At 53.2% G+C, this 107,100-nt stretch carries 87 protein-coding genes; 39 read left to right on the plus strand and 48 right to left on the minus strand.

Features of this window, described 5'->3' with window-relative positions; genetic code table 11:
* Positions 1-116: 116 nt before the first annotated feature.
* From ACS5WU_RS10950 to ACS5WU_RS11085, 28 genes are all read right to left on the minus strand, one after another.
* Entirely contained in the window at positions 117-746 is a 630-nt protein-coding gene (locus ACS5WU_RS10950; protein ID WP_465089160.1) for a precorrin-8X methylmutase, read from the minus strand.
* A gap of 18 nt (positions 747-764) precedes the next feature.
* The gene (locus ACS5WU_RS10955; RefSeq protein WP_059108431.1) at positions 765-1,295 is read right to left on the minus strand and encodes a cob(I)yrinic acid a,c-diamide adenosyltransferase; all 531 of its coding nucleotides are present in this window, start codon (positions 1,293-1,295) and stop codon (positions 765-767) included.
* On the minus strand, positions 1,288-2,751 hold the full coding sequence (locus ACS5WU_RS10960; protein ID WP_320607144.1) for a cobyric acid synthase: 1,464 nt from the start codon (positions 2,749-2,751) through the stop codon (positions 1,288-1,290). Before ACS5WU_RS10960 ends, ACS5WU_RS10955 begins: the two co-directional genes overlap by 8 nt.
* Positions 2,751-3,842, minus strand: a complete 1,092-nt coding sequence (locus tag ACS5WU_RS10965) for a pyridoxal phosphate-dependent aminotransferase (RefSeq protein ID WP_046441952.1) — start codon at positions 3,840-3,842, stop codon at positions 2,751-2,753. The genes ACS5WU_RS10960 and ACS5WU_RS10965 overlap by 1 nt, the downstream gene beginning before the upstream one ends.
* Positions 3,843-3,860: 18 nt before the next feature.
* Entirely contained in the window at positions 3,861-4,817 is a 957-nt protein-coding gene (gene cbiB / locus ACS5WU_RS10970; RefSeq protein ID WP_302759983.1) for an adenosylcobinamide-phosphate synthase CbiB, read from the minus strand.
* 22 nt (positions 4,818-4,839) lie between these two features.
* Positions 4,840-5,607: an adenosylcobinamide-GDP ribazoletransferase gene (gene cobS / locus ACS5WU_RS10975; protein ID WP_302759984.1), complete on the minus strand. Its 768-nt coding sequence runs from the start codon at positions 5,605-5,607 to the stop codon at positions 4,840-4,842.
* 557 nt (positions 5,608-6,164) lie between these two features.
* Positions 6,165-7,223 (minus strand): nicotinate-nucleotide--dimethylbenzimidazole phosphoribosyltransferase, encoded by a 1,059-nt coding sequence (gene cobT / locus ACS5WU_RS10980; protein ID WP_302759985.1) that lies wholly within the window; start codon positions 7,221-7,223, stop codon positions 6,165-6,167.
* Complete coding sequence (locus ACS5WU_RS10985) at positions 7,220-8,587, minus strand: cobyrinate a,c-diamide synthase (protein ID WP_302759986.1); 1,368 nt, start codon at positions 8,585-8,587, stop codon at positions 7,220-7,222. Before ACS5WU_RS10985 ends, cobT begins: the two co-directional genes overlap by 4 nt.
* The gene (gene cbiE / locus ACS5WU_RS10990) at positions 8,580-9,770 is read right to left on the minus strand and encodes a precorrin-6y C5,15-methyltransferase (decarboxylating) subunit CbiE (protein WP_302759987.1); all 1,191 of its coding nucleotides are present in this window, start codon (positions 9,768-9,770) and stop codon (positions 8,580-8,582) included. Before cbiE ends, ACS5WU_RS10985 begins: the two co-directional genes overlap by 8 nt.
* Positions 9,771-9,774: 4 nt before the next feature.
* Complete coding sequence (locus tag ACS5WU_RS10995; protein WP_059108425.1) at positions 9,775-10,128, minus strand: sirohydrochlorin chelatase; 354 nt, start codon at positions 10,126-10,128, stop codon at positions 9,775-9,777.
* Positions 10,125-11,399: a glutamate-1-semialdehyde 2,1-aminomutase gene (gene hemL, locus ACS5WU_RS11000; RefSeq protein WP_302759988.1), complete on the minus strand. Its 1,275-nt coding sequence runs from the start codon at positions 11,397-11,399 to the stop codon at positions 10,125-10,127. The genes ACS5WU_RS10995 and hemL overlap by 4 nt, the downstream gene beginning before the upstream one ends.
* A gap of 1 nt (position 11,400) precedes the next feature.
* Complete coding sequence (hemB, locus tag ACS5WU_RS11005; RefSeq protein ID WP_046441964.1) at positions 11,401-12,381, minus strand: porphobilinogen synthase; 981 nt, start codon at positions 12,379-12,381, stop codon at positions 11,401-11,403.
* 257 nt (positions 12,382-12,638) lie between these two features.
* On the minus strand, positions 12,639-14,120 hold the full coding sequence (gene cobA / locus ACS5WU_RS11010; protein ID WP_302759989.1) for a uroporphyrinogen-III C-methyltransferase: 1,482 nt from the start codon (positions 14,118-14,120) through the stop codon (positions 12,639-12,641).
* Positions 14,117-14,989 (minus strand): hydroxymethylbilane synthase, encoded by an 873-nt coding sequence (hemC, locus tag ACS5WU_RS11015; protein WP_302759990.1) that lies wholly within the window; start codon positions 14,987-14,989, stop codon positions 14,117-14,119. The genes cobA and hemC overlap by 4 nt, the downstream gene beginning before the upstream one ends.
* Complete coding sequence (cobK, locus tag ACS5WU_RS11020) at positions 14,982-16,199, minus strand: precorrin-6A reductase (RefSeq protein ID WP_302759991.1); 1,218 nt, start codon at positions 16,197-16,199, stop codon at positions 14,982-14,984. The genes hemC and cobK overlap by 8 nt, the downstream gene beginning before the upstream one ends.
* Positions 16,196-16,927, minus strand: coding sequence for a precorrin-3B C(17)-methyltransferase (gene cobJ, locus ACS5WU_RS11025; protein WP_046441970.1), 732 nt, complete (start codon positions 16,925-16,927; stop codon positions 16,196-16,198). The genes cobK and cobJ overlap by 4 nt, the downstream gene beginning before the upstream one ends.
* Positions 16,920-17,927 (minus strand): glutamyl-tRNA reductase, encoded by a 1,008-nt coding sequence (locus tag ACS5WU_RS11030; RefSeq protein WP_046441972.1) that lies wholly within the window; start codon positions 17,925-17,927, stop codon positions 16,920-16,922. Before ACS5WU_RS11030 ends, cobJ begins: the two co-directional genes overlap by 8 nt.
* A complete protein-coding gene (locus ACS5WU_RS11035) occupies positions 17,924-18,916 on the minus strand; it encodes a cobalt-precorrin 5A hydrolase (protein ID WP_302759992.1) in 993 nt (330 codons plus the stop codon). The genes ACS5WU_RS11030 and ACS5WU_RS11035 overlap by 4 nt, the downstream gene beginning before the upstream one ends.
* Positions 18,913-19,668 (minus strand): precorrin-4 C(11)-methyltransferase, encoded by a 756-nt coding sequence (gene cobM, locus ACS5WU_RS11040; RefSeq protein ID WP_046441974.1) that lies wholly within the window; start codon positions 19,666-19,668, stop codon positions 18,913-18,915. The genes ACS5WU_RS11035 and cobM overlap by 4 nt, the downstream gene beginning before the upstream one ends.
* Complete coding sequence (gene cobI / locus ACS5WU_RS11045; protein WP_046441975.1) at positions 19,665-20,351, minus strand: precorrin-2 C(20)-methyltransferase; 687 nt, start codon at positions 20,349-20,351, stop codon at positions 19,665-19,667. Before cobI ends, cobM begins: the two co-directional genes overlap by 4 nt.
* Positions 20,348-21,712, minus strand: a complete 1,365-nt coding sequence (cbiD, locus tag ACS5WU_RS11050) for a cobalt-precorrin-5B (C(1))-methyltransferase CbiD (RefSeq protein ID WP_462676142.1) — start codon at positions 21,710-21,712, stop codon at positions 20,348-20,350. The genes cobI and cbiD overlap by 4 nt, the downstream gene beginning before the upstream one ends.
* A 110-nt stretch (positions 21,713-21,822) precedes the next feature.
* A complete protein-coding gene (locus ACS5WU_RS11055) occupies positions 21,823-21,987 on the minus strand; it encodes a hypothetical protein (RefSeq protein WP_156415047.1) in 165 nt (54 codons plus the stop codon).
* Between the two features lie 101 nt (positions 21,988-22,088).
* On the minus strand, positions 22,089-22,457 hold the full coding sequence (locus tag ACS5WU_RS11060) for a DUF1667 domain-containing protein (protein ID WP_046441978.1): 369 nt from the start codon (positions 22,455-22,457) through the stop codon (positions 22,089-22,091).
* Positions 22,454-23,707: an NAD(P)/FAD-dependent oxidoreductase gene (locus tag ACS5WU_RS11065; RefSeq protein WP_302759994.1), complete on the minus strand. Its 1,254-nt coding sequence runs from the start codon at positions 23,705-23,707 to the stop codon at positions 22,454-22,456. The genes ACS5WU_RS11060 and ACS5WU_RS11065 overlap by 4 nt, the downstream gene beginning before the upstream one ends.
* 3 nt (positions 23,708-23,710) lie before the next feature.
* Positions 23,711-25,141 (minus strand): NAD(P)/FAD-dependent oxidoreductase, encoded by a 1,431-nt coding sequence (locus ACS5WU_RS11070; protein ID WP_059108414.1) that lies wholly within the window; start codon positions 25,139-25,141, stop codon positions 23,711-23,713.
* Positions 25,138-26,640: a glycerol kinase GlpK gene (gene glpK, locus ACS5WU_RS11075; protein WP_046442003.1), complete on the minus strand. Its 1,503-nt coding sequence runs from the start codon at positions 26,638-26,640 to the stop codon at positions 25,138-25,140. Before glpK ends, ACS5WU_RS11070 begins: the two co-directional genes overlap by 4 nt.
* A 135-nt stretch (positions 26,641-26,775) precedes the next feature.
* Positions 26,776-27,369, minus strand: coding sequence for a TetR/AcrR family transcriptional regulator (locus ACS5WU_RS11080; RefSeq protein ID WP_046441982.1), 594 nt, complete (start codon positions 27,367-27,369; stop codon positions 26,776-26,778).
* A gap of 23 nt (positions 27,370-27,392) precedes the next feature.
* The gene (locus ACS5WU_RS11085; RefSeq protein WP_052740084.1) at positions 27,393-28,082 is read right to left on the minus strand and encodes a TetR/AcrR family transcriptional regulator; all 690 of its coding nucleotides are present in this window, start codon (positions 28,080-28,082) and stop codon (positions 27,393-27,395) included.
* Between the two features lie 434 nt (positions 28,083-28,516).
* On the opposite strand from ACS5WU_RS11085, the gene ACS5WU_RS11090 reads away from it, so the two are divergent.
* From ACS5WU_RS11090 to ACS5WU_RS11105, 4 genes are all read left to right on the plus strand, one after another.
* Positions 28,517-28,792 carry an HU family DNA-binding protein gene (locus ACS5WU_RS11090; protein WP_046441984.1) on the plus strand — a complete coding sequence of 92 codons (276 nt, stop codon included), beginning with the start codon at positions 28,517-28,519 and terminating at the stop codon, positions 28,790-28,792.
* Positions 28,776-29,540, plus strand: coding sequence for an MIP family channel protein (locus ACS5WU_RS11095; protein ID WP_302759995.1), 765 nt, complete (start codon positions 28,776-28,778; stop codon positions 29,538-29,540). Before ACS5WU_RS11090 ends, ACS5WU_RS11095 begins: the two co-directional genes overlap by 17 nt.
* Positions 29,541-29,727: 187 nt before the next feature.
* Positions 29,728-30,087, plus strand: a complete 360-nt coding sequence (locus ACS5WU_RS11100) for a DUF488 domain-containing protein (protein WP_046441986.1) — start codon at positions 29,728-29,730, stop codon at positions 30,085-30,087.
* 31 nt (positions 30,088-30,118) lie between these two features.
* Positions 30,119-30,469, plus strand: a complete 351-nt coding sequence (locus tag ACS5WU_RS11105; protein WP_302759996.1) for a DsrE family protein — start codon at positions 30,119-30,121, stop codon at positions 30,467-30,469.
* Positions 30,470-30,524: 55 nt separating this feature from the next.
* Here the strand turns inward: ACS5WU_RS11105 and ACS5WU_RS11110 are convergent, their stop codons facing one another.
* Genes ACS5WU_RS11110 through ACS5WU_RS11120 form a run of 3 tightly spaced genes read right to left on the minus strand, consistent with a single transcriptional unit; the run spans position 30,525 to position 32,515 of the window.
* A complete protein-coding gene (locus ACS5WU_RS11110; protein ID WP_302759997.1) occupies positions 30,525-31,013 on the minus strand; it encodes a hypothetical protein in 489 nt (162 codons plus the stop codon).
* A 6-nt stretch (positions 31,014-31,019) separates the two neighbouring features.
* The gene (locus ACS5WU_RS11115; protein WP_302759998.1) at positions 31,020-32,123 is read right to left on the minus strand and encodes a M23 family metallopeptidase; all 1,104 of its coding nucleotides are present in this window, start codon (positions 32,121-32,123) and stop codon (positions 31,020-31,022) included.
* Positions 32,124-32,137: 14 nt separating this feature from the next.
* Positions 32,138-32,515 carry a metallopeptidase family protein gene (locus ACS5WU_RS11120; protein ID WP_235811542.1) on the minus strand — a complete coding sequence of 126 codons (378 nt, stop codon included), beginning with the start codon at positions 32,513-32,515 and terminating at the stop codon, positions 32,138-32,140.
* Between the two features lie 155 nt (positions 32,516-32,670).
* Between ACS5WU_RS11120 and ACS5WU_RS11125 the strand changes: the two genes are divergently transcribed.
* The 3 genes from ACS5WU_RS11125 to ACS5WU_RS11135 all read left to right on the plus strand — a co-directional run bounded on the left by ACS5WU_RS11125 (position 32,671) and on the right by ACS5WU_RS11135 (position 35,622).
* A complete protein-coding gene (locus ACS5WU_RS11125; protein ID WP_046441992.1) occupies positions 32,671-33,537 on the plus strand; it encodes a mechanosensitive ion channel family protein in 867 nt (288 codons plus the stop codon).
* A 226-nt stretch (positions 33,538-33,763) separates the two neighbouring features.
* Positions 33,764-34,309, plus strand: coding sequence for a 6-phospho-3-hexuloisomerase (hxlB, locus tag ACS5WU_RS11130; RefSeq protein ID WP_046441994.1), 546 nt, complete (start codon positions 33,764-33,766; stop codon positions 34,307-34,309).
* A gap of 14 nt (positions 34,310-34,323) precedes the next feature.
* Entirely contained in the window at positions 34,324-35,622 is a 1,299-nt protein-coding gene (locus ACS5WU_RS11135; protein WP_302760000.1) for a class II D-tagatose-bisphosphate aldolase, non-catalytic subunit, read from the plus strand.
* A 149-nt stretch (positions 35,623-35,771) separates the two neighbouring features.
* Here ACS5WU_RS11135 and ACS5WU_RS11140 read toward each other — a convergent pair whose 3' ends face one another.
* A complete protein-coding gene (locus ACS5WU_RS11140) occupies positions 35,772-36,107 on the minus strand; it encodes a hypothetical protein (protein ID WP_302760001.1) in 336 nt (111 codons plus the stop codon).
* A gap of 451 nt (positions 36,108-36,558) precedes the next feature.
* Positions 36,559-36,681 (minus strand): hypothetical protein, encoded by a 123-nt coding sequence (locus ACS5WU_RS11145; RefSeq protein WP_302760002.1) that lies wholly within the window; start codon positions 36,679-36,681, stop codon positions 36,559-36,561.
* Positions 36,682-37,034: 353 nt separating this feature from the next.
* On the opposite strand from ACS5WU_RS11145, the gene ACS5WU_RS11150 reads away from it, so the two are divergent.
* Positions 37,035-37,685: a hypothetical protein gene (locus ACS5WU_RS11150; protein WP_059108409.1), complete on the plus strand. Its 651-nt coding sequence runs from the start codon at positions 37,035-37,037 to the stop codon at positions 37,683-37,685.
* Positions 37,686-37,786: 101 nt separating this feature from the next.
* Here the strand turns inward: ACS5WU_RS11150 and htpG are convergent, their stop codons facing one another.
* The gene (gene htpG, locus ACS5WU_RS11155; RefSeq protein WP_302760003.1) at positions 37,787-39,688 is read right to left on the minus strand and encodes a molecular chaperone HtpG; all 1,902 of its coding nucleotides are present in this window, start codon (positions 39,686-39,688) and stop codon (positions 37,787-37,789) included.
* A gap of 153 nt (positions 39,689-39,841) precedes the next feature.
* Between htpG and ACS5WU_RS11160 the strand changes: the two genes are divergently transcribed.
* The gene (locus tag ACS5WU_RS11160; RefSeq protein ID WP_302760004.1) at positions 39,842-41,170 is read left to right on the plus strand and encodes a dihydrolipoyl dehydrogenase family protein; all 1,329 of its coding nucleotides are present in this window, start codon (positions 39,842-39,844) and stop codon (positions 41,168-41,170) included.
* Between the two features lie 459 nt (positions 41,171-41,629).
* Positions 41,630-41,752, plus strand: coding sequence for a hypothetical protein (locus ACS5WU_RS11165; RefSeq protein ID WP_465089161.1), 123 nt, complete (start codon positions 41,630-41,632; stop codon positions 41,750-41,752).
* Positions 41,753-42,198: 446 nt separating this feature from the next.
* Here the strand turns inward: ACS5WU_RS11165 and ACS5WU_RS11170 are convergent, their stop codons facing one another.
* Positions 42,199-43,605, minus strand: a complete 1,407-nt coding sequence (locus ACS5WU_RS11170) for an MATE family efflux transporter (protein ID WP_302760256.1) — start codon at positions 43,603-43,605, stop codon at positions 42,199-42,201.
* Between the two features lie 107 nt (positions 43,606-43,712).
* On the opposite strand from ACS5WU_RS11170, the gene ACS5WU_RS11175 reads away from it, so the two are divergent.
* On the plus strand, positions 43,713-44,306 hold the full coding sequence (locus ACS5WU_RS11175; RefSeq protein WP_046442147.1) for a TetR/AcrR family transcriptional regulator: 594 nt from the start codon (positions 43,713-43,715) through the stop codon (positions 44,304-44,306).
* Here ACS5WU_RS11175 and ACS5WU_RS11180 read toward each other — a convergent pair.
* A complete protein-coding gene (locus ACS5WU_RS11180; RefSeq protein WP_046442149.1) occupies positions 44,284-44,808 on the minus strand; it encodes an O-acetyl-ADP-ribose deacetylase in 525 nt (174 codons plus the stop codon). The two genes, ACS5WU_RS11175 and ACS5WU_RS11180, sit on opposite strands and share 23 nt — an antisense overlap.
* A gap of 13 nt (positions 44,809-44,821) precedes the next feature.
* Positions 44,822-45,433 (minus strand): 4Fe-4S binding protein, encoded by a 612-nt coding sequence (locus ACS5WU_RS11185; protein ID WP_302760258.1) that lies wholly within the window; start codon positions 45,431-45,433, stop codon positions 44,822-44,824.
* A gap of 162 nt (positions 45,434-45,595) precedes the next feature.
* Between ACS5WU_RS11185 and fabV the strand changes: the two genes are divergently transcribed.
* Both fabV and ACS5WU_RS11195 read left to right on the plus strand, forming a co-directional pair.
* Entirely contained in the window at positions 45,596-46,771 is a 1,176-nt protein-coding gene (fabV, locus tag ACS5WU_RS11190) for an enoyl-ACP reductase FabV (RefSeq protein ID WP_046442153.1), read from the plus strand.
* Between the two features lie 68 nt (positions 46,772-46,839).
* Positions 46,840-47,517, plus strand: a complete 678-nt coding sequence (locus ACS5WU_RS11195) for a transaldolase family protein (RefSeq protein WP_059109109.1) — start codon at positions 46,840-46,842, stop codon at positions 47,515-47,517.
* Positions 47,518-47,640: 123 nt separating this feature from the next.
* Here ACS5WU_RS11195 and ACS5WU_RS11200 read toward each other — a convergent pair whose 3' ends face one another.
* On the minus strand, positions 47,641-48,528 hold the full coding sequence (locus tag ACS5WU_RS11200; RefSeq protein ID WP_059109110.1) for a hypothetical protein: 888 nt from the start codon (positions 48,526-48,528) through the stop codon (positions 47,641-47,643).
* Between the two features lie 157 nt (positions 48,529-48,685).
* Between ACS5WU_RS11200 and ACS5WU_RS11205 the strand changes: the two genes are divergently transcribed.
* The 3 genes from ACS5WU_RS11205 (at position 48,686) to tnpA (ending at position 50,376) form a co-directional block, all read left to right on the plus strand.
* Complete coding sequence (locus ACS5WU_RS11205; RefSeq protein WP_046442361.1) at positions 48,686-49,348, plus strand: HAD family hydrolase; 663 nt, start codon at positions 48,686-48,688, stop codon at positions 49,346-49,348.
* 42 nt (positions 49,349-49,390) lie between these two features.
* On the plus strand, positions 49,391-49,735 hold the full coding sequence (locus tag ACS5WU_RS11210; RefSeq protein ID WP_046442359.1) for a hypothetical protein: 345 nt from the start codon (positions 49,391-49,393) through the stop codon (positions 49,733-49,735).
* 191 nt (positions 49,736-49,926) lie between these two features.
* Positions 49,927-50,376, plus strand: coding sequence for an IS200/IS605 family transposase (gene tnpA, locus ACS5WU_RS11215; protein WP_302760259.1), 450 nt, complete (start codon positions 49,927-49,929; stop codon positions 50,374-50,376).
* A 104-nt stretch (positions 50,377-50,480) separates the two neighbouring features.
* On the opposite strand, the gene ACS5WU_RS11220 is transcribed toward tnpA, so the two are convergent.
* The 3 genes from ACS5WU_RS11220 to ACS5WU_RS11230 are packed head-to-tail and all read right to left on the minus strand — an operon-like array spanning position 50,481 to position 55,517.
* On the minus strand, positions 50,481-51,047 hold the full coding sequence (locus ACS5WU_RS11220) for a DUF6125 family protein (protein ID WP_465089162.1): 567 nt from the start codon (positions 51,045-51,047) through the stop codon (positions 50,481-50,483).
* Positions 51,048-51,082: 35 nt separating this feature from the next.
* Positions 51,083-51,691 carry a TetR/AcrR family transcriptional regulator gene (locus tag ACS5WU_RS11225; protein WP_302760260.1) on the minus strand — a complete coding sequence of 203 codons (609 nt, stop codon included), beginning with the start codon at positions 51,689-51,691 and terminating at the stop codon, positions 51,083-51,085.
* The gene (locus ACS5WU_RS11230; RefSeq protein ID WP_465089163.1) at positions 51,672-55,517 is read right to left on the minus strand and encodes an efflux RND transporter permease subunit; all 3,846 of its coding nucleotides are present in this window, start codon (positions 55,515-55,517) and stop codon (positions 51,672-51,674) included. Before ACS5WU_RS11230 ends, ACS5WU_RS11225 begins: the two co-directional genes overlap by 20 nt.
* Before the next feature lie 353 nt (positions 55,518-55,870).
* Here ACS5WU_RS11230 and srtB point away from each other — a divergent pair, with 353 nt between their 5' ends.
* The 9 genes from srtB (at position 55,871) to ACS5WU_RS11275 (ending at position 64,698) form a co-directional block, all read left to right on the plus strand.
* Positions 55,871-56,632, plus strand: a complete 762-nt coding sequence (gene srtB, locus ACS5WU_RS11235) for a class B sortase (protein ID WP_302760262.1) — start codon at positions 55,871-55,873, stop codon at positions 56,630-56,632.
* Between the two features lie 232 nt (positions 56,633-56,864).
* Positions 56,865-57,551, plus strand: a complete 687-nt coding sequence (locus ACS5WU_RS11240) for a DNA alkylation repair protein (protein ID WP_046443522.1) — start codon at positions 56,865-56,867, stop codon at positions 57,549-57,551.
* 73 nt (positions 57,552-57,624) lie between these two features.
* Entirely contained in the window at positions 57,625-58,422 is a 798-nt protein-coding gene (locus ACS5WU_RS11245; protein ID WP_046443523.1) for a glycosyltransferase family 2 protein, read from the plus strand.
* A 25-nt stretch (positions 58,423-58,447) separates the two neighbouring features.
* Positions 58,448-59,329: a glucose-1-phosphate thymidylyltransferase RfbA gene (rfbA, locus tag ACS5WU_RS11250; RefSeq protein ID WP_059109098.1), complete on the plus strand. Its 882-nt coding sequence runs from the start codon at positions 58,448-58,450 to the stop codon at positions 59,327-59,329.
* Complete coding sequence (rfbC, locus tag ACS5WU_RS11255; RefSeq protein WP_059109099.1) at positions 59,326-59,871, plus strand: dTDP-4-dehydrorhamnose 3,5-epimerase; 546 nt, start codon at positions 59,326-59,328, stop codon at positions 59,869-59,871. The genes rfbA and rfbC overlap by 4 nt, the downstream gene beginning before the upstream one ends.
* A 53-nt stretch (positions 59,872-59,924) precedes the next feature.
* Positions 59,925-60,944, plus strand: coding sequence for a dTDP-glucose 4,6-dehydratase (gene rfbB / locus ACS5WU_RS11260; RefSeq protein WP_046443526.1), 1,020 nt, complete (start codon positions 59,925-59,927; stop codon positions 60,942-60,944).
* Positions 60,945-61,067: 123 nt separating this feature from the next.
* Complete coding sequence (gene rfbD, locus ACS5WU_RS11265) at positions 61,068-61,922, plus strand: dTDP-4-dehydrorhamnose reductase (RefSeq protein WP_302760263.1); 855 nt, start codon at positions 61,068-61,070, stop codon at positions 61,920-61,922.
* 1 nt (position 61,923) lies between these two features.
* Entirely contained in the window at positions 61,924-62,838 is a 915-nt protein-coding gene (locus ACS5WU_RS11270; RefSeq protein WP_302760264.1) for a glycosyltransferase family 2 protein, read from the plus strand.
* A gap of 441 nt (positions 62,839-63,279) precedes the next feature.
* Positions 63,280-64,698 (plus strand): MATE family efflux transporter, encoded by a 1,419-nt coding sequence (locus ACS5WU_RS11275; RefSeq protein WP_302760265.1) that lies wholly within the window; start codon positions 63,280-63,282, stop codon positions 64,696-64,698.
* 68 nt (positions 64,699-64,766) lie between these two features.
* Here the strand turns inward: ACS5WU_RS11275 and ACS5WU_RS11280 are convergent, their stop codons facing one another.
* Positions 64,767-65,411, minus strand: a complete 645-nt coding sequence (locus tag ACS5WU_RS11280; protein WP_046443530.1) for a pentapeptide repeat-containing protein — start codon at positions 65,409-65,411, stop codon at positions 64,767-64,769.
* Between the two features lie 144 nt (positions 65,412-65,555).
* On the minus strand, positions 65,556-65,993 hold the full coding sequence (locus tag ACS5WU_RS11285) for an Asp23/Gls24 family envelope stress response protein (RefSeq protein ID WP_235811574.1): 438 nt from the start codon (positions 65,991-65,993) through the stop codon (positions 65,556-65,558).
* Between the two features lie 379 nt (positions 65,994-66,372).
* On the opposite strand from ACS5WU_RS11285, the gene ACS5WU_RS11290 reads away from it, so the two are divergent.
* Entirely contained in the window at positions 66,373-66,645 is a 273-nt protein-coding gene (locus ACS5WU_RS11290) for a hypothetical protein (protein ID WP_046443531.1), read from the plus strand.
* Here the strand turns inward: ACS5WU_RS11290 and ACS5WU_RS11295 are convergent.
* The 4 genes from ACS5WU_RS11295 to ACS5WU_RS11310 all read right to left on the minus strand — a co-directional run bounded on the left by ACS5WU_RS11295 (position 66,642) and on the right by ACS5WU_RS11310 (position 71,508).
* Entirely contained in the window at positions 66,642-67,319 is a 678-nt protein-coding gene (locus tag ACS5WU_RS11295) for a hypothetical protein (protein ID WP_302760266.1), read from the minus strand. The genes ACS5WU_RS11290 and ACS5WU_RS11295 overlap by 4 nt on opposite strands.
* 733 nt (positions 67,320-68,052) lie before the next feature.
* On the minus strand, positions 68,053-68,310 hold the full coding sequence (locus tag ACS5WU_RS11300) for a hypothetical protein (protein ID WP_465089164.1): 258 nt from the start codon (positions 68,308-68,310) through the stop codon (positions 68,053-68,055).
* Between the two features lie 237 nt (positions 68,311-68,547).
* Entirely contained in the window at positions 68,548-68,853 is a 306-nt protein-coding gene (locus ACS5WU_RS11305; protein WP_465089165.1) for a hypothetical protein, read from the minus strand.
* A 108-nt stretch (positions 68,854-68,961) separates the two neighbouring features.
* The gene (locus tag ACS5WU_RS11310) at positions 68,962-71,508 is read right to left on the minus strand and encodes a heavy metal translocating P-type ATPase (RefSeq protein ID WP_465089166.1); all 2,547 of its coding nucleotides are present in this window, start codon (positions 71,506-71,508) and stop codon (positions 68,962-68,964) included.
* Positions 71,509-71,648: 140 nt separating this feature from the next.
* Between ACS5WU_RS11310 and ACS5WU_RS11315 the strand changes: the two genes are divergently transcribed.
* Positions 71,649-72,008 (plus strand): winged helix-turn-helix transcriptional regulator, encoded by a 360-nt coding sequence (locus ACS5WU_RS11315; protein WP_046444509.1) that lies wholly within the window; start codon positions 71,649-71,651, stop codon positions 72,006-72,008.
* Positions 72,009-72,204: 196 nt separating this feature from the next.
* Entirely contained in the window at positions 72,205-73,989 is a 1,785-nt protein-coding gene (locus tag ACS5WU_RS11320) for a sensor histidine kinase (RefSeq protein ID WP_302760378.1), read from the plus strand.
* Here the strand turns inward: ACS5WU_RS11320 and ACS5WU_RS11325 are convergent.
* Positions 73,986-74,729 carry a LytR/AlgR family response regulator transcription factor gene (locus tag ACS5WU_RS11325; RefSeq protein ID WP_059108405.1) on the minus strand — a complete coding sequence of 248 codons (744 nt, stop codon included), beginning with the start codon at positions 74,727-74,729 and terminating at the stop codon, positions 73,986-73,988. The genes ACS5WU_RS11320 and ACS5WU_RS11325 overlap by 4 nt on opposite strands.
* A 427-nt stretch (positions 74,730-75,156) precedes the next feature.
* Here ACS5WU_RS11325 and ACS5WU_RS11330 point away from each other — a divergent pair, with 427 nt between their 5' ends.
* From ACS5WU_RS11330 to ACS5WU_RS11380, 11 genes are all read left to right on the plus strand, one after another.
* Positions 75,157-76,275 carry a tyrosine-type recombinase/integrase gene (locus ACS5WU_RS11330; protein ID WP_302760376.1) on the plus strand — a complete coding sequence of 373 codons (1,119 nt, stop codon included), beginning with the start codon at positions 75,157-75,159 and terminating at the stop codon, positions 76,273-76,275.
* 426 nt (positions 76,276-76,701) lie between these two features.
* Positions 76,702-77,115, plus strand: coding sequence for an RrF2 family transcriptional regulator (locus ACS5WU_RS11335; RefSeq protein ID WP_052740055.1), 414 nt, complete (start codon positions 76,702-76,704; stop codon positions 77,113-77,115).
* A gap of 18 nt (positions 77,116-77,133) precedes the next feature.
* The gene (locus ACS5WU_RS11340) at positions 77,134-77,853 is read left to right on the plus strand and encodes a LytR/AlgR family response regulator transcription factor (protein WP_059108402.1); all 720 of its coding nucleotides are present in this window, start codon (positions 77,134-77,136) and stop codon (positions 77,851-77,853) included.
* A gap of 164 nt (positions 77,854-78,017) precedes the next feature.
* The gene (locus ACS5WU_RS11345; RefSeq protein WP_302760375.1) at positions 78,018-78,842 is read left to right on the plus strand and encodes a hypothetical protein; all 825 of its coding nucleotides are present in this window, start codon (positions 78,018-78,020) and stop codon (positions 78,840-78,842) included.
* A gap of 24 nt (positions 78,843-78,866) precedes the next feature.
* Complete coding sequence (locus tag ACS5WU_RS11350; protein WP_160295555.1) at positions 78,867-79,025, plus strand: hypothetical protein; 159 nt, start codon at positions 78,867-78,869, stop codon at positions 79,023-79,025.
* A gap of 23 nt (positions 79,026-79,048) precedes the next feature.
* Positions 79,049-79,666 (plus strand): hypothetical protein, encoded by a 618-nt coding sequence (locus ACS5WU_RS11355; protein WP_320606753.1) that lies wholly within the window; start codon positions 79,049-79,051, stop codon positions 79,664-79,666.
* A gap of 64 nt (positions 79,667-79,730) precedes the next feature.
* Positions 79,731-80,615 (plus strand): hypothetical protein, encoded by an 885-nt coding sequence (locus tag ACS5WU_RS11360; protein WP_302760373.1) that lies wholly within the window; start codon positions 79,731-79,733, stop codon positions 80,613-80,615.
* Between the two features lie 32 nt (positions 80,616-80,647).
* The gene (locus ACS5WU_RS11365; RefSeq protein WP_302760372.1) at positions 80,648-81,361 is read left to right on the plus strand and encodes a hypothetical protein; all 714 of its coding nucleotides are present in this window, start codon (positions 80,648-80,650) and stop codon (positions 81,359-81,361) included.
* A gap of 36 nt (positions 81,362-81,397) precedes the next feature.
* Complete coding sequence (gene lepB, locus ACS5WU_RS11370; protein WP_059108399.1) at positions 81,398-82,033, plus strand: signal peptidase I; 636 nt, start codon at positions 81,398-81,400, stop codon at positions 82,031-82,033.
* 254 nt (positions 82,034-82,287) lie between these two features.
* On the plus strand, positions 82,288-104,484 hold the full coding sequence (locus ACS5WU_RS11375) for a DUF7601 domain-containing protein (RefSeq protein ID WP_465089167.1): 22,197 nt from the start codon (positions 82,288-82,290) through the stop codon (positions 104,482-104,484).
* 174 nt (positions 104,485-104,658) lie between these two features.
* Positions 104,659-107,100, plus strand: a 2,442-nt coding sequence (locus tag ACS5WU_RS11380; RefSeq protein ID WP_465089168.1) for a bacterial Ig-like domain-containing protein, incomplete at its 3' end; no start/stop codon positions are given.

The raw sequence follows: 107,100 nt of genomic DNA on the forward strand, positions 1-107,100 counted from the left end.
AGCTCAACCAGTAAATAATTCGCAACTTAAAACGGAGCCTCCCGGGTTCCGTTTTTTGGTTACAGTGTTCACGGATTATAATAATTTATCGTAAGTTTTGCATAGCCTGCTTTACGTTAAAGCGCCGTAATGTCATAAAGCAATGCGTTACAGATTGCCGCGGCAATATTGCTGCCACCCTTGCGCCCGCGTGCCACAATGCACGGAATGCCCGTTTCCATAAGCAGTTCCTTGGATTCCACAACGTTTACGAACCCAACCGGCACGCCGATCACGCCAACAGGGGAAAGCAGGCCTTCACTGTAAAGCTCGCTTAAACGGATGAGCGCGGTTGGCGCGTTGCCAATGGCAAAAATAAGCGGATTTTTGAGCGAGGCAGCTTTTTCCATGCTTACCGCAGCCCGCGTCACGCCGCGCGCCTTGGCCTCATCCGCCACGTCCCCGTCAGACATAAAGCAATGTACCTGCCCGCTAAATTTTCCGAGCGCCGCTTTGCTGATCCCGGCCTTTGCCATCTGCGTGTCGGTAACGATATCCACGCCGTTTTTAAGCGCGTCTTTTAAGGTTTCCACCACGCCGTCAGAAAAATACAGCGTCTGCGCATATTCAAAGTCAGCGGACGTGTGGATTGCGCGTTTGATAATCTTTTCGTACCGCGGGTCGAGCTTTTTATCGCCCAACAGTTCTGAGATGATCTCAAAGCTGCGTTTTTCAATATCCGCCGGTTTTACGATCTCGATATCCATATCCCATTCTCCTTTTGGTCATTTTTCCACGCCCGGCCTTGCGGGAATCCCTTTGTCGTAAGGATGCTTCACATTCCGGATGTCTGATACATAGTCTGCCAGTTCTATAAGCTGCGCGCCGGGATTGCGGCCAGTCATCACGACCTCGATGTGCTCCGGCCTGTTTTTCAGGAAATTCATGAGCAGCTTTTCATCCAGCATTCCCGTACTGAGCGCGCCCATGGCCTCGTCCAGAATCAGCATATCGCACTTGCCGTCCTCGCACAGCGCAATCGCCTCGCGCAAATGGTCGTTGTGGTTTTTGGTGACCTTCCGCCTTTGCGCCTCGTCAAACGAGTTGGAAAACCCGCGTACGTCCTTGCCGGAGATCACGGTAACGTTTGGAAACGTGCGCAGCGCTTTTACCTCGCTGCTGTCCCCGTCCTTTAAAAACTGCACGACGACGACGTTTGCGCCATAACCGGCGGCCCGCAGGGCCAGCCCCATGGCGGCGGTCGTCTTCCCCTTGCCGTCCCCGCAATAGATGTGCGTAAGTCCCATTTTATTCATTGCCGACGCCCTCCTCCAGAACCCGGTAGATATAGTCCATATCGAGCGCTTTTCTCATTTCATGCGCAAGGATATCGTACTGGCTGTTTTTATACTCTGCCAGGTCGAATGCCTGTACGTTGTCCGTACTAAGCCCTTTTGCACGGAGCAAAGCATCCACAACGGCCTTGCATACGTCTTCCTTATCAAAAATACCATGCAGGTACGTACCGTAAACATTTCCTTCGTTTACCACTGCGAGGTTGTTGGTGGTTTCGCCCATGTGGATTTCGTATGCGTCGTATTCCCTGCCGGAAAGCCCGCTGAAAATGCCGCCTACCTTTGGCAGCAGGCCGGTTGCACGCGTCCGCGTCTTTTGCTTTGCGAAAACGGTTTCGCCCGAAAGCAGGCCCATGCCTGCCATCTTTCCGCCGTGCTCTACGCCATATGGATCGGCAAGGCACACGCCAAGCATCTGGTATCCGCCGCACACGCCAAGCACTGGAAACCCCTCCGCCGCATATTTCAGCAGGGAGGCCTCCAATCCGGATTCCCGGAGCCAAACGAGGTCCGCCATTGTATTTTTGGTACCGGGCAGTATCACAAAATCCGGCCTGCCAAGTTCTCCCACGCTGCCTACATAGCGTACGCCCACGCCGTCCATATATTCAAGCGGGTTAAAATCCGTAAAATTTGAAATCCTGGGAAAACGGATCACCGCGATATCGATGAGCGCATTTTGTGGTTTGCGTTCAAATCGATCGGTAAGGCTGTCTTCGTCGTCTACATCGATGTGCAGGTAAGGGATCACTCCCGCGACAGGAACCCTTACAATCTGCTCGAGCTGCCGCAGCCCGGGCTCCAAAATAGATGGATCACCACGGAATTTATTGATCACAGTACCCTTTACAAGCTTCTTTTCATCTTCTTCCAGCAGCAGCATCGTACCCGCGAGCGCCGCAAACACGCCGCCGCGGTCAATGTCGCCTACAATCAGCACAGGAGCCTTTGCAAGCTTTGCCATACCCATATTTACAATGTCCTGGGATTTTAAATTGATCTCGGCAGGGCTGCCCGCGCCTTCGATCACAATGATGTCGTACTCCTGCGAAAGGCTGTCATAGGCGCGCATAATGTCCGGGATCAGCTCCGTCTTATGGGCAAAATACTCCCGCGCCCCCATATTCCCGCGTACCTCGCCGTTCACAATCACCTGAGAACCCTCGTCGCTGGTGGGTTTGAGCAAAACAGGATTCATGCGGACGTCGGGCGGGACGCCCGCGGCCTCTGCCTGCATCACCTGCGCCCGGCCCATTTCAAGCCCGTCCTGCGTGATATAGGAATTAAGCGCCATATTTTGGGATTTAAAGGGAGCGACCGTATAACCATCCTGCTTAAATATTCTGCACAGTCCGGCGCACAACAGGCTTTTGCCGGCGTTTGAGGTGGTTCCCTGTATCATAATTGCCTTTGCCATCAGGTCTCCTTTGTTTCCGGCGAAATTTTTTTGAGGCAGTCGATCAGGTATTCGTTTTCCTTCATGGTCCGCACTGCAATCCGGTAATAATGCTCGTCAAGCCCGCGGAAATTCCTGCATGGACGGATCAGGATACCAAAATCCAGCAGCTTTTTATCGAGCTTCGTATCGTCGGAATAAAAGAGGATGTAATTTACCCCCGACTCAAACGGATGATAACCAAGCGCCCGCAGCTCACGCATGAGATACGCCCTGTTGCCGGACACGAGCTGCCTGGTAAGCTTCACGTGCTTTTTGGCGGAGAGCGCGGCAATCCCGCATTTTGCGGCGACGGTGGAAACATTCCACGGCTGGCCGATCCGGCGCACCATGCGGATAATCTCCTCATTCCTGCACAAAAGATACCCAAGGCGTATGCCCGCCATTGCGTATACCTTGGTAAACGCTTTGAGGATAATGAGATTGTTGAATTCATTCAAAAATTCGGTGGCGCCGTAATCATTCTGGCGTTCCAGGAAGCCGATAAAGCATTCGTCCACCACCAAAACCGTACCGTTTTTAAGACAACGTTCCGCCAGGTCGCGTATCAGGTCCTTTTCCACAGGCACGCCAGTCGGATTGTTGGGATTACACAAAAAAAGCATACCAAGTCCGCGCGGAATTACGTCTAAAATATCATCCGTAAGCTCAAAGCCATTTTCTGCGGACAGGTCGTAATGCGATACGCTGCATGGGATCGTTGAAAGCGCCGCCTCGTATTCGGAAAAGGTAGGAGATACGATCATCGCGCTTTTTGGATGAATTCCCTGCACGATTCTGTAAATAAGGTCTGCCGCGCCATTCCCGCAAAAAATATACGGGGCGGGTATGTGCTCGGCTCTTGCAATCGAAGCCCGCAACTCCCTGCACAGGGGATCCGGGTAATGCTGGTACGCGGCGATATTTTCCGTGATCGCTTTTTCGACCTCCTGTGGCATGCCCGCCGGATTGATGCTCGCGGAAAAATCTACTACGTTGTCAGAATATTTCATTTTGCGCGGGGTATAGATATCCCCGCCGTGGTTTGTTTCGTTTCGTTGTTTTGCATCCATAATACTGTTACCATCCCTTTATAAAAACATGACAAGCGCAAAGCGCGCTGCTGCAAACAAAAGCAGGGCCATAAGCGCAGTCATGTACATAAGCCGGTTCATGCGCTTAATATCCTGCGGCACCACTGCCTGCAGCGGATCGCCGATCGTTTGCTTTCTGACCAGCTTTCCAAAATAATATGCGTCGCCCGCAAGCTGTATCCGCAGCGCTCCCGCGGCGACGGCCTCGGTCTTTGCGCTGTTGGGGCTTGCGTGGTTATGCCTGTCCCGCCGGAAAATACGCAGCGCATTTTTCGCGTCCAGCCGTGAAAAAAAGCTTGCCGCTATCATAATCCATGCGGAAAGGATTGCCGGTATAAAGTTTACCACATCATCGAGCCTTGCGGCAAATTTTCCAAATAAAAGATAGTTCTCGTTTTTGTAGCCGATCATGGAATCGAGCGTATTGACGGCCTTGTACAAAAATCCGAGGGGCGCGCCGCCGATCATCATAAAAAGCATAGGGGCGATTACGCCGTCCGAGGTGTTTTCCGCAATGGTCTCTACGGTCGCCTTGGTAATCTGCTGCCCGTTGAGGTTTTGCGTATCCCGTCCGACGATCCACGACAGGTATTTGCGCGAGTTTGCAAGGTCGCCCTTCTCCAGGTAATGATATACCCTCATACTTTCCGCGCGCAGGCATTTGGTTGCGAAAATCTGGTAGCAAAAGAATGCTTCTACTGCAAGCCGGACATAAACGTTCCATAAAGACAGCAAATAGAGTATCAAAAACGGAACGAGGAAGGAAACTGCTACCACAAAAACCGTGAGCAGTACGCCGCCTGCGAATTCCTTTTTTGGTAGCCATTTTCGAAGCAGCTTTTCCCCGCCGGAAATCATCCTGCCAATCAGGCGCACCGGATGGGGAAACCAGGCCGGATCGCCCAGCAGGAGGTCGAGCGCGAAGCCAATGACAATGGCAATCAGTATTTCCAATCGTTTGGCCTCCTTCCCACCGTCATGCGAGTCCTCCTACGGCAGCCGCAATAAGTACCAAAAGCTCTGTGATGCACAAAGAGTAACCGGCAAGATCGCCTGTCAATCCGCCAAATTTGCTGTAACAGATGCGCCGGAACAGCAGCAACCATAAAAATGCAGCTGCAACGGCAATACATCCGGTCATTGGATCAATCAAAATCATACCTGCCGACGCGGCAAGGATATACAGCAGGCTTGTGGCCTTTACCACAGTTTTATCCGCCTGCCCGCAGAATGCGTGCGCAAGCCCGGTGTCCCGCGCAAGGCGGAAGGAAACCACCGCCAGCGCGCTGTACCCGCGTGAGAGGACATACCCAAGGCACAGCAGCAGGATGAGCTGTGGATGGTCGAAAAACTGCATTCCAAAGCCAAAGCACAGCAGCAGGTAAGAAACGCAGATTATTACGCCAAACGCGCCGACATGGGAATCCTTGAGAATTTCAAGCTTGCGTTCTGCCGGCTGGTGCGAGGATAGCGCGTCGCTTGTGTCGATAAGCCCGTCAAGATGGATACCCCCGGAAAGCAGTACGGGCAGCAGTGCAAGCACGACCGCCGCAAGCGCTGTATTCAGGCTGAAAAAACCGCAGATCCACACCCACAAATAAACGAATGCGCCAACGACGATTCCCACAAAAGGAAAGAAGCACATGGCATATTTCATGGTATGCTGGTTCCATTCAAGCTGCGGCATCGGAAAAACCGAGTACATGGAAAGTGCGGTTACAAGCCCGCTCAATACTGATTTCAAAGCGCCGTTCCTTTCTTTATTAATAAAAATGTATACGATACCGTTCGAAGAATCCGAAGGCAGACGCATAAGACGCAGTCCCTCGGAGACGCGCCGTACAGTTCAAAAATCAAAACGTAGTACGGCGCGCTGCATCCGCCTGTTGAAGCATAAGCGATACAACGTGGTCACGGCTTCTGAAGCTCCTCGGTGCGGCATCTTATGTGCCTGCCGGCAAGTATCCGCAAAATCTTACGCGCCATTGACCTGCCGCTCGCATAGTACGCTCTACGCAGTGGTTGTACGTTGCCGGGCATACCACTCTGCTTCCGGCAGACACAGGACAGATTGCAGCGAAGGGCTTCAGGAGCCGTTGCACTTTGGCTGGATTTCCCCCCTGTCCGGAAAGGCGGATGCAGAGCGCGCCTTTGTTTCCCCCGTTACAATGTACGCGCATCCCTGAGTCGCAATCTGTTTTGCGGCTGCCCGGTAAATGCAATGGTCTGATGCGGCGTGAAACGAAACGCAAACACATGAATTGCCGCGAACGATATCGCATATAATCCCAAAAAACAAAGTTATTCCAGCGGTTTATACTGCTCGATGCTGGTCTGGGAAAACGTGCACATTTCACGGTATACGCAGAGCGCCATATCAAGTAGCCCCATTGCAGCAATCGCACCCGTACCCTCGCCAAGACACATCTCGCAGCTGATGAGCGGTTTCTGCCTGAGCGCGGAAAGAAGCAGCGCACCGGCAGGCTCCTTGGAAACATGCGACGCAAGCATATAGTCCGCGCTGAGCGGCGCGAGACGCTGCGCCACAAGCGCCGCCACAGAGGAAATCACCCCGTCGATCATAACAGGCACTTTATGGACGGCGCCGCCCAGAAACAATCCGGCGATCCCGGCGATATCGAGTCCGCCAACCTTGGAAAGAACATCGAGCGGATCTTCGGGATCGGGACGATTTACCTCAATCGCTTTTTTGATAGCGCAAACCTTGCGGTTAAGCCCGTCGCTGCTGAGTCCCGCGCCATGCCCCGTCACTTCTTCCACAGGTTGCTGCAATAGTACGGAAATCATGGCGGAGCTTGTGGTTGTATTGCCAATCCCCATCTCGCCGGTGGCAATGAGCCGGTACCCCTGCTTTTTCAGGCAGCCTGCAATCTCGATCCCCACTTCGATCGCGCGGATTGCCTGTTCCCTTGCCATAGCGGAACAGAGCGTCATATCGTTTGTACCATACATGATTTTACGTCTGAGAACGCCGGGCGTGTCGATATCGCGGTAAACGCCAATATCTACGGGGATTACGTCCGCATGGGCGTGGCGCGCCATGGCGCACGCGCTCGTCCGGCCCTTTGCAAAGTTTTCGGTGACGATTGCTGTGATCTCGCAGTCGCTTTGCGCGACTCCGCGGCATACAACCCCATTGTCGGCACACATCACGGCAACGCAGCGTTTCTCAATCGTAACGTCGGCCGTTCCGGTTATTCCGGCAATCCGGCAGACCGCCTGTTCCAGCAGGCCAAGGCTGTTGAGGGGTTTTGCAATGCTGTCCCACCGCCGCTGCGCTTCTTGCACACAGGTTTCGTCGGCAGGCGATATTTCCCGGAGGGCCTCCTGTAGTGTCATCGCTGTTCCTTTCCATATTCCCTGCACCGCATAAGGAACCGTTGCAGCAGTTCAGGCTTATCTGCAAAGTGAAGGTGCGGATAGCCTGCAAATAAATGATTGGACGCATGAATGCAATCCCATTCCCTGCCGCGCTTGTGTGCCGTCATATTACAGCCATTGTTTGTACTGTCCGAATAATGGAACTCGTGCGCGGGGATTTTCCCGCCTGCCTTGCACAGCAGGTTGTCATTCCGAGCCGAGAGCGTGAGGTACCCAAACCGGGAAAGCTTTTTCGTCATGCTGCATTCTCCGGGAAGCGCGCCTGCCATTTCATAGGCGTTGCCCGCACGATCCGTCATGCGTTCCAAAAGATACATGAACCCGCCGCATTCCGCAATCACAGGCATTTTTCCTTGCACGGCCTCTTTGATGCTGCTGAGCATCGGTGTATTTTCCGATAATTCCTTTGCGTATTCCTCAGGATAGCCGCCCCACAGGATGAGCCCGCTTGCGCCTTTTGGCACACGGCTGTCTGTAAGCGGGGAAAAATACAAAAGCTCGGCGCCCAGCCGTTCCAGTAAATCGAGATTATCCTGGTAAAAAAAGCAAAACGCCTTGTCCCTTGCGACTGCAACGCGCACAGGCTCCTGCCTTGCAAGATTGTTCCACTTGTCCTCATAGCTGAGCGGCGGCGCATTTTTTCCAAGCGATAAAATACCGTCAAGGTCAATACATTCCTCCGCGGCATGGGCGAGCAGATCGAGTTTTTCCTGCAGGAGGGAGACCTCGTCCGCCGTTACAAGCCCCAAATGCCTGCTTTCAAACGCGGCCTGCGGAATATCGGGAAAATAACCGTAGGCGCGGAGTCCCAGCGTATCGTTTACCAAACGCCGATAGACAGGATACATACCCGCCGTGCATCCGTTAAAAATGACACCCTGTAAATTGTTTTGCCGAAAATCACGGTAGCCCTGCAGCATTGCGGCAAGTGAAAGGCCCATACCCTTCACATTTACAATCAAAAGCTCGGGCGTTTGCGTTGCCAGCGCAAGATGGTTTGACGAATAGCTGTCGCTTTCAAAGCCAAGCCCGTCATACATGCCCATAACGCCTTCGATCACTGAAAAATCCGTGTCGGCAGAGTTTTTCGCAAGCAGGAACCGTACGGTTTCCTCTCCGCTCAAAAACAGATCGAGGTTTGACGAACAGGCGCCGATGATCCTGCTGTGAAACATGGGATCAATGTAATCCGGCCCGCATTTAAAGCTCGACAGGGAAAGCCCGCGCGCCATGAGCGCCCTTAGGATACCGCAGGTAACCGTCGTTTTTCCCGCGCCGCTGCCCGTACCCACGAGCATCACGCGGGGTATTGCTTTATCCATTGCGCGCGCCTCCAATGAGCCAGACGGGGTTTTGCGCCTTCATCAGGTGGTAGCTTCCGAACGGCTCCGCCTGCGATATGTTTACGCACATAGCGTCCGCCGCTATGCCGCGCTCGCTAAAACAACGAAGGGCCTCGGCCTGCGTTTCAAGCGTTACGGCGGTCGCGAGGATTTTTGCGTCCGGGTTCTTTTCAAGCGCCGCGTCAATGATGCTACCAAGGTTGCCGCTGCTGCCGCCGATAAAAACCTTATCCGGGGCGGGAAGCCCTTTCAGGCATTCCGGCGCAGCTCCGTGGATTGCTTTCACGTTATACGCGCCCAGCTTTTGCCTGTTTTCATGGATAAGGGATATCCCGTCTTCATTTTGTTCCACTGCGTAAACAAAGCTTTCACAGGCAAACCGCGCCATGGCGCACGCTACGCTGCCGGTGCCCGCGCCGATGTCATACACCACATCCGTGGGCGTTATGCCAAGGCGGGCAACGCACAGGCTGCGAACCGCCTCTTTGGTCATGGGCACCTTGCCGCGCACAAAATCAGCATCCCGCAGGAAGCTGCACGCACGGACAGAAGCGGGATTTTCCACCAGCATCACCGCAAGGTCTGTAAAGTGTTCATTGGAAAGTTCCTGTGCGGTTCCCCGAACAATCCGTTCCGTTTCGTCCGACAGGTTCTCGCCCACGCATACGGATACATAGCCCAGCCCGCACGATATAAGCTCACAGATCACGTCGTGGGCCTTCTGATGCCCGCCCGTCAGGACAAATACGCGCGGGTGGTAACACACTGAGGGAAGGGCGGAAACATCCCTGCCGTGGACGCTCACGGTTTTGATATCGTCGTAAGGAACCCTGAGCTTCGCGCAAAAATACTGCAGGCTGCTCAGCCCGTTTTGAAACGAAAGCACGCAGCCGCGTTGCTCTGTAAGCAATGAGGATATACTGTAAAAGCCTACGTCTCCTGATGCAAGGATGGTGATATCCACATTCTCCGGCTGGGCCTGCACAGCATGCGCAAGCCCGGAAAGCGTCATACGCACCGTGTTTTGGTTGAGGAAACCGAGCTTTTCAAACAGCCGTCCTGTCGCAAACACAATATCGCTGCGTTTGATATGGAGTTTTGCCTGTATGGTCAGCAGCTCCGGATTTCCCGGGCCCGCCCCGACCACAGTCACCTTTTTCATATGGTTATCCCGTAATGCGGTCCGCAAGCACCTGGGCGATGCGCGGATCCTCGCCGAGCGTCTGTCCAAGGGTAATCGTCACGCCCTTATGTTCCTTTAAAAATTCATCGATTTCCTGCGGGATGTCTTCGCGGATATGAATGCCGCTGAACAGGAAATAGGGAACGACCTTGATATTCGTCACGCCTTTTTCTATCAGCTTATTAAGGCCGCCTGAGATGTTGGGCCTGCCAAACTCCATAAAAGCGGTCTCCACCGGAATTTCGACGTCCTTTGTCGCCATTTCGACGATTGCATGGAAGGTGTCTTCCGTTTTCTTTTCACGGCTCCCATGAGCCAGAATCAGCGCTCCGTTCATTTTGTTTCCTCCTTTGGATAAAAAGCCTTTACGGCTTCAATCGTATGGTCAATATCCTCCTGCGTATGCGCGGCGGATAAAAACATTGCTTCAAACTGTGACGGCGCGATATAAATACCGTTCCTTAACATATGGTTGAAATAATCCGCATATTTTTTAACGTCGCTTTTTTTGGCGCCCTCATAATCCGTAACTTCTCCCGTGGTAAAGAAAGCGCACAGCAGGGAGCCAATCTGGTTGACGGTACAGCCTGTATTCATACGGATGCCGTCCGCAAGCCGCCCGGCAAGCGCGGCAGTATTCGCATAAACGCAGGGGTTCTCCTTTAGCTGGGTGAGCGCGCAAAGGCCCGCCGCCATCGCGACAGGATTTCCGGAAAGCGTACCCGCCTGATAAACCGCGCCAACCGGAGCGACGCATTCCATGATTTCCCGCCTGCCGCCATACGCGCCAACGGGCATACCCCCGCCGATGATTTTTCCATAGGTTGCAAGGTCTGCGTCCACGCCAAAATACTCCATCGCTCCGCCTAAAGCCAGCCGGAAACCTGTAATTACCTCGTCAAAGATGAGCAAAGCGCCGTTTGTATCGCATAACCTGCGCAGCCCCGGCAAAAAGCCCTCTTTTGGAGGAACCACTCCCATGTTGGCCCCAACAGGCTCCACGATTACCGCTGCAATATCGCCTTTGTTTTTTTCAAACAACCGCGCCACAGAATCAAGATCGTTGTACTCCGCAAGCAGCGTGTCCTTTGCCGCTCCCTCCGTCACGCCCGCGCTGTCCGGATTGCCTCCGGTAAGCGCGCCGGAGCCTGCTTTCACAAGCAGGCAGTCCGAGTGGCCGTGGTAACAACCGGAAAATTTTACGATCTTTTCCCGCCCGGTGTATCCGCGCGCGAGGCGGATCGCGCTCATGACGGCCTCCGTGCCGCTGCTCGTCATGCGAACCATCTCAAGCGGCTTCACAAGGCTTACGATCAGCTCTGCCATTTCCACCTCGAGCGCTGTCGCCGCGCCAAAGCTCAGGCCGTTCGCAGCCGTGCGGCATACCGCGTCAAGGATTGCCTCGTTGCCGTGCCCGAGTATCATCGGCCCCCACGAACCAACGTAGTCAAGATAGGTATTCCCGTCTTCATCCATGATATACGCGCCTTTTGCGCTGCGGATAAAACGGGGCGCTCCGCCCACTGCGGCAAATGCGCGCACAGGGCTGTTGACGCCCCCGGGCATCACTTTTTTTGCTCGCTCAAAAAGCACTTCCGATTTTGTCATATCAGCCGATGTCTCCTTTTTTGATTGCCTGCGCAAGCTCGTTCGCGTAATAAGTGATCAGGATATCCGCGCCTGCACGGAACATAGATACCGCGCTTTCGCACATCACGCCGTATTCATCGATCAGGCCTGCTTTGGCGGCAGCCTTGATCATTGCATATTCGCCGCTGACGCTGTAGGTAGCCACCGGAAGGTTGGTGTTTTCCGCAACCAGCCTCACCACGTCAAGGTAGGAGAGAGCCGGTTTTACCATCAGGATATCCGCACCCTCGCATTCGTCCGTCATGGCTTCCTTCAGCCCTTCTTTTACATTGTGGTAATCCATCTGGTAGCTTTTGCGGTCGCCAAAGCTGGGGGCGCTGCCCGCCGCGTCGCGGAACGGGCCATAAAACGAAGAAGCGTATTTTGCCGCATAGGACATAATCGGCACGTTCTCAAAGCCGTTTTCATCGAGCGCACACCGCATCGCGTCTACGCGTCCGTCCATCATGTCTGACGGGGCCACCATATCCGCGCCCGCCAGCGCGTGCGAAACGGCGATCCGTTCAAGATAGGGCAGGGTTTTATCGTTATCCACAGTCTGACCATTCAATATGCCGCAGTGGCCGTGCGAGGTGTACTCGCACATACATACGTCCGTTACCAGATAAACCTCGTCCTGGAAGCGGCTCCTGATTTCGCGCAGCGCCCGCTGCACGATGCCGTCGTATGCAAAGGCCTGTGAGCCGTGTTCGTCTTTATGGTCCGGCAGCCCAAACAACAGGAATTTATCCACTCCCGCCTCAAGGCTGCGTTCCACACCCTCGCAGATGCGGTCGGCGCTATAGTGGTACTGTCCGTCAAGCGAGGGTATTTCAGACTTGATATTGCTGCCATCCTTCGCAAAAAGCGGTAAAATGAGGGAGGAAGCGGAAAGCCTCGTTTCCCGGCAAAGCCCCCTGATTTGCTTATTAGCGCGCAGCCTGCGCGGTCTTTCTATCATAACCGTTCTCCTTTTCTGGTTTGGTATTGTATACGTTTTTGGAGTCTGCTCCTGGCACTGTCTTCCTCGCACCACATAGCGCACCTTCGGTGTTTCGCGAAAGAAGCTGCGCTTCTCTCGCGGGCTCTTATTGCATAGGGATGTTCCAATGCCAGCGTCAGGTCAGACCGTTGCATGAAAACGCCTTTGCGCACGCAGTAAGCAGGCTTTGAATACAACGGTCTGACCTGACGTGAAATAATGCAATAACGTATTCCTTACCGATCGCCCTGTTTCGTTTCGTTCGTATCCAAAATCAACTCCACCATGGAATCTATCGTCGCCTCTTTTGACACGCGGACATCCAGCCCGTAACGCCGCGCAGCCTGCGCGGTTTTTTCGCCAATACAAACGGCGGGGATGCCATGAAAGCCTTCCGGTTTATCCACAGAACGCGCAAAGCCTTCCACACAGCTTGCACTTGTAAAAGTGATCAGGTCAAAATCCGCGGGGGTTGCGTCTACAGGCTCGTAACGCGTTTCGTATACGCTTACCTCGTCAAAGGCCACGCCGCCCTGCGTGAGGATATCCGTAAGCTCAGGAGCGGATTCCCGCGCGCGCAGAAGCAAAAGCCTGTCGCTTTTGGTGATAAATCCATCGTCCAGCATCTCGTTTGCAAGCGCCTGTCCGCTGTATACGGAGGGGATAAAATCCGGCTTCAGTCCAAAACGCAGCAGCGCCTTTCCGGTTTCCCTGCCAATCACAGCGATCTGTTTTCCGCCCAAAGCCCGCGCGTCGCAGCTGTCAAACAGCCTTTCAAAGTAAGCATCCACGCCCGCCGCGCTTGTGAACACAAGCGCCCGGTAGGGCGTAAGGTCCGGCATCGAAAAGGGCAGGGGCATCGTTTTGATCGCAGCAAGGGCGGTTACGTCCGCGCCAAGCGCACGAAGCCTTGACGCAAGCTTTGCGGAAGACGTTTTCGGCCTGGTCACAAGGATGCGCTTTCCTTTTAACGGAAGGTTTGAAAACCAGTCGAACTGCCTTGATAAAGAACACACCCGCCCGACAATTATGAGGGAGGGAGATGTAACGGCATTTTCCCTTACAGTATCCGCTATACCGTCCAGCGTGCAAAGAAATTTGCGCTGGCAGGGACGCGTTCCGTTTTCTACGATTGCGCAGTCCATATCAGGAGCCATACCGCCTGCGATCAGGCCTGCTGCAATCTCTGCTGCGCTCGCTACGGACATCATGAAAATAAGCGTACCGGAAAGCCGGACGAGTGCCGGGTAATCGAGCTCCAGCGCGCCGTCTTTTTGTTTGTGTCCGGTGATCAAATGCACGGAAGAGCAGTAATCGCGGTGCGTTACCGGAATCCCCGCATAGGTTGCCGCAGCAATCGCCGATGTTATGCCGGGTACGACCTCAAACGCGATTCCCTCCCGGACAAGTGCTTCAAGCTCCTCCCCGCCGCGTCCGAATACAAAGCTGTCACCGCCCTTCAGGCGCACTACAGTTTTTCCCTGCTTTGCCTCGTCTACCAAAATCTGGTTGATTTCGTGCTGCGGCACAGGATGGTTGCCTGCATTTTTTCCTACATTAATGCGTTTTGCATCCTGCGCGACAAGCTCCATAACCTCCGTGCCGACCAGCCTGTCGTACACTACGACCTGCGCGCCCGCAATTAATTCCCTTGCGCGCAGCGTCAAAAGGTCTGCGTCCCCGGGGCCGGCGCCCACCAGATATACTGTTCCGCTCATTTTACTTCTCCAATCATCCGAAGCGCAAGGCTTTTTCCAAGCGCTTCGCCATCCTGTTTATTTCCTGATGTTTTTTGAATATCGACTATTCCGTTGCCGTCCGCATAAAGCCCGGTGAGTGTCATACAATCTCCCTCTATCACTGCGTACGCCGCGACGGGAGAGCTGCAACCGCCGTCAAGCGCGCGTACAAAACTGCGTTCCGCCCTTGCGGCCAGCATTGCCTGCGGATCGTGGAACCCGTCAAGAATATGCGTGTCAAAATCTGCACGCGCCTGCACCGCGAGAATTCCCTGGCAGGCTGCCGGAAGCATTTCCCATGGCTCAAAAATCCGGCTGATGCGATGCTCGAGGCCGAGGCGTTTGAGCCCGGCGCATGCAAGCACCAGCGCCGAATACTCACCGGAATCAAGCTTTTGGAGCCGCGTTTGCACATTGCCCCGCACCGGCAAAACGGCATGGCCCGGAAAAAGGCGTTTTAGCTGTAGCGTGCGGCGAGCGCTCGCACAGCCGATCGGTTTTGCAGGATCGGGCGCATCCGTTCCCTGCGGAAGAATCAGCGCATCGCGCGGATCTTCGCGCGGGGAAGCCGCCACAACAGGCAGGCGCTCGTCCGTCTCCATAGGCATGTCCTTAAAGCTGTGCACGGTCATATCAACCTTTCCATCGAGCAACGCCCGGTCGAGCTCCTTCACAAAAAGGCCTTTCCCTCCGATCTGGTCAAGCGTCCGGTCCAGTATCATATCGCCGGTTGTTTTCATGGTAATAAGCTGTGTCTGTACGCCGGGGTTGTTTCGGCGGATTGCCCGCATTACGATTTCGGCCTGAAGCACAGCCAGCTTGCTTTCCCGGCTACCAATCTTAATCATGAAGCGCCTCCCTGATTTTTTTTGCTGTTTGCGCGACGGCATGGTGGTCGTCTCCGCTGCCAACAGCTCCGATCACGGCCTGCGGCGTTGTAATCACAGCAGGAAAAAAGAATGTGCATTCCTCCCTGCTGTCTGCAACACTCACCGGAATACCGCGCCTTTTGGCCTCGATGCCAATCCTGCGGTTCACCTCGCGCTTGTCTGTCGCCGCCACCGCCAAAAATACGCCCTCAAGATCGCCTTCTTCAAACGCGCGGGGAATGCAGCATATTGCTTCGTCCTGTGGCAGGGTTTGCGGGATGTGCGGCGCGACGATCCTGATACGGCAGTCAAACCGCAACAACGTTTTCAGCCTGCGCTGCGCAATCCTGCCCGCGCCCGCAACCAGCACGGTTTTCCCTGAAATATCGGTAAATATCGGAAAATGTGTCTTTTTCCCGCCCTTTTCCAGAAGCGGAAAAACAGAAGAAAGGCGTTCCACAATTTCTTCGCAGGAAAAACCATGGTCGCTGCCCGGCCGGTCGATCAGTATCACCTGTGCGCCCGCCTGCCTTGCCGCCTCCAGCTTCTCATCAAAGCCGCCCGCATCGCCGGAATTTTTGGTCAACAGGTAATCGCAGCCATATTGCCTGAGCATTTCCACATTAAGCCCGCACGAAAACGGGCCCTGCATACAGATCAGGTTTTTGCCGGAAAAACCCAGTGAAAACGCTTTGTCTACCGCCTCAGGGGTTGATAATATCCGCGCGAATATACGGGACGAAAAATCCGGGAGCTCTGTGAGCGCGCCAAGCTCCTTGCTGCCAATGGTGGACAGCACCCTTCCGCCGTGCGATTTCAGGTATTCCACCACAGCCTGTATATTTTCGCATAAAATCACGTCGGAGCATTCTCCCGCGGGACGCAGCAGCCGCAGATATTCCACGCCCGCAAGCGCGCAGGCGCGGCTGATATTACTGGTTGCCTGCGCTGCATAGGGATGCGTGGCGTCGATTACAAGCGCATAGCCGTTCTTTTGGATGAGCGCCAGCATTTGCTCCCCGTCGCACCTGCCGCAAAGGACATGGCCGCCATGATCTCCAAGCAGCTCTTTACCATACCCGGTTGCGACGGAAACATCCACGTCCGCGCCCGCCCGGGTAAGCGCCTCAAATAATGTCCGGCCTTCCGTCGTGCCTGCAAAAATCAGGATTTTATCTGTGCTTTTCATAATTCCCTGTAGCCCCTCGGCGTTACGAGCCGGTTGTTGATCACTTTTGTCTGGCTGTTGCCAATCATTACGGTTGTGAACATATCCACCTCGCGGTCTTTAAGCTGTCCAAGCGTACAGAGCTCTGTTTCCTGTCCCTGCCTGCCGATGTTACGCACATATCCGCAGTTTGTGGACGGGGACTGGTACAGCAGGATTTTTTCACACGCTTTTTTCAGGTAATCCCTGCGTTTCCTGCTGGAAGGGTTATAGAGGCAAATCACAAAATCCGCATCTGCCGCGCACATAAGGCGTTTTTCTATTTTTTCCCATGGAGTGAGCAGGTCGCTGAGGCTTATGATGGCAAAATCATGGATCAGCGGCGCGCCAAGCGCCGCAGCAGCGCTGCACGCAGCCGTAATGCCCGGAACGACTTCAACCGCAAGATCCGGGTAGGGCTGCGCAACCTCAAGCATTACGCCCGCCATACCATAAACGCCTGCATCGCCGCTGCACACAAGGGAAACCGTCTCGCCGGCAAGCGCATGGGAAAGCGCGATTTTGCAGCGGTCAACCTCTTTGGTCATGGAGGTGCTTTGCGTTTTTTTGCCGCGCACAATCTCCTTTATAAGCTCGATGTAAAGGTCGTAGCCCACGATTACACTGCTTTCCAGCAATGCCTGTTTTGCCTGAGCGGTCATATATTCTTCGTTCCCGGGGCCAATGCCAACCACGTAAATTTTACCCAATATTCTTCTCCTGTCCGCAGGCGCGGTTGAATTTATATTCCGTCCACTTCCTGAAATCCTGGTAATATTTTTCTGAAATTCCCTCGATTTCCATAAGCTGCTTTTGATGGCTCTCGCGGAGCACCTCGCTGCACAGGGAATCGATATCCACAATCTGCGCGCATTGCGAAACTGCGGGATCAATATCACGCGGCACGGCGAGATCCAAAAACAGCCCGGGGATTTTGCCGCACATACAAAGGCGGTCATGCTCGATGGTATAGTGCGGGCTGGAGGTGGCGCTTACCACCGCGTCAAACGCGTGAAGGCGGTCGTAGCGCTCGGAATAATCAAACGCACATACGCCCTGCGGGATATCCACCATGCCGTGATGATATTGCCTGCGCGTCATGCTGACAGAAAACCCGTTTTGGCAAAGCGTTTGCGCGGTAAGCCTGCCGACGATCCCATTGCCGATCACAAGGATATTTTTGCAGCCCGCTTCCTTCAGGAAGGAGAGGGCGCGCAGCGCAACCGAGCGTTCCTCGCCTGAAAACCTGACCTGCGTTTTGATTTTTTTGGCGGCGCTGATCGCGTTGCGGAACAGCACCTCGAGGATGCTGTCTGTCGCGCCTGCCTCCCGCGCCCGCACGAGGGAGCCTTTGACCTGCGATATAATCTGGTCCTCTCCCCAAATTTGGGATTTTGCGCCGCATGAAAGCTTGCACAGGTGCGTAAATACGCTGTCGCCCGTACGCAGCCGGTGAAGGCCGCGGTATGCTTCAAAATCCATACCCAGCGCGTCGCACAAAAGTGCGAACGGATTGCAGTCGAAGCCGTCCGCGCACGACAGGTAAAGCTCTGTGCGGTTGCATGTCGATACGATGACCGCGCCAAGAATTTGAGTGTTTTGGGCAAGCGCGCCGTATACGTCCGACTCATGCGATGCAGTCAGCGAAAATTTCTCGCGTACCGGTATGCCTGCAAGGGAATAATCGATTCCCGCCATCCTGATATTCAAAATTCACATCTCCAATATTTTTTTGCGAGCGCGGCGGTTACGCCGCCGCCCGCCTGTTTCCTGACAAAAAGTTCCCCGCCTGAAGCCGCGACCGCCGCCCGTTCGCATACGTTATCCACGCCCACAGTCTTCCGTACAAAATCGGACGGCGTAAAATCTCCGGACACCGAAGCGAGCTCCTGTGCGGAAAACGTTACAAGCGGTAATCCGTATTTTTCACAGAAGTCGCGAATGCACCGCTCGTCCTTTTTCAGGTCAATCGTTGCGAGCTTCTCCACAGAGCACAGGGAAACCCTCGCCTTCCTTGCCGCCTGCAACACAAAAGCTTCAAATGCGCCGCTTTGCGTATCCCTGCGGCACCCTACGCCCAGCGTCACGATTTTGGGAACGACTGTAAGCGTGCGCTGAAACGGTTTTTTGTGTTCGTCAAGCGTAACGCAAAAGCCTGTTTCAAGGGATATGTCTGCCAAAACACCCATGGGAAGTGTGCCGCAAATCCCAAAATCGCTCTGCACGCCTGCGTTTTGCCCTGCAAGCAACGCGGCGGAAACCGCTTTGATGTGCTGCGTATCCGGAATCGCGCAGCCGTTTTGCGTTGCCCATACATCCACAGCAAATACGCCGTTTACATCTGTCGCCGTCGTGATGACCGGCGTAGCGTGCAGCAGGGTTGCCAGCCTTATTGCGAGTGCGTTTGCACCGCCGATATGCCCGGACAGTACCGGAATGACAAACCGGCCCTTTTCATCGATCACCAGCACCGCGGGATCGGTGTCCTTTGCTTTTACCAGCGGGGCGATCATTCGCACGGCAATCCCTGCCGCGCCGATAAAGACAATCGCGTCGCACCCTGCAAAGCAGCGGCGGGTAAACTCCTTTGCGCTTTCGCGCTCCTTCTCAAACAAGATAAAATCAATATCGCCAGCCTGTAAAAGCGTTTGGGCCGTGCAGGCTCCATTTTGCGTAAAAAAGAGCACGCCCGCCTTCATTTTGAAGCCTCCCGGAAGAGGTGGGTAAAGGAGGGATCGTATAATTTAGACCGCGAATATTCGTCGCCCAAAAATCCGCCGACAAAAATCAGCGCCATCTTATGGATACCGTTTTCCCGCGCTGCGCGGGCAATATCCTGTACAGTGGTCAGCACCACCTTTTGGTCCGGCCACGAGGCCTTGTAAACGATAGCGGCAGGGGAATCCGCCGCATATCCGCCTTTTATCAGGCGGTCCTTAAGCTCGTCCAGCATTGTAGTGGACAAAAAAACCACCATGGTCGCGCCGTGTGCCGCAAGCCTGGAAATTTCTTCCGCCTCAGGAACGGGCGTACGGCCCTCCATACGCGTTAAAATGACGGTCTGGCTTACATCCGGGAGCGTAAGCTCGGCGCGCAGCGCCGCCGCCGCTCCAATAAACGAGCTCACGCCCGGCACAACCTCGTAGGGGAGCCCGTGCCTGTCAAGCAGGTCCATCTGCTCACGGATTGCTCCGTAAATACACGGATCGCCCGTGTGCAGGCGAACGATTTCCTTTTGCTCTTCGCTTGCGCGCAGCATGACGGATATTACGTCCTCCAGCGTCATAGACGCGCTGTCATAGACCGTGCAGCCCTCTTTCGTGTAAGAGAGAAGCGCGGGATTAACAAGCGAGCCGGCATAGATCACAACATCGGCGCTGCCAAGCTTTTCCTTACCGCGCACTGTTATGAGGTCGGGCGCGCCCGGCCCTGCGCCGACAAAATAAATCATATCGTTTTCTCCTTTGCGATAATTACGCTAAAATAGCTTGCGTCCCCGCCAAGCGTATCCAGTCCATAATGGATTTTCTCGTTTTCCATACCGCAGCATTCCACAGCGCTCACGTCTTTATCCTGCGTTTCAAGGAACTCCTTGAGTTCACCGACACTTTTGCCGGATTTCATCAGCACCTGTGTACCGGGCAGCAAAAGGGCCTGCTCCATATTCCTGTAAGAGGCGGGAATCACATGCAGGGGCTGCCTGCCCTCGCACAGCGCAATATCAAGCCGCGCCGCCGCCGCGCAAAACGACGGAACGCCGGCAATCATGCCCGTACGGTAGCCCGCTTCCTTCAAAATGCGGTGGATGTACATTGCGGTAGAATAAATGGACGGATCCCCAAGCGTCAAAAAGCCGACGTCCTTTCCGCCGTCAAGGTGTCTGCCAAGCGCTCCGGCCGCTTCCTCGTGATAACGCCGCAGCTCTTTGCCGCCGCGGATCATGGGCATATCGCAAAAGACGATTTCCTTTCCATCCAGGTAATCCTTTGCGATTTCGAACGCGACGTTTTGTTTGCCGCCACTTTGGGGCAGCGCGATCACATCGCAGGCCTTTATCGTTTCAACCGCTTCGAGCGTCATCAGCTTTGGATTTCCAGGGCCTACGCCAATGCTGTAAAAAGTTCCTTTTTTCATTGTGAGGGAGATTCCTTTCCAGCCAGTTTTTTTGCGAGCTCCCGCGCGCCTGGCGTTTCGCACAATACTGTGTGATCATTCAAAAATACGATGACCTCAGTTTTCAGAAGGGCCTTCGTACGGTAATCGATGTGCAGGCAGACTTTTTGCAGGATGCGGCCCGCCACCTCCTGCAAAAGTCCTGCCTCCTGCAAAATAGCCGCCGCAGCGTCCGTTGTTTTGCACTCCAGTATGCGCCGCACGGTTTCGCTTGGCGCGCCCGCCGCCGCACTGTGCGCCGCAAAAACCTCCATACGTCCGTCCGCGACGGATGAATGCGTATTCATAACGCCCGCCGCGATTTTAACCAGCTTTCCGGCATGGCCCACAAGCAGTGCCTCGGAAAAACCGGAAAAAACGAGATAATCGAGCGTTTCACCTATAAAATTAGAAAATTGCACGCCGTGCTCCAGCGTTAGCCCAAGCTCTTTGCTGCAAAAATCGCTCCCGTAGTTACCGGGCGTGATCAGGATGCGGGCCGGGTTTTTCGTCTTTGCCTGATCGATCAGCAGCTGCACCGTATCAATCAGCGCCTTTTCGCTCATAGGCTCCACGATGCCGGTGGTGCCAAGGATCGAAATCCCATCCGTAATCCCCAGCCGGGGGTTATAAGTGCGCTGTGTGATCTGCCTGCCGTTTACTGCGCCAATCACGATATCTACGCCCCCTGCACATTCGTATTGCTGCAAAATGCGCCGGGCATTTTCTTTGATCATCCGCCGCGGCACAGGATTGATCGCGGCTTCCCCTACAGGGCATTTGAGCCCCTGCGCGGTTACTGTGCCAACGCCCTCGCCGCCGAAAATCCGCACCTCGCCATGCTCCGTGCGAAAGGAAACGGTAGCCGTGATTTCGATGCCGTCCGTAACGTCGGGATCGTCGCCCGCGTCTTTCCGTACCGCCGCAGTAACGCTGCCTTCCTTAATCATATAAGAAAGCGGTTCAAAGCCTGCCGTTATCCCGCCTGGCAGCGTAATTTTTACAAATTCTGTACGCTCGCCTGTCAGCAGGGTTTGCAGCGCCGCTGCGGCTGCGGCGGCCGCGCAGCTGCCGGTGGTAAATCCGCACCGCAATTTTTTGCCGTTTTTTATGACGCTGTCCGCCATCAGTAGCCTCCCGTGCCGCATGTGCGGCGGTATAAAAAAGTTCCAACACAGGCTGCGTTGGAACGAATCATCCGTATCAATATCCAGACAGGATATGCACATGGTGACATTCTCCGTGTCCTCGCAGAAAAATGTATCTGAAACATAAAGAGGTCCTCTGGCTTCCGGACGTTCGTCCGCTTCACAGTAACGGGCTTGCGTGGGATTCTCACCCATCTTCCCCTCCGGACCGTAAAACAGTCCTTCCAATAATGATATCCGATTGGCAGTTTACTGTCAATGGAGCCTGTAATCGAAGGTTGCCGGCCTTTTATGGGCAGCTTCGTTCAGTTGTCCCCCCTGTTTGAAAAGTCAGCGCTTTCCAATGAAGAATGTTCCTTATCGCCGCCATTTTGGGCCTTGCCGTTTTGCTTTGCCTGCTTCTTCCATTTGTGTTTTTGCCTGAGCGCCTGTATCAAATCAATCAACATCTGGTTTGCGATTATGCCCATTCTGGATACCTCCACATTGTGACGCTCTTATTATACCACAGCATAGTTGCAAAGGATACGATAGATACTACCACACAAAGGACAGGGATTCTTGTATTATGCTACGATTTTTTGTATTGTGCTGTACTCAGGCCTGCGCTTTTGGTCGCGATAAAATCAATCCCTGTGTCCAGCACGTTTTGAAGGACAATATCCCCACGCCTGACGGGGGCATGCAATACGACGTCATTGAGCGCCGCCGAGGCGCGCAGCATCATTGCCTTGGGAATCGGCGCGCTTGTTTTCACAGGTAGCCGGGGGAGCTGTGCGCCCTTGATCTTAACAGTGGAGGTTACCATACGCATGGGATTTTTGAGCTCGTCCGCTACATAAAGCGTTCCGCGCGCACAGCCGGCGCCCTTCATATTTCCGTCGCCGTCCACAAAAATCCTGCAGCCCTTTGGGCATACGATACAGGTAAATTCTTTCATTCCATGTCTCCTCCCTGTAAAAATACTTCAATCTCTTTTCCCGTAAGCAGCTTTTTGGGAATTCTGATTTTTTCCATCTCGCCCGGCACGGCGTAATCCCTGCGAAAGCGTGCGATCTGTTTGCCCTCGCTTCTGACGATGATTTCGATGTTTGCATAAACGTCGTTCACACGGAAGAAAAGCTCCAGAAATCCGTCGATGCGTTCCATGCGCGCGCGCTGGGGAAGGATGTAGTTAAGCCCACGCCCCGCAAAAATATCAAAGTATGGGGAAGCCGGCTCCGGGCAGGAGGCAAACCTTGCCGCTGCCGCTCCCGCACGGATGCTTTCCATTGTCACAAAGTCCACGAGGTCGTGCACCTGCGCTACGTTACCGCATGCAAAAATGCCGGGAACGCTCGTTTCCATATTCTCATAGACGACAGGCCCTTTGGTACGCATATCGATTTCGATTCCCGCGTCCTTTGAAAGCTCGTTTTCAGGAATCAGCCCCACAGACAGCAGGATCGTGTCGCACTCGATTTTCTTTTCCGTACCGGGGATGGGCCTGCGGTCCTTATCTACGCGCGCAATCACAGCGCTTTTGACGCGGTGCTTTCCCCGGATTTCCACAATCGTGCTGGAAAGATAAAGAGGAATGTCAAAATCGTCCAGACATTGTACGATATTACGCCTTAGTCCTGCGGAATAGGGCATCAATTCCACGCACGCCACGACCTGTGCTCCTTCCAGTGTCATCCGCCGCGCCATGATGAGGCCGATGTCGCCTGAACCAAGCACCAGAACCTTTTTGCCAACCATACAGCCTTCCATATTCACATAACGCTGCGCCGTGCCCGCGGTAAAAATGCCCGCAGGACGTGTTCCGGGAATACCAAGAGCGCCCCGCGGACGCTCGCGGCAGCCCATCGCCAGCACAACCGCGCCAGCGTCGATCTCAATCACGCCGTTATCTGCGCTCAGCGCAGTAATATGCCTGTCCGGGGAAAGGGAGAGCACCATGGTGCCAAGCATCAGCTCTGCATCTGTCTCTGCCAAAAGGTCGGAAAAGCGCTCCGCATATTCCGGACCGGTCAGCTCTTCCTTAAAATAGTGAAGGCCAAAGCCATTGTGGATACATTGGTTCAGGATACCGCCCGGCTCAAAATCGCGTTCAAGCAATACGACCTTTTCCGCTCCCTGCTTTTTTGCCTCGATCGCCGCGGCAAGCCCCGCAGGTCCCGCGCCGATGATGGCAACGTCATATTTCATGCCTTAGTCCTCCTTGGTCTGCCCGGTCACGATGTAGCTGCCCGCAGTATCCTGCACAATATCCTTCATCGGAACGCCCAGCGTACGCGCCATAATGTCATGGATACGCGGCTCGCAAAAGCCACCCTGGCACCTGCCCATCCCCGCCGCGCACCGGCGTTTGACGCCGTCTATACTGACCGGATGCACCGGGCGGCGCAGGATATCGACGATCTCGCCTTCGGTGATTGTCTGGCAGCGGCATACCACAGTCCCGTATGCCGGATTTTTACGGATCAGCGCATCACGGTCGCTCATTGGCAGGCGGGAGAGGCGCACCACGCGCCGTTCGTCTTTAAAATCGCCTTTTTTATCTAACGTAAGGCCGCAGTCCGATAGGATGCGCACCAGATCCTCGGCAATCGCAGGCGCGGAGGAAAGCCCGGGAGATTTGATGCCCGCGGCGTTGATAAAATTTTTGACGGTTGATTCTTCTACAATAAAGTCGTCGCCCGCCACCGCGCGAAGGCCTGCAAAGTTACGGATGTTCTGGCTGAAATCGATGGTTGGAACGGATTTCAATGCCATTTCACGTATGAACGCGAGGTCGCCTGCATATGTCGCGGTATCGTCGCGGCTGTTTGCCGTCCGGCTGTCCGGGCCTGCAAACAGGTTGCCGTGCACCGTGGGCGCAACCACAACGCCTTTTCCGGCCTTGGTGGGGCATTGGAATACCACGGTGGAGACGATATCTCCCATGGTTTTATCGAACAGGAAATATTCGCCGCGTACCGGCGTGATCGTAAGCCCTGTTCCACCGGCCATTTCAAACACCCGGTCTGCGTACAGCCCCGCCGCGTTGATCACATATCTGGCAGTGTAGTGATCCTGCGTTGTTTTTATGTCAAAAATACCGTCCCTTTTTGTGATGCGCAGCACCGCGTTGTCCAGAAAACAGTCCGCGCCGTTGGTAACGGCGGTCTCGATCAGTGCGGCGGCATATTCCCACGGGCTTATGATCGCCCCGGTTGGGGCCCACAGCGCGCACAGTACACCGTCAGAAAGGTTTGGCTCGCGCGCAAGCACGGTTTCGCGCGAAAGGATTTCCACAGGCACGCCGTTTGCAACGCCGTTATCGTAAAGCTTGTGCACCTCGCGTTTTTCCTCTTCCGTAAACGCCAGCACAAGCGAGCCTGTCCTGCGCAGCGGGATATCGAGCTTTTCTGCCAGCTCGTGCGCGAGGATATTTCCACGCGCGTTGTATTTTGCCATCAGCGTACCCGGCTGCGGATCGTAGCCCGCGTGTATGATCGCACTGTTGGCCTTGGTGGAGCCGCACGCAATATCGTTTTCCTTTTCAAGCAGCGCGGTTTTGAACTTATATTTGGAGCACTCGTATGCGGCAGCACAGCCGGTGATCCCTCCGCCAATGATGATTACGTCGTAATGCTTCATAGCTCCTCCTGTTGCTCCCGCGTGTTTTCCATGGTGCGGTTTACGGCGCGGGCCCAGCCGCGCACAAGCGTATCGCGTTTTTCCTGCGGCATGGCGGGCATAAAGCGTTTGCCAAGCGTCCAGTTCTGCGCTATTTCATCCATGCTTTCCCATACGCCCGTCGCAAGGCCTGCAAGATAGGCTGCGCCAAGCGCGGTCGTCTCCCGTATGCGCGGGCGTATCACCGGCGTTGCGGTAATGTCGGACTGGAACTGCATCAGGAAATTATTTGCCGACGCGCCGCCGTCCACGCGCAGGCTGCCAAGCTCTATTTTGGTATCCGAGCGCATCGCGAGCAATACGTCCATCGTCTGGTAGGCAATGGCTTCGAGCGCGGCGCGCACGATGTGTTCGGCGCTTGTGCCGCGTGTAAGGCCCGTTATGGTGCCGCGTGCGTACATATCCCAATAAGGCGCGCCAAGGCCCGTGAACGCGGGAACAAGGTAAACCCCGCCGCTGTCCGGCACCTTCTGTGCAAAATACTCGCTGTCAGCGCTGTTTGAAATCATCCGCAGCTCATCCCGCAGCCATTTTATCACTGCGCCGCCCATAAAAACGCTTCCTTCAATCGCATAGTGCAGCTGCCCCTTTGGCGTGGCGGCAATGGTGGTCAAAAGCCCGTTTTTGCTGTAGCAGAGCTTTTCGCCGGTGTTCATCAGTAAAAAACAGCCCGTGCCGTAGGTGTTTTTTGCCTGGCCCGGCGCAAAGCAGGTCTGTCCGAAAAGGGCCGCCTGCTGGTCTCCTGCAATGCCTGCAATGGGAACCTTACTGCCATATAAATCGGCGTAACCGTAGATTTCGCTCGAGCTTCTTACCTCGGGCAGCATACATTTTGGAATATCAAGCCTTTGCAGAATCGTATCGTCCCACTCGAGCGTCCTGATGTTAAACATCATGGTACGCGAAGCGTTGGTGTAGTCGGTTATGTGAACCCTGCCGTTTGTCAGGTTCCACAACAGCCATGTGTCCACCGTACCAAAAAGAAGCTCGCCGTTTTCGGCACGCCTGCGTGCGCCGTCCACATTGTCGAGAATCCACTTAAGCTTGGTTGCGGAAAAATATGCGTCGATCAGGAGGCCGGTATTCTCACGGATATATTCCTCCATACCGTCCATTTTAAGCTGTTCGCAGATGGAAGCCGTGCGCCTGCACTGCCAGACAATCGCGTTGTAAACAGGCTTTCCGGTCGCCTTTTCCCATACGATCGTGGTTTCCCTCTGGTTGGTAATGCCGATTGCCGCAATTTCTTCAGCGGATATTCCCGCGGCGTCAATCGCCTCTTCAAGAACCCCGTATTGCGAGGAATAAATTTCGGTTGGAATGTGTTCCACCCAGCCGGGCTGAGGAAAATACTGTGCAAATTCCTTTTGCTTCACGCAGACAATATTCTGCTTCTGGTCAAACAGGATACATCTGGAGCTGGTCGTGCCCTGGTCGAGCGCAACAATATATTTTTTCATAAACCATACCTGCTTTCCGTTTGCGTTCTGCAAAAAGGCGCTGTGCCTGGCAGTGTAAAAAACGATACCTTATTATAACACGCCGGGCTGCTTTTTTGCAGAAAAAAAGAAGGCCGTTTTCTTTCGAAAACGGCTTTAAGCGATGCGTTTCAAATTCAGTTTTTCCACAATGAGCAGGTCGACCAGTCTGGTGCAGTCCCCGTTTACCGCGAGGCCGCCCTTGTTGATCAGTGTAATACTACCCTCGAGGATTGTGACGATCAGCGGTATCAATATATAACCTTCCGCGGAAGGAATACCATATTCCTCCAAAAAATCTGCCATAAGGGGAGTATAGTGGGCAGAGAATTGCTTCATAATATTTTTTTCAGGTTGCATGCGCCACGCCTCCCTCGAGGAAGGGCTGATATGCAGCAGGTAATGGTATTGCGGATAAGTGACCATGAACTTCATGTAGCCTTTGCACATTGCAAGAAATGCGTTCTCCTTCGGACGGCCGTCTATCTCCTTTTGGATAAACGGATAAATCCGGTTCAGGATATAAGGGTATGTGGCCTCGATCAATGCCTGTTTATCCTGGAAATGCTTATATATGGACGCATGCGTAACACCACATTCCGCGGCAATTTTCCGCAATGAAATCTTATCCGCTCCCAATTTTTCAATATGGCGGATCGTTGTTTCAATCAACCGGTCCTTATTGTTTTCGCGTTTTTTCCTGTTTGCCATATCTGGACTCCTTCAAGATAAAGTCATTGCAGCATCCGCTTGAACAGATAGCCGAGCATAAGTCTCAGGAAGGTATCCCTGTCTGCATCCTCCGGGATGAGGTCATCGTGCAGCATATTGGGAAACCCGTTAACGACCGCCAGCATCAGCAGCTGGTCGAGATTCGCGGAAAGCTCGTTGTCCTCGTCGCCATCCGAGAAGGGGCGGCTTTTGCCGACAAATTCGATCAGCGCGGAAGGATCGGCGGGAACAGCCCCGGCCTGCATTGTAATGCCCTGCATCTGCACCAGCTTTTTCAGGGAAGGCCATCCGGGGAATTGCGGAACGCATACCACGTCCCCGCCGTCGATGCGTACGTCAAAAGACGGCGCATTTGCGCTTAAGGAGACGGTTTCAAGATAATAAGGGTATTTCTCAAACGTGTAAAGATAGATGCTTGTAAGCTCCTGGAGCTTATCCAGAAAGTTACCCTCCGGCTGCATGACAATTTCTATGGTAAGGGCCGTTAGCTCATCAAGTACGTGCTTTGTGATCGTCGCCACAAACTCGTCCTTGTTTTTAAAGTGGTTATAGATTGCATGGGGAGTTACATTGCATAACGCGGCTATTTTACGCATGGTCAGGTCCTTTAAGCTGTGCGTTTCCAGAAACCGGATTCCCGCGTCAAGCAGCTCGTCCCGCAAGGATCTTTTTTTCGTGTCCTGTTTTTTCAAAAAAGCATACACTCCTCCCGTTTTTGCCACTATATTATACTATAAACAGAGGTAAGATACAATCGAATTATTTAATGAAAATGGCTTCACAGCTTGGTTTTTGTGCCATGCACCACAAAAGGAAACGTAAAAAAGCATTTTAATGAAAAAGTAACCAGAGTATATTGACTTTTTACGGCGGGTTGCCTAAAATAAAAGTGGTACAAGTAACCGGCGTATACACATCGGAAAGCAGGCCGGTAATTATCCGGAAAAACAGCAGTGATTATGCAACCGGTCCGCCACGGGACTGAAACCGGCTGCATTCTGTGCGCCCAAAGGAACGCCGGCCTGTCTTGAAAGAGCAGCGCTGTATAAAAAGCATGGCAGGGTACGGATAAGGCGATGATAAATAAGCAATTATTATCAAAATAAAAAGAAAGGTCGTAAAAAGAATGAACAAGAAAGAATTGGTCGGCAGGGTAGCCGAAAAAACCGGAATGATGAAAAAGGACGTTGAAATGCTTACAGATTCTTTGCTTTGCGAGATACAGGCCGCGCTCGCAGCAAAAGAAAAGGTGCAAATCATGGGCTTTGGCACATTTGAAGTACGAACACGCGCCGCAAGAAACGGCCAGAATCCGAGAACAGGGGAGAAAATCCATATGGACGCTACAAAAATCCCCGCGTTCAAAGCAGGAAAACTGCTTAAGGATGCTGTTCGGAAATAAATTGGAAACGACGGCCCGAAAGGCTGTCAGGAGGTATCATTTTATGAAAAAGTATATTGCTGAATTTATTGGGACTTTTGTGTTGGTATTATTCGGCTGTGGCACTGCGGCGCTTTCGGGCGGTATCGGAAGCATTACGGGAATTGTCGGAATTGCGCTTGCGTTCGGCCTTTCTATTGTGGCCATGGCATACTGTATCGGAACTATTTCAGGCTGCCACATCAATCCGGTGGTATCGTTTGCAATGCTGCTGTCTAAGCGCATGAGCGGTAAGGATTTTGTGGGCTACGTGATCGCGCAGGTGCTGGGAGCCATCCTTGCGAGCGCGATTTTGATGGCAATCATAAACGGCAGTGCCAACCTTGGCCCGGTTTCCGAGGTCGGCCTTGGGCAGGACGGCTTTGGCTCCGCGTCCTATGTGGGAATTTCCATGGGCGGCGCGTTCCTTGTCGAAGTAATCCTGACGTTCGTATTCGTGCTGACCGTTTTGGGCGTAACGTCTTCAGAGAAGATGAGCTCGGTTGCAGGCCTTGTGATCGGCCTTACGCTTGCCTTTGTGCACATTATGGGCATTCCGCTCACTGGAACGTCCGTAAATCCGGCAAGAAGCCTTGCTCCCGCGATCTTTATGGGTGGGCAGGCGCTCGAGCAGGTATGGCTGTTTATCGTTGGGCCGCTCATTGGCGCAGCGCTTTCGGCGCTCGTGTGGATGTTCCTCGTAAAGCAGAAAAAGCAGGCCGCGCTGTAAAAATAAAGCAGAACAAAAACTCCGCGAGAAGCGGAGTTTTTTTGTTGCCTGCGCGTTTTGGAAAGGGCGTGGAGCGGCCCGCGCCGCCACAGCTGTATTTACAGTAACACGCATAGAATATGAACTTTGTGTGAGCGGGTGTTAGAAGACCAAAAATATGGATATAAGTAAATTGGAGGGAAAAACCATGTTACAGGTAAAACGGGTATATGAAGGCGCGCAAAAAGCAGACGGGTACCGTATTCTGGTGGACAGGCTGTGGCCGCGCGGGGAATCGAAGGAAAAGGCGGCAATCGATTTCTGGGCGAAAGACGTCGCCCCCAGCACGGGAATCAGGACGGAGTTCCATCACGATCCGCAGCGCTTTCCCGCATTCAAACGGGAGTATCTCGCAGAGCTTGTACAAAATCCAAAAGCCGCGCAGTTTGTAAGTCTTGTCAAGGAAAAACTCAAAGAAGGAAACGTCACGTTTGTGTACGCTGCAAAGGACGAAACCTATAACCATGTGGTGATATTAAAGTCGTTCGTACAGGAGCAGCTTCAGTAAACACCGCAGTTTCAGGGAAAGGAGAAAAATCATGAAAACAGTATTACATATCGATGAAGCAAAAAAATGGCCGCTTACACTTGGGAACGCAAAAAATATGGTAAAATATGCCGAAGAGATGGGCATTGATTTTGACTTGGAAATCGTAGCGAACGACGAAGCCGTCAGGCAGTTGCAGGACGATTTGGCAAAGACGGAAGGCTACTATGCAGATATTGAAGAGCTTGCCCTGGAAACCGTGAAATTTGCCGCGTGTCGGAATGCGATGAATAAATATGATATCAAAGAAAACAGCCTGATACCGTTTGTCGAGGTGGTTCCCGCGGGCATTGCGGAGCTGACCAGAAAGCAGCACGAAGGGTTTGCATATATTAAGCCCTGAGTAAAAGGCGTTGCCGGCGCCTGGAAATTGAGATGCTTTTAAGCGGATTGGCGCTTCATTGATGCTGCGCCTGTCCGCTTTGTTTTTTTAAATGCTGGATATGGATGCCGATATGCCCAATTCCAAGGATAATGGAGGAAACCGCCATCAGCCCCACGCCGCCGTAAATACCAAGCAGCAGGAAGGCGGCTACCGGAAGCGTGGCCAGCGGCACCGGAATGCCCAAAAAGCTGCGGTAAAAATCTCCCTGCGTTTGGTTGCTCCTGAAATAACGTATCCAGCCCGCCTCATACAGCAGCATCAGCGCAAACGAAGCGATAAGCCATACGCTCCGGGCAGAAAACGGCGCAAGGTTGAAGCCGCTGAATACGAGCGCGCAAAACGTGCAGAGTACCTGCCCCGCGCGCTCGAATACCACCAGCAGCCGGTTCTCCCCGGCGGGGGTGTAATCCGCCGGCAGGCGCCTGCTCCAGATGATGTTGGGGATAAAAAGCATCAGCAGGTAAATAAGTCCAACATAAGAAAAGCCGAATTGTCCGATCATAGCGGCCTATTGCTCCTGTCCCGCGGGCAGCGCGTCCTTTAGATACGGGTAAGGGTTCACATACATGCCGTTCGGCGCGATAATTGCAAGGTGCAGGTGGTTTGCGGTGCTGTTTCCGGTGTTTCCGGCAAGCCCTACGGGATCGCCGCGCTTTACGATGTCTCCCGCGCAAACAAGGTCTGATACCTCCACCATGTGGTAATAATGGTATTGCGTTTTATCCGCGCCCTCGAGAATCACATAATTGCCCGTACCCGCGCCGCTCCCCTTGGCAAGGATCGTCCCGTCCACGCACGCAAGCTCCGGCGTGCCCTCCGGGCACAAAATGTCCGTCCCGGTGTGCCTTCTCGCGCCGCCGTCGCGGTCGTTATACCAACCGTTGCGGTAATCGTAGCGTTCTTCAAAAGGGAAGGAAAGCTGCTCTGTAAGCTCCGGGTATTCGCCGCTGTTTTCAATCAGCTCCATGTTGTCGTCATATAACGTCAGCAGGTATGTGCACGTGAAGAACGCGCCGGGAATCGCTGTCTCCTCCTGCGTATCGTTTGGCAGCTCATAAAAAAGAACCTGCGGGGTTTTGGGGGTAAGCGTCAGGGTGGCTTTGGTTTCGCCGTCTTCCCCTGCCACAACCTCTGTGGACGAATCCACGCACAAAGCAAAAATCGCCGGGACTCCTTCGGGCGACGCAGCCATCGGAGCCGCCGCCGCAAGCAGCTGCCACGATGGAACGCCGGCGTTCATCTGGAAATTGACGTTTCCATAGCTCTGGTATTCTTCAGCCATGCGGTTTCCGACCTCGTCGGCCCACGCCTCAAAGCTTTCCACAATGTCCCTTGTGATTTCAGGATACTCCATTATCAGCTCGTAATCCCGCATGCCCGTATCCGTTGGATACAGCTGCGCGGGATAACATTCCGGGGCAAACGCCTCCGTCGTAACCGACTCGAGCGTCAGCTCGGGCACGGGCGACGGCGCAGGGGAAGGCGCGGGCGACGGCGTAGCCGTTGCTTCAGCCCGTACGTCCGAAGCTTTGGGCTGCGCCTGTGGCGCGGAGCACGCGCACAGCATGACCGCAATGAGCGTTATACAAACGATTCCAAACCATTTTTTCATAAAAAGCCTCCCCGTCAGTCTCCGCGTTTGGATTCCCTGTACCGTCTCATAAATTCCTCATCCTCGATTTCCAGCCCGCGTTCGCCGGAAAGGGATTCCATATGGTGCCGGAATTCATGGCGCAGGGTTTTACGCAGCTCCGCGGTGAGGGCCTGCCCGGAAAGGTGGGAAAAAAGCCGCTCAAAGGAGCCGTAATAAATGGCGATATACCGCCCCATGTCCGGGCTTTTAAAATACCGGCCCAGCACATACAGGTCGTTTGCGCGTCCCTCCGGGTGCAGCTCCACCTGCGGCAAAAGGATAATGCCGCCGTTCAGCTCGTGGAAAAATTCAGGGGGAAGCTCCTCGGCAAGCTTATCGAGCAGCTCTCCCATTTCGTCAAAAGAAATCAATTCAGTACCTCCGGTGCTGTTTTTTGTATACTAACATACCGCGGCGTAAAAAGAAAGAAAAACAGGGGCAGACAAATGTTTTTGGGCAAATACGCAGGTTATATTAGTATAGAAACAAACCGCAAAACAAAGGCATGGAAAGGAGGCGGCAGGCAATGGACTCGTCAAAACCCGCAGAGCAGGCGCAACAGGCGGTAAAAACCCTGATGGATTCGCTCAACGACTGGGCGGAAAAGACCTTTTCACTCGGTTTTTGGGAGACGATCATCATGGTCGGCGTGGTTGCGCTCGCCACATTTATCGTATTGTGGTTGTTGTCGCACTTCCTGAAAAAGAGGCTGAGCGGCAACCTGCGTATTTTTTACAGGCTGATCTATGTGCTTGTGATTGCAGTAGCCGTTATCAGCGTGCTGATGACCATCAACCCGCTCAAAAAATTTGCCACCACCGTAATCGCAAGCTCGGGCATTGCGGCGGTGATTATAGGCCTTGCCGCGCAGGAAACGCTCGGAAACCTGTTCAGCGGCATATCGATCGGCCTGAGCAAGCCGTTTTTGGTGGGTGAATACATAGAGATCGTGAACATGAACGTAGCGGGCATCGTGAAGGCCATCGATTTACGCCACACGGTGATAGCGGGCGCGGACGGCAGGCATGTGGTGATCCCAAACGCGGTGCTCGATAAGGACATGATCGTGACCTCGCATAATACCATGAACCCAATGCTCAGCAACAAGCTGGATATCGGCGTGCCATATAATACGGACGTTGACCTTGCCATGAAGATCATGGCGGACGAGGTCAAAAAGAACAAAATGCACATCGATATGCGGACGCCGGAGCAAAAGGAAAACGGCGCGCCGGAGGTGGTGGTGCGGATCGAGGACTTCCGCGCGGGCTCTGTTTTGCTGCGTGCGTTCGTGTGGACAAAGGATACCATTTCCGGCGGGCAGGCGCTCGCAGACATCCGCTACGCCGTCAAGGAAGAATTTGATAAAAACAACATTACAATCGTGAACTGAGGCAAACCTCACATACAAATTGTGAAAACACCGGCGAAATTGACAACGAAAATACGCGGTGATATGATAAATATGGATTTTACAGCATATCAACTTATGGCGTCGCAGGGCTGCGCCGCCGTATGTTCGCTGCATAGCAGTGCGGAAACAGGGCGCCGCCTTGTTTCCGGCTTTTGTTTCTGGTAGCACTTATATTTTTAAATTTCAGATAAAGAGAGGACAGGAAATGGACGAAAAAATGCACGCTGTTTTGCAGGAAATCTCGCGCACTGTGGACGGGATAGACCAAAACGGCGCAGAGCGGTTCGCGCAGATGATGTGCGCCGCGCCGCGTATCTTTTTTGCGGGCGGCGGCAGGAGCGGGCTGATGATCCGCGCGCTTGCCATGCGCGCCATGCACCTTGGAAAACCGGCCTATGTGCTGGGGGAGGTTACCACTCCTTCGGTAGCCGCGGGGGATTTGCTTGTGATTGCGAGCGGTTCCGGCGAAACGGAAAGCTTTGTGAGCCATGCCAAAAAGGCCAAGAAGCTCGGCGCAAAGCTCGCGACGGTCACAATTAACCCGCAGGCCAGCATCGGCAGCCTTGCGGATTGCACGGTACAAATCGACGCGCCCGCAAAAGCGGACGGGGGGCAGGCGTCCATCCAGCCGATGGGCTCGCTTTTCGAGCAGGCCATGCTGCTGTTTTTTGACCGCACAGTGCTGCGTATGATGGAAATCCTCGATAAAACCCCCGGGGAAATGTACAAAAACCACGCCAATCTGGAATAAAGGAGAAAAATAATATGGAAAATCCGTTGAAAACACTGCTCGACAAAAACTCAAAAGACTATACGCCCCAGTTTTCAGTAACCGTGGCAAATGAATTTGTAATCAGGGTGTGCATGGAGCACGCCAAAAAGAACAACCGTATGTTTATGGCGGAGGCCAGCGTAAACCAGGTAGACCAGTTTGGCGGCTATACGGGCATGAAGCCAAAGGATTTTGCGAACATGATCGAAAACATGGCAAAGGACGTAGGCATAGATCCCTCCCACGTTATCATGAGCGGAGACCATCTCGGCCCGTTTACCATGCAGGATAAAAACGAAGACGAGGCAATGGAATACTCGAGGGAGCTTGTGCGCCAGTATGTGGAGGCGGGCTTTCGCAAAATACACCTCGACACCAGCATGCGCCTGGCAGACGATCCGCAGGACAGGCCGCTCGCAACGGAGGTCAGCACGCGCCGCGCGGTAGAGCTTGCCAAAATTTCCGAGGATGCGTACGCGCGCACCAAAGACGACGTATCGTGGAAGTACCGCCCGGTGTATATCATCGGCAGCGAGGTTCCCGTACCGGGCGGCACGCAGGACGAGGAAACGTTGCAGGTTACAAAGCCGGAGGATTTGCGCGTCACCCTGGACGGCTACAAAAAGGCGTTTACAGACGCCGGTTTAAAGCAGGTATGGGACGACGTTGCGTGCGTTGTCGCGCAGGTGGGCGTGGAATTTTCAGACGAGGCAGTGCATGATTTCGAGCCGGAAAAAGCCGTTGCGCTTGCAAACGCGCTCAAGGAATACCCGCACATCACCTTTGAAAGCCATTCGTCGGATTACCAGACAGCCGGGAACCTCAAAAGCATGATCGACCACGGCACGGGCATCCTGAAGGTAGGCCCGGAGCTGACCTTTGCATACCGCGAGGGGTTGATGGCGCTCGAGCATATCGAACGTGAGCTGATCGGAAAATATCCGGGTATGCGGCCTTCGCATTTTGGCGATACGCTTGAAACGGTGATGCTGGAAAGCAAGCCGAATTACTGGATCAAATACTATCACGGCACGCCGGTGGAGCTGAAAATCAAGCGTAAATACAGCTTTTCAGACAGGTCGCGGTATTATCTATCAAATCCGCAGATTCAGGAATCAATCGACCTGCTGCTTGAAAATACGGGCAAAATGGAGATACCGCTCACGCTTATCAGCCAGTATTTGCCCATGCAGTATGAGCGCATCCGCGATGGAAAGATCGAAAATTCCGCGATGGCGCTTGTGAAGGATAAAATCGATTGCGTGCTGGACCGTTATACGTCCGCGCTGTAATCAGGGAAAATAAAAAACGCCCGTGGCATTGTGCTACGGGCGTTTTTTGCTGCTGTTACCGAACCGGTCAGGCAGGTTTGTGTAACGTGTCCTGCCTTTAGCGGGCAGGCGCAGGACAGCTTGCGACTCAGGGACGCGCGTACAAAGAATTAAAAAAGCACAGACGCGCTCTGCATCCGCCTGCTCGGGCATGGAACAAAATTCAAACAAAGCATGACGGCTCCTGAAGCCCTTCGCTGCAATCTGTCCTGTGCCTGCCGGAAACACAGCATTTTTCGGGCAACGCACGATTGCCGCGCAGTGCGTGCAAAAGCCGGAGGCTGTTTCAGGATATTGCCTGCAAGGGGCTTGTGAAGGGCGCTTTTCGTTGTACCTCCCTGCCGCGCGCCCGCAAGCAGAGCGGCGTACTTTGCAGATATTCCTTTCCCTGTACGCCGTGTCCCCTCAAAGGCAATGCCTGTAACAGGCTTCGGTAACAGTACCAAAAAAAGAGCTCCCCACAGTATGTGCCGCGCAGTGCGCGCAAAAGCCGGAGTCTGTTGCAGGATATTGCCTGCAAGGGGCTTGTGAAGGGCGCTTCATGTTGTCCTTCCCTGCCGCGCGCCCGCAAGCAGAGCGGCGTACTTTGCGGCGATTTCTTTCCCTGTATGCCGCGTCCCCTCAAAGGCAATACCTGAAATAGGCTCCGGTAACGTATGCTCCGTCTATCATGCCCTTGACCTTTTCCCTTATCCCTTCACGCCCTGCCCTCAATCTCCCCTCATGCCTTTTCTCTCCGCCCCGTCTACCTTGACCTTATCCCTTCGCCCTTAATGTTCTTCATCCTTTTCTTCCCCGCCCCGTCAACCGTGTCCTTCTCCACTCATGTTCCGGCAGCCGCGCAAAAGCCGGAGCCTGTTGCAGGATATTGCCTGCAAGGGGCTTGTGGAGGGCGCTTCATGTTGTCCTTCCCTGCCGCGCGCCCGCAAGCAGAGCGGCGTACTTTGCGGCGATTTCTTTCTTTGTACGCCGCGTCCCCTCAAAGGCAATGCCTGTTACAGGCTTCGGTAACACTACCAAAAAAAGAGCAGCCTTTTGCCGCCCTGTTCTATCCCGAAATAAAACGAATCCCGCGCCCCCTTTTTCTTGACATTCCTTTCATTAACCCATACAATAAACATAGGGAATTTCCCTGCAATATAAAATCGCAGCAGGCCGGAGTGCAGCAACACTCCAAGCCCTGCTATCCGGTGCCACGACACCCTCAAGCAATCCCATCAGGGACACTGCGATCAAGTATCATTATACATTCCCTCGGGAATGAGTGCAACGATATTTTGACGCGCGAGGGTTTTTAGAGCTATGCTCTGCGCACCCCGCGCGTTTTTGTATTTGGGAAATTCCCAACCATTAAAAAAAGGTGGTTGGGAATTTTGAAACAGGATACACAGTCAAACCACACCCGCGCCCTGCTTGGAGCCATTCCGCAGGATTGCCCCAGCGCGGCCCCGCTGTTCCGTCTGGTGAACGACCTTGCCGACCGTCTGGGAGACAAAATCCCGCTGCTGTGGGAATACATTTCCGGCGTTCTGGAATCGTCCGGGGCTGCTTCGGCTTTCGATGCGGAAAGCTACGGCTACGAGGCAGGCAGCCGCCTGCTCGATATTTCGCGCACCATCATGCAAACGCCCGCGCATTCCTATGGGGCGGCGCCGGATACAGAGCTGCTGTCCAGTGATTTTGACGACATCAGGGATGCGGAAACGCGCAGCTGCCTCTGCTTTGCGGAGCTTTCGGACGCGTACTTTTTCGATGCGTACGATAAATATCTGAAAGACCGGCAGTCACACCTTGCGTTTTGCACCGACGTCCCGCAAATCAATAAAGCGGGAAAGCAGCTGGGCGGGCTTCTGGGGGAGCCTGCCATAGCAGAACTTTACGGTAAGCTGCGCGATCTTTTTTTCCCATGCCCGGCGCTCGAGGCCTTCCGGCATGGTTATTCGGCATTCCTGCTGCGGGTATTGACGCGCATGGACGCGGACACCGGCAAGCAAATCTGGCAGCTGTGGTGCGAGTACCTGTAAGCCCCCTGCCGCCCAATCAAAAACGCCCCCTGTTCCGCAGCGGAAAGGGGGCGTTTGCATTATTGCCATCATACGGTTAAGCCCGTGCGTGCACCATCCGTTTACATCAGGCTGAATACCAGCTCGGAATAAGCGGCGGGATCCTCGATTGGCAGCCCTGCCATCAGCTCTGCCTGATGGTAGAGGATTTGCGCGTATGCCTTTGCTTTTTCCCTGTCGGTTTTCTCCAGTTCTTTGAGCGTCTGGAACACCGGATGCTCTGCGTTTAGCTCGAGCACGCGCTCAGCCTTCATTTTACTGTCCGGCTGCACCTGTGCAAGGTATTTTTCCATCTCAAAGGAAAGCGGCCCCTCTGTGGTCAGGCAGACCGGCTGGCTGCGCAGCTTCCCGGAAATACGGGCCTTTGCAATGCGGTCTCCAAGGGCCTCCTTCACAAAATCGAGCAGCTCTTTGTTTTCCTCGCCCTGCTTTTCGATTTCCTTCTTTTCGTCCTCTGTTTTCAGGTCGTCGTCCGCGCTGTTGATGGATTTGATTGGCTTATCGTCATACTGCATCAGCGCCTGCGCCATAAATTCATCCGCTTCGTCTGTGAAATAAAGGATTTCATATCCCTTTTCGCGGATGTATTCCGCTTGCGGCAGCGATGCAATATGCCGGATGCTGTCGCCCGTCGCGTAATAAATGGACTTCTGGCCTTCCTTCATGCGCCCGGCATACTCCGCGAGCGAGGTCAGCTTTTCTCCCGCCGACGAATGGAACAGCAGCAGGTTTTTGAGGCTGTCCTTGTGCGCGCCGTATTCAGCCATAACGCCGTATTTCAGTTGCAGGCCAAAAGCCTTCCAGAAGGTTTCATAGCTTTCGCGGTCGTTTTTGAGCATCTTTTCAAGCTCGCCCTGTATCTTCTTTTCAAGGTTGGATGCAATGGCGCGCAGCTGTCTTGTCTGCTGTAGCATTTCGCGGGAAATATTGAGCGAAATATCAGGGGAATCCACAATTCCGCGCACAAACCTGAAATGCTCCGGCACCAGCTCCTCGCAGCGCTCCATGATCATCACGCCGCTTGAATAAAGCTGCAAGCCCTTTTTGTATTCCTTGGTAAAATAATCGTAGCTCGCCTTTGCGGGGATAAACAGCAGCGCCTTATAGTTGATCATGCCCTCCGCGTCCACGCGAATGGTTTTCAACGGGTTTTCAAAGTCAAAAAACTTTTCCTTGTAAAAATTGTCGAGGTCTTCCTGCTTTACCTCATTTTTGTTGCGCTGCCAGATGGGCGTCATGCTGTTGAGCGTCTCCAGCTCGCGGTAAGTCTCCCATTCCGGCTCAGCGCCCTCCTTGCCCTCGTTTACGTTGCGGCTGCGCTCCATTTCCATCTGCACCGGGTAGCGCACGTAATCCGAGTACTTTTTCACCAGTGCCGCAAGGCTGTTTTCATTCAGGAAACGGCTGTAGTCCTCGCCCTCTGCGTCGGGCTTGATTTCCATAATGATCTCTGTGCCCTGCGTGTCCTTTTCGCAGGGCGTGATGGTGTAGCCGTCCGCGCCGGAGGACTGCCATTTGTAGCCTTCCTCTTCGCCGTATTTTTTGCTGAGCACAGTGATTTTATCGCTGACCATAAAGGCGGAGTAAAAGCCCACGCCAAATTGGCCGATGATGTCGATGTCCTCCTGCTGCTGCTCGCCCTCTGCCATATCGTTCTTAAACTGGAGCGAGCCGCTGCGCGCGATCACGCCGAGGTTGGACTCCAGCTCTTCCCTGTTCATGCCGATGCCGTTGTCTGTAATTTTCAGTATGCGCTTTTCGCGGTCCGGCTCGATGCGGATATAAAAATCGCTCCGGTTAAGCCCTGTGCCGCCGTCCGAAAGGGATCGGTATACCAGCTTGTCGATTGCGTCGCTCGCGTTGGAAATCAGCTCGCGTAAAAAGATTTCCTTATGTGTGTAGATCGAATTGATCATCAAATCCAGCAAACGCTTTGATTCTGCTTTGAATTGTTTCTTTGCCATTTTTATCACCTCTGTAAATCTGCTTATAAAGAAAATTATACATTTTTTTCCACAGAAATCAATGCGCGCTCTTTGCGGGATAACGATATTGCCCCAAAAATCCGTTTATAGTTATGGGTAAGGATAGAATCAAGCCAGATAAAGGAGACGGTTATGAAAAAATACGACGTAGTGGTCATTGGCTCCGGCCCGGGCGGGCAGGTGTCGTCAAGGGCGCTTGCAGCAGGCGGCAGGAAGGTCGCGGTGGTCGAAGAAGATTTGTGGGGAGGAACCTGCCCCAACAGGGGTTGTGATCCCAAAAAGGTATTGGTGGCGGGAATGGAAGCTGTAGACCGCAGCAACCAGCTCGATGGAAAGGGACTTTCCCCCATACGTTCCATCAACTGGCCCGGGCTGATGGAGTTTAAGCGAACCTTCACCGATCCCGTTTCATCCTCGTCCAAAGAAGGACTGGCCCGCCGCGGCATAACCACGGTCGGCGGGAGCGCAAAATTCGTGGGCAGCGGGCAAATCGAGGTAAACGGGCAGGCCATAAAAGCGGATACGTTTATCATTGCGACAGGCCGCCGCCCGGCGGTACTCGATATTGAAGGAAAGGAATATTTGAAAAACAGCGCGGATTTTCTGGAAATGGAAACGCTGCCGCGCAAAATTACCTTCATTGGCGCGGGCTATATAGCCTTTGAGCTTGCGTGCATTGCAAACGCCGCCGGCAGCGAGGTAACCGTAATCCACCACAACGCCCGTCCGCTCAAGGGCTTTGACGAGGGCCTTGTATCGGCAATGGTGCTGGCGATGCGGGCAAAGGGAATCCGCTTTGTTTTTGATGTGGATATTGCAAGGGTAAGCAGGCAGGGCGGTTCGTTTTTGCTCGAAGCGGATAATTATGAAGATAAAACGGATTGCGTCGTGTGCGCCACGGGAAGGCTGCCCAACCTCGAAACGCTCGGCTTGGAAAATGCGGGCGTGGAATATGGCAGGCGCGGCGTAGAGGTAAACGGTTTCCTGCAAACGTCAAACCCCTCCATATATGCCTGCGGGGACGTTGTCGCCAAAAAACAGCCGGGACTGACTCCCGTCGCCCGGTTTGAAGCAAAATATATCGCGCAAAGGCTTCTGGGCGGCGAAACCGGAAGCATCGTATATCCTCCGGTTCCGTCCATCGTATTTGGCAGTCCAAAGCTCGCGTCGGTCGGCATTTCGACTGCCGACGCAGGCAAAGAGCCGCAAAAGTATACCGTCAAAGAAGTCGATATGACAAGATGGTTCAATTACCGCCGGATAAACGAGCCGGTTGCAAAGGCAAAGCTTGTGTACGGGGACGGGCTGCTTGTGGGCGCGCATATTCTTTCCGGCACTGCGGACGAGCTGGTCGATTACCTTGCAATGGTCATTGCCCTCAAAATTTCGAAGCAACAGCTCAGCCAAATGGTTTTTGGATTTCCAACCATCGCCGCCGACCTCCAAAGCCTGCTCCGCTAATCCGGATATCCTGCCACGCGCTCTTTTTTGACTGCTGTTACCGAAGCCTGTTACAGGCATTGCCTTTGAGGGGACGCGGCGTACAAAGAAAGGAATATCTGTAAAGTACGCCGCTCTGCTTACGGGCGCGTGGCAGGGAGGTACAACGAAAAGCACCCTCCATAAGCCCCTTGCAGGCAATATCCTGCAACAGGCTCCGATTCTTGCGCGCATCACGCGGCACATACTGTGGGGAGCTCTTTTTTTGGTACTGTTCCGAAGCCTGTTACAGGCATTGCCTTTGAGGGGACGCGGCGTACAGGGAAAGGAATATCTGCAAAGTACGCCGCTCTGCTTGCGGGCGCGCGGCAGGGAAGGACAACATGAAGCGCCCTCCACAAGCCCCTTGCAGGCAATATCCTGCAACAGGCTCCGATTCTTGCGCGCACCACGCGGCACATACTGTGGGGAGCTCTTTTTTTGGTACTGTTACCGAAGCCTGTTACAGGCATTGCCTTTGAGGGGACGCGGCGTACAGGGAAGGGAATAACTGTAAAGTACGCCGCTCTGCTTGCGGGCGCGCGGCAGGGAAGGACAACATGAAGCGCCCTCCACAAGCCCCTTGCAGGCAATATCCTGCAACAGGCTCCGGCTTTTGCGCGCACTGCGCGGCAACCGTGCGTTGCCCGAAGTTCTTCTGTGCTGCCGGGCGGGTGCACCGAAGAGCGGCTCTCCGGTGTATCCGCACCTCTCACCCCATACCGCAATATCACAAACGCTTTTCCGGCAGGCACAGGGCAGATTGCAGCGAAGGGCTTCAGGAGCCGTCATGCTTTGTTTGAATTTTTTTCATGCCCGAATAGGCGGATGCAGAGCGCGTCTGTGCTTTTTTAATTCTTTGTACGCGCGTCCCTGAGTCGCAATCTGTCCTGCGACTGCCCGCTAAGGGCAGGACACGTTACACAAACCTGCCTGACCGGTTCGGTAACAACTGCAAAAAAAGCGGATGCCGCCGCACCCGCCCCTTAAATCATTCATCATATAGTATGCTATGCTGTGCCAAGCGCGACCCTGTTGCGGGGATCGCGCTTTTCCATGTTGCGAAGCTCGCCAATCACAAGCGCAACCGCGAGGATTGCCGCCGCCCCGTCTGCAATCGGCCCTGCATACATCACGCCGTCGATTCCCCAGAAGATCGGGAAAATCAGGATCAGCGGAAGCAGGAATATAATCTGCCGCGTCAGCGATAGCAGGATGCCGCGCGTCGCCTTGCCGATTGACGTAAAGAAATTCGAAATGAGCGGCTGCATTCCGTTTGCAAAGGTCAGCAGCATAAAGATGCGGAAATACCGCTCCGCAAACTCAAAATAGTCCTCGCTGCCCTCGCCGAACGCGCTCACAATCTGCCGCGGGAAAAGCTGGAAGGCTAAAAATGCTGCGATGGAAATCGCAAGGACGATAACGGTAGCCTTGGAAAACGTCTTTTTGACACGTTCGTAATTGCGTGCGCCGTAGTTAAAGCCCACAATAGGCTGACAGCCCTGCGCTACGCCGATTGCAAACCCCAGGAAGAGAATGTTCACCTTGGTGATAATGCCCACCACCGCAAGCGGTATCTCGCTCCCATAGTGGGATAGCCCGCCGTAATAGGTGAGCGTGTTGTTCATGGTGATCTGCACGGCGGTCAAAGCGAGCTGGTTGAAGCAGGCCGCCATGCCAAGCGTAAAGATCATTTTTGCGTAGCTCCAGTGCGGGCGCAGGTGCTTTTTGGTCAGCTTGAGCGTTTTAAACCTGCGGAAATACAGGATTACCATAACCGCGGAAAGTATTTGCCCCAGTACGGTTGCAATCGCCCCTCCGGCGATGCCCATATTCGCCCCAAAGATCAGCACCGGGTCGAGAATCGTGTTGAGGATCGCGCCGGAAAGCAGGCACGCCATGGAGTAGCCCGGGCTGCCGTCTGCGCGCACCAGCTGGCTGCCGCCCGTGGTCAGGATGATAAACGGGATTCCAAGCGTGGTAATTCCCGTGTAGGTCTGCGCATAGGGAAGGACGTTAGGCGTAGAGCCAAACGCCATCAGCAGCGGATCGAGGAACGCGATTACCACCACCGCAAGCGTCACGCCAAAGGCAATCATCAGCGTAATGCCCGTCCCGGCGATATGCCCTGCCTTGTCCTTATGCCCCTCGCCCAGCCGCAGGTTAAAGTTGGACGCGCTGCCCACGCCGATCAAAAGGGCGATAGCCGTGCTGATCGTGGTGAGCGGGAACGCAACGTTTGTCGCGGCGTTTCCAAGCAGTCCTACGCCCTGCCCGATAAAAATCTGGTCTACGATATTATAGATTGCGCTGACAAGAAAGCTGATGATTGCAGGGATCGCGAATTTGGCGATCAGCTTGCCAATCGGCTCGGTTGCCAGTGGATTTTGTGCAGTGTTATTTATTGTGTCTGTCATTGTGTCCTTCCCTTCCTTGGATGCGTTTGTGCCGATTGACATTTTAGTACAAATGTGCTAAAATGTCAACAATGTTTTGGCAGATCACGGCATAAATGAGGGAAGCAATGAAAAAAGACATCAAAAACGAGATCATTTCAGCGGCGCGGGAGCTGTTCAGTATAAACGGCTATAATGCGGTCACCATGCGCGACGTTGCCGATGCGCTTGGCATCAGCGTGGGGAACCTGACCTATCATTTCAAAAAAAAGGAAGACCTCATCGAAGCGGTGATTATCGATCAGCACCGTGGCTACAGGAAACACGGCGAAATCAAAACGCTTGCGGCGCTCGACGGGTTTCTTCGGTATATCACAGAGCACCACGATAAGCACCAGTACTATTTCCGGCACTACGCGCAGCTTTCACAGCTGTGCCCGCAGGTCTACCAGATGCAGCTTTCAGTGATGCGCGATTTATACGATACGCTCAGGACTGCGCTCAAAAATCTACGGGACGCGGGGCTTGTTCGCGGGGAAGAATTTCCGGGGCAGACGGAGGGCGTAATCCAGTCCCTCATGACCACCTCATGCTATAGCCAGCCGCATTTTGAGCGCTGGAAGGACGTTAGCCACGATGCAAGGAAATGTATGTGGAGCGTGGTATCCCTGATGCTCACCGCGGAAGGCAGGGAAGCCTTTACGCGGGAGATAGCCCTGTAAGGGCGTCCACGAGAGCCTTATCGTAAGCGTCCTTTGTTCTCTCGTCAAAGCATACCATGGTCACATCCATTTCAGGATGTTCTTTCAAAAACGACAGGATCGTTTCCGTCGCCAGTTTTGCCGCCCGCTCCAATGGAAAGCGGTAAACGCCCGTGCTGATGGAAGGGAACGCCACGGTTTTCAGGCCGTGCTCCGCCGCAAGCCGCAGGCTGCTGCGGTAGCTGCCCGCAAGCAGTTCTTCCTCGCCGTTTTTGCCGCCCCGCCAGATTGGGCCGGGCGTATGGATTACATAGCCCGCGGGCAGGCCGTAGCCCTTTGTGATTTTGGCCTGCCCGGTTTCGCACCCATGGAGCGTGCGGCATTCCGCAAGCAGCGCAGGCCCCGCCGCGCGGTGGATTGCGCCGTCTACGCCGCCCCCGCCCAGCAGGGAGGTGTTTGCCGCGTTTACTATCGCGTCCCCTTTGAATTTTGTGATATCGCCGGTCATAACATGGTAATTCATCGGAAAGCTCCTTTCATTCACCGCGGCCCGCCGGGATAACCGCACCGGAAGGGCAGCTTTCTTCGCACAGGCCGCAGTGCAGGCAGTTCTGCTGCCGGATTGCGTAGGGCGAGCCTTCGGCGATGCACCTTTGCGGGCACACACCCGCGCAAATGCCGCACGAAATACATTCGCCTGTAATCACAAAGCCTTTTTTGTGCTCCTTCTGTTTGCCAAGCAGGAACGTCTCGCGAAAGATCGGCGTTCCTGAAAGATCAAAAAATTCGCCCTGTCCTTCGTACAGGCAAAACACCTCGAGAATTTTGCGGCTGTCGCCCGGATAGACCTCGTTCATGGAAGGATTCTGCTCAAAAATTGGGCCGAGCATATCCTGGGATACCTTCTTCACTTTCCCGCGCAGCGTAATCATCTGCCAGTTTTTATTCATGCCGGAAAGCGCGGCGAATTTTTGTTTTGTAAGCTGGCTGTAAAATTCCTTGCCGCGCGCCGTCAGGAAATACAGGCAATCCTCCTCCACAAGCATAACGTCGATAATCCGCGCCGTTGGCAGGCCGTCGTGCCCGATTGTCGCAAAAGAAAAGTCCTTGATTTCCCGCATCATTTTTAAATATTCACTGGTTTTCATAATTTGGCCTCCAAAATAAAAATGTAGTTAGCGTCACTACCTGAACGATAACACATCACAAGGGCGATAATCAATCGATTCCCATTATTTTGCTGAAATTACAGGAACGGTGTGGTAAAATATACGGGAATACAGAATGAAACAAAGAAGGAGTTTTGGAATATGATAGTTCAGCCCAAGGTAAGAGGATTTATTTGTACCACAGCGCATCCCGTCGGATGCGGCGAGAATGTGAAGGAGCAGATTGATTACGTGAAGGCGCGGCCCAAAACGCCGGGCGCCAAAAACGTGCTCGTTATCGGCAGCTCTACGGGCTACGGCCTTGCGTCGCGCATCAGTGCAGCGTTTTCGTGCGGGGCAAGCACAATCGGCGTTATGTTCGAGCGCCCGCAAAGCGGCAAACGCACCGCGACGCCCGGCTGGTATAATACGGCGGCGTTTGAGGAATACGCGCATGCGGACGGCCTGTACGCAAAGACGATTAATGGAGATGCGTTTTCTCAGGAAGTGAAGCAGCAGGTGATAGACCTGATCAAAAAAGATTTGGGGCAGGTGGATATGGTTGTATACAGCCTTGCATCCCCCCGCAGGACAATGGCGGATGGAACCACCTGTTCCTCCGTGCTCAAAACGACGGACGGCGAGTATACCAACAAGACGATAGACCTCGCGGCAAGGACTGTATCTGAGGTCACCGTTCCCCCGGCAACGCAGGAGGAAATACGCGATACGGTGAAGGTCATGGGCGGCGAGGACTGGAAAGACTGGATTACGGCGCTCAGCGGCGCTGGCGTGCTCGCAGAGCACACGGTTACGATGGCATATTCCTACCTTGGGCCGGAGCTCACGCATCCAATGTACCGCAACGGCTCTATTGGAAGGGCAAAGGAGCACCTGTTTGCGACCTCAAAAGAGATCACGCAGGAATTTCCGGGCGTGACTGCGTATATCTCGGTCAATAAGGGGCTTGTTACGCAGGCCTCCGCGGCGATTCCGATTGTGCCGCTCTATATGTCCATCCTGTATAAAGTGATGAAGGAAAAGGGCATCCATGAGGGCTGTATCGAGCAGATGTACCGCCTGTTCCATGATAAGCTGCTGGCAGATAAGCCGCAGGTGGATGAAGACGGCATGATCCGCATGGACGACTGGGAAATGCGTGAAGACGTACAGCAGGAGGTAAAGCAGGCATGGGACCGGATAAACAGCGATAACCTGCAACAGCTTGCCGATGTGGACGGCTATTGGGAGGATTTCTACCATATGTTCGGTTTTGGGATCGACGGGGTGGATTACGATGCGGATGTGGAAGTGGATAAAGCGGTGCCCAGCATTTAATTGTTTGAGGCGCGCGGGAAAAGCGGATAAATAATACATCATATTCCAGTAGAAAGCAGGGAGAAATTATGTTGGTATTGATTGACAACGCCGAGTTCAGCGAAATAGAAGCGCTTTATCACGATTATCCGTACGACGGGGTGACCACAAACCCCTCCATCCTCATGAAGGCGCACAAAAACCCGATCGAGCTTTTGAAGAAAATACGCGCTTTTTTGCCAAAGGAGTGCCAGCTGCACGCGCAGCTTGTGTCTGAGACGACAGACCAGATGATCGAGGAGGCGCATTTTATGCTGCACGAGATCAGCGACGAGCTGTTCGTAAAGGTGCCGGTGACCACGGAAGGCCTGCGCGCCATCAGCATCCTCAAAAAGGAAGGCATCAATATCACGGCGACAGCCGTCTACACCGCCATGCAGGCTTTTATGGCGGCAAAGGCGGGTGCGCGGTATACTGCGCCGTATGTCAACCGCCTCGATAATATGGGTGCGGACGGCGTACAGGTCGCAAAGGACATCCACGACATGTTCCGCGTACACAACCTGAACGCGGACGTACTCGCGGCAAGCTTTAAAAATTCGCAGCAGATACTCAACCTCTGCAAGCATGGGATTGGTGCGGTTACAGCCGCGCCGGACGTGCTGCGCGCGCTTACCTATCACGACGCGACGTTTACGGCGGAGGAGAATTTCACGCAGGACTTTTATGCGCTGGTAAACGAAGTGAAGGGTACGCACCTGAAATAAAGCCGCGCCATAAAATCACGTAAAAAGAGGAAAGTGCCTTTATCAGGCAGCTTTCCTCTTCTTTTTGTTATGCTGATGCGTTGCGGGCGCGTGCTTTTCCATCCGCGCCACACGCACGTTCTGTCAGGCCGCGGCCTCGTTGACTACAAAATCGGCTTTATCAAAGGTAACGCCGCTCTCGGCCATCGAATCCGGAAGCGTAAACTCAAAGCTGGATACGTTTCCGGGAGCAAGGGCCTCCGATTTTTCAACCAGCTCCGTATAAACCACAGTGGAACCGCTGTAAAGCTTTGCCGTAATGCTCAGGCGTTTGCAGGGCTTATCCGAATTGTTCTTCACCGCGAGCTTGTACTGCGTATCCGTCATGGACGGGGTGAATTCAAGCTGGTCGGCTATGTTGGTATATTCGTTGGCGGTCATGGAAATCACGGTTTTGGCAGATACCGCCGGCGGAAGCTCTCCACTCCCCTTGGAAATCGGGATCAGGACTTCGCCCGCCGCCTTTACCTGGTAAAAATCATAGATATGCTCCGTATCGGATACGGTCACAACCACGCTAAGCTTTGGGATTGTTACGCCGTTGTTGTTCACGGCCTGTACGACAACGTTGTTGCCGCCGATCATAATCGTTTTACAGGTTATATTATCCGCGCACTTTTGCAGCGCGTCGGCAATCTTCTGGTTATCGTAGGTCGTTGCTTCGCCGTCAGAGTTCACAGCCTCTTTGGGGACGACGCCTTCCTGCACAAGAGCCTCCACTTCGGCCTTGCTCATGCCCTCTGTGGGCTCCGGATCCGCAGCGGGCGAGGGAGTGGCCTCAGGCTGCCCTGTTTCCTCCTGCGTATCTGTTTCATTGTTATCATCCTGGGTTTCGCTCGCTGCTTCCTGCGATCCGGCTGCCACAGTGGGAGATTTGATGATCTCCAGTTTTCCGGCGTTCGGTATGCTGCAGGCTGTGAAACCGAGTGCCGCCGTACACAGCGCGACAACCAATGCAACCATTTTTTTCATAGGGACTCCTTATTTCAAACGTGTTTCACCACATTGTATCTTTTTTGTATCATTTCTTTGAATACTGCAATTATAACAGAAATATTATTTTTATGTTAGAATAGTGGTAGGATTTTACAAATTATTCACGATTAACGCGGAAAGGGAACGGTTATATATGGTTTACAAAACGGTAATATTCGATATGGACGGCACGCTGCTCAACACATTGGATGATCTGGCGGACAGCGTCAATTACATGCTGCGGGAATTTGATTACCCACTTCGGACAGTAAAAGAGGTGGGTGATTTTGTGGGAAACGGCGTGGAGCGCCTCATCCGCCTTGCGGTGCCCGCGGGCACCCCGGATGAAAAAATCCTGCGGTGCATGGATGTGTTCAAAACGCATTACGCAGCCCATATGCAGGATAAAACACGCCCCTACGACGGGATTTGCGAGCTGCTGGGCGAGCTCAAAGCCGAAGGCGTAAAAACGGCCGTTTTATCCAATAAATTTGACACGGCGGTAAAAAAGCTTGCCGGGGAATATTTTGGAGACCTCTTGCAGGATGCGGTGGGGGAAAGCGACAGGGTACGGAAAAAACCAGCGCCGGACGGAATTTTTGCCGCAATGAAAAAGCTTGGCGCATTGCCGGAGGAAACCGTTTATGTAGGGGATTCCGAGGTAGATGTGCGCGCGGCGAAAAATGCGAAGGTTGCGTGCATCGGCGTGACGTGGGGATTCCGTGATAAGAGCGTTCTTGTAGCGGAAGGCGCGGATATGATTGTCAGCCACCCACAGGAAATTATTACAATCGTACGTTCCGGCGCGAAGGAATAAAGCCCTTTCTTCCGCCGCGGGGTATTACGGAAGGTGGAAGAAATGAATAAAAAAGTCGTATTACTGGTGTGCGTGTTGCTTCTTGCGGCCTGCGCTGCGGGCTGCACTGAGGTCACGGCGCAGGAAACAGGCGGGCAGCTGCCGCAGACTGCTTCTGCATACGCAGACCGCCTGCTGGGCTATCTGACACAACAGGGCGATGCGCCGGACGCAGTCAGGATTGACGGGGAAGAAACGATCGGCGGGACAAAATACCAGCTCGCCGAAGCGATCCGTTCCGGGCAGGACGAACAGGCATGGTATGCCTTTGATATGGAAACAGGCGATATTTTCGTGCTGAATAAGAATACGGAGCAGCTGACCTTGCTGACGAGCGTCCTGCAATAACAGATAAAAAAACAGCGGAACCCTCCGCTGTTTTTGTTTAGTATGTCTTTAGCCAGTTGAGGGAGCGAAGCGAACGAAACAAAAACCGACCCGTTAAACGGGTGGAAAAAGAAAGCTTACAGCGCAAAAAACTCCTTTCGAGTAGAATGTAGATGTTCAGGCTACATGAAAACGAGAAAGGAGTTTTTCGAATGGATAAAAGTTTAGCGCATAGTAAGTGGATATGTAAGTATCATATCATATTTACACCAAAGTATCGAAGAAAAATCATCTATAACAAGGTGAGAAAAGATTTGCAGGAATGTATCAGAAAGTTATGTAAATACAAAGGAGTAGAAATTATCGAAGGAAGTTTGATGCCGGATTATGTGCATCTGTTGTTGAGTATACCACCAAAATATAGTGTAGCGAGCTTTATAGGATACCTAAAAGGAAAAAGTGCAATGATGCTGTTTGACAGGCACGCAAATCTAAAATATAAATTTGGGAACAGGCACTTTTGGTCAATAGGATATTATGCAAGCACAGTAGGGCTGAATGAAGCAACGATAGCAAAATATGTAAGGGAACAATATTTACAAGATCAGGTGATAGATAAAGTAAGCGTGCAGGAAATAGAAGACCCCTTTAGGGGTAGATAAGAACAAATGCCATGTGGCTTGAACGAAGAGAAAGCCAGCGTCTTTAGACGCTGGCTTGTATCATGCCCTTTTAGGGCTTTTCATGCCACCCGTTTTACGGGTGGTCATGACTCCTCTTTTAATGTGAATTTCCATACGCACCGCGCGGTTGGATCAGTGATATCCGGCGCACAGCTTATGGTTTCGGCCTCAAAGCGCGGATCGATTGTTTTTGCAAAATAACCATATTCCACAATCCCAACGGGCGCGCAGGGAAAGTAATCAAGGCCCTTTCGTTCGCGCGCGTCCTGCGTGCGGCATTTGCGTGCGCGGTAGGTTACCGTATTGCCTTCCACAATGACTTCAGGATCGTTGAGCGAAGCCTGGAACCGGAATTTAAACGCCTGCGCGAGGCCTTCCACACCTGCATATTCGGGCAGCCCCAAAAATTCCTTAATGCGCCGCGCCTCGATCTGGGTAAATTGCTTCCACGCGTTTGCGTCATGCTCCATCGCCTCGTCGATGCCCCTCTTTTTTTCGATGGACAGGAACCAGCAGCCGTCGTGCGCCAGCCAGTCTTTCGCATACATTTGAATCAGCTCGATCAGCTTCTCCCTTGGCAGGGATTCGATATCCGTGTATTCCATTTTTTCCATTCCCGTATCCAGACCTTCCGTTTTTTCTTGTATCATTGTAGTAAAAAGGGCAGGCTGCGTCAAGCGGCAGGTTAATTGAGCGCCTTCAAAAGAAGCTTATAGGCGTTGTCCATTGCCGCCGAGGTAGCTGCGGGCTGCTCGTGCTCCATCCGGCAGCGCGCGTGGACAAAGCTCATAAGCGCGGCTGCAAACGCGCTGTAAACGTATTCCGTATCCTCTGACGGAAGGATCAGCCCTTCGCGCACGCCAAGCCGGGCGAGCTGCATTGTCTGATCAAAGATCATGGAAAGGTACCTGCGGATAAACGACATATCGCCGCCGAAGAACTGCTGCATTTCTTTGCCGCCCACATTAAACAGCATCAAGTGAAAATCCGAATTTTCGTTCGCAATGATTTTGCGTACGCTTTCAAGGATGGAATAACACTTGGCTCGAAAACCATCAGCTTCGCTCATCCTCCTGAAAATTTCAGAAAGCTCCATCTCGATGCTGTAGATGACCGTTTTGGAAATAATTTCTTCCTTGGTCTTAAAGTAATTGTAGAGCGTACCCTTGCCAATGCCCGCCGCTTCGGCGATATCGGATGTTTTGATATCGCTGATGTTCATTCCGGAGGACAACAGCGCCATCAGGGCGCGCATAATCTTTAATTCCTTCTCCTTATATTGCGGGGATGTCATCCTCTTCACCCTCCTCTATTTCAACAGGTTTCATATCCTTTTTGTTCAGGCCGTCATACAGCACCGGAACAAAGAACAGCGTCATAAACGTCGCATAAATAAGTCCGCCGATTGTTACGACTGCCATAGGCTGAAGCATTTCCGCGCCCTGGCCCATGCCAAAAGCAAGCGGTACAAGCCCCAAAACCGTTGTGAGCGCAGTCATCAGGATCGGGCGGATACGCGCTTTACCCGCGCGCAGCAGGGCTTCATGCTTCTCCACGCCGGAGAGACGCAGCTGGTTCACGTAATCCACAAAGACAATGCCGTTGTTCACGACGATACCCGCCAGAATCAGGAAGCCGAGAAGTGCGATCATGCTGAGGTCAAAGCCGGTCATCAGCAAAGCAAGCAGGCCGCCGGTAAAGGCAAGCGGTATGGTGAACAGGATGATGAACGGCGATTTCAGGGACTGGAACTGCGCCACCATAATCAGGTAAATCAACACCACTGCCAGCAGGAACATATAGATGAGGTTGGTAAACGTATCGGTGATCGTCTGGTTTTCGCCTGCGATTTCTACGGTGTAACCCGCCGGAACGGAATATCCCTGCAGCTTGTCCGCAAATTCACGGGACAGCAGGCCAATGTTGTGGTCTGCGTCCACCTCCGCAGTAACGGACATTGTCCGCACCTGGCCGTCGTGATTGATTGCCGAGAGGCTTTGTTCCTGTGTGACCTGCGCGATATCCGACAGCGCTATCCCGGTCTCCTCGCCATCCTCCGTACCCGTCAGCTGAAAGTCCCTGAGGGAATCCAGGGTTAAGCTGTCCTGAGGGCTGTTTTTCACAATAACAGGGTAGTCCTCCGTCTCAAACGTAACGGTTGTTGCAGACTGGCCCGCGTTGAGCTCCGCCGCAAGCTGCTGGTACACCTGCGCCACTGTAAGGCCGTATTCCATGGCCTTGCTTTTATCCACAGTGACGCGTGTTTCCGTGGACGCGTCCTCAAGGCCGTTCTTGATGTTTGTAAGTCCCTGCGTTTCCTGCATCATCGCGGTCATATCAAGGGCTATGTTTTTGATCGTATCGAGGTCGTCGCCCTTGATGACGACTTCAAGCCCGGAACCTGAAAGCATGGACATATCCATCGTGGAGTCGCTTATTTCCACGCTGCAGGGCAGGTCCGCCACTGCTTCGCGCATCTTTTGCGCGGTCTGTGCGCTGCTGCTTTCCCTGTCTTCCTTTAGGAGGGCGTACATCATAATCGAAGTATTGTTCGAGCCGCTGCTGCCGGAGCTGCCGCCCATGACAGACATTGCGCCGCCTTCCATCGCGCCGATCGTTTCCACATCCGGCACCTCGGTAAGACGGGCAAGAACCACGTCGCTCATGTCCCGCGTTTCCTGTGTGGTGCTGCCAGTAGGCATTTCCATGGTAATCATGATTTCCTGGCTGTCCATTTTCGGCATGAGCGAGGTTCCCATGGTAAAGACGTTTGCTATACTGAACACAAAGAGGCCGATCACGAGGACATACACAATCCATTTGTGTTTCAAAGCGCCACCCAAAACCTTCTGGTAGCCGCCCGTAAATTTATCAAACCATTTGTGCGGTTTTTCCTTTGTATTCTTGAGCATGGTAGAGCCCATTGCAGGCACAAGGGTAAGCGCGATCACAAGGCTTGCGAGCAGCGAAAACGCGATCGTAAGGCCCATATCCGCAAACAGCTGCCGTGTGAGGCCCTCGGTAAATACAATCGGCAAAAATACGCAGATCGTGGTAAGCGTGGACGCCGCGATGGCCCCGGCCACCTGGCTCGCGCCCTTGATGGCGGCCTTTGCGGCTGAAATACCAAGGGACCGCAGGCGGTAAATGTTTTCGATGACTACAATACTGTTGTCCACCAGCATACCGACGCCGAGCGCAAGGCCCGCAAGCGAAATCACATTGAGTGTGACGCCGCAGAAGTACATCAGCGTAAGCGCCGCCAAAAGGCTGAACGGAATACTGATCGCCACAATAAGCGTTGGCTTGATGTCCTTTAAGAACAGGAAGAGAATGATGATCGCTAAAATACCGCCCAAAAGGAGGTTGTTCAGCACGGAATCGATCACGATGTTGATATATACGCCCTGGTCGGACAGGGCGGTCATATGGACGTTCGGGTTCGTCTCCTCGATCTGCTTCATAACAGCGTTTATTTTGTCTGAAACATCCGTTGTGGAGGAAGTGCTTTGCTTCTGGAAGGAGAGCAGTATCCCGTCGTTGCCGTTGATCTTTGCGTATAGGTCGCCGCGGTTATCTGTCAGGAGGGTATCCGCGACGTCAGAAAGCTTTACCTCGCCAATATCGCCCGTGGGAATATTGAATAGTACAAGGTCTTTGATCTGTTCCATGTTGGAAAACTGATCGCCAACTTTTACAAGATATTTTTCCGTGCCTTCCTGAATATATCCTGCAGGCATTGAGAAATTCTGCGCCGCAAGTATTTTGCTTACCGTATCCTGCGTGATTTTTCCATCGAGGCCCGCCTGCTCGTAGGCCGCGTCTTTTTGTTGCTCAAATTCCGCTTCCTTCTGCGATAGCTGCGCCTCGCCGCCCGCTAGCTGCCCGGCAGCTTCGGCAATTCCCGTTGTAAGCGCCATCTTACCGGATTCAAGCTGCTTTTCTCCCTGGTCAAGCTCGCTGAGCTTAGCCTCGAGCTGCGCTTTTTGCTCCGGGATCGACGCAATACCCGCTTCAAGCTGGGAGATGCCGTCCGTTATCTGTGAAAGGCCGGATTCAAGCTGCGGGATGGTTTGCTCGAGCGTTGCAAGCTGCGTGGTCAGTTCCTCCGGGACGGGCTGGCCCGCGGCAACCATACCCGCGATTGCCTGTTGCAGGCCGTCCCTTGCGGTCTTTGCATCGCTGAGGTTCGCTGTTAGCTCATCGCGCTGGGCCTTCAGGTCATTAAGCTGCGTCTCCAGTTCTTTTTGCATCTGCGGCATTGCGTCAAGCGCCGCCTGTATCTGGTCCCTGCCCGCGGAAAGCTGCATCCCCATGTCCACAAGCTTTTCAGATTGGGTTTTACTGGTTGCGTTTAGCTGTGCCTTCCCGCTTTCCAGCTGGCTCTTTGCGTCGTCCAGCTGCTCCTGCGCTTCGGCAAGCTTTTCATCCACGCTTGCGAGTACGCGGTTGTTCAATTCGTCTATTTTATCCTGATTAAGAGTCACCTGGATGGAATCCTCCACCAGCCCCATTGCGCTGACAGAAGCAACGCCGTCAATGCGTTCGAACTGCGGCAGGATATCCTCAGAAACGGTCTTGGAGGTCTCTACGATATCCTGCCCCTGCACATCTACCGCGGCGATCATGACGGGCATAATGTCCGGGTTGATTTTAATCAGGGTAGGCGTTCCAACCGCGTCGTCAAGGTTTGACTTTACCATGTCGACGCTGTTGCTGATCTCGATCATCGCGCTGTCCATATTGGTTTCCTGCGTGAATTCCAGGATTACAACGCTCGTGTTTTCGTTGGATATACTGGTCACATTTTTAATGCCGCTTGCTGTGGAAAGCGTTTGTTCAAGCGGCTTCGTAACAGTTTGCTCAATTTTTTCAGGGCTTGCGCCCGGGTAGGTTGTGAATACCGCCACATAGGGCAGGTCCATCTTTGGCAGAAGGTCTGTGGTCATGCTCGTAAAGGAAATAAATCCCAGGATACAGACCATGATTACCGCTACAAAGATCGTCATTGGCTTTTTTACGCTGAATTTTGACATGGATGCTTTTCCTCCGTCCGGTGCTCTTACAGCGTATCCACTTATAGCGTCGCATGGCTGCGCTGCCGTAAGGGTTCGCTGCATAGCAGTTTGCCAAATGCTTGCTGCGCAACCATTTGGCAAACTGCTATAATCGTTAAGTGCCATGATGTGACTGACTGGTCAGTCCGTTTCTATTATAGCAGAGTAAAAGCCGATGTAAAGGAATTTCTGTACAAAACGCTGTAAAAAGTTAGCGGAGGCTAAATAAGCATCGCTGCAAACGGTGTGCAAAAGGTTTTTCGTTTGAGGGGAGGGGGTTCCCGAAACGGTTTGGGGGCGTTTCGCGTTCATTTTTGAACCTGTAACGTTTTTTCTTCTTTTCCCGGCCGCCGTGTGTTGCTTATTGCAACCGCAATGGGGTATAATAATAACATCAAATCAAAGGAAGTTTTCATATGCCGGAAAAGGATGCAACAAACGCAGGTAAAAAAAGGCGTGGCACAGTCGTAACGGTCGTTGTAATCACGATTGCGCTCGTTTGTTTTGTTTTTGCCATGATGAATATGTTTGACGTGCGTATTGGAGACCTGCAGAATTCATCTTCTTACCGTGAGCTTGCCGCAAAAAATTTTGCGGGCGCAAAGGATTCGCCGGAAAAGCTTAGCTCCATGTTTGAGAAGCTGAGGGAAACAAATCCGGATACCGTAGGATGGATCGATATTCCCGGCACGGATATCAGTTATCCTATCGTTCAGGCGGAGGATAATGATTTTTACCGGACGCATAATTTTTTCAAAGAGGAAAATCGCGGCGGGGCGGTATTTCTGGACGCGCAGGACCATATTGGGTTCACTGACGAAAATACGGTGCTATATGGTCAGAATATGACGGATGGTTCCATGTTCGCCGCGTTGAAGAATTATCAGGACAAGAGCTTTCTCAGTGCGCACAGCACAATATCCATTTATCTGGCGGACGGCACAGCAAAAGACTACCGGGTGTTTGCCGCGTATATCGCGTCCGACGAAGGGGAGTCCTTTACGGATACGTTTTCTTCCCATGGGGAGTTTGAGCAATATGTAACCGCTATGAAGGCGCTGTCTGAAAGCGAAAGCGATGTGGATGTGCTTGGCGGGAAAAGCATTTTGACGCTTTCCACCTGTGAGAAGGGCGAGGATACCGCAAAATATATCGTGCAGGCGGTTCTGCATGCGTAATGAGCTTACTATAGCGCTGATCTAAGGCTGCCGAAATCCGGCGGCTTTTTTTGCACAGTGGGCTTACAAATGTTGTGTTTTGCGGCGGCAAATATAAAAGGAATGCCCTTACAGCGATATAGCTGAATGCAGGTTATGCAAAAATTGCGGGAAACCGCTTGCATATGCAATTTATGTCAAAAGCTTTAGTCAACCTTTTGACAAATTGCCATAGAATTTGGGAGCAAAGCAAATGACGAACGGACAGATCAAAAAAGAGCTTCTTTGCATGGCGGAGGAAGAATATCAAAAATTTGCGTCCTCGCTGATCCCGGGCGTCCGGGGCGTGCTTGGGGTTCGGCTGCCCGCGCTGCGAAAGCTTGCAAAGCAAATCGCAAAAGAGGACTGGCGTACATATCTGGAAAACGCTGCGGATGATTCCTTTGAGGAAATCATGCTGCAGGGGTTTGTGATCGGCAGCGCTCCAATGGAGTTTTCCAGGAGGTTAAAATATATCGCGGCTTTTCTACCAAAAATCGACAACTGGTCGGTGTGCGACAGCTTTTGCACCAGTCTGAAAGCCACGAAGGAGCACATGGAGGAAATGTGGGAGTTTATTTTGCCCCGCATGTCCTGCGGACGGGAATATGAGATCAGGTTTGCCGTCGTGATGATGCTTAATTACTATATCAGCGAGGATTACCTGAACGAGGCGCTTTCCCTTCTTGTGAGTGTGAGCCACGATGGCTATTATGTAAAAATGGGGGTTGCATGGGCGCTTTCCATGTATTACGTGCGCTTTCCGCAGCAGGTGCTGCCTGTGCTCACGCAAGGCCTGCTCGATGATTTCACGCACAATAAAACCATACAGAAAATCATTGAATCGCGTATCCCGTCCAGAGAGACAAAGGATATGCTGCGTGGTATGAAGCGAAAATAGAGTGGAAATCCGGCGCGAATATTGGTATAATGGGAACGGTCATAAAACTGGGAATATTTGCGGAGGACGCATTTTGAAATATGACGTAACAGTCAGCATTGTAAATTACAATGATTATGACAGGGCCAGAAAAGCGATTGCTTCTATTCTGGAATATACGCACGGCGTTCGTGTCAAAATATATCTTGTGGATAACGCGTCCAAGGATGGAAGCGCGGTAAGGCTTGCCGATGAATTTCCGACGATTGGCGTGATATTCAGCGACAAAAACCTTGGGTTTGGCGCGGGCCATAACCTTGTGCTGCCGCTTATAGACTCTGATTTCCATGCGATTGTCAATCCTGACATTATCCTTGATGGAGACATATTGACGGAGCTTGCTGATTTTTTGCGTAAAAACCCGGATATTGGAATGTGCACGCCCCAGATCCACTACATGGACGGGCAGCCCCAGCATTTGCCCAAACGCAACCCGAAACTGAAATACCTGATCGCAAACCGTGCGCCACTCAAGCGCTTCGAGCAGCACCGGCAGCATTACAAAATGCTGGACGAAGACCTCTCGGGCGTGACGGACGTTGAATTTGCGTCCGGGTGTTTTTTATTTGTACGCACGCCGCTTCTAAAGCTGGTGGGCGGATTTGACGAACGGTATTTTATGTATCTGGAGGACGCGGATCTTACGCGCACCCTGCGCAAAAATACCCGTGTGGTTTATTACCCGTACGCTTATGTATATCACGATTACGCGCGGGCGAGCGCGCACAGCCTGAAATATTTTATGATACATGTTTTATCCATGTTTAAATATTTCTGGAAATGGCATGGGTATGACGAAACGAAACAGGAAGCTGAAATAGAAGTGAAATAACGATTTTGAAGAAGAGGTATGTAACATGAAAGGAATTATACTTGCAGGAGGCAGCGGAACGCGCCTTTACCCGCTTACGATCATGACCAGCAAACAGCTTTTGCCGGTGTATGATAAGCCGATGATCTATTATCCGCTTTCCACGCTGATGCTTGCGGGCATTCAGGATATTTTGATCATCTCTACGCCGGTTGACCTGCCAAGGTTCCAGAACCTGCTGGGGGACGGATCGCAGTTTGGCATTTCGCTTTCCTACAAGGAGCAGCCTTCGCCGGACGGCCTTGCGCAGGCGTTTATACTCGGCGAGGAATTTATTGGCGGGGATTCGTGCGCGATGATCCTTGGGGACAACATCTTTTACGGGAACGGCCTGACGCAGCTGATGACCGAGGCTGTGAACAACGAAAACCGCGCGACGGTGTTCGGTTATTATGTGGATGATCCGGAGCGTTTTGGCATCGTGGAATTCGACGAGCACGGAAAGGCGCTTTCCGTAGAGGAGAAGCCGGAAGTCCCAAAATCCAACTATGCGATCACCGGGCTGTATTTTTATGACAACCGCGTGGTGGAATACGCCAAAAACCTGAAGCCAAGCGCGCGCGGGGAGCTTGAAATTACAGACCTTAACCGCGTGTACCTCGAGCAGGGCGACCTTGACGTGCAGCTGATGGGCAGGGGCTACGCATGGCTTGACACGGGTACGTTCGACTCGCTGATCGAAGCGGCGGAATTTGTACGGATGCTGCAAAAGCGGCAGGGCATCGTGATGTCTGCGCCGGAGGAAATTGCCTTCCACCGGGGCTGGATTGACCGCGATACGCTGCGCGCAAGCGCTGCGAAATATGGAAAATCATCATACGGACAGCATCTGAACGCTGTTTCGGAAGGGAAGGTGCTTGACATATGAAAGCAATAGAAACCGGTATTGAAGGCCTCGTTGTGATAGAGCCGGACTGCCACGGAGACCACCGCGGGTGGTTTATGGAAACCTACAGCAAGCCCAAATTTGAGGAGCTTGGCATTACCTGCGAATTTGTACAGGACAACCAGTCCTTCTCCGCGCAGAAGGGAACGCTCCGCGGCCTGCATTTCCAGATCGAGCCGATGGCGCAGTCCAAGCTTTTACGCTGCACGCGCGGGAAAATCCTCGACGTTGCGGTTGACCTGAGGAAGAACTCGCCAACGTACAAAAAATGGTACAGCATCGAGCTTTCCGCAGAAAATAAGCTGCAGTTTTTCATGCCGGCGGGCATGGCGCACGGGTTTGTGACGCTTACGGACGACGTGGAGGTGCAGTACAAGGTAGATAAGGTATACGCGCCCGAGTGCGACCGGTCGGTACGCTTTGACGATCCGGAGATCGGCGTTGACTGGGGAATCGCGGAGCCGATCTTATCGGAAAAGGATCTGAAGGCCCCGCTTTTGAAGGACAGCGACGCAAATTTTTAAGACGCGCCGAAAAGACGGCGATCACTATATTTTGATATGTTTAAGGAGAAGCTATGAAAGTACTGATTACCGGCGGCGCCGGATTTATCGGAAGTAATTTTGTGTTCCATATGCTGGAAAACCATCCGGATTACGATCTGGTGGTTTTGGATCTGCTGACCTACGCGGGAAACCTCGAGACGCTCAAAGACGTACTCGATGAGCCAAACGTGACGTTTGTGCGTGCGGATATCGCGGACAGGGACGCTGTATTCGGCCTGTTTGAACAGGAGAAGCCGGACATTGTGGTGAACTTTGCGGCGGAATCCCACGTGGACCGTTCGATCGAGGATCCGGGCATCTTCCTGCGCTCCAACGTGATTGGCACGCAGACGCTGATGGACGCATGCCGTAAGTACGGCGTGAAGCGCTATCATCAGGTATCTACGGACGAGGTGTACGGCGATTTGCCGCTGGATCGTCCGGACCTTTTCTTTACGGAGGAAACGCCGATTCATACGTCGTCGCCCTATTCGGCGTCCAAGGCGAGCGCAGACCTTTTGGTGCAGGCGTACCACAGAACCTACGGGCTTCCTGTGACGATTTCGCGTTGTTCGAACAACTACGGGCCGTACCACTTCCCGGAAAAGCTGATCCCCCTCATTATTTCCCGCGCGCTTGCAGACGAAAGCCTGCCGGTGTACGGCACGGGCGAAAACGTACGGGACTGGCTGTATGTGCGCGACCATTGCGCGGCAATCGACAGGATTTTACACGATGGCAACGAGGGCGAGGTATACAACATCGGCGGCCACAACGAGAGAACCAACTTACAGGTTGTGAAAACGATTTTAAAGGAGCTTAACAAGCCTGAGACACTCATTACCTTTGTCAAAGACCGCGCGGGCCACGACATGCGTTACGCAATCGATCCGGCGAAGATGATGAACGAGCTGGGCTGGCAGCCGACCACCACGTTTGACGAGGGAATCAGGCAGACGGTGAAATGGTACCTTGACAATGAGGACTGGTGGAAAAACATCGTGAGCGGGGATTACCAGAACTATTACCAGAAGATGTACGCCGGAAGGTAGCCAGCTGGCACAGACCGTGTGCGCCCGGAATTTTTGGACGGGCGGCGGGACGAACGTTTACCGCAGTGTCGGAAATGAAAAAGCGCCTTGCCGGCTGGCAGGGTATGCAAGAGGTGGATAACGATGAAAGTATTGGTAACAGGCGTAAAAGGGCAGCTGGGATATGACGTGGTGCGGCATCTTGACGCGCGCGGAATAGAAAACAGGGGCGTTGATATCGACGATTTTGACCTGACCGACGAGCAGGCTGTGCTTTCCTTTGTGCAGGAATATGGGCCCACGTGCATCGTGCACTGCGCTGCGTATACCGCGGTGGATAAAGCGGAAACAGAGCAGGAAAAATGCTATGCGGTGAACGTAACGGGAACGAAAAACATTGCGCTTGCGGCAAAGGCCGTGGGCGCGGAAATGATGTATATCAGTACGGACTATGTGTTTGACGGGTTTTCCAAGGATACGCAGTGGGAAGCGGACGACGTCAAAGAGCCGCAAAACGAATATGGCAGGACAAAATACCAGGGCGAGCTTGAAGTGCAAAAGCTGCTCGAGCAGTATTATATCCTGCGGATTTGCTGGGTGTTTGGCAAAAACGGCAGCAATTTTATCAAAACCATGCTGCGCATTGCCCAAACAAGGGACGAGGTGTCTGTGGTGATGGATCAGCACGGCGCGCCAACCTATACCTACGACGTGGCGAGGCTGATTTGCGACATCATCGAATCGCACAAATACGGGGTTTACCAGGCATCCAACGAGGGCGACATCACGTGGTATGATTTTGCGGTGGAAATTTTCCGCCAGGCGGGAAGCGACATCGAGGTGAAGCCTGTCAGCACGGAGGAATACAACCAGACATACCCTACGGCTGCGTCGCGGCCCAAAAATTCGCGGATGTCCAAAAAATCGCTCGACGACGCGGGCTTTAAGCGCCTGCCGGATTACAAGGACGCGCTTGCGAGATATTTGAAAGAGCTGTGATATGAAGCCTTTGATTTCCGTCGTTATTCCATCCTATAACTACGAAAACTATATTTGCGGCGCAATCGAATCGGTGGCGGCACAAACGTACCAAAACATAGAGCTGGTTGTGATTGACGACGGCTCTTCGGACGCGAGCATGCGGCGGGTGCGGGAGCTGATTGCGCGCGAGGACATGAAAGGCCGTTTCCCGGCGGTGATATTACATGAAAACGAGCGGAACCTTGGCGCGCACGAGACGATCAACAAGGGAATCCGCCTGTCCCACGGGGAATACGTTGCGATCCTGAACGCGGACGATTTATACGAGCCGAACCGCTTTACCGTGCTGACGGGGCAGATGGACAGGCAAAGTGCGGAGTGGGGCTTTTCAGCGGTGAGGTGTATTGACGCGCAGGGCAACCGGCTTGAATCGGACGAGGCGAAGGCCTTTGAAGCGATTCAGCAAAAGCTTGAGGGAAAGCGGTTTATTGCGCTTGCGGCTGTTGCGGAAAACGTGAGCGTTTCTACCGGCAACCTGCTTTTTTCGCGGACGCTTTACGAGCGCGCGGGCGGGTTTAAAAATTACAAATACGTACATGATTACGACTTTTTCCTGCGGGCATGCCTGCAAAGCGAGCCTGCGTACACCGCGCAAACGTCGTACCTGTACCGCCTGCACGGCGAAAACACATTTTTATCGATCCATGCGGAGGGCGTGCGTGAAAACCGCGTGGTATGGCTGGAATTTTACCGGGCGGTGCAACGGGGAGAGATTGGCAATCCGGTGATTCTTGGCAATCCGAAATACATGGAGGAATTCCATGAGGCGGTGCGCGCGGAAGGCGAGAAAAAGGAAACGCTGTGGAAGCTGGCAAGAAACCCGTTGATGCGCGCGGGGCTTGCGGTTTTTAAAAAGCGGTATGGTATGGACTGAAATATCGCTGATTATTTGCAAAAAACCCCTTTTCAACGGGGTTGTTGTTATGGTAACATAGTGCTTGCCGCACTTTTTGCGCGGCAGGCTTTTTTTGTATGGTATTGTTCGTTGCGGCTGATTTCGCGCGGGCTGCCGGACAACGCACGGTTGCCGCGTAATGCGCGCAAAAGCCGGAGTCTGTTTCAGGATATTGCCTGCAAGGGGCTTATGGAGGGCGCTCTTCATTGTCCCTCCCTGCCGCGCGCCCGTAAGCAGAGCGGCGTACTTTATAGATATTTCTTTCTTTGTACGCCGCGTCCCCTCAAAGGCAATGCCTGTAACAGGCTCCGGAAACAACCGCAAAAAAGGCGTTTGTGATATTGCAGTGTGGAGTGAGCGGTGCGGGCACACCGGCGGGCTGCCCGGAGGGGCGGTGCGGGAAAGAAAGGAGCGGATAGAATGACAGAGCTTGTAAAAAACAGAGGACTGAGCAGTATGTTTATTGCAATCGCCCTGCCTGTGGCGTTGCAGAACCTGCTGACTTATGCGGTGGGTTTGATGGACTCCGTAATGGTCGGCTCCCTTGGAGAGGTACAGCTTTCCGCCGTTACAGTGGCAAACCAGCCGTTCTTTTTATTTATGATGTGCATGTTCGGGCTATCGTCCGGCGCATGCGTGCTGATATCGCAATACTGGGGCAAGAAGGACATCGAGACAATCTCCAAAATATTTGGCATCGTGATTAAGATCGCCCTTTTGATTGGTATTGTGGTGACAATCGTGGTTGCCATTTTCCCAAGGCAGGTGATGGGGCTGTACTCGGACGACGCGCAGGTAAGGGAGTACGGCGTGCAATATTTGCAGATTGTGATTTTCTCGTACATACCGTATGCGTTTACAAACTCTTACCTTACATGCGTGCGCAGCGTGGAGCGGGTGAAGATCGCGGTAATCACATACAGCATTTCATTTTGCGTCAATGTGTTTTTCAATTATATGTTTATCTTTGGTAAGCTGGGCGCGCCGCAGCTGGGCGTAGCGGGCGCAGCTGTAGGCACGGTGATTGCGCGTGCGACGGAATTTGTGATCGTGATTTTTTATGCAAAGAAGAAGGAAACGCGCGTCACGATCAAGTGGAGCTATATCCTGAAAAACGAAAAATGGATTTTCCGCGATTACATCAAATTCGCAATGCCCGTGCTTGTGAACGAAATGCTGTGGGCGGTGGGTTCGTCTGTGCACACGGCTGTTATGGGGCATATGAGCGTATCGGCAGTGACGACGGTATCCATTGTGACGACCGCAATGCAGATTATGACGGTGTTTATTTACGGCGCGGCCTCGGCTACGCTGGTGATCGTCGGGAAATACATCGGCGAGCGCAAATACGACCTTGCGCGCCGCAGCGCGAATAAGCTCGTGCTCGCAAACCTGCTGATAGCAGCGGTGACGGCTGCGGCTTTCCTGCTGCTCAAGAATACGTTTATGGGTTTTTACTCGATTACAGAGGAAACGCGGGTGGCTGTAAACGGCGCGATGTACGCGTCGGCAATCATCATTATGTTCTACGCGGTGAATATGGCGTGTATTGTGGGCGTATTCCGCGGAGGCGGGGATACGATGTTTGCGATGTACCTCGACCTTATCGTGATGTGGCTGGTGGCGATACCCCTTGGCGTGCTGGGCGCTTTTGTGTGGGGGCTGCCGATTCCAGTCGTTTACTTCCTGCTGAGGTCGGATGAGATTGTGAAGGCAATCGTATGCCTGATACGCATGAAGGGCGGAAAATGGCTGAAGGTGGTTACGCGAAACAAGGACGGCAAAAACGACCTCGACGCGGGGCCAATGCCGCCGCAGGATTCAGGCGTTCTTGAATGACAAAGCACAGCGGTAAAAAGAAAACGGCCTTTTGCAGGGCCGTTTTTTTGCGGGCTTCCGGCAAAGGGCTATACCACCACCACGCCCATGAGCTTGGCAAGCTGCGCTGCCTGCTGCACGGTGACGACAGCGCCCCACAGGTCGTCCCTGCCGACGGTGATACCGCCGATATCGCACAGGGTGAAATCGATGCCCTTTAAAGAGGAATCAAAGAAATTCGCCTGCCTGAAATCCGTTCCCGCAAGCTCCATATATTTGAACGAGCAGCCGGACAGCTCGACGTTTGCCATGCCGCAGCCGGAAAAGCAAACGTTTTTGAATTTGGAATCGTTGAAATTGGCGTAACGGAAATGACTGTCAAAAAAACCGACCTCCTGAAAAAAGGAGCGGTACAGGTTCGCGCCGCTGCCCTTACAGGAATGCAGCTCGCACCTGCTGAAATACGCGTTTGAAAAGTCGTTGTTCGAAAAATCGCAGAAGCGGAACAGTACGTTTACAAACTCCGCCTTTTGGAAGAGGCTCTGCGTGAAGCGGCAGTTCTCGAAAATGGTTTCGCGGAAGCAAAGCCTTGAAAAATCGGCCTCCTCCAGCGTCTGGTTTTTTATGAGCACGCCCTCGATGTCGGTTTCCTGCGCGCGGGCGTGGCCTATGGTCTTTTGCAGGTTATCCGGTTCGACCGGTTGCGGCGGCAGGGCGGGTTTGATCCGTTTCATGTGTTTTTATCCTTTCAGGCTGATGGCGCGGCGTATTGCCGCTGTTTTTTATTATAGCACAGGGGGAAAACAAACGGCGGTACAAACGCCAAAAAACCTCCCGCGGCTCTGCGGGAGGTTTCAGGGAGAAAAATGGTTATATCATTAAACGCCTGCGAAGGCGGGGACCAATGCAGGGGCGCCCGGCTCGGTTTCCTTTTGCCGATTCAGGTTGAGGCCCTGCACTCGTACATTGACCTCAACCACGCGAAGCCCCGTCATACTTTCGATTGCCGTAGTAACGCTTTCGCGCAGCGCGCGCGCCACGACGGGTATTTCCTGACCGTAATCCACGACGATAGCAGCGTCGATTGCGACTTCTTCCTTGCCGACCTCTACTTTAATGCCCTTAGAGAGGTTTTTCCTGCCAAGCAGCTCTACAAAGCCGTCGATAAAGCCGCCGCTCATGCCCGCAACACCGGGGATATCCACGGATGCAAGCCCCGCTATGGTGGCGATCACCTCGTTTGCAAAGGTTACGGTGCCATAGCTTTCCTTTTTTACAAACATATTTTCCCTTACTGCCATTTCGTTTCCTGTCATCTGGTTCATCTCCTTTTCGAGTGTGCGTGTTTTTATACTGAGTTTGTTTTTGTTTGTTATCTCTTTCTGACAGCATAACATGAAACCGGCTTTCGGCAGCCAAATGTTCACACTATCTTAATATTTATGTAATTATTTGTAATATTTTAACAAGAGGCAAAACAATGTCATTTTTTTTGCCGGGGTGGTATATGATCCATTGGAAATATGAATGTAATTTGTCCCGAAAACGGGAATACGCCCGCATCGGCATACCTGGTCGGACACGTAATTGCAAAGCATTTGCCGGGGGAGGAATAAAAAGGAACAGAAAGGCTTGCGCGGCGGGCTGTTTGCTGTTATCGTAGCTTGTAAGGACAATATAAAAGGAGATAAAAGAATGGCTGTCGTATCGATCATCGTGAGCCTGCTTGGAATCGTGCTGAGCTTTATACTGGGGTTCCCGCTCAGTTTCCTGATCGGGCCTTATGTGGGCATCGCGATTGGTATTGTAGGGCTTGCGCTTGCGATTATTGCGCTCAAAAAGAAGCGGGAGAACGTTTCGTTCGCCGCGCTGATCATCAGCATTATTGTGATACTGATTTGCATTTTCAGGATGATATCCATGTCGTCCTGCGTGAACGGGCTGATTGGGCTTGTGTCCGGCGCTTAGAGGAAATCTGCCCAGAGCTGCCACACCTGCCGATGGCAAAAGCCGTCCTCGTGGAGGATGGTTTTGAGCAGGAAGGAATAATAGCCGCGCCGGAAGGACTCCAGCGCCGTACAGGGAAAGAACATTTGATGCAGCTTGTCGTAGAGGTTTTGCAGGGTTTCCTGCCCCAGCACGGCTGCAAGGCGCGCTGTGACGTCCTCCAGACCGTTTACACAGGCGCACTTTGCATACCGGCTTTGCATATCGAGCAGGTAGTCTTCATACGCGTCGAAAAAATACGCGTCCGAAAGCTCTATAAAGTAGATGGAGCGTTTGGTTTCAAGCTCGCGCAGCTCGTTCAAGCACGCCGGCCCATCCGGGCCAAGCGCATTCCCCGCACGAAGCAGCTCTGAATACAGGCGCTTGCGGGGCGGAACCACCGGATCGGGGGTAACGCCGCGGGCAAGCTCCATCAGGCGGCTTGCGGCCTCGTAGCCGTGGCTTTGCGCGTCGTAAGCGGAAAACGTGGCCGCAGACTCGAGAACCGCGCTTATGTACTCGTCCAGGAGCGGGCTTTGGTAGCCAAGCCTTGCGGACAGGCTGCTTACCGTGCAAAAGAGGTCTGCCGCTCCAAAAACGCCCTGTGGCATAGAGCCGAGCAAGGTCTTTGAATGGTGAAAGATCGAAGTATCCATCAAAATTCCCAACCACCTTGTTTTACAGCGGTTTCACATAACGCAGGTAATACAAAACGTTTGATAAACCGCTTGCATATGCAATTTATACCAAAAGCTTGTAACCAAGCTTTTGACAAATTGTTATAAATGGTTGGGAATTTCCCAAATACAAAAACGCGCGGGGTGCGCAGAGCGTAGCTCTAAAAACCCTCGCGCGTCAAAATATCGTTGCACTCATTCCCGAGGGAATGTATAATGATACTTGATCGCAGTGTCCCTGATGGGATTGCTTGAGGGTGTCGCGGCACCGGATAGCAGGGCTTGGAGTGCTCGTAACACTCCAGCCTGCTGCGATTTTTATATTGCAGGGAAATTCCCTATGTTTATTGTATGGGTTAATGAAAGGAATGTCAAGAAAAAGGGAGCGCGGGATTCGTTTTATTTCGGGACGGGGCGGGAGAGCACTTTTATTGTTGTGGCTGACTTCGCGCGGGAACAGCCCGTCGCGTTCAAAGCCTGCTTACTTCGTGCGCAAAGGCATTTTCACGCAACGGGCTATACTCGCGCTGGCAGAGTGGACGCCCGGGCAACGCATGGTTGCCGCGTAGTGCGTGCAAAAGCCGGAGCCTGTTGCAGGATATTGCCTGCAAGAGGCCTCTTGAGGGCGCTTTTCGTTGTTCCTCCCTGCCGCGCGCCCGTAAGCAGAGCGGCGTACTTTGCAGATATTCCTTTCTTTGTACGCCGCGTCCCCTCAAAGGTAATGCCTGTAACAGGCTTCGGTAACAGCAGTCAAAAAAAGAGCGCCCCACAGTATGTGCCGCGTGGTGCGCGCAAGAATCGGAGTCTGTTGCAGGATATTGCCTGCAAGGGGCTTATGGAGGGCGCTTCTCGTTGTTCCTCCCTGCCGCGCGCCCGTAAGCAGAGCGGCGTACTTTGCAGATATTCCTTTCTTTGTACGCCGCGTCCCCTCAAAGGCAAAGCCTGTAACAGGCTTCGGTAACAACTGCAAAAAAAGCGTTTTTGATATTGCGGTGTGGGGAGAGAGGTGCGGATACACCGGAGGCTCGCTCTTCGGGGACGCGCCGTACACCACATAGCGCACCTTCGGTGCTTCGCGAAAGAAGCTGCGCTTCTCTCGCGGGCTCTCATTGCCAGAGGATATTTTGCATCGGCTTGCGCCTCGCAAAATGAATTAATTCCTGACGGCCTCAGGAGCGCTATTTATTGCTTGGCACGGCGCTCAGCGTCAGCCTTTTATGGGCACAGTGCAAACAATGATGCACGGCTTCCCATGCCCCTCAGCGCGACCTTCGGTGCACCCGCCCGGCAGCACAGAAGAACTTCGGGCAACGCACGGTTGCCGCGTGGTGCGCGCAAAAGCCGGAGCCTGTTGCAGGATATTGCCTGCAAGAGGCTTATGGAGGGCGCTTCTCGTTGTACCTCCCTGCCGCGCGCCCGCAAGCAGAGCGGCGTACTTTGCAGATATTCCTTTCTTTGTACGCCGCGTCCCCTCAAAGGTAATGCCTGTAACAGGCTTCGGTAACGACTGCAAAAAAAGAACGTGTGTGCATGGAGATGGAATGGGCGTACCCCTTAATACAGACTTTGCAATAAAAAACGCCCCTTGCCATTCATGGAACAAGGAGCGTTTTTATTACGCTTATGCGATTCCGGTTACTTCGTAGCCCGCATCTTCAACGGCCTTACGCAGAGCGCCGTCCGAGGCGGCTCCATCCAAAACCTTCAGCGTTGCGCTTTTGCTTTCAAGGTCTACGTTCACATCCGATACGCCGGGAACGCTTTCGAGCGCTTTTGTTACTGCCGCGCTGCAATGCCCGCAGCTCATTCCTTCGATTTTGATCGTTTTTTCCATTTTTGCCAACTCCTTTTTGTTATTATGGTTATTTATAACCGGTATTTCATCGGTTTTATCCGTGTTGTGCAGCTTTGGCTTAAAGAAGCGCAGCCGCAGGGCGTTGAGCACCACGGAAACCGAGCTGAAGCTCATTGCCGCAGCGGCGATCATGGGGTTGAGCAGGATTCCGAACGCCCCATAGAGCGCGCCGGCTGCCACGGGAATGCCGATCGTGTTGTAAATGAACGCCCAGAACAGGTTCTGTTTGATGTTACGCATCACGGCCCTGCTTAACTGGATTGCCGCAGGCACATCCATCAGGTCGCTCTTCATCAATACGATATCCGCAGATTCAATGGCAATATCCGTGCCCGCGCCAATGGCGATGCCCGTATCTGCACGGGCAAGTGCGGGAGCGTCGTTGATGCCGTCGCCCACCATTGCGACCTTTCTTCCCTCCTGCTGAAGCCTGCGGACTTCGCGCTCCTTATCCTCAGGAAGAACCTCCGCAATCACCTTTTGGAGACCGACCTGTTTGCGGATGGCTTCCGCGGTACGCGCATTGTCCCCGGTGAGCATGATTACGTCGATGCCCATGCGGCGTAATTCCGCAATGGCCTGCCTGCTTGTCGGTTTTACCGTATCCGCAACCGCGATCAGGCCAAGCAGCTGATTTCCCTGCGCGATATAGAGGGGTGTTTTTCCTTCGTTTGCAAGCGATTCCGCTGTGGCGGCGCTGCTTTTTATATCGATGCCGGATTCCTCCATCAGCTTGCGGTTGCCGGCATAGCAGGGGATTCCGTTGATTTTGCCCACAATGCCCTGACCGGGGATCAGCCGGTAATCCTCCACGGCTTCAAACGCTGCGCCCTTGTTTTCCGCTTCGGAAACGATTGGCTCTGCAAGCGGGTGGCCGGACATTTTTTCCAGAGACGCGGCGACGGAAAGAAGCTGCGCTTTTTCCCCGCCGTTTGTTACAAGGTCGGTAACGACCGGTTTTCCTTCAGTGACGGTGCCTGTTTTATCGAGAACGACAGTATCGATGCTGTGCGTGATCTCGAGCGATTCGGCTGATTTTACCAAAATACCGTTTGCCGCGCCGCGTCCCGTGCCGACCATAATGGCGGTTGGCGTTGCAAGGCCAAGCGCGCAGGGGCAGGAGATTACGAGCACGGATATGCCAATGGAAAGCGCCGTCTCAAAATGCAGCCCAAGCGCAAGCCACAGGATGAAGGCTCCAAGCGCCACCAGCATAACCACCGGCACGAATATGCCGCTGATTTTATCCGCCATTTTTGCGATGGGGGCTTTGGAGGAGGTGGCCTCCTCTACAAGCCGGATGATTTTTGCAAGTGCGGTGTTTTCGCCTACGGCGGTGGCCTTCATCTGGAAGTAGCCGGACTTGTTGATGGTGCCGCCGGTTACCTTATCGCCCACGTTTTTATCCACAGGCAGGCTTTCGCCCGTAATGGCGGATTCGTCCACAGAGGAATATCCCTGTGTGATCACGCCGTCCACGGGAACGGTGCTGCCCGCCCTTACAATCAGAATATCGCCGGGCGCAACGTCGTCCACAGGGATTTCCTGTTCTTTGCCGTCTTTTAACACGATTGCCTTTTTGGGCGCAAGATCCATCAGCTTTGCGATCGCGTCCGAGGTACGGCCTTTGGCGCGCGCCTCAAAGAATTTGCCGAGCGTGATAAGCGTTAAGATCATGGCAGAGGATTCAAAGTACAGGTCCATGGAAAACTGGTGTACGACAGCCATGTCGCCCGTGCCAAGCGCCCCGGCTATTTTGTAGATCGCGTAGATGCCGTAGCCAAAGGCCGCGCCCGAACCCAGCGCAATCAGGGAATCCATGTTGGGCGAACGCTTCCACAGGTTTTTAAAGCCAACGGCAAAGTATTTGTGGTTCACAAATAAAACCGGCAAAACGAGCAGGAACTGGGTAAACGCGTATACCATCGCGTTTTCCATACCTGAAAGGAACCCGGGCAGCGGCCAGCCGAACATCTCGCCCATTGCGATATAAAAAAGCGGGATGGTGAAGACCGCCGAGACAATCAGCCTCCTTTTCATGGACTGCATTTCCTGTTTTGCGATATCCGCAGGTTTGGGCTGTTCCCCTTTCCTGGCTGCGCTGCGGCTCGATGCGCCATAGCCCGCGCCTTCCACCGCCTTTATGATATCGTCCGCGGTTACCACATTTTCGTCATAGGTTACGGACATATGATTGCTGAGCAGGTTTACGCTCACGCTGCTGACGCCGTCCATTGCCGCCACGGTTTTTTCCACGCGGGCGGAGCAGGCAGAGCAGGTCATTCCTGTAATATCAAACATTGTTTTTTGCATACTGTTTCACTCCTTGCCGGTTTGACATAAAAAATTTCTCCTGTTATTATTATGACACTAATTGACATTAATGCAAGAATGCACTATTTTGTAATATAGTATCTAAAAGTATACTATAAACAGGCAGGGAGGATAATACTATGAATCCTGAAACAAATATATGCCCCGTATCTACAACGCTGGGCCTGATTGGCGGAAAATACAAAGCGCTTATTTTATGGCACTTAACGGATCGTGTGGTGCGTTTTTCCCAGCTTCGCAGGCTGATTCCCGAGGCGACGGCAAAAATGCTGACACAGCAGCTGCGGGAGCTGGAAAGAGACGGGCTGATCCACAGGGAGGTATACCCGGTGGTGCCGCCGAAGGTGGAATATACCCTTACAAAGGAAGGGGAAAGCCTGCGGCCTATTTTGGAGAGCATGTTTGACTGGGGGATAGAACGTCTGGAAAAAGAGGGACTTCATCCGTGCTGCTCGATGATGGAGGATGTGGACAAATAAACGAAATGATCCGGACAAAATAAGTTCAATGACGGATAGCCCTGCGGCAGCGCGGGGCTGTTTTTTATATGTGGGGTGTTGTTCGCGTAAAAAAAGGGTTGTCTGCGATATAAACCGCTAAGTCCGGCGCGGATATGATAGATTAGAGGCAAACCCGGGCTAAAAGAAAAACAGGCACCGGCAAGGGAACGGCAAAATGGATAAAAGAAGTATAATCAAAAAACTCAACGGGGTACTATTGTTTTTAATCATACTGTCCATGGGATGTATCATAGCGGTATCGCTGCCTTTTTCCGTTCGCGATGAAATCGACGACATTGATGATGATTTTGGAAAGGGCTGGACACTGCAATACCAGGGGGAGGCCAAAAGCAGTGAAATTGACCTTATGGTACGCAAAATCAAAAATCCTATGAACAAAAGGATTATTCTCACAAAAACGCTGCCGCAGGAGGAAATCAGGGATGCGAGCATCGCGTTTATTGCGGCAAGGCTGGACGTTGATATCCGTATTGGCGGCGAGGAATTCTTTCATTACGAACCGCAAACCATTTTGGGGAATATTACGATGGACGGGCCGGAAACAATTCTGGTCAGGCTGCCGGAGCGTTATATGGGAAAGGAAATACGGATTACGCTTGAAGGGAAATATCAGGACACAAGCAGCAGCCTTACGCATATGTGCTTTGGACAGGAGTCGAAAATAATCCTGCACAAGATCGGCACGAATTCAGTGAAGGGGCTATTGGGTTCTTTTCTGGTGACGATCGGCATCATTTTACTGGTTGTTGCCCTTTCCATGAGAAAAATCGAATTCGAGTATGGAAAGCGCACCCTGTGGATGGGACTTAGCGTATTTTGTATCGGATGGTGGTATGTGGTGGATTTTATGCACGCCAGCGGCATTGTGTATTACGATACGGCGGGATTTTTGTTGTGCGGTTTTTTGTATCTGGTTATTCCTTTTCTGGTGATGAAATTTTTGCAGAATGTGGTTTCGTCCAAATGGAGCAGGGTAATTGCGCGGATTTCCTATCTTTACATCTATGGCGGCGCTGCGCTGTGCGTCTTGCGCCTGACAGGGGTATTTGACTATGCCATGTATATAGTGGTATCGATGATTTTTGATTTTACGATGTATATCATGTGCGCTGCCGTATTATTCCGCGATAAGAGCGTCGCAAGGAGAGTGGTGGTTCAGGTTGTGCTTGTGGTGGGCTGCGTCGCGCTTGATTATGTCCGGCTGTTTACATTTCAGGAAAAATCTACGCTTCCTTTTACAGCTCTTGGCATCACGGTTGTGGTTTTGATCATGATGAAACGGATCGTTTCGAACGCCATCCTTGCGGTCAGGAAAAGCGAGGAAAAGAAAATGCTGGAGCAACAGTTAAAAATACAACTGGAGCATTATGAAACGAAGAGAAGCTTCAGCGAGCAGATACGCATTCTGCGCCACGACCTGAAAAACCATATTTTGGCGATAAACGGGCTTTTGGAGCAGGGGCGGGTACGGGATACGCAGGAGTACCTGCGTGAACTAACGGACATCGTAACGCCGAAGCAGGAGCTTATTATCACAGAAAACCCTGCACTGGACGCAATCCTGACAGAGAAAAAACACGTGGCAAATGAAAACGGCGTCAAAATGAAGCTGGACCTCAGGCTGCCCCGCGGCGTAAAAATTGCGCCGGAGGACTGGTCTGCCATCGTGGGCAACGCCCTTGATAACGCTATCGCCGGATGTATTGAATCCGGCAGGGAAGCGCCGGAGATTTTTTTGGGGCTTAAAGCGCAGGGCGGCATGCTGAGCGGCGTGATCGTAAACCCTGCAAAGGAGCCCGCACCCAGGGAAAAGGAAGGCGGGCTTGGGTTGATCAGCATTGCAAACGCTGTGAAAAAATACAACGGGACGATGAAAATAACAAGGGAAAACGGAAGGTTTCGCCTGGAGTTTTACCTGTACGACATTTCAAACGGCTAGACAATGTCCTTCCAGCCGCCTGAGAGGAATCCGGAAAGCTCGTCGCGCGCATTCGCGGCAAAATTGGGGCCGACGGGCAGTTTTTGCCCGGAGAAAAGCCGGACCGACGAGCTGCCCATGGAATAAATATGGGCGGCGTTGACCAGAAAAGACCTGTGCAGCCGGATAAAGGTTTGCGACATTGGGCGGATTTGGCGCTCTACGCTTGAAATGGAAGTGTAATGGCCGACAGGCGCGCAAAAATCCGGATAGAGAATTGTCTGGTGACGCTGCGCTTCAAAATACATGATGGAAGAGAGCGGGAAGGAATACTGGTCGGCGCCGGAGCGAAAGCAGTAGCAATCCGTCCTGCGCCTTGCCGCTTCGATTGCCGCGTCGAGGAAGATTTTCTCGAACTCTCCGGGCGAAGTAAGGTCTTTCACAATGTAATGATAGGCCTTCATGCCAAACGCATCTACGGCAAAATCGCCGCTGACGGTGAGATAGATGATCAGGGCTTTACAGCCCAGCTTACGCAGGGCCTCGCCCGTCTGTATTCCGTTCATGCCCTCCATCAGAATATCCAGAAAAATAATATCCGGCTGATGCGGTTTATCTTCCAGCACAAAGCTGAGCTGGTTGCCGCTTGTAAATTCCCTGACGCTGACAGGAATATTACGCCTGCCCGCAATACTGCGGATGAGCGCGCCATATCGATTCAGGTCGCCCGGATTATCGTCGCACAGATAAACTTGTATCACAACTGCCCTCCTGTATTCGTGCCGGAAAAACGTGCTTTCGTGCCGGAGATAAACCATAGCCGCCCTATTTTGGCATGATGAAAAAAGGGTGGTTTTTTGTTGCGCAAAAGCAGCGCATATGCCAAAAACGGACTGGTTATGGAATGCCCGGGTAAAAATGAAAAACCGCCCGGTACCGGACGCCTGATTGCACGTTGATTCGCAATATTTCTACATTTGCGAAACGATGCGGAAATATAGGTTATTTGGTCTTATTTTAATCAACAACAGCGGCAATGTCAAGAAAAAAGCGGGAGCGCATCCGTTCTACAGGCGTTTGGCAAAAGCCGCCGCAGCCCGAAAACCCTTTCACAAAAAGGTTATCGAAAGTTGCATGGAATAAGCCGTCAAATAAACCGTCAAAAAAACAGCAGGAGGAAAAAACAATATGGCACGAAAGGGAGAAAATATTTATTTGCGCAGGGACGGCCGTTGGGAAGGCCGTTACATCAAGGGAAGAAAGCAGGATGGAAAGCCTGTGTTCGGCTCTGTCTATGCAAGGCAATACCAGGAAGTAAAGAGGAGGCTGGTGCTGATCAAATCGCAGCTTTTACAGAATCCGTCCCCGGTTCTTATTTACCGGACAGGACAGGCGGCAGAGTGGATGGATTTTTGGCTGGAGGAGGTCGCGCGGCCCAACATACGCGAGTCCACTTATCTGGCATACCGCCGGCAGATCGGCAAGCACCTGATTCCCGCGTTTGGCTCGATGCCGCTGCGGGAGATCGACGCGGAGAAAATCAGGCAATTTACCGGCGTACTCAAAAGCAGGGTTGCGCCCAACACGATGATCGGTATACTGCGCCTTCTAAACGCAATCCTGAAGGAAGCGCGGATCAAGAGGCTGATCGAAGCCAACCCAATGGAGGAGTGCAGGATGCCCAAATTCAAACAGCGCAAAGCGCGCGTCCTGACGCGTGCGGAGCAACAAAGGCTGGAGCGCGAGACAGTACGGCAGGGAGACCTGGAATACATGGTGATGCTTTATACGGGCATCAGGCTGGGCGAATTATGCGCGCTGCGCTGGAACGACGTTGATTTTGTAAACAACACCCTTACAGTGGACGAAACGCTGCAGCGCGTGCAGGCAACGGCGGGCGGGGCAAAGACAAAGATCGTTACGGGGCTGCCAAAATCGCTTAGCTCGGTGCGGGTAATACCGGTTCCGTATTTTGTGATCAGGATGCTCAGGGATTATATGGAGGAAACCGGCGCGGGAACGGACGGGTACATTTTCAGGGGAAAATCCGGCGGACACACAGATCCGCGTACGCTGCAGGCGCGCTTTGCAAAAATTACAAAACGCCTCGGTATCAGGGGAGCCCACATCCATACGCTCCGGCACACATTTGCCACGCGCTGGCTGGAGCATAACAAACGGGGCGGCTATGAAATACTGGGCGAGCTGCTTGGACACAGCAGTCCGAAAGTCACGCTGCAGTTTTACGCGCATTGTACGCAGGCGAGCAAACGGCAGTCGATGGACCGGATGGAACGAATTGCCTGACCAAAATAATAAGCCGTCAAGGCTGGTCAGACGGCTCGCAGGAAAGCGTATCAAAAAGCAAAAAAGCAGGGAAATGGCGCGAATGTAGAAATATTGCGAAAAAACACGAATGCAGTAAGCGCACTCAGGCACGTGTTTTTCAACGAACCGGTTGCTTACCGTCCGGGAATGGTTCCAAAACGGGTAAAGGATTACCCGCCGGGAAACATATCCTGATGGGTATTATATCACGCGGTTCCACGGGAATGGATTAAATTACGGTGCGGCAGAATTAAATTATGGCGTGCCAGGATCATAGCAATTTGTCAAAAGGTTGGTTACAGGCTTTTGGTATAAATTGCAAATGAAAGCGATTTACGCCGAGTTTTGCATAACCGGCTTAAAGTGAAATCGCTGTAAAATAAGCGGCGCAGGGAGAAGGAAACAATGCAGCTGACAATCACAACCGATTATGCGATTCGGCTTGTTTTATATTTGGCGCTGAACAAGGGACGGATCGTTCCGGCAACGGAAATCGCTGAAAAAATGGGGATTCCTAAAAAGTACCTGATTGCGACAGCCCACAAGGTCAAAGCGGCAAGGCTGATTAAAGGGCATATGGGCGTGCGCGGGGGCTACAGCCTCATGCGAAAGCCGGAAGAAATAAGCGTTTTGGATATCGTGACGGTAACGCAGGGCGCGATAGAGATCGACCGGTACCGGGGGCGCGGTGAGAACGATTCCGCGCCTTATGCGGCACACTGTCCGGTAAAGAATTTTTTCCGGGACATCCAGCAGATGATAGAAAACCGTTTTGGCAGTATGACCATAGCGCAGTTGATGAATACAAACGAAACGTAACCTTGGGGGGAACAGAGATTGGTTGTAGCGATTTGCGATGATTGCAAGGATAATATCCTGCGGTTTACGGACGTCCTGTGCAATATATGTGAAAAATTCCGGATCGAATTGAACATCGAGCCATATACCAGCGGGAACCAGATGCTGTTTGAGCTCGATGACATGAAGGACCAGCCGGACGTGATCTACCTTGATATCGATATGCCGGGAATCGACGGCATCGAAACCGCACGCAGGCTGAGGGAGCGCGATTGTGAGAGCGAGATCATATTCCTGACCGCAAGCTCCATGAAAGACGTGATTCTTCGTGCGTTTGACGTGGACGCGTTTCATTTCCTGATTAAGGAAGAGACTCCAATAGAGAGATTTGAAGAGATTTTTTTGAAAGCGTTTGACAAATGCCGCAAAAAGGCGCGGGAAACGCTTGTTTTTTCGTGTGCGGGAGAAAACAGGAAGGTGTTCGTGGAGGACATCGTGTATTTTGAAGCGCGCGACCATTATATCACCGTGTATTACGGTAACAAGAATTTCGAATTTTATTCTACCTTTGGAAAAATCGAAAACATTTTGCTGGACAAAGGATTTGTGCGAATCCACCGTTCGTACATTGTCGCGGCAGGTAAAATTATACGTTTAAGCAAGGACGGGCTGCAGATAAAGGGCGGCCCGGAGCTTCCCGTGGGCAGGTCTTACCTAAAGGCGGTGAGGACGGCCTTCAAATCCCGGAAAACAATTTAAAGTACAAAAAAAGATGTCGTTCACGTAAAAAAAGCGTTGTTCACGATGTAAAGCGCACAAAAAATGGAGTTTGCGGTACAACTGATAATAAAAAAACTGGGCGGTATCTATCTATGCGGAAAGGAGCGGTTAAAACGAAAAAACAGAAAAATAACAGAATAGTAATGTTTTTATTAACGTTCCTCCTATTGCTCAGTATTCCGTTTACCGCCCTTGCCGCAGGAAACGGCTACCACCATGTGGATTGGGAGCCTTATTTTTGTATGCAGGCATACGACGTGACGATGACGGGCGTGCAGGCAAGCGGGTTCAACAAAAAGGGCGAGCTTGAAAATGAGATCGTGAAAAGATCAAGGTCGGTCGTCAAAACCTGGGAAAACTTTGAAGTGTACGAAGGCGGATATGAAAAGATAGATATCGGAGGGCTGGCGGCCCTGAAGGAGCCGGGCAAATATCCGGTTACAATGTATTTATTTGCGGATGACACGTCGTCCAACTATATAGAAATCAACGTCATAATCACAGAGCCAATGCCGGAGCCGACTCCAGCTCCTACACCGGAGCCAAGCCCTGAACCGACGCCAAGCCTCATGCCGATCCCTACGATGGAACCGCAGGAACCTTCGGAACCGCCGCAGCAGGACGAACCCGAGGCGCCCGCGTCGCAAACAGGCAAGCTGGCTCCTGCTCCAAAGCCAAATCCAACTCCCAGTCAAACGGAAGCTGTGGTCATAGAAGCTGAGCCGGAGGAAACGCCCGCCCCGCCCGCGCCTTCCGCAAGTGCGGAGCCTTCTGTTTATGCAGTGAAGGAGCCGGAGCCAAAAGAAACGCCGGAACCGGAGGAAGAGCCGCAGGCAGATGAAAATGAGGTAACGCCGCTTGCGGTGGGATTATTCGGTGCGTCCGGTATTGCGGGCGTTTTATTCGCACTGAGTATTATCAAAGACCTGGGATCGATCCGCTGGTATAACAGCAAGCGAAAAAAGTAATGGGGCACAGAAAGGAAACGCATGATGAACAGCCTTGAAATCATTGGAATGGTATTGCTTGCGGCGATTACCGCGGCGGGTATTATCATAAAATCTGTTACCCGCAGAAAGCTGAAGGATATGGACGGAATCAGCGAAATATTCCTGTCCGGAAGTAAAGAAAAGATAACGGGGAAATTTTAGAGATGGGCAATCAGGAGAATATATTGGGCTTGATCCAACCGCAAAACGATTATCCGGAAATTATCCAGTTTTTTAAAATGCTGACGCTGCCAAAAGCGCTCGTTGGCTATAACAGGGAGCATGTGATAGACGCGCTGCGCTGCCTGGACGGATTATACCGGAATAAAATTTTGGAGCTGGAAGAGCGCAACAAGAGAAGCCAGGAATTCAGCCAGAGCCAGATACAGCAAAAGGAATGCACGATCTCCCAAATGGAGAAAAAAATCAGGAAGAATGAGATTGTGGTGCAATACGGTATTGACGGGCAGCCGGCAGGTTCCCGCAAGCAAATGGATGTAATAACGCAGGTCATCCATGAGATACAGCAGGGACTTACCCTTGTGATCAGGAAAACAACGGCGCAAGCCCGGCAGGTATGCGAGGACGCCAAAAAGCAGGCGGACGAAATCCTCGCGGAAAGCCGCAGGAAAATAAAAGAGGAGCAGTTGCTCCACAGGCAGGCGCTCGACAGAATGGCGGAGCTGAAGAATCAGTATCTTACCGACCTTGGGGCTTTGCAGGCGATTCTGGGGGATATGCAGGCGGAAGCGGACCGCTTCCGGAAAAAGCTGGAAGGTATCCAGGAAAAATCGGCGGTTTGAACACGACCGGGGAAAGGCGATGGCGCCCCGGATGCAATAATCAGGTACAGGAAAGGGAGTTAATATGAAAGATCGTATGGAAATACAGCAGCTGAAAAAAATGGGGAAAACTGAATTGGTCCGCCTTGTGCAGGACTGCGACGACGAGAACCGCAGGCTTGCTGAGGAAAATGAAAAAAAACAAAGCATTATTGAGGAGCTTGAGCGGCAAACAGCGCAGTTGCAGGGACAGGCGGCACAACTGCAGGGGCAAATGGCGGATATGCAGATGAACCGGAAAAAAGCGCAGCTTACGCAGCAGGAACCGGGCTCGCTGGCGGATTCCATGATACAGGTAAACGGCGTAATGGAGGCCGCGCAAAATGCCGCAAAGCAATACCTGGAGCATATGAGGGAAATGGAGATCGCCAAGCAGAAGGAAGCGGAGGCGGTGATTACCGCCGCGCGTTACCAGGCAGAGCAGATCATTTCCAAAGCCAAAGCGGGAGCGGAACAGGTGAAGGAGGCCAGTACAAACGTACTGCAAAGCCTGCAAATTGAGATAGATAAGATGCTGTCCGGCGCGCGCGGGGAATATGAGCAGCGGATTGCCGCAGATACGCCGGTTCCGGGTGCTGAGGCTTATATCAACATGGCTTTGCAGCAAAAGCCGTTTGAACAGGATACGCAGGCTGAAACGGGCGAAGTGCCGCATCTGGACGATATTTTGTATCCGGCTGCGGACAGCCGGCAACAGGAAGAGGCCGTGCAGCCAGTCGGTATTCAGGGGGAAAAGCCTTTTGCGGAGATTACGCTGCAGGAAGAAAAAACACAAACCGATTTTCCCGCCGGCGACAAGCCCGGGGAGGCTGAGCCGGAAGACGATTATACCGACGGACTGAGCGATGAAATCAGGAGCGTAATAAGCGACCTTGCCTATCGGACGCAGCACATTGGCGAAACGGATTAAGGCAAACCGAATGATAAAAGGAGGTAATATTTGTGGCTGATATCAATCAGGAAATCAAAGGACTTCAAAAGCTGAGTAAAATGGACCTCATTATTTTGCTGGGGGAACTGGACGAAGAGCTTGAGGGATTTGAAAAGGATAACCGCGAAAAAGAAACCAAAATCAGCGAGCTAATGCAGGAGAATCAAGCCCTGCGTTTGGAAAAAAGCGACCTTACAGAGAAAAACGAGGCGCTGGTAAGCCAGATTCAGGCTGCCAACAAAAGGCTGCTGGAGCAGGAAGAGAGGCCTGTTAACCTGCAGGCGGTCGAAGCGGCGATCCGTCAGATGAACGAGATGGCGCAGCAGACGGGGCGGCAGGTGAACTTACTCAGGGAAATGGAAAGCGAAAGGCGTAAGGATTCTGCCCGCATAACCGAGAGTGCGCGCGTAGAGGCGCAGTCTATCATCGAGACAGCACAGATGAGAGCGATGGGCATAACAAAACAGTTGCAGAAAACGAATCTGGAAATGCTTGCAAATATGCAGGAAGCAATCGACAACGCGCGCAGGGGATATGAGGCTGCCTTTACGATAGAGCAGCAGGAAGCGGAACGGAGCGAAAATAAAATCCGCGAATTTCCGTCCCAGCCGGAAGACGTACAGCCACAGGAAGAGCAGGTTATTCTGAGCGCAGAGCAGGCAAAAAATCTTCTGAAGGTATTAAAGCGGTTTGGAAAGCCGGATGCGCAGGAGCAGGCTGAATAAAACGTGACTCCGGGGGAATGAAAAGCAGGGAAATCTATGCAGGAAAAAAGAAACAAAACAAAAACCACCCCGGAGAAAAGCGCAGAAGGGGAAAGGCGCCGTCCAAGCCTTGAAGCGGTAAGGGCGGAAATTGAGCGGCTAAAGCAGCGGCAGGAACGGAAAAAAGAGGTATGGGGCATTATAAGCCGCATCCTCTTTGTCGCTATGGCGGTTGTATTGGTCAATATTTATGTCGTAAGGATCGCGACGGTAAACGGCGCGTCTATGGAACCAACCCTGCATAGCGGAGATGTGGTTCTTTGCTCGCCGCTTGGATATACGCCGGATTATGGCGATATCGTTGTGACGGAAATGGATTTGGGAGACGGAGACCTCATTAAGCGCGTGATTGCGCTTGCCGGTGATACGGTGGACGTAAATTATGAAACGGGGAAGGTCAGCGTCAACGGCAAACAGATCGACGAGCCGTACACGCTGGGACCGACCAATCTCGAGGGAGATGTGGAGTTTCCGGTGCAGGTACCCCAGGGACGCGTGTTCCTTCTTGGGGACAACCGGAATAATTCCATAGACAGCAGGCGAAGCGTACTTGGCATGGTGCCTGAATGCACGCTGCTGGGCAAGGTATATTTCAGGATTTTCCCGCTGGAGGGAATCGGAACCTTGCAGTGACAAAGACATTTATCCGTGGAAAAAAATTCCCGGATTGCATTGATAAGCTGGCCGGACGGGGGACGAAACAGATTAAAAAAAGGCCCTCAAAAGGTGTTGTTCACGTAAAAAAAGTGCTGTTCACGATGTAAAACGCACAAAAAACAATATTTATTGCATAATCGGTTACACGATAAAAACTGGGGGAACCATCCCCGGATTAAAGTTGGCGATCAAATATCTTCTATAAGGATCGGACATTAAAGGAGAAAGATATGAAAAGCAATTGGCAGGGAAAGAAGCAGGAATATATTCAGGAAAAGCAGAAGCTTTCTAACCGAAAACGGACGCACAGGATACTTCTGATTATATTGGCGGTTGCGATTGGCCTGAGCAGCATCATTACGGTGTTTGCGCAGACAAATTCGGAAACCGCTACACCTGAACCTGTGGCGTCGGTTGAGCCTGCGCCGGAACAGGAAACGGCGGAGCCGCCGGAAGAATCAGTGCCACAAGAGGAGTCTCCGCCTTCGCAGACGCAGGCGGCGGAAGAACCTGTGCCTGCTACGGGAGGCCTGTGGATTTACAATACCATAACAGGTGAAACTGTTGCGGAAGGCGAGACGGCTGAATATACCCTCAAGGTGAACGGCGAGGCGTATATCAATCAGGCGTACCGCCTGTTTGACGTGACAAAATCCCCTGCCGAGGAGCTTGGAACGTTTGCAACAAGCGAAGAAGGTAAGCTTGCAATGGAAACGGGACGTGCGGCCTTGTTTGAAAATATTGCGGCGGATACCGGATATGTCGTGGAAGGAAACGCAAAAGAAGGCTTCGCCTTTGTGGTACCGGAAAATAATGGAACGCAGGAAAATACGGCGGCGCTTGCCCTGAATACGGAAGGCAATGTAACTGCATCCGGAACTGTAACGGAAGCGGGCAGCACGGCGCAGCTGGAACTGAAACAGGTTCCGGCGGATGCGGAGGAACCCGATACGCCTGACGCTGGGCCTTCCGAAGGCACGCAGGAAGGCGTAATCCCTGAGGAAACTCCCGCGCCGGATATGCCCGCGGAGAATCCTTCCTCGGATGAGATTGTTGCGCCTTTTGCGGACGAAGAAACGGAAGAATATAAATTCGAACTGAAATGGATTGCGTACGACAGCCTGCCGGGTACGAAGTCTGATTCGGATCTTACCCTCGACGGCTGGAACAATAAAACCAAAAAAACCGTCAAAGCGCAGGTAACTTTCTCCAATAATACGGATTACGCCGTGGGAGAGGTGCAGATACGCATCCCCCAGACATTGCTCCAATACCGCGACGGTAAGCCGATGAACGGCGCGAACTGTAACTTTGTGGATATCGGAGCACCGAAGGCGCCGGAGATGTATACTTCGACGGACTTTAACTATACGATCGATCCGGAAACGGGCGACGTGATCCTCACCAACTGTAAGCCGATTAAATCGGGCGGAAACAACCTGATCCAGATTGCATGGGCAGTAGACGCAATGGGGGTTGAGGATGAAACGAATTTTGGCTTTGCGGCAAAGCTCACGACAAAGGGCGTAACACAGCCGGACAGCAACGCCATCACGGGCAGCATCGATACGTCCGCGACGGTTACGTCTGCGACAAAAGCAGTAATAAACGGCGGCAAGGTCGCAAACTGGAGCACAGTCCAGAACTACGCGCCGCAGTTAAAAGACCAGGAAAAACCGGCGGATTTTGACGATTACTGGTATCTGGTATACCAAGTGCGCTATAATACGAGCTTTACGCAGCCTTATGATATCAAGCTGACGGAAATACCGGGCACGGGCGGCGAGCTCGTAGGCGGTTATTCGCAGCGGCTTGGTTCGGGCACTTCGGCGAGCGCGCTTGCGGGGCGGTGGAACCTCGAAGACAATACGCTGTCCTTTGATTACAACCAGACGCTTTATACGTCGAATTCGTCTTATTACTATGACGCGATCGTATATCCGAGCAGCACCTACTACATCTATTCCGTCGTACGCTTCCCCAAGGATCAGTATATGGTGGGAACAAACGCGGAGAATACGGTCAAGGTGGAGCTGACCGGTATAGACGACAAGATTACCAGTACGCAGGAAAAAGCGATCACCACGCCAATCGTGGAATGGACGCCTCCGCGTCCTACCGGCAGTCTTTATACAGGATATAAGGACGAGTATGGTAATAACGATATTGTTCCGCTGCTCAAAACGTCGATGGAAAAGGGCAAGGACTTTGAAATGTCCCATAGTACGGTTTCCACGACCAACAACGGGAACAGTAAATATAACTTCTATGTATATTCATACGGAAGAAAATATCTCAATGAGAACAGTATTCCCACGCCCGAAAACAGTAAACTGAACGTCATCGCAGAGGATGGCAGGATGCTTGCCAATAACACGGAGCTTGGGCCGGAGGATTACTATATCTCGAGCTGGGCCGTTAATGTATCCGATCTTCTCTGGATCATCGACGAAAGCCAGGAAATGTCGGATTACTATAACTTTTATTCCCCGACGGGCAACCCGATAAAGCTTTACGTGCAGACGGCGGCGTCGCCGGGCACGTGGCAGGCCGCGGGCGAGATTCCCTATGAGAATTTTGTAGCGAAAACCTCGGACCTCAACGGGCATGAACGGTATGCGGGCACCGGCGCACAGGACGCGATGGCCTATGTACCGGAATCCCTTAAAGCGGAAGGCATCTATAAGGTCAAGGCGGAGCATGAATCAGATTCTTCGCATGGCTGGTCGTCGCAGATCTATATGTATATCAATACGACCGTGCGGCATGATTCGCCTGTCTTTGAATCATTGATACCGAATTCCATCGAGACGGGAAACCGGATCAATTTCCAGAACTATATGACGGCACGTACCGAGCTTAACGGTTCTCAGGCGTGGTCGCAGGAATATTACGATTACAAGTATTTCGTTCCGATGTTCACGGTGAACAGCCACAGCAAATCCGTGAGCCTGACAAACGACAAACCAAACAGCCAGGTAAAGGCAAATATCCAGCTCACCGGCACCCAGGCGCTGAGGTACAATTACTATGCCTCCAGCAACTCCTACCGGAGCAACGTTACCTTCCAGCAATTAAAGGACGCGGGAGATCCTTCGCTCAGCGACCTTGGCTGGACGCAGAAGGACTGGGTATTTTACGACCTGCTGCCCGAGGGATATGCGTTCGATCCGAACGTGCCCATTACGGTGACGGCTCTTGGTAATAATACCAGCAGCAGGACCTATTTCCTCTCTAACGACGACGTAACGATCACATCCTACGACGTGATCGAGGATTACAAGGGCAGCGGGCGCACCATGGTGAAGGTGAACGTACATACCGAGTTCAACCCGACGCCGACCTATAACGGCGAGCCGTACCTGAGCGAGAGCCTGTATTTCAACATTTATGTGAATATGGGGGCGTATTTCCGCTACACGGATTACCAGACGGCGAACGGCAAGGAAAACGATTCGGCATGGCAGCCGCAGGAAGGTGAATTCCTGGGAATCGGCAACCAGTACAGCAGCAATGAATATATACGGCCGGACAGCGGCGTGAACGCGCCTTCCGGCGTTGGTAAGGATGAGAATGGAGTTTCGTATTTTGCCGACCTGAATGAAAACGGCAATACAGAAGAGATGAATACGCAGTATTCCTCCGCCAGCCGGACGATCGATATCACGGTGGCGACGGCGACCGGTATCACCAAAACGGTCAAGGAGGATGCGGACAAATTCGCGACGTACGACGAGAATGCGCGCGTTGCGACGGGAGAGACCTATACCTACCGCCTGCAGGTGCAGAATACGGACGGCGGTACGATGAAAAATGTCGTTATCTACGACAGGCTGGAGCGTGCGGCGATAGACCGCGCCGGTATGGAGGATTTTGCCTTTGACAGCACATACTGGCAGGGCACGCTGCAAAGCGTGGATACCATTCAGGCAAAGCGCAAGGGCATCGAGCCGGTGGTATATTATTCCACCAATCCAACTGCGGCGTACGACCTTTCCGATGCGGCGTCAGGCTGGACGACGACAAAGCCGGAGGATATGAGCACGGTAAAAGCGATTGCGGTAGACCTTTCCAAGAAGACGGACGGCACGCCTTACGTGTTTGATCCTCTGGAAGGTACGTATATCTCGCTTAAGATGAAAGCGCCGGCTACGCTCAGCGAGCCGACGATCCATGCCTACAATAATCCCGCGTGGTTTAATGAGTTTACGGCAGCCACGGGAGAAACCAAAACAGAGACGACGCTTGGCAACAGCGTTATCGTGGAATTGTTTGAGGCGGCGGAGCTGCGCGTTTCCAAGCAGGCGGCAGGTAAGGACCTGGGCGGCGTAGACTTTACGTTTACGCTGTTACAAAACGGCGACGCCTACGGCCCGACCGAATATACGCTGTATGATATCAGCGATCCGAGCAGTCCAACGGTAGTCCCGGGCACATGGGCGACGGATGTAAACGGTAAATTTACGCTCAAGCATAACCAGCAGGCGGTATTCAGCCGCATGGACAACAAAGCGGCGTACAGCGTGACGGAAGCTGCGATGACCGGTAATACGATCGTATCGCCGGAGGGCGGCGTTGCGACGGGTACGCTTGATAAGAACAACCCGCAGATCGTGGAGTTCGAGGACGATTATATTGGAAACCTTGCAAAGCTGAAGATTTCCAAGAGTGTTACGAAGCTTTCGGGCAGCGTTGACGCGCCGCCAAACGACGAGTTTGAATTTACCCTTAAAATGGGGAAAACCTCAGACACGATTGTGCCGTATGCAAACCAGGAATATAAGCTCTACCAGTCGAACGGCACCGAGATCACCGAAGGCGGTCCGTTTGCGACGGACGAAGACGGTATATTCACCCTCAAGGGGGGACAGTATGCTGAATTTCCGGACGTCGTAAAGGGCTGGCGGTATGAAGTCACAGAAACGCCCATGGCGGATTATATTCCTACGAGTCCAAGCTCGGGAACATACAGCGGCACGATCACGACCAGTACGTCCCTGATGCCTACGACGAGCGTTTCGTTTACCAACCGGTATCAGGCATACCGTCCGCTTAACGTGGAAAAAACGGTAACGACGACGCCGGGCTATACCGCGCCGGAAAACGATGAATTTACTTTTACAGTGAAGGTACGTAATTCGCTGTACGTGAATCAGGCGTATAAGGTTTACGACATTACGGATCCGGAAAATCCGGCGGAAGTGATCGGAACCTATGAAACGGACGAAAATGGGCAGTTTAAACTGAAAGCGAACCAGCGTGCGGTGTTTGAAGGAATCCTTGCCGGATATGCGTACGAGGTAACGGAGGATGCGAAGGCGGATTACGTTACTTCAGCAACGGACGGCAAAGGAAGTGTTTCGAATGGCGCGAACGGTTCGACGGCGGTATTTAACAACCATTATGAACCGCGCAACAAGCTGACCATAGAGAAGAAGGTTGAATCTGTAGAGGGCCTCACCGCACCCACAGGCGACGTCTTTGAGTTTACGGTAACGCAAAACGGGCAGCCGCTCGCAAATACGGCCTACACCCTTTATGGTGCTGATGGAAATATGATCAGCGGCAACCATGCCACGAACGACGAAGGCAAGCTCCAGCTTACGGCCGGCCAGAAGGCGGTGCTGATGGCGCTGCGCGAGGCTTCCTATAAAGTAGTGGAAGCGCCCATGGGGGACTATACCACCACGCAGACGGGCGACGAAGGAACGGTGGCAACCGACGACAGTTCAAAGGCGACGTTTACAAATAAGTACGATCCAAAAAGGGATATCAGCATTACGAAGTTTGTGACTTCATCCGAATCCCTGCCTGCGCCGCTTGATGATGAATTTACGTTTACAGCCAGGATAGACGGCAAGACGCATATGTTTAAGACCTTTAAGCTGTATTATGCGGAAAACGCAGAGCTTGGGGATGCGGCAGACTGGATCGAGGTTCCGGGCGACCATGCGACAAACGAGCGCGGCGAGTTTAAATTGAAGAAAAACCAGCGCGCTGTATTTGAAAATATCGCTGTAAACAGTACGTATGATTTTATCGAGAGCGGCAAGGACGGCTATACGTCCGGATTCCTGCCCTCAGGCGATTCATCTGCGGGTACGGTAGGTTTTAGCGACATCGAGATTTTAGCAAATAATACCTACGAGCCCAGGCAGGGGCTGACGGTCAAAAAAGTCGTTACGGGAACAGGAGTGCCGGACGGGGATGAATTTACGTTCACGGTTGAGGTGAATAACGCTCCTTACACGAACGAAGAATATAAACTGTATAACGCAAACGGCACGGAGGTAACGGACGGCGCGCCATTTACAACGAGCGGCGAAGGCAAGCTGAGCCTCAAAGGTGGCCAGTACGCGGTTTTTGACGGGATTTTGCTGAACTCGGGCTACAAGGTGACCGAGGATACGAAGGATGATTACGTACAGGATAAAACCAGCGTGGACGGCAACATTTCTTCCGCTGGAAGCATGGCCCAGTTTACGAACAGCTATGAGCCCAAACGGAACCTGACCGTACAAAAGACTGTTACGGCGGAACCCGGGCTTACTGTGCCTGAAAATGCGGAATTTGAATTCACAGTCATGGTGTCTGACGAAGCCTATGCAAACAAGGAGTATAAGCTTTATGGCGCGGACGGAAATGAAATCACGACAGGCGGACCGTTTGCGACGAACGGCGAGGGTAAATTTACCCTGCTGGCAGGCCAGAAGGCAGTTTTTGAAGGGATTTCCGCAGGCCTGAAATATGACGTGACAGAAACGCCGCATACAGATTATACGCGGACTATGGCGGGCTCTGCCGGGCATATCGCGGTTGACAACAGCTCTACGGCTTCGTTTAACAACCACTATGCGCCCAAACGCGACCTCGAGGTCACCAAAACGGTAACGGCAAGCACAGGCTTTACGGCTCCGGACGGCGACAAGTTTACGTTTACATTGAAGGTAGGGGACGTTACATACAAATATAAAGAGTACAAGCTGTATGACGTGAGCGATCCGGGCAATCCGGTCGTGATTCCCGGCAACCACATGACGGACAAGAACGGCCAGTTCGAGCTTGAAGGCAGCCAGAAGGCGGTCTTTGAAGGGATTGACGTAAACAGCTCTTATGAAGTAACTGAAGCCGCGAAAAACAATTATACGGCGGATGAAACGACCTTGGACGGTACTATTTCCGAGAGCGGCGAACAGGTAAACTTTACGAACAATTATGAGCCCAAGCAGGGCCTCACGGTCAAAAAGACAGTTGTAGGCCAGGGCGCACCGGATGGCGATAAGTTTACGTTTACCGTAAATGTGGGCGAAGCCGTTTATGCAAACCAGCCATACAAGCTGTATGAAAATGGCGTGGAGCAGATCGGCGTATATCAAACGGACGGCGACGGCAAACTGGAGCTCGAGCATAACCAGGAGGCTGTGTTTGGCGGCATTACCGTAAATACGCCATATGTTGTAACAGAGGACGCGAAGCAGGATTATACGCAAGACAGCGATACGAAGAGCGGAAATATCGATCCTGCGGGCTCTACGGCTGCATTTACAAATACCTTTGCCCCGCTGCGCTCGCTGACGGTTACCAAAACGGTAACAGGAGAAGGCGCACCGGATGACACGGCGTTCGAATTTACCGTGAAGGTAGGCGATGCGGCTTATGCAAACCAGCCGTACACGCTTTATGGCGCGGACGGAAACGAAATCGCCGGATCATATGAGACAAGCGATGAAGGCAAGCTGACGCTTACAGCGGGACAGAAGGCTGTGTTTGAAGGCATACTCGCAGGTCTTGAGTACGAGGTGACGGAAACGCCGAATGCAGATTATGTAACCTCGCAGACAGGCGGCAAGGGAACCATATCTGTAAACGGCTCCACAGCAGCGTTTACAAACGATTATGAGCCGAAGCGCAACCTGGAAATCAGCAAGAAGGTGACGGCGGCAGAAGGACTCGCAGCTCCGGAAGGCGACTTATTCACATTTACAGTGAAGATCGGCGGAGCTGAATATAAATATAAAGAATATAAGCTGTACGACGTGGCGGATCCGGGTAATCCGGTAGAGATTCCGGGCGACCACATGACGGACAACAAGGGACAGCTGAAGCTGACGGCCGACCAGAAAGCCGTATTTGAAAATCTTGACGTAGGTACGGCGTATGTAGTCGTGGAGAGCGGCAAGGACGGCTATGTGGCAGACCATACCACGCAGTCCGACAATATTGCGGATGGTGAAAATAACGTAGTGTTTACAAACAACTACGAACCGAAACAGGGCCTTACCATCAGCAAAACGGTAACGGGCAGCAGCGCACCGGACGGCGACCTGTTCACGTTTACGGTAAATGTAGGCGGAGCGGTCTACGCAAACCAGCCGTACACGCTTTATGGCGCGGACGGCGCAGAAGTGACGGACGGCGCGCCGTTCTCGACGGACGGTAACGGCAGGCTCCAGCTTACGGCGGGCCAGAAGGCAGTGTTTGAAGGCATACTCGAAGGAACCTCGTATCATGTAACAGAAGAGGCGAAGGACGATTATGTAACTGAAAACAAAACGCAGGGCGGCAATCTGTCCCCTGTAGGCAGCGTCGCACAGTTTAACAACAGCTACGAGCCCAAGCGCGACCTTACGATCACCAAAACGGTGACGGGCGAGGGCGCACCGGACAATACGCCGTTTGAATTTACTGTAAAGATAGCGGGCGAAGCATATGGATCAAAGCCGTACAAGCTGTATGGAGCAGATGGAAATGAGATCACAACGGGCGCTCCGTATACAACAAACGCAGACGGCAAGCTCCAGCTTACGGCGGGCCAGAAAGCTGTGTTTGAAGGGCTTTCCGCAAATCTGCAATATGAAGTGACGGAAGCGGCGAACCCGGATTATGGGACAACAGTGACGGGCGGCAAGGACACCATCGGCACGGATGGCGCGACGGCGGCGTTTACGAACAATTACGCGCCCAAGCGCAACCTGGAAATCAGCAAAAAGGTAACGGCCAGCCCGGGCTTTACGGCAACGGACGGCGACAAGTTTACCTTTACAGTAAAAGTGGACGACGCGCTGTATGTATTCAAACAATATAAGCTGTACTATGCGCCGGAGGGTTCGGAGCCGATAGAGATTCCGGGCAACTATACGACGGATAAAAACGGTAAGTTCGAGCTTGAAGCAGACCAGAAAGCAGTATTTGAAGGCTTTGCGGTCGGGCAGAAATATGAAATCGAAGAGAGCGTTAAGGACGGCTACGTTGCCGACCATACTACGCAGAGTAACAACATCGCGGACGGCGCAAACAGCGTGACGTTTACGAACAACTATGAACCGAAGCAGGGCCTGACGGTCAAAAAGACGGTTGTGGGCGAAGGCGCTCCAAACGGCGACGTATTTACGTTTATCGTGAAGGTAGCGGACGTTGCTTATGCAAACCAGGAGTACAGGCTTTACGCTGCGGATGGCACGGAAGTGACGGACGGCGCTCCGTTCAGCACGGACGGCGAAGGCAAACTTGAGCTTACGGCAGGCCAGTATGCCGTATTTGGCGGCATCCTGCAGGGTACGCCGTATGAGGTAACTGAGGAAACGAAGGCTGATTATACGACTTCTGTTTCGAATGGAAAAGGAGCGGTTTCCGCTGACGGTTCTATGGCAACGTTTACGAATACCTACGAGCCCAAGCGCGACCTTACGATCACCAAGACGGTGACGGGTGAAGGCGCACCGGACGGCGCGGCGTTCGAGTTTACGGTGAAGGTAGCGAATGCTGTCTATGGAAACCGTGAATACAGGCTTTACGCTGCGGACGGCACGGAAGTGACGGACGGCGCTCCGTTCAGTACGGACGGCGACGGCAGGCTGACACTTACGGCAGGTCAGAAAGCGGTATTCGAAGGAATCACTGCCGGAACATCCTACGAAGTGGCAGAGACGCCGAACGCAGATTATGAGACTTCGGTAACAGGCGGCAAGGACACCATCGGCACGGATGGCGCGACGGCGGCGTTTACGAACAATTATGCGCCGCACCGTAACCTCGAGATTGAAAAGAAGGTAACGGCGGCAGAAGGACTCGCAGCGCCGGAAGGCGATAGGTTTACCTTTACGGTGAAGATCGGTGGAGCTGAATATAAATATAAAGAGTATAAGCTCTACGATGTGACCGATCCGGCGAACCCGGTAGAGATTCCGGGCAGCCACACAACGGACGGCAAGGGCCAGCTTGAGCTCGAAGCAAATTGGAAGGCCGTATTTGAAGGCTTTGCAGTCGGCCAGAGCTATGAGGTCGTGGAGAGCGGTAAGGGCGGCTATGTGGCCGACCAGACCGTACAGGGCGACAACATTGCGGACGGCACAAACAACGTGACGTTTACGAACAACTACGAGCCGAGACAGGGCCTTACGGTCAGCAAGACGGTGACAGGAAGTAACGCGCCGGAAGGCGATACGTTCGGGTTTACGGTGACCGTAGCGGGCGCGCCCTATGCAAATCAGGAGTATACGCTTTACGCTGCGGATGGTACGGAAGTAACGGACGGTGCACCGTTCAGTACGGACGGCGAAGGCAGGCTGACACTTACGGCAGGCCAGAAGGCAGTATTTAACGGAATTCTGGAAGGAACGTCGTACGTGGTGACGGAAGAGCCCAAGGCGGATTATGTAACGGACGAAGCAACGCAGGATGGAACGATTTCCACTGTGGGCAACGTTGCACAGTTTAACAACAGCTACGAGCCCAAGCGCGACCTTACGATCACCAAAACGGTGACGGGCGAGGGCGCACCGGACGGCGCGACGTTTGAGTTTACGGTGAAGGCCGGAAACGAGACGTATGCAAACCAGCCATACAGGCTGTATGGTGCGGACGGGCTGGAGATCACGACAGGCGCTCCTTTCACAACGGACGGCGAGGGCAGGCTGGAACTGAGGAATGGCGAAAAAGCCGTGTTCGAAGGACTTTCTGCAAACCTTCAGTATGAAGTGACAGAGACGCCGAACGCGGATTATGAGACTTCGGTGACAGGTGGCAAGGACACCATCGGCACAGATGGTGCGACGGCTGCGTTCACGAACAATTACGCGCCCAAGCGTAATCTGGAAATCAGCAAGAAGGTAACGGCTGCGGAAGGCTTTACGGCGCCGGACGGCGACAAGTTTACGTTTACAGTAAAAGTAGACAATGCGCTGTATACGTTTAAACAGTACAAGCTGTATTACGCGCCGGAGGGTTCGGAGCCGATAGAAATTCCGGGCAACTATACGACGGATAAGAACGGTAAGTTTGAGCTTGAAGCAGACCAGAAGGCAGTGTTTGAAGGCCTTGCGGTCGGTCAGGGCTATGAGGTTATCGAGAGTGGAAAGGACGGCTACGTTGCCGACCATACCACGCAGGGCGACAATATCGCGGACGGCGCAAACAGTGTGACGTTTACGAACAACTATGAACCGAAGCAGGGCCTGACGGTCAAAAAGACGGTTGTGGGCGAAGGCGCTCCAAACGGCGATCTGTTCACCTTTACAGTAACTGTGGGGGACAGCCCCTACGCAAACCAGCCGTATAAGCTGTATGAAAACGGCGCAGAACAGATTGGCGTATACGAAACAGGCGACGACGGAAAGCTGACGCTCAAGCATAACCAGGAGGCTCGTTTTGACGGCATTCTGGAGGGTACGTCCTACAAAGTCGTAGAGGATCAAAAGACGGATTACGTCACGGAAAACCTGGAACAGGGAGGAACTATTTCTTCTGTTGGCAGCACAGCATCGTTTGTAAACAGTTATGCGCCCAAACGCGGGCTTACGATCACCAAGACGGTGACAGGCGAAAACGCACCGGACGGCGCGGTATTCGAGTTTACGGTGAAGGTTGCGGATGCGGCCTATGCAAACCAGGAGTATACGCTTTATGCTGCGGACGGCACGGAAGTAACGGACGGCGCTCCGTTCAGCACGAACGGCGAAGGCAAGCTCCAGCTTACGGCAGGCCAGAAGGCAGTATTCGAAGGAATCACTGCCGGAACATCCTACGAAGTGGCAGAGACGCCGAATGCGGATTACCAGACGTCACAGACGGGCGACAAAGGCAAGATTTCAACAGATGGCTCCATAGCGGCGTTTACGAACAATTACGCGCCCCACCGCAACCTCGAGATTGAAAAGAAGGTGACGGCGGCAGAAGGCTTTACAGCACCTGAGGGCGATCAGTTTACCTTTACGGTGAATGTGGACGGAGCGGCATACCGCTATAAGGCATACAAGCTGTTTGATGTGACCGATCCGACGAACCCGGTGGAGATCCCGGGCAGCTACACAACCGACGGCAAGGGCCAGTTCAAGCTTGAAGCAGGCTGGAAGGCAGTATTCGAAGACTTTGCAGTTGGCCAGAGCTATGAGGTCGTCGAGAGCGGCAAAAACGGCTATGTGGCGGATCATACGTCGCAGGGCGGCGATATAGTGGACGGCACAAACAACGTGACGTTTACGAACAATTATGAGCCGAAGCAGGGCCTCACCATCAGCAAGACGGTAACAGGAGCCAATGCGCCGGACGGCGATACGTTTGGGTTTACGGTGACTGTAAACGGTGCAGCTTATGCAAACCAGCCGTACACGCTTTATGGAGCGGACGGCGCGGAAGTAACGGACGGCGCTCCGTTCAGCACGGACGGCGAGGGCAAGCTTGAGCTTACGGCGGGCCAGAAGGCAGTCTTTGACGGTATTCTGGAAGGAACGCCGTATGTGGTGACGGAAACGCCCAAGACGGATTACACGCAGACGCAGCCTGAAAACGGCGGTACGGCAGGCGGAAATATTTCCGCGGACGGCAGCGTTGCAGGATTCGTTAACGCATATACGCCGGATCTCAGTGCGCCGAAGATTGAAGCGTACAAGACCAGCGACCATATGTACAACGAGAACGACAGGAATGAAGTGGTTGGTAAGGCGGTAACGCCGGGTGATGAGATCACCTATACGATCCATGTGACCAATACGGGAGACAAGGCCGCGCAGAACGTAACGGTACGCGACTATATCCCGGAGGGAACGACATATAAAGATACAAGCGCATCGCACAGCGGAGAGCTGAAGACAAACGCAGGCGGGAAACAGTATGTAAACTGGAACCTGCCAACAGTTGGAATCGGCGAGACGGTAAAAGTGACGTTTACGGTGGTCGTAAGCGAGGTACCGGAAGGCGGCAGCGCGGTGACGATCCGCAACGCGGCTACGCACGACGATGGGAACGAGGAACCCAAGGATCCGGAGGATCCTGATCCGCAGACGCCTACGAACGAGGTGAAAAACCCGCTCATCGAGCAGGTCAAGGAAGTCAGCCCGGCAGGAAACGTGGAGCCCGGGGATATCCTTACATACACGATCCGCGTGAAGGCGACGGAAGGCGGCGTAAAGGATGTTGAAGTATCGGATACGCTTCCGGAAGGCCTCTCCCTTGTAAAAGGCAGCATCAGCTACACGCTTGCCGGCAGTACGCGCCCAACGACAACCGGGTGCGAATACACCGGCGGAGTGATCTACTGGCCGAAGACAGATATCCCTGAGGGAGAATCCATCTTCACATTCAGGGCGGTAGTGGATCAGCTTGCGGATGGAACGGACAGCCTGGAAATCAAAAATGTGGCTGTTGTGAAGCCGGGCGGCGGCGAGCCGAAGGAAACGGTGGAAACGGACAGCACGGTGCGTACGCGTGAGGCTGATATTACTAAGACGGCGGCGCTCGTAGTAGATGGAACGCCCCAGGGCGAAGACCGCGGCAGCGAAGCGGCGCCGGTACAGACGGAGCTTTCACAGATCGTGGAATACCGCCTTATGGTAACGGGCAAAGGCACGGCCGGAATGAAGAGCGGGGACATCGTGGTAACCGACGCATTGCCCAGGGATTGCACGTATGTAGCGGGCAGCGCTGCGGGAGAAATCAGGGATGCGGTTTCCGGCTCGACGGCTGCGGTAGTATCTGCGACGGAAGAAGGCGGAGTTGTAACGTGGACAGTAAACGGCCTTGACGCGGGAGAGAAGGCTATGCTGACATTCCGTGTGAATGCGCCGGTAACGAGCGACGATGCGGCTACTCCGGAATACGAATGGTCAAAGGTGTTTACCAACCAGGGCCGGATGACCGATAAGGAGATGAGCGAAAAGACATATACAGAGACCGTGACGACTGTGGATAAGAATGGCAACGAGACGAAGCATTCCAGCACGGACAAAGTGTATGAAGAGAAAAAATACCAGAAGGATACGCAAATCACGTATCACGAGGTGCATGAAGTACCGCCTGTTACGGGAGACCTTGAGGTCGAGAAGAAAGTGACGGCGACAGAAGGCTTTACCGCGCCCGAGGGCGATCAGTTTACCTTTACGGTGAATGTGGACGGAGCGGCATACCGCTATAAGGCATACAAGCTGTTTGATGTCACCGATCCGGCGAACCCGGTACAGATTCCGGGCGACCATACGACGGACGGCAAGGGCCAGTTCAAGCTTGAAGCGGGCTGGAAGGCAGTATTCGAAGGCCTTGCGGAAAATGCCGGTTACGAGGTTGTGGAAAGCGGCAAGGACGGCTATGTGGCGGATCATACGTCGCAGGGCGGCGATATTGCCGGCGGCAGCAACAACGTGACGTTTACGAACAATTATGAGCCGAAACAGGGCCTCACCATCAGCAAGACGGTGATGGGCATGAATGCGCCGGACGGCGATGCGTTCGAGTTTACGGTGACTGTAAACGGTGCAGCTTATGCAAACCAGCCGTACACGCTTTATGGAGCGGACGGCGCGGAAGTAACGGACGGCGCTCCGTTCAGCACGGACGGCGAGGGCAAGCTTGAGCTTACGGCGGGCCAGAAGGCAGTCTTTGACGGTATTCTGGAAGGAACACCGTATGTGGTGACGGAAACGCCCAAGACGGATTACACGCAGACGCAGCCTGAAAACGACGGTACGGCAGGCGGAAATATTTCTGCCGACGGCAGCGTCGCAGGATTTGTCAACAGCTACCAGCCGCAGCGCAACCTGACCGTGCAGAAGCTGGTAACAGGCGGCGCACCTGAGGATGCAGTGTTTGAGTTTACCGTGACGGTGGGCGGACAGGCGCATGCGGATAAGCCGTACACGCTTTATGGAGCGGACGGCCTGGAAGTGACGGACGGCGCACCCTATGCGACCGATGAAAACGGAAAACTGACGCTTGCGGCAGGGCAGAAGGCGGTATTCGATGGAATCGCTGCAGGCCTTAAGTATGAAGTGGCAGAGACGCCGAATCCGGATTATACGATGACTCAGACGGGCGCGAGTGGAAACATCGCGAATGACAACAGCTCGACGGCCGTGTTCACGAACGACTTTACCCCGTCAAGGGATATCGTAGTCAGCAAAACGGTTGTGGGCGCGAACGCTCCGGCAAACGATACCTTCACCTTTACGGTGAACGTAGGCGGAGCAGCGTACGCAAACAAAGAGTATAAGCTGTACAATCTTGCTACAGGGGCACAGATCCCCGGAACGTACTCGACGGACGACGACGGGCAGATGCAGCTGACGGCAAACAGGAAGGCGGTGTTCAGCAACATTCCTGTGGGAAGCGCATACGAAATCGTAGAATCGCCAAGAGCCGATTACACAGCGTCGCAGGAAAAATTCGAAGGAAACCTGACTGTTGACGGCATCGACGCGGCGTTCACGAATACGTACGCACCGGCGCGCAGCCTTACGATCGATAAAACGGTTACGGGCGAGGGCGCCCCGCAGGGCGACACGTTCGAGTTCACGGTCAATGTGGCGGGCGCGGCATATGCGGAAAAAACGTATAAGCTCTACGATAAGCAGACCGGCGCTGAAATCACAGAGGGCGGACCGTTCAGTACAGACCTCGACGGCAAGCTGACGCTTGCAGGAGGGCAGAAGGCAGTCTTTGAAGGCATAGCAGTGGGAAGCTCTTATGCCGTAACAGAGGAGCCAAAGGAAAGCTACACGCAGGTTGCGCCGGATGGCGGCGAAGCTGTCGGTAATATCACAATGGACGGCGGCAGCGCATCGTTTACGAACGGTTACCTGACGCCTGAGGTCGAAGCATATAAAACAAGCGACAAGATGTTTGACGCAAACGACAGGAGTGAAGTGACAGGAAAACGCGTCGCGCCGGGCGATGAGATCACCTATACGATCCATGTGTCCAACAACGGCGACACGGACGCGAAGAACGTCACGGTACGCGACTATATCCCGCAGGGAACGACGTACAAGGACGGCAGCGCTTCTGACAGCGGTGAGCTGAAAACAAACGCAGGCGGAAAACAGTATGTAAACTGGAATCTGCCGACGGTTGCCATAGGCCAGACAGTTGAAGTCCGGTTTACAGTGACGGTGGACGAAGTGCCTGAAAACACTGCGCCGGTAACGATCCGCAATGCGGCGATGCACGACAACGGCAATAAAGAGCCCAAGGATCCGGAGGATCCCGATCCGCAGACGCCCACGAACGAGGTGAAAAACCCGACGCTTGTGATGGTGAAGGAAGTAAGCCCGCAGGGCGATGTACGCGAGGGAGACATCCTGACGTATACCATCCGCGTGACAGCTTCCGAAGGCGGCGTAAAGGACGTGGAAGTATCGGATACGCTTCCGGAAGGAATGAGTCTTGTAAAGGGCAGCATCCGTTACCAGCTCGCGGGCGGAAGGCCTGTTGCAACGGGAACGGAGTATCTGGACGGCACCGTTTACTGGCCGAAGACGGATGTTCCGGCAGGGGAATCCACATTCACCTTCAAGGCAATGGTGGATAAGCTTGCGGACGGCACGGAAAGGCTCGAAATCAAGAACACGGCAGTTGTAACGACGCCGGGAACAGAGCCGACGCAGACGGTAGAGACCAGCAGCACGGTGCATACGCGTAAGGCGGAGCTGCACAAGACGGCGGCTGTGATCGAAAACGATACTGCGAAGGATGAAGACCGCGGCAGCGCGGAAAGCCCGGTTCAGACAGAGCTTAGCCAGATGGTGGAGTACCGCCTGACGGTAACGAACAATGGCTCGGATGCTCTTAAAAGCGGGGATATCGTAGTGACGGACAGCTTCCCCAGGGGAACGCAGTACGTAGACGCGTCCCAGCTTGACGCAGTGTTCTCGGGAGGAACCGGCACGAGTACGGCGACTTCTGCGAAGGAAGTGACGGCGACAGGCGTGAAATGGACGCTTAACGGCATGTCGGCAGGAGAAACCGCGACACTCGTATTCAGGGTGTATGCGCCGGTAACGGCGGACGATCCGGCAACGGATGAAACCGAATATACCCGTACGTTCGAGAACGTGGCAAACCTTCAGGATAAGGAGCTGAGCGAAAAAACGTATAGCGAGACGGTAACGACCATTGACAGGGACGGTAACGAAAGCTCGCATACAAAGACAGATAAAATCTATACGGAAGAAGAGTATGCACTCGAATCCGAGCATACATGGCACCAGGTACAGGAGCCGAACATCACTGCGGTGAAGTCAAGCGTAGTGAAGAGCCCCGCACCGGGCGACCTTGTACCGGTTGTGAAGCCGGGCGATACCATTGCCTACACGATCACGCTTTCAAACAGCGGCGACGCGGCGGCAAAGAACGTACAGGTTCGCGATTATGTGCCGGCAGGTTCGACGCTGGTAGATACGAGCATATCGGACAGCGGCACGCCAAGTAATGTGACGGTGGACGGGACGGAACGCACGCGCATCGACTGGGTGATCCCGGAGATTGCGGCAGGCACGGAAAAAACGGTGACCTTTGAAGTAACGGTAGACGGGCTCGCGGAAGGCGAGGTTTCAGACATCGTGACAAACGGGGCATACTACCGTGTGCCGGGCCCAGGCGAAGAAAATCCGGAAGATCCCGACCAGCCGGACGACAAGTACGAGCAGACCAACGAGGTGAACCATCAGCTCACGTCTCTCGTGAAGCTCTCCGATCCGATGGGCGGCAGCAATGCGGATAATGCAGTGGAAATCGCGCAGGGGCAGAAGGTGAAATACACCATCCAGTTCAACGCGGAGCAGCCGGTGACAGAGCTTGTGGTAACGGATCAGGTGCCCGAAGGCATGACGCTTGTGCCGGATAGCATCTATTACGTGAAAGCGGACGGTACCAAAGTAAACGTTGACGACAGCGCGTACAACAGCGCGAGCAGGACGATCACATGGCCGAAGATGGACGTGGCGAGCGGACAGACAGCGTTTATGTTCAGCGCAACGGCGGACAGGCTGGAAGGGGCGCAAACGTACAAGCTGTACGAAAATACGGCCCATGCTTCCATGAACGACGGAAACGGCAACAAGGTCGAAGAGGATACGAATACCATCACGCACGAGGTGCGCGAAGGCTTTGCGGATATCCACAAAAATGCGTCGGTTGTAGTTGGCGATACCGTGCAGGACGAAGACCGCGGCAGCGCGGAAGCACCGGTAGAGGTAGCCAGGCGGCAGATCGTGGAATACCACCTGCGCGTCAGCTACACGGGCGAGCAGGGCGCGACAAGCGGCAAGCTGATCGTTACGGATCCGCTTCCGGCAGATACGACCTATGTGGACGGCAGCGCGACAGGCACGATGACAACATCAGTTGCAGGCTCGACAGCAACGGTCGGCGCGGGAACGCTGACGGCAAACGGCATGCGCTGGGAGATCGATGGCATGAAGGCCGGAGAAGAAGCGCTGCTCACGTTCCGTGTTTACGCACCGGCTACGGTAGGCGAAACGGGAGAGAAGCTGTTTACCAACACCGCGAACCTCGTAGACGATGAGAAGAAGAATACCGTTGATAATGACGGTAAGCCTGTGTACGAAGAAGAAGAATACGACAAGGATTCTGAGACGACGTACCACAAGGTGACCGAGCCGAAGATCGGCGTTAAGAAGACAAGCGACAGGATGGTCGGCGGCGATCCGGATGTGACAGGACAGCTGGTAGCACCGGGCGATGAGATCACTTATACGCTTCGTGTGGCAAACACCGGCACGGCAACCGCGAAAAACGTAACCCTGCGCGACTACATCCCGGAGGGTACGGAATATAAGGCGGGCAGCGCATCGCATAACGGCGAGCTGAAAACGGTAAATGGCAGGCCAAGCCTCAACTGGAACCTTGATGAGGTGGCTGTTGGCGACGAAAATGCGATCGACGTAACCTTTACGGTAACTGTGAAGGACTTCGAGCCGGAAGACCAGCCGGTAACGATCCGCAACGCGGCGACGCACGACAACGGCAACGAGGAGCCGAAGGATCCGGGTGATCCGCAGGATCCGGATACGCCCACCAACGAAGTGGAAAATCCGACGGTGTACTATGAAAAGACAAGTACGCCGGCAGGCGGCACGATGGATGAAAACGGCAATGCTGTGAATCCGGGAGTTGTGCGCGAGGGTGATATCATCACCTACAATATCACGGCGACGGCTTCCGAAGGCGGAGCGAAAAACATCGTGATGAAAGACGCGCTTCCGGACGGAGTAAGCCTTGTGGCAGGCTCGATCAGCTATAAGCTGGCGGGCAGCGCAAGGGTAGCGGTTGATGAAGCCGACGCATACGAAAACGGCGTTGTGACATGGCCGAAGGTAGACCTTCCCGAGGGAACGTCCAACTTCCGTGTCAAAGTAATGGTGGATAAACTGCCGGACGGCGAGACGGAAAAACAGCTTGCGAACCACGCGGTTCTCACGCAGGATAATCCGGGCGAGGAGGACAAGGAATACGAACCGACCAAAGACGTGACGCATACTGTAGCGACGCGCAGGGCGGATATCACCAAGACAGCGGCAGCGATTGAAAATGAAAACGCGCTTGATGAAAACCGCGGCAGCAGCGACAGTCCGGTTCAGGTAGAACGCCGCCAGACGGTGGAATACCGCCTGACCGTTACAAATACAGGCGCGCAGGGCATGAAGAGCGGGGACATTGTGGTCACAGATCCAATCCCGAAGGACTGCGTACTTGTGGAAGGTTCGATTGCGGGCGAGATCAAAAACGCGGTGAGCGGATCGACTGCAACAGTTAAGTCGGCAGAAATGACGACAAACGGCGTGCAGTGGGTACTGAACGGTCTTGATAACGGCGAACAGGGATACCTGACATTCAGGGTGTACGCGCCGGTGACGAGCGACGATCCCACGACGGATGAGTATGAGACAAACAAGGTCTTTGTAAACCAGGCGAATATGACCGATAAGGCGATGAGCGAAACAAGGCACACCGAAACGGTCACGACGGTTGATAAGGACGGCAACAAAACAGAGCACACGAAGGGAGAGAACATCTACGCGGAAGAAGAGTACGCGCTGGATTCGGAGCAGACGTTCCATGAGGTCAAAGAACCTCTGGTAACAATGGTGAAGTCTTCCGACCCGGTAAGCCCGGCAGAAAACGGACTGATCCCGGTGGTGAAGGAAGGCGATACCATCACCTACAAGCTGACGCTCACAAACAGCGGCCAGGCTTCTGCGAAGAATGTACATGTAACAGACTTCATTCCGGAGGGGACGACGTACGTACAGAATTCCGCGGATCAGGACGGCGTGTACACAAGCGCACAAAACCGTGTAGACTGGGTAGTTCCGGAAATCCTTGTCGGAAATGAAAACAAGGTGGAGCTGACCTTCAAGGTTACGGTTGATAAGGTGGACGACAGTTCCGTAGGACTGATTACAAACGTAGGATACTCCTATGTACCTGACCCGACCGATCCGAACCCGCCGGTTGATCCTGAGGACCCGACGCCGCCGGTTGATCCGTTTGAGCCGACAGATGAAGTGCAGCACCAGACGCACACGTTTGTGAAGACGTCAGACCCAGTGGGCGGAACAGACGAGCAGAGTGCCGTGGAAGTGAAACAGGGCCAGGCGATCACCTACACGATGCAGTTCAATGCGGGCGAGACAGTGAACGACGTAACAGTCAGAGACACCGTGCCGCAGGGACTCACGGTGGTACCGGGCAGTATTGAGATCATTGCCCCGGACGGAACAGTGACCAGGCTTGCTGACAGCGCATACGACAGCGCGTGGAGAATTATTACATGGAACGCTGACAGCGTACAGCAGGGCGTAACAGGCTTCCGCTTCAAAGCGGTCGTTGAAAAGCTTGCGGACGGAGAGACGGCGAAGCTGTTCGTTAACTCCGCATCCATTACATACGATCCGGGCACTGGTACGCCGGTAACCGAGGAATCGAATGTGGTGACGCATGAGACGAAAACGGGAATGTCTGAAATCCACAAGGCTGCGGCGCTCGTTGCGGGCGATACAGCGGCAAGCGAAGCAAACGGAACAAAAGATTCGCCGGTGCAGACAGACCGCGGACAGACGGTGGAATACCGCCTGAGGGTTACAAGGACAGGCGCTGCAAGCGGAGACCTTGTGATCTCCGACGCAATACCGGAAGGAACGACGCTTGTGGAAGGCTCGATCGGCGGCAGCATCCAGAATGCTGTGCCGGGATCAACCGCTAAGGTGACCTCGATGGGCACAAAGCAGGTACAGACGCCTGACGGATACGCGAAGAACGGCGTAGAGTGGACTGTGAACGGACTTGCCGAAGGCGAGACAGCGTACCTGACCTTCAGGGTATACGCGCCGCGCACGACGGATAATCCGGATACGCCTGAGTACGAGTACAGCAAGGTGTTTGAGAACACCGGCAAACTCGAGGACAAGGGGAATGCGGACCTCGTTTACGAAGAGGACACGGGCAGCCATAAGAAAGGCGACAAGGTGTTTGCGGATGAGGATACCACTAAGGTAACCGAAACCACATACCATGTTGTCAAGGAACCGGCGCTCGACATTATGAAAACCTCGAATCCGGGCGACGGCGCACAGGTGAATGCGGGAGATACGATTACCTACACCATAAGCGCTGCCAACAAGGGCGAAGACGCGGCGAAGAACGTGATCATCCGCGACGCGATCCCGGAAGGGACGACACTTGTGGCGGGCTCCGAGAAGTGCAGCATTGCGGGCGTAGCGGCGGATAAGGTCCAGATTGGCGGGAAAGACGGCCTTGCATGGATCATACCGCAGTTAAATCCGGGCGAGACCGTGACGGTAAGCTTTGCCGTAACGGTAAACGAGATGCAGCAGGCAGGCACGAGGAATATTGAAAACGTCGCACAGGTGAAAGAACCTGCGCCGGGCGAGGATCCCAAAAACCCGACGGACGACGGATTCAAGAACACCAATAAGGTAACGCAGACACAGACGCAGACTTATGCGGGCGCGTTCCCGAAGACCGGCGACGAGGGTGGAATGCCGATGGGCATGGTAATGCTGTTCATCCTTGCGGGAGCGGTACTGGCAGGATTCATCATCCTGCTCGTCATCCGCAAACGCAGGAGGGATTCGCAGGCTGCTTATGAGGCTTACTCCAACTTGCGCAGCAAACGGTAAAAAAGAGTAATAACACAGATAAAAGAGAGAAGCTCTCGCTTCTCTCTCTGTGGTTATTGCTGCAAAAAGATATGATTCACGTAAATAAGACGTCGTTTACGATGTGATTTACACAAAAACGTTTTTTTATAGTAAAAAGAGATAGCACCCATGCAGGCTCAGGAGGAAGAGGCGATGAAAAACGGTTGGATGGACAACAAAAAAGTGAAACGTATCATAACGGTTGTAGTTGCGATTGCAGTTATGATTGGAATGGTTGTCCCAACAGTAGCAATGGAAGATGGTGAAACAGCTGCGGACGTCTTAACGGCGGAAGAAATTTTACTCGAAGAATCCGGGCAACCGGCAGAAGAAGACGAAGGGGAAAAACCTTCAAAAGAGAGTGGACAGCAAGGCGATACAAGCCAGGAAGAAACAGACAAAACGGAAAGCCAGGCGATGGAAGAAACAGCGCCTGAGCAGGAAAACATTCCTCCGATACAGGATGAAAGCGTTAAGAAAGATGCCGGGGACGCAGCCACGGAGCAGAAGCAGGAGGTCAATCCCCTGTTTTCATTGGATGAAACGAAGCTTCTGGCGCCGGTTTTGCCTTCTACGGATGTTTTTGCACCGTTTGACTTGATAGATCCCGATGAAACGCTGATTTATCCGGGAGTTAAGGTCATCTGGTATAACAAAAATGGAACTGAAACCAGCGCGCCGGCAGGCGCTTCCATTACAGCTGTTTTGATGGATAAAGGACCGCAGGATTCTTACCCTGACTGGGTACCTTCACAAAACAGATTGGGAACGTCGAAAAATACGGAAGTTTTAAATGCGGCAAATGGCTTCGACGGGTGGTTTGACAATATAATCAAAATGAGGTCGAAAAAGCTTGTGGTAAGCGGGGTTCCGAGTGGATACACCGTGACATATGATGATAACAGTACCTCAAACGAATATCCCGCTGGTTACGATCCGGAATATTTTTACATTAATCTGACGAAAAGCGACTCGGCGCCGGTAACGCTATCTAAGATAGAAGTAACGACTGCGCCATCAAAAACAGTATATACGGCAGGCGAAAGCTTTAGCAAAGCGGGAATGGTTGTAAAAGCAACCTATTCGGATGGCTCCAGCAAGGTAGTAACAAGCTATACATACAGCCCTACGGGGGCGCTTGCGGCGGGAGTCAGCCAAATTACAATATCATACGAAGAAGGCGGCGTACAGAAGACGACAACAACGCCAATCACGGTAAACGCAGCGCCTGTGCCTGTTTTAGACAGCATCGAGGTGACAGCGCAACCGACAAAAACAGCGTACACGGTAGGCGATACCTTTGATCCGGCGGGGCTGGAAGTAACGGCGCACTACACGAACGGCGGCGCGGATAAGGTGCTGACAAGTGGTGAGTACACGCTTTCTGCGCCCGATATGAATACGCCGGGCACAAAATCGATTGTGGTAACGTATCAGGGAAAAACAGCATCATTCGATATTACGGTAGAAATGGCGGCGCCTGAGCTTTCCAGTATAGTTGTCACAAAAAACCCGACAAAGACAACGTACACGGTAGGCGATACCTTTGATCCGGCGGGGCTGGAAGTAACGGCATACTATACCAACGACGGAGCGGACAAAATACTGACAAGCGGTGAGTACACGCTTTCGACGCCTGATATGGGAACGCCTGGAATAAAAACGATTATTGTGACGTACGAAGAGAATGAGGTTGAGGCAAGCACATCGTTTAACATCACGGTAAATGCGCCGGTTCCTGTTCTGGACAGCATCGAAGTGACGGCGCAGCCAACAAAGACAACGTACACAGTGGGTGATACGTTTGATGCTGCGGGACTGGAAGTAACCGCGCATTATACCAACGGCGGCGCGGACAAGGTGCTGACAAGCGGAGAGTATACGCTTTCCACGCCTGATATGGGTACGGCAGGAACGAAGACGGTTACAGTGACGTATGAAGAGGACAGCGTAGAGAAAACGGCAGCGTTTGACATCACAGTGAATGCACCTGTGCCTGTTCTGGACAGCATCGAAGTGACGGCAGAGCCGACGAAGACGACGTATACGGTGGGTGATACGTTTGATGCTGCGGGATTGGAAATAACGGCACACTACACCAATGGCGGCGCGGATAAAGTGCTGACAAGCGGGGAATATACGTTATCTGCTCCTGACATGGGTACGGCGGGAACAAAGACAGTGACCGTGACGTACGAAGAAAGCGGCATAGAGAAGACAGCGACGTTTGACATCACAGTAAACGCACCTGCACCGGTACTCGACAGCATCGAGGTAACGACAGAGCCGACGAAGACGACGTACACGGTAGGCGATACGTTTGATGCTGCGGGGCTGGAAGTAACGGCGCATTACACGAATGGCGGCGCGGATAAGGTGTTGACAAGCGGGGAATATACGCTTTCCACGCCCGATATGAGCACTTCCGGCACGAAGACGATTACTGTAACCTATGAAGAAAGCGGCATAGAGAAGACAACAACGTTTGACATCACAGTAAACGCACCTGTACCAGTACTTGACAGTATCGAGGTGACAGAGCAGCCGACACAAACAACGTACACGGTAGGCGACACGTTTGATCCTGCGGGGCTC

The sequence above is a fragment of the Christensenella sp. KGMB01412 genome (genome assembly GCF_055522415.1).

What these genes read in the sequence shown, in the direction of transcription:
- ACS5WU_RS10950 (WP_465089160.1), bottom strand. Translation starts at nt 746, where the DNA reads ATGGATATCGAGATCGTAAAACCGGCGGATATTGAAAAACGCAGCTTT.
- ACS5WU_RS10955 (WP_059108431.1), bottom strand. Translation starts at nt 1,295, where the DNA reads ATGAATAAAATGGGACTTACGCACATCTATTGCGGGGACGGCAAGGGG.
- ACS5WU_RS10960 (WP_320607144.1), bottom strand. Translation starts at nt 2,751, where the DNA reads ATGGCAAAGGCAATTATGATACAGGGAACCACCTCAAACGCCGGCAAA.
- ACS5WU_RS10965 (WP_046441952.1), bottom strand. Translation starts at nt 3,842, where the DNA reads ATGGATGCAAAACAACGAAACGAAACAAACCACGGCGGGGATATCTAT.
- cobT (WP_302759985.1), bottom strand. Translation starts at nt 7,223, where the DNA reads ATGACACTACAGGAGGCCCTCCGGGAAATATCGCCTGCCGACGAAACC.
- ACS5WU_RS10985 (WP_302759986.1), bottom strand. Translation starts at nt 8,587, where the DNA reads ATGGATAAAGCAATACCCCGCGTGATGCTCGTGGGTACGGGCAGCGGC.
- cbiE (WP_302759987.1), bottom strand. Translation starts at nt 9,770, where the DNA reads ATGAAAAAGGTGACTGTGGTCGGGGCGGGCCCGGGAAATCCGGAGCTG.
- ACS5WU_RS10995 (WP_059108425.1), bottom strand. Translation starts at nt 10,128, where the DNA reads ATGAACGGAGCGCTGATTCTGGCTCATGGGAGCCGTGAAAAGAAAACG.
- hemL (WP_302759988.1), bottom strand. Translation starts at nt 11,399, where the DNA reads ATGACAAAATCGGAAGTGCTTTTTGAGCGAGCAAAAAAAGTGATGCCC.
- hemB (WP_046441964.1), bottom strand. Translation starts at nt 12,381, where the DNA reads ATGATAGAAAGACCGCGCAGGCTGCGCGCTAATAAGCAAATCAGGGGG.
- cobA (WP_302759989.1), bottom strand. Translation starts at nt 14,120, where the DNA reads ATGAGCGGAACAGTATATCTGGTGGGCGCCGGCCCCGGGGACGCAGAC.
- hemC (WP_302759990.1), bottom strand. Translation starts at nt 14,989, where the DNA reads ATGATTAAGATTGGTAGCCGGGAAAGCAAGCTGGCTGTGCTTCAGGCC.
- cobK (WP_302759991.1), bottom strand. Translation starts at nt 16,199, where the DNA reads ATGAAAAGCACAGATAAAATCCTGATTTTTGCAGGCACGACGGAAGGC.
- ACS5WU_RS11035 (WP_302759992.1), bottom strand. Translation starts at nt 18,916, where the DNA reads ATGAAGGCGGGCGTGCTCTTTTTTACGCAAAATGGAGCCTGCACGGCC.
- cobM (WP_046441974.1), bottom strand. Translation starts at nt 19,668, where the DNA reads ATGATTTATTTTGTCGGCGCAGGGCCGGGCGCGCCCGACCTCATAACA.
- cobI (WP_046441975.1), bottom strand. Translation starts at nt 20,351, where the DNA reads ATGAAAAAAGGAACTTTTTACAGCATTGGCGTAGGCCCTGGAAATCCA.
- cbiD (WP_462676142.1), bottom strand. Translation starts at nt 21,712, where the DNA reads ATGGGTGAGAATCCCACGCAAGCCCGTTACTGTGAAGCGGACGAACGT.
- ACS5WU_RS11055 (WP_156415047.1), bottom strand. Translation starts at nt 21,987, where the DNA reads ATGGGCATAATCGCAAACCAGATGTTGATTGATTTGATACAGGCGCTC.
- ACS5WU_RS11060 (WP_046441978.1), bottom strand. Translation starts at nt 22,457, where the DNA reads ATGAAAGAATTTACCTGTATCGTATGCCCAAAGGGCTGCAGGATTTTT.
- ACS5WU_RS11065 (WP_302759994.1), bottom strand. Translation starts at nt 23,707, where the DNA reads ATGAAATATGACGTTGCCATCATCGGCGCGGGACCTGCGGGGCTTGCC.
- ACS5WU_RS11070 (WP_059108414.1), bottom strand. Translation starts at nt 25,141, where the DNA reads ATGAAGCATTACGACGTAATCATCATTGGCGGAGGGATCACCGGCTGT.
- glpK (WP_046442003.1), bottom strand. Translation starts at nt 26,640, where the DNA reads ATGAAAAAATATATTGTTGCGCTCGACCAGGGCACGACCAGCTCCAGA.
- ACS5WU_RS11080 (WP_046441982.1), bottom strand. Translation starts at nt 27,369, where the DNA reads ATGGCAAACAGGAAAAAACGCGAAAACAATAAGGACCGGTTGATTGAA.
- ACS5WU_RS11090 (WP_046441984.1), top strand. Translation starts at nt 28,517, where the DNA reads ATGAACAAGAAAGAATTGGTCGGCAGGGTAGCCGAAAAAACCGGAATG.
- ACS5WU_RS11095 (WP_302759995.1), top strand. Translation starts at nt 28,776, where the DNA reads ATGCTGTTCGGAAATAAATTGGAAACGACGGCCCGAAAGGCTGTCAGG.
- ACS5WU_RS11100 (WP_046441986.1), top strand. Translation starts at nt 29,728, where the DNA reads ATGTTACAGGTAAAACGGGTATATGAAGGCGCGCAAAAAGCAGACGGG.
- ACS5WU_RS11105 (WP_302759996.1), top strand. Translation starts at nt 30,119, where the DNA reads ATGAAAACAGTATTACATATCGATGAAGCAAAAAAATGGCCGCTTACA.
- ACS5WU_RS11110 (WP_302759997.1), bottom strand. Translation starts at nt 31,013, where the DNA reads ATGATCGGACAATTCGGCTTTTCTTATGTTGGACTTATTTACCTGCTG.
- ACS5WU_RS11115 (WP_302759998.1), bottom strand. Translation starts at nt 32,123, where the DNA reads ATGAAAAAATGGTTTGGAATCGTTTGTATAACGCTCATTGCGGTCATG.
- ACS5WU_RS11125 (WP_046441992.1), top strand. Translation starts at nt 32,671, where the DNA reads ATGGACTCGTCAAAACCCGCAGAGCAGGCGCAACAGGCGGTAAAAACC.
- hxlB (WP_046441994.1), top strand. Translation starts at nt 33,764, where the DNA reads ATGGACGAAAAAATGCACGCTGTTTTGCAGGAAATCTCGCGCACTGTG.
- ACS5WU_RS11135 (WP_302760000.1), top strand. Translation starts at nt 34,324, where the DNA reads ATGGAAAATCCGTTGAAAACACTGCTCGACAAAAACTCAAAAGACTAT.
- htpG (WP_302760003.1), bottom strand. Translation starts at nt 39,688, where the DNA reads ATGGCAAAGAAACAATTCAAAGCAGAATCAAAGCGTTTGCTGGATTTG.
- ACS5WU_RS11160 (WP_302760004.1), top strand. Translation starts at nt 39,842, where the DNA reads ATGAAAAAATACGACGTAGTGGTCATTGGCTCCGGCCCGGGCGGGCAG.
- ACS5WU_RS11170 (WP_302760256.1), bottom strand. Translation starts at nt 43,605, where the DNA reads ATGACAGACACAATAAATAACACTGCACAAAATCCACTGGCAACCGAG.
- ACS5WU_RS11175 (WP_046442147.1), top strand. Translation starts at nt 43,713, where the DNA reads ATGAAAAAAGACATCAAAAACGAGATCATTTCAGCGGCGCGGGAGCTG.
- ACS5WU_RS11180 (WP_046442149.1), bottom strand. Translation starts at nt 44,808, where the DNA reads ATGAATTACCATGTTATGACCGGCGATATCACAAAATTCAAAGGGGAC.
- ACS5WU_RS11185 (WP_302760258.1), bottom strand. Translation starts at nt 45,433, where the DNA reads ATGAAAACCAGTGAATATTTAAAAATGATGCGGGAAATCAAGGACTTT.
- fabV (WP_046442153.1), top strand. Translation starts at nt 45,596, where the DNA reads ATGATAGTTCAGCCCAAGGTAAGAGGATTTATTTGTACCACAGCGCAT.
- ACS5WU_RS11195 (WP_059109109.1), top strand. Translation starts at nt 46,840, where the DNA reads ATGTTGGTATTGATTGACAACGCCGAGTTCAGCGAAATAGAAGCGCTT.
- ACS5WU_RS11200 (WP_059109110.1), bottom strand. Translation starts at nt 48,528, where the DNA reads ATGAAAAAAATGGTTGCATTGGTTGTCGCGCTGTGTACGGCGGCACTC.
- ACS5WU_RS11205 (WP_046442361.1), top strand. Translation starts at nt 48,686, where the DNA reads ATGGTTTACAAAACGGTAATATTCGATATGGACGGCACGCTGCTCAAC.
- ACS5WU_RS11210 (WP_046442359.1), top strand. Translation starts at nt 49,391, where the DNA reads ATGAATAAAAAAGTCGTATTACTGGTGTGCGTGTTGCTTCTTGCGGCC.
- tnpA (WP_302760259.1), top strand. Translation starts at nt 49,927, where the DNA reads ATGGATAAAAGTTTAGCGCATAGTAAGTGGATATGTAAGTATCATATC.
- ACS5WU_RS11220 (WP_465089162.1), bottom strand. Translation starts at nt 51,047, where the DNA reads ATGATACAAGAAAAAACGGAAGGTCTGGATACGGGAATGGAAAAAATG.
- ACS5WU_RS11225 (WP_302760260.1), bottom strand. Translation starts at nt 51,691, where the DNA reads ATGACATCCCCGCAATATAAGGAGAAGGAATTAAAGATTATGCGCGCC.
- ACS5WU_RS11230 (WP_465089163.1), bottom strand. Translation starts at nt 55,517, where the DNA reads ATGCAGCGAACCCTTACGGCAGCGCAGCCATGCGACGCTATAAGTGGA.
- srtB (WP_302760262.1), top strand. Translation starts at nt 55,871, where the DNA reads ATGCCGGAAAAGGATGCAACAAACGCAGGTAAAAAAAGGCGTGGCACA.
- ACS5WU_RS11240 (WP_046443522.1), top strand. Translation starts at nt 56,865, where the DNA reads ATGACGAACGGACAGATCAAAAAAGAGCTTCTTTGCATGGCGGAGGAA.
- rfbA (WP_059109098.1), top strand. Translation starts at nt 58,448, where the DNA reads ATGAAAGGAATTATACTTGCAGGAGGCAGCGGAACGCGCCTTTACCCG.
- rfbC (WP_059109099.1), top strand. Translation starts at nt 59,326, where the DNA reads ATGAAAGCAATAGAAACCGGTATTGAAGGCCTCGTTGTGATAGAGCCG.
- rfbB (WP_046443526.1), top strand. Translation starts at nt 59,925, where the DNA reads ATGAAAGTACTGATTACCGGCGGCGCCGGATTTATCGGAAGTAATTTT.
- rfbD (WP_302760263.1), top strand. Translation starts at nt 61,068, where the DNA reads ATGAAAGTATTGGTAACAGGCGTAAAAGGGCAGCTGGGATATGACGTG.
- ACS5WU_RS11270 (WP_302760264.1), top strand. Translation starts at nt 61,924, where the DNA reads ATGAAGCCTTTGATTTCCGTCGTTATTCCATCCTATAACTACGAAAAC.
- ACS5WU_RS11275 (WP_302760265.1), top strand. Translation starts at nt 63,280, where the DNA reads ATGACAGAGCTTGTAAAAAACAGAGGACTGAGCAGTATGTTTATTGCA.
- ACS5WU_RS11280 (WP_046443530.1), bottom strand. Translation starts at nt 65,411, where the DNA reads ATGAAACGGATCAAACCCGCCCTGCCGCCGCAACCGGTCGAACCGGAT.
- ACS5WU_RS11285 (WP_235811574.1), bottom strand. Translation starts at nt 65,993, where the DNA reads ATGACAGGAAACGAAATGGCAGTAAGGGAAAATATGTTTGTAAAAAAG.
- ACS5WU_RS11290 (WP_046443531.1), top strand. Translation starts at nt 66,373, where the DNA reads ATGGCTGTCGTATCGATCATCGTGAGCCTGCTTGGAATCGTGCTGAGC.
- ACS5WU_RS11295 (WP_302760266.1), bottom strand. Translation starts at nt 67,319, where the DNA reads ATGGATACTTCGATCTTTCACCATTCAAAGACCTTGCTCGGCTCTATG.
- ACS5WU_RS11310 (WP_465089166.1), bottom strand. Translation starts at nt 71,508, where the DNA reads ATGCAAAAAACAATGTTTGATATTACAGGAATGACCTGCTCTGCCTGC.
- ACS5WU_RS11315 (WP_046444509.1), top strand. Translation starts at nt 71,649, where the DNA reads ATGAATCCTGAAACAAATATATGCCCCGTATCTACAACGCTGGGCCTG.
- ACS5WU_RS11320 (WP_302760378.1), top strand. Translation starts at nt 72,205, where the DNA reads ATGGATAAAAGAAGTATAATCAAAAAACTCAACGGGGTACTATTGTTT.
- ACS5WU_RS11330 (WP_302760376.1), top strand. Translation starts at nt 75,157, where the DNA reads ATGGCACGAAAGGGAGAAAATATTTATTTGCGCAGGGACGGCCGTTGG.
- ACS5WU_RS11335 (WP_052740055.1), top strand. Translation starts at nt 76,702, where the DNA reads ATGCAGCTGACAATCACAACCGATTATGCGATTCGGCTTGTTTTATAT.
- ACS5WU_RS11345 (WP_302760375.1), top strand. Translation starts at nt 78,018, where the DNA reads ATGTTTTTATTAACGTTCCTCCTATTGCTCAGTATTCCGTTTACCGCC.
- ACS5WU_RS11350 (WP_160295555.1), top strand. Translation starts at nt 78,867, where the DNA reads ATGAACAGCCTTGAAATCATTGGAATGGTATTGCTTGCGGCGATTACC.
- ACS5WU_RS11360 (WP_302760373.1), top strand. Translation starts at nt 79,731, where the DNA reads ATGAAAGATCGTATGGAAATACAGCAGCTGAAAAAAATGGGGAAAACT.
- lepB (WP_059108399.1), top strand. Translation starts at nt 81,398, where the DNA reads ATGCAGGAAAAAAGAAACAAAACAAAAACCACCCCGGAGAAAAGCGCA.
- ACS5WU_RS11375 (WP_465089167.1), top strand. Translation starts at nt 82,288, where the DNA reads ATGAAAAGCAATTGGCAGGGAAAGAAGCAGGAATATATTCAGGAAAAG.